This window comes from Pseudophaeobacter sp. 1A09344, from assembly GCF_041008745.1.
GTDB lineage: Bacteria > Pseudomonadota > Alphaproteobacteria > Rhodobacterales > Rhodobacteraceae > Phycobacter > Phycobacter gallaeciensis_A.
The window spans coordinates 1-115,343 of sequence record NZ_JAXGFS010000002.1 but is presented as its reverse complement, the minus strand read 5'-3'; the positions used below and the strand labels follow the sequence as shown (position 1 = coordinate 115,343).

96 protein-coding genes and 1 pseudogene (1 of these 97 running past the window's edge) are annotated in these 115,343 nt (G+C 61.6%); 54 read left to right on the top strand and 43 right to left on the bottom strand.

Going from position 1 to position 115,343, the window contains the following annotated elements; translation table 11 throughout:
• Nucleotides 1–978, top strand: the 3' portion of a protein-coding gene (gene amaB / locus SM765_RS03695) for an L-piperidine-6-carboxylate dehydrogenase (RefSeq protein ID WP_274837444.1). The gene continues 525 nt to the left of window position 1, outside the view; only the last 978 of its 1,503 coding nucleotides appear in the window; the start codon falls outside the window, past its left edge; the stop codon is at nt 976–978.
• A complete protein-coding gene (locus SM765_RS03690) occupies nt 968–2,242 on the top strand; it encodes an NAD(P)/FAD-dependent oxidoreductase (protein ID WP_274837445.1) in 1,275 nt (424 codons plus the stop codon). The genes amaB and SM765_RS03690 overlap by 11 nt, the downstream gene beginning before the upstream one ends.
• A 44-nt stretch (nt 2,243–2,286) precedes the next feature.
• Here SM765_RS03690 and SM765_RS03685 read toward each other — a convergent pair whose 3' ends face one another.
• A complete protein-coding gene (locus SM765_RS03685) occupies nt 2,287–3,333 on the bottom strand; it encodes a zinc ABC transporter substrate-binding protein (protein WP_274837446.1) in 1,047 nt (348 codons plus the stop codon).
• A gap of 135 nt (nt 3,334–3,468) precedes the next feature.
• On the opposite strand from SM765_RS03685, the gene SM765_RS03680 reads away from it, so the two are divergent.
• The 4 genes from SM765_RS03680 (at nt 3,469) to SM765_RS03665 (ending at nt 6,536) form a co-directional block, all read left to right on the top strand.
• Nucleotides 3,469–3,951, top strand: coding sequence for a Fur family transcriptional regulator (locus tag SM765_RS03680; RefSeq protein WP_274834734.1), 483 nt, complete (start codon nt 3,469–3,471; stop codon nt 3,949–3,951).
• Nucleotides 3,948–4,745: an ATP-binding cassette domain-containing protein gene (locus SM765_RS03675; protein WP_274837447.1), complete on the top strand. Its 798-nt coding sequence runs from the start codon at nt 3,948–3,950 to the stop codon at nt 4,743–4,745. Before SM765_RS03680 ends, SM765_RS03675 begins: the two co-directional genes overlap by 4 nt.
• The gene (locus tag SM765_RS03670; protein WP_274837448.1) at nt 4,742–5,554 is read left to right on the top strand and encodes a metal ABC transporter permease; all 813 of its coding nucleotides are present in this window, start codon (nt 4,742–4,744) and stop codon (nt 5,552–5,554) included. The genes SM765_RS03675 and SM765_RS03670 overlap by 4 nt, the downstream gene beginning before the upstream one ends.
• Nucleotides 5,555–5,621: 67 nt before the next feature.
• Complete coding sequence (locus tag SM765_RS03665) at nt 5,622–6,536, top strand: MurR/RpiR family transcriptional regulator (protein ID WP_274837449.1); 915 nt, start codon at nt 5,622–5,624, stop codon at nt 6,534–6,536.
• A 5-nt stretch (nt 6,537–6,541) separates the two neighbouring features.
• Here SM765_RS03665 and SM765_RS03660 read toward each other — a convergent pair whose 3' ends face one another.
• The 4 genes from SM765_RS03660 to SM765_RS03645 are packed head-to-tail and all read right to left on the bottom strand — an operon-like array spanning nt 6,542 to nt 10,769.
• Entirely contained in the window at nt 6,542–7,324 is a 783-nt protein-coding gene (locus SM765_RS03660) for a dimethylarginine dimethylaminohydrolase family protein (RefSeq protein WP_274834730.1), read from the bottom strand.
• A 3-nt stretch (nt 7,325–7,327) separates the two neighbouring features.
• Nucleotides 7,328–8,929 (bottom strand): 5-guanidino-2-oxopentanoate decarboxylase, encoded by a 1,602-nt coding sequence (locus tag SM765_RS03655; protein ID WP_274837450.1) that lies wholly within the window; start codon nt 8,927–8,929, stop codon nt 7,328–7,330.
• Nucleotides 8,926–10,113, bottom strand: a complete 1,188-nt coding sequence (locus tag SM765_RS03650; RefSeq protein WP_274834728.1) for a pyridoxal phosphate-dependent aminotransferase — start codon at nt 10,111–10,113, stop codon at nt 8,926–8,928. The genes SM765_RS03655 and SM765_RS03650 overlap by 4 nt, the downstream gene beginning before the upstream one ends.
• On the bottom strand, nt 10,110–10,769 hold the full coding sequence (locus SM765_RS03645) for a TetR/AcrR family transcriptional regulator (protein ID WP_274830746.1): 660 nt from the start codon (nt 10,767–10,769) through the stop codon (nt 10,110–10,112). Before SM765_RS03645 ends, SM765_RS03650 begins: the two co-directional genes overlap by 4 nt.
• A gap of 91 nt (nt 10,770–10,860) precedes the next feature.
• On the opposite strand from SM765_RS03645, the gene SM765_RS03640 reads away from it, so the two are divergent.
• From SM765_RS03640 to SM765_RS03625, 4 genes are read left to right on the top strand one after another with little or no spacing between them, the layout of a single operon-like run.
• Nucleotides 10,861–11,670: an ABC transporter ATP-binding protein gene (locus SM765_RS03640; RefSeq protein WP_274834727.1), complete on the top strand. Its 810-nt coding sequence runs from the start codon at nt 10,861–10,863 to the stop codon at nt 11,668–11,670.
• A 49-nt stretch (nt 11,671–11,719) separates the two neighbouring features.
• Nucleotides 11,720–12,484, top strand: coding sequence for a transporter substrate-binding domain-containing protein (locus tag SM765_RS03635; protein WP_274830744.1), 765 nt, complete (start codon nt 11,720–11,722; stop codon nt 12,482–12,484).
• Between the two features lie 9 nt (nt 12,485–12,493).
• Nucleotides 12,494–13,246, top strand: coding sequence for an ABC transporter permease (locus SM765_RS03630; protein ID WP_274833979.1), 753 nt, complete (start codon nt 12,494–12,496; stop codon nt 13,244–13,246).
• Nucleotides 13,243–14,025, top strand: coding sequence for an ABC transporter permease (locus SM765_RS03625; RefSeq protein WP_274833981.1), 783 nt, complete (start codon nt 13,243–13,245; stop codon nt 14,023–14,025). The genes SM765_RS03630 and SM765_RS03625 overlap by 4 nt, the downstream gene beginning before the upstream one ends.
• Nucleotides 14,026–14,071: 46 nt before the next feature.
• On the opposite strand, the gene SM765_RS03620 is transcribed toward SM765_RS03625, so the two are convergent.
• Complete coding sequence (locus SM765_RS03620; RefSeq protein WP_274837451.1) at nt 14,072–14,755, bottom strand: hypothetical protein; 684 nt, start codon at nt 14,753–14,755, stop codon at nt 14,072–14,074.
• Between the two features lie 557 nt (nt 14,756–15,312).
• On the opposite strand from SM765_RS03620, the gene SM765_RS03615 reads away from it, so the two are divergent.
• Together SM765_RS03615 and SM765_RS03610 are read left to right on the top strand one after the other, a co-directional pair.
• Nucleotides 15,313–16,617 (top strand): AAA family ATPase, encoded by a 1,305-nt coding sequence (locus tag SM765_RS03615; protein WP_274830740.1) that lies wholly within the window; start codon nt 15,313–15,315, stop codon nt 16,615–16,617.
• Entirely contained in the window at nt 16,614–17,732 is a 1,119-nt protein-coding gene (locus SM765_RS03610) for a ParB/RepB/Spo0J family partition protein (RefSeq protein ID WP_274834725.1), read from the top strand. The genes SM765_RS03615 and SM765_RS03610 overlap by 4 nt, the downstream gene beginning before the upstream one ends.
• An 88-nt stretch (nt 17,733–17,820) precedes the next feature.
• Here SM765_RS03610 and SM765_RS03605 read toward each other — a convergent pair whose 3' ends face one another.
• Nucleotides 17,821–18,861 (bottom strand): OmpA family protein, encoded by a 1,041-nt coding sequence (locus SM765_RS03605; RefSeq protein ID WP_274830738.1) that lies wholly within the window; start codon nt 18,859–18,861, stop codon nt 17,821–17,823.
• A 190-nt stretch (nt 18,862–19,051) separates the two neighbouring features.
• On the opposite strand from SM765_RS03605, the gene SM765_RS03600 reads away from it, so the two are divergent.
• Complete coding sequence (locus tag SM765_RS03600; RefSeq protein WP_274833987.1) at nt 19,052–20,548, top strand: caspase family protein; 1,497 nt, start codon at nt 19,052–19,054, stop codon at nt 20,546–20,548.
• A gap of 61 nt (nt 20,549–20,609) precedes the next feature.
• Here the strand turns inward: SM765_RS03600 and SM765_RS03595 are convergent, their stop codons facing one another.
• The 6 genes from SM765_RS03595 to SM765_RS03570 are packed head-to-tail and all read right to left on the bottom strand — an operon-like array spanning nt 20,610 to nt 24,889.
• The gene (locus SM765_RS03595) at nt 20,610–22,112 is read right to left on the bottom strand and encodes a DUF4384 domain-containing protein (protein ID WP_274837452.1); all 1,503 of its coding nucleotides are present in this window, start codon (nt 22,110–22,112) and stop codon (nt 20,610–20,612) included.
• Nucleotides 22,109–22,516: an ExbD/TolR family protein gene (locus SM765_RS03590; protein WP_274837453.1), complete on the bottom strand. Its 408-nt coding sequence runs from the start codon at nt 22,514–22,516 to the stop codon at nt 22,109–22,111. The genes SM765_RS03595 and SM765_RS03590 overlap by 4 nt, the downstream gene beginning before the upstream one ends.
• Entirely contained in the window at nt 22,513–22,923 is a 411-nt protein-coding gene (locus SM765_RS03585) for an ExbD/TolR family protein (RefSeq protein WP_274837454.1), read from the bottom strand. The genes SM765_RS03590 and SM765_RS03585 overlap by 4 nt, the downstream gene beginning before the upstream one ends.
• A 15-nt stretch (nt 22,924–22,938) precedes the next feature.
• Complete coding sequence (locus tag SM765_RS03580) at nt 22,939–23,556, bottom strand: MotA/TolQ/ExbB proton channel family protein (protein WP_274837455.1); 618 nt, start codon at nt 23,554–23,556, stop codon at nt 22,939–22,941.
• Nucleotide 23,557: 1 nt separating this feature from the next.
• The gene (locus tag SM765_RS03575) at nt 23,558–23,992 is read right to left on the bottom strand and encodes a hypothetical protein (RefSeq protein ID WP_274833996.1); all 435 of its coding nucleotides are present in this window, start codon (nt 23,990–23,992) and stop codon (nt 23,558–23,560) included.
• Between the two features lie 57 nt (nt 23,993–24,049).
• Complete coding sequence (locus SM765_RS03570) at nt 24,050–24,889, bottom strand: hypothetical protein (RefSeq protein ID WP_274833998.1); 840 nt, start codon at nt 24,887–24,889, stop codon at nt 24,050–24,052.
• Between the two features lie 171 nt (nt 24,890–25,060).
• Here SM765_RS03570 and tssA point away from each other — a divergent pair, with 171 nt between their 5' ends.
• From tssA to SM765_RS03460, 22 genes and pseudogenes are all read left to right on the top strand, one after another.
• Nucleotides 25,061–26,116 carry a type VI secretion system protein TssA gene (gene tssA / locus SM765_RS03565; RefSeq protein ID WP_274837456.1) on the top strand — a complete coding sequence of 352 codons (1,056 nt, stop codon included), beginning with the start codon at nt 25,061–25,063 and terminating at the stop codon, nt 26,114–26,116.
• Between the two features lie 82 nt (nt 26,117–26,198).
• Nucleotides 26,199–26,717: a type VI secretion system contractile sheath small subunit gene (gene tssB, locus SM765_RS03560; protein ID WP_274830729.1), complete on the top strand. Its 519-nt coding sequence runs from the start codon at nt 26,199–26,201 to the stop codon at nt 26,715–26,717.
• Between the two features lie 11 nt (nt 26,718–26,728).
• Nucleotides 26,729–28,225, top strand: coding sequence for a type VI secretion system contractile sheath large subunit (gene tssC / locus SM765_RS03555; RefSeq protein WP_274830728.1), 1,497 nt, complete (start codon nt 26,729–26,731; stop codon nt 28,223–28,225).
• Nucleotides 28,226–28,304: 79 nt separating this feature from the next.
• The gene (locus SM765_RS03550) at nt 28,305–28,808 is read left to right on the top strand and encodes an Hcp family type VI secretion system effector (protein WP_274830727.1); all 504 of its coding nucleotides are present in this window, start codon (nt 28,305–28,307) and stop codon (nt 28,806–28,808) included.
• Nucleotides 28,809–28,880: 72 nt separating this feature from the next.
• Nucleotides 28,881–29,708 carry a type VI secretion system accessory protein TagJ gene (locus SM765_RS03545; RefSeq protein WP_274837457.1) on the top strand — a complete coding sequence of 276 codons (828 nt, stop codon included), beginning with the start codon at nt 28,881–28,883 and terminating at the stop codon, nt 29,706–29,708.
• Nucleotides 29,701–30,198, top strand: a complete 498-nt coding sequence (gene tssE / locus SM765_RS03540) for a type VI secretion system baseplate subunit TssE (protein ID WP_274830725.1) — start codon at nt 29,701–29,703, stop codon at nt 30,196–30,198. The genes SM765_RS03545 and tssE overlap by 8 nt, the downstream gene beginning before the upstream one ends.
• A gap of 2 nt (nt 30,199–30,200) precedes the next feature.
• Nucleotides 30,201–32,078, top strand: a complete 1,878-nt coding sequence (gene tssF, locus SM765_RS03535; protein WP_274837458.1) for a type VI secretion system baseplate subunit TssF — start codon at nt 30,201–30,203, stop codon at nt 32,076–32,078.
• Nucleotides 32,042–33,097: a type VI secretion system baseplate subunit TssG gene (gene tssG, locus SM765_RS03530; protein WP_274834009.1), complete on the top strand. Its 1,056-nt coding sequence runs from the start codon at nt 32,042–32,044 to the stop codon at nt 33,095–33,097. The genes tssF and tssG overlap by 37 nt, the downstream gene beginning before the upstream one ends.
• Before the next feature lies 1 nt (nt 33,098).
• Complete coding sequence (tssH, locus tag SM765_RS03525) at nt 33,099–35,807, top strand: type VI secretion system ATPase TssH (RefSeq protein WP_274837459.1); 2,709 nt, start codon at nt 33,099–33,101, stop codon at nt 35,805–35,807.
• A gap of 90 nt (nt 35,808–35,897) precedes the next feature.
• Nucleotides 35,898–37,136, top strand: coding sequence for a hypothetical protein (locus tag SM765_RS03520; RefSeq protein WP_274830721.1), 1,239 nt, complete (start codon nt 35,898–35,900; stop codon nt 37,134–37,136).
• A gap of 31 nt (nt 37,137–37,167) precedes the next feature.
• Nucleotides 37,168–38,025, top strand: coding sequence for an ion transporter (locus SM765_RS03515; RefSeq protein ID WP_274830720.1), 858 nt, complete (start codon nt 37,168–37,170; stop codon nt 38,023–38,025).
• Nucleotides 38,018–38,518 (top strand): annotated as a pseudogene (tssB, locus tag SM765_RS03510) (type VI secretion system contractile sheath small subunit); the annotation flags it as partial. The gene SM765_RS03515 and the pseudogene tssB (SM765_RS03510), both read left to right, overlap by 8 nt.
• A gap of 1,539 nt (nt 38,519–40,057) precedes the next feature.
• Nucleotides 40,058–42,433, top strand: coding sequence for a type VI secretion system contractile sheath domain-containing protein (locus SM765_RS03505; protein WP_274837495.1), 2,376 nt, complete (start codon nt 40,058–40,060; stop codon nt 42,431–42,433).
• A 63-nt stretch (nt 42,434–42,496) separates the two neighbouring features.
• Nucleotides 42,497–44,608, top strand: a complete 2,112-nt coding sequence (locus tag SM765_RS03500; protein WP_274837461.1) for a type VI secretion system Vgr family protein — start codon at nt 42,497–42,499, stop codon at nt 44,606–44,608.
• A 9-nt stretch (nt 44,609–44,617) separates the two neighbouring features.
• Nucleotides 44,618–45,226, top strand: a complete 609-nt coding sequence (locus SM765_RS03495) for a DUF6931 family protein (RefSeq protein ID WP_274830718.1) — start codon at nt 44,618–44,620, stop codon at nt 45,224–45,226.
• Nucleotides 45,227–45,243: 17 nt separating this feature from the next.
• On the top strand, nt 45,244–45,543 hold the full coding sequence (locus tag SM765_RS03490; protein ID WP_274830717.1) for a PAAR domain-containing protein: 300 nt from the start codon (nt 45,244–45,246) through the stop codon (nt 45,541–45,543).
• An 8-nt stretch (nt 45,544–45,551) separates the two neighbouring features.
• Entirely contained in the window at nt 45,552–47,063 is a 1,512-nt protein-coding gene (gene tagH / locus SM765_RS03485) for a type VI secretion system-associated FHA domain protein TagH (RefSeq protein ID WP_274837462.1), read from the top strand.
• A 39-nt stretch (nt 47,064–47,102) separates the two neighbouring features.
• The gene (gene tssK / locus SM765_RS03480; RefSeq protein WP_274834714.1) at nt 47,103–48,443 is read left to right on the top strand and encodes a type VI secretion system baseplate subunit TssK; all 1,341 of its coding nucleotides are present in this window, start codon (nt 47,103–47,105) and stop codon (nt 48,441–48,443) included.
• A 77-nt stretch (nt 48,444–48,520) separates the two neighbouring features.
• Nucleotides 48,521–49,945: a type IVB secretion system protein IcmH/DotU gene (gene icmH, locus SM765_RS03475; protein WP_274834713.1), complete on the top strand. Its 1,425-nt coding sequence runs from the start codon at nt 48,521–48,523 to the stop codon at nt 49,943–49,945.
• Nucleotides 49,942–53,517 (top strand): type VI secretion system membrane subunit TssM, encoded by a 3,576-nt coding sequence (gene tssM / locus SM765_RS03470; RefSeq protein WP_274837463.1) that lies wholly within the window; start codon nt 49,942–49,944, stop codon nt 53,515–53,517. The genes icmH and tssM overlap by 4 nt, the downstream gene beginning before the upstream one ends.
• A complete protein-coding gene (tagF, locus tag SM765_RS03465) occupies nt 53,517–54,200 on the top strand; it encodes a type VI secretion system-associated protein TagF (RefSeq protein WP_274830712.1) in 684 nt (227 codons plus the stop codon). The genes tssM and tagF overlap by 1 nt, the downstream gene beginning before the upstream one ends.
• A complete protein-coding gene (locus tag SM765_RS03460) occupies nt 54,197–54,919 on the top strand; it encodes a PP2C family protein-serine/threonine phosphatase (RefSeq protein ID WP_274837464.1) in 723 nt (240 codons plus the stop codon). Before tagF ends, SM765_RS03460 begins: the two co-directional genes overlap by 4 nt.
• Nucleotides 54,920–54,944: 25 nt before the next feature.
• Here the strand turns inward: SM765_RS03460 and SM765_RS03455 are convergent, their stop codons facing one another.
• Nucleotides 54,945–57,110: a serine/threonine protein kinase gene (locus tag SM765_RS03455; RefSeq protein ID WP_274837465.1), complete on the bottom strand. Its 2,166-nt coding sequence runs from the start codon at nt 57,108–57,110 to the stop codon at nt 54,945–54,947.
• Nucleotides 57,111–57,154: 44 nt separating this feature from the next.
• A complete protein-coding gene (locus SM765_RS03450; protein ID WP_274830709.1) occupies nt 57,155–57,673 on the bottom strand; it encodes an OmpA family protein in 519 nt (172 codons plus the stop codon).
• A gap of 256 nt (nt 57,674–57,929) precedes the next feature.
• Here SM765_RS03450 and SM765_RS03445 point away from each other — a divergent pair, with 256 nt between their 5' ends.
• Nucleotides 57,930–58,769: a M15 family metallopeptidase gene (locus SM765_RS03445; protein WP_274834032.1), complete on the top strand. Its 840-nt coding sequence runs from the start codon at nt 57,930–57,932 to the stop codon at nt 58,767–58,769.
• A gap of 15 nt (nt 58,770–58,784) precedes the next feature.
• Here the strand turns inward: SM765_RS03445 and SM765_RS03440 are convergent, their stop codons facing one another.
• From SM765_RS03440 to SM765_RS03400, 9 genes are all read right to left on the bottom strand, one after another.
• Nucleotides 58,785–59,387: a hypothetical protein gene (locus SM765_RS03440; protein WP_274837466.1), complete on the bottom strand. Its 603-nt coding sequence runs from the start codon at nt 59,385–59,387 to the stop codon at nt 58,785–58,787.
• Nucleotides 59,388–59,409: 22 nt separating this feature from the next.
• Nucleotides 59,410–60,882, bottom strand: coding sequence for a caspase family protein (locus tag SM765_RS03435; RefSeq protein ID WP_368981412.1), 1,473 nt, complete (start codon nt 60,880–60,882; stop codon nt 59,410–59,412).
• A gap of 161 nt (nt 60,883–61,043) precedes the next feature.
• The gene (locus SM765_RS03430) at nt 61,044–61,370 is read right to left on the bottom strand and encodes a DUF8776 family protein (RefSeq protein ID WP_274830705.1); all 327 of its coding nucleotides are present in this window, start codon (nt 61,368–61,370) and stop codon (nt 61,044–61,046) included.
• A gap of 1 nt (nt 61,371) precedes the next feature.
• Nucleotides 61,372–61,758, bottom strand: coding sequence for a response regulator (locus SM765_RS03425; protein ID WP_274830704.1), 387 nt, complete (start codon nt 61,756–61,758; stop codon nt 61,372–61,374).
• A gap of 33 nt (nt 61,759–61,791) precedes the next feature.
• The gene (locus SM765_RS03420; protein WP_274830703.1) at nt 61,792–62,658 is read right to left on the bottom strand and encodes a CheR family methyltransferase; all 867 of its coding nucleotides are present in this window, start codon (nt 62,656–62,658) and stop codon (nt 61,792–61,794) included.
• Entirely contained in the window at nt 62,655–63,143 is a 489-nt protein-coding gene (locus tag SM765_RS03415) for a chemotaxis protein CheW (RefSeq protein WP_274830702.1), read from the bottom strand. The genes SM765_RS03420 and SM765_RS03415 overlap by 4 nt, the downstream gene beginning before the upstream one ends.
• A complete protein-coding gene (locus SM765_RS03410) occupies nt 63,127–65,274 on the bottom strand; it encodes a chemotaxis protein CheA (RefSeq protein WP_274837468.1) in 2,148 nt (715 codons plus the stop codon). Before SM765_RS03410 ends, SM765_RS03415 begins: the two co-directional genes overlap by 17 nt.
• Before the next feature lies 1 nt (nt 65,275).
• On the bottom strand, nt 65,276–65,650 hold the full coding sequence (locus SM765_RS03405; RefSeq protein ID WP_274830700.1) for a response regulator: 375 nt from the start codon (nt 65,648–65,650) through the stop codon (nt 65,276–65,278).
• Entirely contained in the window at nt 65,647–65,934 is a 288-nt protein-coding gene (locus SM765_RS03400) for an STAS domain-containing protein (protein WP_274830699.1), read from the bottom strand. Before SM765_RS03400 ends, SM765_RS03405 begins: the two co-directional genes overlap by 4 nt.
• A gap of 442 nt (nt 65,935–66,376) precedes the next feature.
• Between SM765_RS03400 and SM765_RS03395 the strand changes: the two genes are divergently transcribed.
• Entirely contained in the window at nt 66,377–68,656 is a 2,280-nt protein-coding gene (locus tag SM765_RS03395; RefSeq protein WP_274837469.1) for a methyl-accepting chemotaxis protein, read from the top strand.
• A gap of 177 nt (nt 68,657–68,833) precedes the next feature.
• On the opposite strand, the gene SM765_RS03390 is transcribed toward SM765_RS03395, so the two are convergent.
• Nucleotides 68,834–71,050: an NADP-dependent isocitrate dehydrogenase gene (locus tag SM765_RS03390; protein WP_274836278.1), complete on the bottom strand. Its 2,217-nt coding sequence runs from the start codon at nt 71,048–71,050 to the stop codon at nt 68,834–68,836.
• Between the two features lie 399 nt (nt 71,051–71,449).
• Between SM765_RS03390 and SM765_RS03385 the strand changes: the two genes are divergently transcribed.
• Entirely contained in the window at nt 71,450–72,610 is a 1,161-nt protein-coding gene (locus tag SM765_RS03385) for a metallophosphoesterase family protein (protein ID WP_274837470.1), read from the top strand.
• Complete coding sequence (locus SM765_RS03380) at nt 72,607–75,234, top strand: AAA family ATPase (RefSeq protein WP_274837471.1); 2,628 nt, start codon at nt 72,607–72,609, stop codon at nt 75,232–75,234. The genes SM765_RS03385 and SM765_RS03380 overlap by 4 nt, the downstream gene beginning before the upstream one ends.
• A gap of 30 nt (nt 75,235–75,264) precedes the next feature.
• Here SM765_RS03380 and SM765_RS03375 read toward each other — a convergent pair whose 3' ends face one another.
• Nucleotides 75,265–75,774, bottom strand: a complete 510-nt coding sequence (locus SM765_RS03375) for an SH3 domain-containing protein (protein WP_425537296.1) — start codon at nt 75,772–75,774, stop codon at nt 75,265–75,267.
• A 245-nt stretch (nt 75,775–76,019) separates the two neighbouring features.
• Between SM765_RS03375 and SM765_RS03370 the strand changes: the two genes are divergently transcribed.
• The 7 genes from SM765_RS03370 to SM765_RS03340 all read left to right on the top strand — a co-directional run bounded on the left by SM765_RS03370 (nt 76,020) and on the right by SM765_RS03340 (nt 85,742).
• Complete coding sequence (locus tag SM765_RS03370) at nt 76,020–77,006, top strand: 2-hydroxyacid dehydrogenase (protein ID WP_065273552.1); 987 nt, start codon at nt 76,020–76,022, stop codon at nt 77,004–77,006.
• Nucleotides 77,007–77,122: 116 nt separating this feature from the next.
• A complete protein-coding gene (gene ggt, locus SM765_RS03365; RefSeq protein WP_274837497.1) occupies nt 77,123–78,895 on the top strand; it encodes a gamma-glutamyltransferase in 1,773 nt (590 codons plus the stop codon).
• Between the two features lie 130 nt (nt 78,896–79,025).
• Nucleotides 79,026–80,429 carry an FAD-binding oxidoreductase gene (locus SM765_RS03360; protein ID WP_274837472.1) on the top strand — a complete coding sequence of 468 codons (1,404 nt, stop codon included), beginning with the start codon at nt 79,026–79,028 and terminating at the stop codon, nt 80,427–80,429.
• Nucleotides 80,430–80,657: 228 nt separating this feature from the next.
• Nucleotides 80,658–83,165, top strand: coding sequence for a GcvT family protein (locus tag SM765_RS03355; protein ID WP_274837473.1), 2,508 nt, complete (start codon nt 80,658–80,660; stop codon nt 83,163–83,165).
• Nucleotides 83,166–83,336: 171 nt separating this feature from the next.
• On the top strand, nt 83,337–84,575 hold the full coding sequence (locus SM765_RS03350; RefSeq protein ID WP_274837474.1) for a PQQ-dependent sugar dehydrogenase: 1,239 nt from the start codon (nt 83,337–83,339) through the stop codon (nt 84,573–84,575).
• 95 nt (nt 84,576–84,670) lie between these two features.
• Nucleotides 84,671–85,018 (top strand): CidA/LrgA family protein, encoded by a 348-nt coding sequence (locus SM765_RS03345; protein ID WP_274830849.1) that lies wholly within the window; start codon nt 84,671–84,673, stop codon nt 85,016–85,018.
• Nucleotides 85,011–85,742: an LrgB family protein gene (locus SM765_RS03340; protein ID WP_274832279.1), complete on the top strand. Its 732-nt coding sequence runs from the start codon at nt 85,011–85,013 to the stop codon at nt 85,740–85,742. The genes SM765_RS03345 and SM765_RS03340 overlap by 8 nt, the downstream gene beginning before the upstream one ends.
• Nucleotides 85,743–85,748: 6 nt before the next feature.
• On the opposite strand, the gene SM765_RS03335 is transcribed toward SM765_RS03340, so the two are convergent.
• The 5 genes from SM765_RS03335 to SM765_RS03315 form a co-directional block, all read right to left on the bottom strand.
• Nucleotides 85,749–86,339: an HD domain-containing protein gene (locus tag SM765_RS03335; RefSeq protein ID WP_065271101.1), complete on the bottom strand. Its 591-nt coding sequence runs from the start codon at nt 86,337–86,339 to the stop codon at nt 85,749–85,751.
• A gap of 85 nt (nt 86,340–86,424) precedes the next feature.
• Nucleotides 86,425–86,763: a carboxymuconolactone decarboxylase family protein gene (locus SM765_RS03330; protein WP_065271100.1), complete on the bottom strand. Its 339-nt coding sequence runs from the start codon at nt 86,761–86,763 to the stop codon at nt 86,425–86,427.
• A 70-nt stretch (nt 86,764–86,833) separates the two neighbouring features.
• Nucleotides 86,834–87,490, bottom strand: coding sequence for a DUF938 domain-containing protein (locus SM765_RS03325; protein ID WP_274837475.1), 657 nt, complete (start codon nt 87,488–87,490; stop codon nt 86,834–86,836).
• Nucleotides 87,490–88,566, bottom strand: coding sequence for an NAD(P)/FAD-dependent oxidoreductase (locus SM765_RS03320; RefSeq protein ID WP_274837476.1), 1,077 nt, complete (start codon nt 88,564–88,566; stop codon nt 87,490–87,492). The genes SM765_RS03325 and SM765_RS03320 overlap by 1 nt, the downstream gene beginning before the upstream one ends.
• Nucleotides 88,563–89,519 (bottom strand): aldo/keto reductase, encoded by a 957-nt coding sequence (locus SM765_RS03315; protein ID WP_274837477.1) that lies wholly within the window; start codon nt 89,517–89,519, stop codon nt 88,563–88,565. Before SM765_RS03315 ends, SM765_RS03320 begins: the two co-directional genes overlap by 4 nt.
• 129 nt (nt 89,520–89,648) lie before the next feature.
• On the opposite strand from SM765_RS03315, the gene SM765_RS03310 reads away from it, so the two are divergent.
• Nucleotides 89,649–90,263, top strand: coding sequence for a CDP-alcohol phosphatidyltransferase family protein (locus SM765_RS03310; protein ID WP_274837478.1), 615 nt, complete (start codon nt 89,649–89,651; stop codon nt 90,261–90,263).
• Between the two features lie 45 nt (nt 90,264–90,308).
• On the opposite strand, the gene SM765_RS03305 is transcribed toward SM765_RS03310, so the two are convergent.
• The 8 genes from SM765_RS03305 to xdhA all read right to left on the bottom strand — a co-directional run bounded on the left by SM765_RS03305 (nt 90,309) and on the right by xdhA (nt 100,148).
• Nucleotides 90,309–90,626 carry a hypothetical protein gene (locus SM765_RS03305; protein WP_274837479.1) on the bottom strand — a complete coding sequence of 106 codons (318 nt, stop codon included), beginning with the start codon at nt 90,624–90,626 and terminating at the stop codon, nt 90,309–90,311.
• A gap of 211 nt (nt 90,627–90,837) precedes the next feature.
• On the bottom strand, nt 90,838–91,911 hold the full coding sequence (locus SM765_RS03300) for a BMP family ABC transporter substrate-binding protein (protein ID WP_065271094.1): 1,074 nt from the start codon (nt 91,909–91,911) through the stop codon (nt 90,838–90,840).
• A 71-nt stretch (nt 91,912–91,982) separates the two neighbouring features.
• On the bottom strand, nt 91,983–92,903 hold the full coding sequence (locus SM765_RS03295) for an ABC transporter permease (RefSeq protein ID WP_274832287.1): 921 nt from the start codon (nt 92,901–92,903) through the stop codon (nt 91,983–91,985).
• A gap of 1 nt (nt 92,904) precedes the next feature.
• Nucleotides 92,905–93,987: an ABC transporter permease gene (locus SM765_RS03290; RefSeq protein WP_274837480.1), complete on the bottom strand. Its 1,083-nt coding sequence runs from the start codon at nt 93,985–93,987 to the stop codon at nt 92,905–92,907.
• A 39-nt stretch (nt 93,988–94,026) separates the two neighbouring features.
• The gene (locus tag SM765_RS03285; RefSeq protein ID WP_065271091.1) at nt 94,027–95,544 is read right to left on the bottom strand and encodes an ABC transporter ATP-binding protein; all 1,518 of its coding nucleotides are present in this window, start codon (nt 95,542–95,544) and stop codon (nt 94,027–94,029) included.
• Nucleotides 95,541–96,503: a xanthine dehydrogenase accessory protein XdhC gene (xdhC, locus tag SM765_RS03280; protein ID WP_274837481.1), complete on the bottom strand. Its 963-nt coding sequence runs from the start codon at nt 96,501–96,503 to the stop codon at nt 95,541–95,543. The genes SM765_RS03285 and xdhC overlap by 4 nt, the downstream gene beginning before the upstream one ends.
• Complete coding sequence (xdhB, locus tag SM765_RS03275) at nt 96,493–98,790, bottom strand: xanthine dehydrogenase molybdopterin binding subunit (RefSeq protein WP_274837482.1); 2,298 nt, start codon at nt 98,788–98,790, stop codon at nt 96,493–96,495. Before xdhB ends, xdhC begins: the two co-directional genes overlap by 11 nt.
• Nucleotides 98,787–100,148: a xanthine dehydrogenase small subunit gene (xdhA, locus tag SM765_RS03270; protein WP_274837483.1), complete on the bottom strand. Its 1,362-nt coding sequence runs from the start codon at nt 100,146–100,148 to the stop codon at nt 98,787–98,789. Before xdhA ends, xdhB begins: the two co-directional genes overlap by 4 nt.
• A 393-nt stretch (nt 100,149–100,541) precedes the next feature.
• On the opposite strand from xdhA, the gene dnaE reads away from it, so the two are divergent.
• Both dnaE and SM765_RS03260 read left to right on the top strand, forming a co-directional pair.
• On the top strand, nt 100,542–104,054 hold the full coding sequence (gene dnaE, locus SM765_RS03265; RefSeq protein WP_274832291.1) for a DNA polymerase III subunit alpha: 3,513 nt from the start codon (nt 100,542–100,544) through the stop codon (nt 104,052–104,054).
• 142 nt (nt 104,055–104,196) lie between these two features.
• The gene (locus tag SM765_RS03260; protein WP_274836266.1) at nt 104,197–105,795 is read left to right on the top strand and encodes a putative bifunctional diguanylate cyclase/phosphodiesterase; all 1,599 of its coding nucleotides are present in this window, start codon (nt 104,197–104,199) and stop codon (nt 105,793–105,795) included.
• A gap of 95 nt (nt 105,796–105,890) precedes the next feature.
• On the opposite strand, the gene SM765_RS03255 is transcribed toward SM765_RS03260, so the two are convergent.
• Nucleotides 105,891–106,085 (bottom strand): SlyX family protein, encoded by a 195-nt coding sequence (locus SM765_RS03255; protein WP_065271085.1) that lies wholly within the window; start codon nt 106,083–106,085, stop codon nt 105,891–105,893.
• Between the two features lie 133 nt (nt 106,086–106,218).
• On the opposite strand from SM765_RS03255, the gene SM765_RS03250 reads away from it, so the two are divergent.
• From SM765_RS03250 to hisG, 4 genes are all read left to right on the top strand, one after another.
• The gene (locus tag SM765_RS03250) at nt 106,219–107,022 is read left to right on the top strand and encodes a crotonase/enoyl-CoA hydratase family protein (RefSeq protein WP_274836265.1); all 804 of its coding nucleotides are present in this window, start codon (nt 106,219–106,221) and stop codon (nt 107,020–107,022) included.
• Between the two features lie 140 nt (nt 107,023–107,162).
• Entirely contained in the window at nt 107,163–108,650 is a 1,488-nt protein-coding gene (gene hisS / locus SM765_RS03245) for a histidine--tRNA ligase (protein WP_065271083.1), read from the top strand.
• Nucleotides 108,651–108,654: 4 nt separating this feature from the next.
• On the top strand, nt 108,655–109,743 hold the full coding sequence (locus tag SM765_RS03240; protein ID WP_274837484.1) for an ATP phosphoribosyltransferase regulatory subunit: 1,089 nt from the start codon (nt 108,655–108,657) through the stop codon (nt 109,741–109,743).
• On the top strand, nt 109,740–110,429 hold the full coding sequence (gene hisG / locus SM765_RS03235; RefSeq protein ID WP_274836264.1) for an ATP phosphoribosyltransferase: 690 nt from the start codon (nt 109,740–109,742) through the stop codon (nt 110,427–110,429). The genes SM765_RS03240 and hisG overlap by 4 nt, the downstream gene beginning before the upstream one ends.
• Nucleotides 110,430–110,489: 60 nt before the next feature.
• Here hisG and SM765_RS03230 read toward each other — a convergent pair whose 3' ends face one another.
• Complete coding sequence (locus tag SM765_RS03230) at nt 110,490–110,921, bottom strand: DUF1489 family protein (protein ID WP_274837485.1); 432 nt, start codon at nt 110,919–110,921, stop codon at nt 110,490–110,492.
• Between the two features lie 350 nt (nt 110,922–111,271).
• On the opposite strand from SM765_RS03230, the gene SM765_RS03225 reads away from it, so the two are divergent.
• Nucleotides 111,272–113,566, top strand: coding sequence for an adenosylcobalamin-dependent ribonucleoside-diphosphate reductase (locus tag SM765_RS03225; RefSeq protein ID WP_274837486.1), 2,295 nt, complete (start codon nt 111,272–111,274; stop codon nt 113,564–113,566).
• A 454-nt stretch (nt 113,567–114,020) separates the two neighbouring features.
• Here SM765_RS03225 and SM765_RS03220 read toward each other — a convergent pair whose 3' ends face one another.
• Together SM765_RS03220 and SM765_RS03215 are read right to left on the bottom strand one after the other, a co-directional pair.
• On the bottom strand, nt 114,021–114,425 hold the full coding sequence (locus tag SM765_RS03220) for a hypothetical protein (protein ID WP_274837487.1): 405 nt from the start codon (nt 114,423–114,425) through the stop codon (nt 114,021–114,023).
• Between the two features lie 92 nt (nt 114,426–114,517).
• Nucleotides 114,518–114,841 carry a hypothetical protein gene (locus SM765_RS03215; protein ID WP_274837488.1) on the bottom strand — a complete coding sequence of 108 codons (324 nt, stop codon included), beginning with the start codon at nt 114,839–114,841 and terminating at the stop codon, nt 114,518–114,520.
• Nucleotides 114,842–115,343 lie beyond the last annotated feature (502 nt).

Below are 115,343 nucleotides of genomic sequence, written 5' to 3'. Positions count from 1 at the left end.
TCCGAGAAGACCCCCCTGACGGCGCTGGCGGTTCAGAAGATCTGCGAGCGGGTTATGGAAACTTTCGGCGACGAAGCTCCAAAAGGCCTGATTCAGACTCTGGTCGGCGAACGCGATCTGGGCGAAGCGCTGACTGCCTCCAAGGATGTTGCGATCATCTCGGCCACCGGTTCGGTGCCGATGGGCAAGGCGGTTGCCGCCGATATGTCCAAACGTCTGGGGCGCACGATTCTGGAGCTGGGCGGCAACAACGCGATGATCGTGGCCCCTTCGGCGGATCTGGAAATGGCCCTGCGCGCCATTGTGTTCTCCGCCGTTGGCACCGCTGGGCAGCGCTGCACCACCCTGCGCCGCCTGATCGTGCACAAGGACATCTATGACCAGCTGACCCCGCGCCTGATCAAGGCCTATGAGGGTCTGCCGATTGGCGATCCCCTCGCCGACGGCACCCTGGTCGGCCCGCTGATCGACCGTCCCGCACTGGACGCCATGGACGCTGCGTTGGCCCAGGCCAAGGCCGAAGGTGGAAAGGTGCACGGCGGCGGGCAGGCGCAAAAGGACAGCCATGGCGATGCGGCCTATGCCCATCCGGCCATCGTGGAAATGCCGGAACAATCGGCAATCATGCATACCGAAACCTTCGCGCCGATCCTTTATGTGGTGAAATACGACGATCTGGATGAGGCCATCGCCCTGCAGAACGACGTGCCTCAGGGGCTCAGCTCCTGCATCTTCTCCACCGATGTGCGCGAGACCGAATATTTCCTCTCGGCAGCGGGTTCGGATTGCGGTATCGCCAATGTGAACATCGGACCCTCCGGTGCCGAAATCGGCGGGGCCTTTGGCGGAGAAAAGGAAACCGGCGGCGGCCGCGAAAGCGGATCTGACGCCTGGAAAGGGTATATGCGCAGGCAGACGAATACTGTGAACTATTCACGCGATCTGCCACTTGCACAGGGGATCAAATTTGACATCTGATCTGGCGTCCAGTCTTTGGCATGACACCTGCCGGGAGCAGATCCTGGCGCCGCAGCTGACCGAAGAGGTCACAGCGGATCTGGTGGTGATCGGCGGCGGCTACACAGGGTGTGCCGCCGCGCTGAAGGCTGCGGGACTAGGCGCCGATGTCCGCCTGATCGAGGCGGGCAGTTTCGGCAGCGGTGGGTCGGGGCGCAATGTCGGTCTGGCCAATGCCGGCCTCTGGCTGCCCCCCGAGGATATCAACGCCGAAATCGGCGAGGCAGCTGGGCGCCGCCTGTCCGACCTGCTCGCCGGGGCACCGGATATGGTCTATGACCTGATCGAAACCCATCAAATCGCCTGCGAACCGGTCCGCAAGGGCACGCTGCACTGCGCCCATGCCCCCAGCGGCATGAAAGATCTGCAACGGCGCTTCGACCAGCTGTCGCGGATCGGCGCTCCGGTGAAACTGCTGGACGCAAGCGAAGCGCAGGCAAGGGTCGGGTCCGAACAGGTGTTCGGCGCGCTGTTTGATCCACGCGCTGGCACGATCCAGCCGCTGGCCTATGCCCGCGGTCTGGCCCGGGCCGCTGCGGGTGCAGGTGCAAAGGTCCACGCAGAGACCCCTGCCCTATCGGCCACACGGCAGCAGGATATCTGGGACATCACCACCCCCAATGGCCGCATTCGCGCCAAACATATGATCGTCGCCACCAACGGCTACGCCCTGCCTATCGAAGGGCTGCAAACCCCGGCCATGATCCCGGTGCATTATTTCCAAGCCGCAACCGATCCGCTGCCGGACAGTGTTCGCAAGGCCATCCTGCCCGAGCTGGAAGGGTGCTGGGATTCGGCGCTGGTCATGTCCTCCTGGCGGCTGGATCAGGAAGGTCGCCTGATCATCGGCGGCATGGGGGCGCTGAACCATCCCGGCAGCGGCATTCACCTCGGCTGGCTGCGGCGCAAACTGGCGGATCTATTCCCGGCGCTGGCCGACACGCCCCTGCGACAGACCTGGTTCGGGCGGATCGCAATGACCACGGAACACCTGCCGAAGATCCAGCATCTGGACGGCGGCTATGCCTGTTTCGGCTATTCCGGGCGCGGCATCTGCCCCGGCACACTGTTTGGCACCCGCATGGCGGAGGCACTGCTGACTGGCGAGACATCCTGCCTTCCGGTGGACCCGGTGGCCAGCCACAGCCTGCCCTTTGCCGGGCTCAAACAAGCCTATTACGAGACCGGCGCGACCCTGACGCATCTGGTCAAAAACCGGTTCTGAAAGGGGCAGACCAGGGTCCCCCGCCCTGCCCCTTTCCGGAATACCTAGTGGCAGCTCGCCATGGCGCTGCCCAGTTCGGACAACAGATCCGTGTAGAACTCCGGCCCCGGCGGGATGTGGCTGCCCATGGGGTCGATCACTACCGTTTTTGCCCCGGTCCCATCCAGCACCGTATCGACCAGTCCCGGATTGAACTGCGGCTCGGAAAAGACACAGGCGACGCCATGGGACGCGACCGCATCGCGGATCTCGGCGATGCGCGCGGGGCTCGGGTCCGAAGCATCGCCTAGCGAAATCGCCCCGGATGAGGTCAGCCCAAAACTGTGCTCGAAATACTGGTAAGCGTCGTGGAAAACGATGAAGGAGCTGGCGCGCAGTGGCTCCAGAACCGCATCAAGGCGCCCCACGGTTTCCTTGATTTCCGCCTGACCGGCCTTGGCGTTGGCCATGTAGATCTCTGCGTTTTCGGGGTCCAGCGCGGCCAGCTCTGCGGCAATGACCGATAGCCACAGCTCTGCGTTTTCCGGCGCCAGCCAGGCATGGGGGTCAATGCCTTCATGTGCGTGGCCAGCGTGATCCTCGTGATGCGCGTCGCCGTGTTCATCATGCGCCATGTGATCATGATCGTCACCATGCTCGCCCTCTTCGGCGTGATCCTCATGTCCATCGTGATCTTCGCCAGCGTGACCGTCGTGATCATGCTCGGCTTCATGATCGTGATCATCGTGATCAAAGGTCGTGCCCGACCGGAACTCCAGCTCCAGCGTGCCATCGACATCCAGCAGTTCGGTCACCCGCGCCCGCCCCGCCAGGGTCTCAAGCGGGCCTTCCAGCCAGGGTGTCAGTGCTTCGCCAATCCAGAACACCGCATCAGCGCGGTCCAGCGCCAGCGCTTCGGAGGGGCGCATCGCGTAGCCATGGGGTGACGCACCGGGCGGCACCACCAGATCCGGCTCTCCCACTCCCTGCATCACACGGGCGACCAGCCCATGCACCGGCGCGATATCAACCGCTACCCGCGGCACCTCGGCCAGCGCCATCCCTGCCCAAAAAACAGCAGGCAGCGCCGCTGCGTAAGATAAGCCTTTCATTCCGACAGTCCTCTCGTCCCGAGTCGATGTAATTGTATAACATTACGCGGCTTGATAAACGTCATAACATAACATATCAAGACCCAAATCGGCGCCTGTTACTGCCCCTTCAATTGCCCTGTGCGGAGACCCCTGATGGATTCGATCGGCTTCGAAACCCACGATCACAGCAGCTGTATCCACGACTGCATTGCCGCAGTGGATGCCCGGTGCAAGGCAAAGGGCCTGCAATTCACCCCCGTACGGCGGCGGGTGCTGGAAATTCTGCTGCAAGAGCACCGGGCGCTCGGCGCCTATGACATTCTGGACCGGTTGCGCGAAGAGGGACTCGGATCGCAGCCCCCGGTTGCCTATCGGGCGCTGGATTTCCTGGTTAAGAATGGCTTTGCCCATAAAATCGAGCGGCTGAATTCCTTTGTGGCCTGCACCCATCCGGGCGACAGGCACGCGCCGATCTTCATGATCTGCCGAATCTGCGATGCTGTGGCCGAAGTGCATACCGATCCTACCAAGGGACAGCTCGGCTCTGCAGCAGAGGAAGCCGGGTTCCTGATCGAACGCACCGTCGTCGAAGCCGAAGGGATCTGCCCAAAATGCCAGAAGGCACAGGCTGCATGAGCCTTGTATCCCTGAAAGGCCTGTCCGTTCAGTATGGCGGCAACACGGTGCTGTCCGATGTGAACCTGAATATCGAAGCGGGTGAGATCCTCACCATCGTCGGGCCGAACGGATCGGGAAAATCCACGCTCTTGCGCAGCATCATCGGCGCCCTGAAGCCCAGCCGGGGCAGCATCACCCGCGCGCCCGGCCTGCGCATCGGCTATGTGCCGCAAAAACTGCATATCGATCCCACCCTGCCGTTAACCGTGCGCCGGTTTCTGAGCCTGCCGAGCCGCGTCACTGACGCCCAGGCCGAAGCCGCATTGGCACAGGCCGGCGCCGACCGGCTGGCCACGCGGCAGATGTCGGGCCTGTCGGGCGGGCAGTTCCAGCGCGTCCTTTTGGCCCGGGCGCTGCTGACAAACCCGCAACTTCTGATTCTGGATGAAGCCACCCAAGGCCTTGATCAGCCCGGCTCTGCCGCCTTTTACCAACAGATCGCAACCGTGCGGGCTGAACTCGGCTGCGCGGTGTTGATGGTCAGCCATGAATTGCACGTGGTCATGGCCGCCTCTGACCGGGTGATCTGCCTCAACGGCCATATTTGCTGCGAGGGGGAGCCGGAACACGTGGCCTCTGCGCCAGAATACCGGGCGCTGTTTGGCACCGGAACCCAAGGAGCGCTGGCGCTTTACCGGCACGAACACAACCACTCGCACGACCATTCCCACGATCATGGTCCTGGCTGCGACCACGATCACGGCCCCTCCGACGCAAACACGGACGCTGCTGACATGGATAGGGTATCATGAGCTTTCTCGACAGTTTCCTGATCCGCGCCGCGCTTGCTGGCATCGGCGTTGCGTTGGCGGCGGCGCCGCTGGGCTGTTTCGTGGTCTGGCGCCGGATGGCCTATTTCGGCGATGCCACGGCGCATGCTTCCATCCTGGGCGTAGCTTTGGCGCTGGCTTTTGATACCTCGGTGTTTGCGGGCGTGCTCGTTACCTCGCTAATGATGGCGACAGCGGTTTCGAGCCTCAGCAACCGGGGCTATGCCATGGATACGCTGCTGGGGGTTCTGGCCCATTCCTCGCTAGCCTTTGGCCTTGTCGCGGTCTCCTTTCTGCATGGGGTCCGTATCGATCTGATGGCCTATCTCTTTGGCGACATCCTTGCCGTCAGCCGCGTTGATCTGGCCATTATCTGGGGCGGCGCAGCGCTGGTGTTGCTGCTACTCTGGGCGCGCTGGTCGGCGCTGCTGACGGCGACCCTGAACCCCGATCTGGCCTATGCCGCCGGGATCGACCCGAAGCGAGAGCAGATGGTGCTGACCATTGCCCTCGCGCTTGTCGTGGCGGTGGCGATCAAGGTGGTCGGCGTCTTGCTCATCGCCGCGCTGTTGCTGATCCCGGCCGCTGCCGCACGTCCCTTTGCCTCGACCCCGGAACGAATGGCGCTGATTGCAGCATCCATCGGTGCACTGTCCGCCCTCGGGGGGCTGCAACTGGCTTTTACCTTTGACACGCCGACCGGGCCGACGATCGTCTGCCTTGCCGCCATCCTGTTCGCACTCTCCAGTCTGGGTCATGCCCTGCGCCAGCATATCATCGGTCGCAATTGATCCGTGGGCCTGCGCAGACCGTGTGATTTCCTGTTGCATGGTTCAGCACATATGTTCTGTTTATCCCATGAACCCCCAACTTGATCCGAAACAGACCGCCCGCCTGCTGGCCACGCTGAAAGACGGCATTTCCCACATGCCGCCAAAGCTGGCGGCGGCAGCGAAATACATCATTGATAATCCAGGTGATTTCGCGCTCGACCCGGTGCGCCTTACCGCCACCAAGGCCGGGATCAGCGCCAATACCCTGGTGCGTCTTGCTGAACATCTGGGGTTTGACAGTTTCGAAGCCCTGCGCACCCCCTTCCGCGCCGCTCTTGTCACCGGGCAGGAGGCGGGGCTGGGAGAGGATTGGCTGGCGCAAATGCAGGCGTCGGATGCGCCCTCGGCTGCCCTTCAGGCGCGCGCGGCCCGCAACGAGATCAACATCGTGGCGCGTTCTTTGCGGCTGATGACCCCCGAACGCACCGCTGCCATTGTTGAGACGCTGACCTCGGCACGGCGATGTTACGTCACCGCCACCCGCGCCTCATATGCACTGGCGCATTACTTTCACTACGTGGGGCGGATGGCACTGCCGGATCTGGATCTGGTGCCGCGCCATATGGGCTCGGCGATGGACGATCTGATCGACCTCTCGGCGGAGGACTGCCTGATCGCCATCACCTTTGCCCCCTATTCCTCGGGAACCATTCAGGCCCTGCGCATGGCGGCAAAGAGAGGCGCCAAGGTCGTGCTGATTTCAGACAGCGAGGTGATCGCCCCCGGCATCCATGCCGATCATGTGCTGGCCGTCGCGTCGAATTCGCTGCATGCCTTTGGCGCCTATGGTGGTGCCATGGCGGTGCTGGAATGCCTGCTGACACACCTGATTACGGCAGGCGGAGACACCGCCCGCCGCCGGATCGAGGCCTATGAGGACCTGCGTCAGGACAGCGGCGCCTACTGGAGTGGCACCAAACTGCCCCGCACTGGCCGCTGACGGGATCAGAACCGCAGCGACAGGCAGGACATGCCGCCGTCCAGTTTCGCGCAGTCGCGGTTGTCGATCTCCACGACCTCGAACCCTTCGCGGTCCAGCATTTCGGCAGTGCGCGGGAACCCCGCCGCCATCAGCACCAGATTGTTGAACCGGATCGCGTTGGCCGCTGCCTCTTCGCCATCGGCCACGTGCAGAACCCGGTAGCCTTCGAAACAGCCCGAGGCATCCAGCCGACGGGTGGACAAGATCGTTTCCGCATCCATCAGGGAACAATCGGTCTTGAAGTGCAAAACCCCCTCGGGCGTGAAAACCTCGCGCAGGGAGTGGCCCCATTCCGCCACGATCTCTGCCAGCTCGGCAACGCCCGCCGCATCCGTGCGATCCGAGCGGCCCACCAGGATCTCGCGACCGGTCACCAGAATGTCCCCGCCTTCGATATGGCCGGGTCCCTTGATTTCGCGCAGATCTTCGTAACACCCCCGCAGGGCCGGAGCCATTTCGGCCACCTCCCCCATGCGGGACGGCGCGCCGGGGCGCATCAACACGGCGCCCTGCGGCAGGCACAGCGCGGTGTCCTCGACAAAAACCGCATCGGGATAGGCCTCCAGTGGGTCCAACTCGATCACTTCGGCGCCGGTGCTTTTGAGGGCCGCCACATAAGACGCATGGGCCTTCAGCATGGTCTCCAAATCCGGGGTGCCGATATCCTCGGCGCGCAGCCCGTTGACGATGCTGGCCGCCGGACGGCGGGTGATGGCGCGGGTAAACTCAAACGAAGGGTTCGTCATATTCTAGTCCTGTGTCGGCACAAAAACAGGTGCCGCGATTTCAATCATGGAAGGGCCGGTTTTCGGCGCCGCGCGCAAAGCAGCGGCGACCTCGGCCGGGGTTTGAGCCACCGCCTGATGCGGAATGCCAAAGGATCGGGCGGTTGCGGCAAAATCGGGCGGCGTGGGATCACAACCGACCACTGTCACGCCAACGTCCTGCATCGAGGTCGCGATTTCGCGGTAGCCATGGTTGTTCCAGACCACGAATGTGACCGGCAGACCTTCCTCGACCGCGACCATGACTTCGGGCAGCGAAAACTGCGCGCCGCCATCGCCGACGATACAGATCACCCGCGCGTCAGGCGCAGCTATCGCGGCCCCGATGGCTGCGGGAATGCCATAGCCGAGCGCGCCATATCCCGTTGCCGCATTGAACCAGCCGCCCGGGCGGTCGTGATCGTAGTAAAGGTTCCCTGCATAGATCGGCTGCGTTGAATCCCCGACCATGATCGCCCCCGGCAGCGCATCGCGCATGGTCTCAAGCACGGCAACCTGATCGCGATACTCCGATCCAAGCTCTGCCAGCGCAGCATCGCGGGTGCGGGCCGCCCGCGCGGCGCCGTCATTACCCGCCTGCCCGTCCGGCATCGCTGCCAGAAGCGCAGTCAGAAAGCCCCCTGCCCCGCTTTGAATGCTGAGCTCAGCAGGGTGTCGCTGCAATTGCTGGTCACAAAGATCGACCCGGATCAGCCCAGCCATCGCAGGCATGGTGCCGGTTGCGTACATGTCATAATCCGTCGGCCCCATCTCGGTACCGATGGCCAGAACCACGTCGGCCTCTTCGATCAGTGCCCGTGTTGCCTGCAGGCTGGGGCTCGCCGGAACGCTCAGGGCATGATCGAAAAGCACCCCACGGGCGTTGACCGTCTGTACCACCGGAGCATCCAGCCGTTCAGCCAGGCGCCGCAATTGCGCCGCTTCCGATTTGGCCCCGCCGCCTGCAAGGATCACCGGGCGCCGCGCGGCGTTCAGCCGTCGCGCGGCCTCGGCAATCTGATCGGCATCCGCCTCTGGATAGTTCGCGTTTGACTGGGGAGCCGCCGCGCCTTCGGGTGCAGCAGTGCCGGCGATATCCAGCGGGATCTGCACATGCACAGGACCGGGTCGCGGGCTCTGTACGTGATCGCACACCCGGTTCAGCGCTGGGGTCAGCGCTTCTGGACTGTCGACATGTTCGGACACCAGTGCCACCGTCGCCGCCAGCGCGTGCTGGTCGGGCAATTCGTGCAGATGCCCCATACCCTTCCCCAGCGACGGGGCCGCATTGACCCCAGAGACGACCAGCATCGGCACGGAATCCGCCCGCGCCTGCGCCATGGGCGTCAGCGTATTGGTCAATCCCGGCCCGGTGATAACAAAGGCTACGCCTGGCTGTCCCGACACGCGGGCGTAACCGTCTGCCATGAACCCGGCGCCCTGTTCGTGGCGCGGCGTCACATGACGGAGCCCCGACGCGGCAAGCCCCCGGTAAAGTTCCACCGTGTGCACTCCGGGAATACCGAACACACAGGTCACGCCGCGCGCCTTCAGATCTGCGACAAGCTGTTCTCCGACGCTGGTCATGCGACCTCCTGCGCCTTTTGGGCGGCATGGGCCACGATCCGGTCAAGCGCTTTGTCGAAACCTGCATCTTCGATAGTCAGTGCCACCCGCACCCAGGTCTTCAGGCTTTCCCCGAAAGAAGAACCCGGCATCACGGCAACCCCACCGTTTTCCAGCAGGTCCATCGCATAGGCATCACCATCCATGCCGGTGGCAGAGACATCGATCATCGCGAACATGCCGGCTTCGGGACGGTGCACGGTCAGTCCAGTTTCTGTATGCAGCCGATCCGCCAGACGTTCGGCGCGGGCAGAGAACCGGCTCACCATGCCTGCCGCCACAGAAGATCCCTCGCGCACAGCCTGTTCGGTCATGTCGGCGATGAAAGGCTGGTTGCCGAACAGCATGGTTTCGGAAAACGGCAGCAAGGCATCGCAGAAGTCCTTGGAGGCGACACACCAGCCGCTGCGGAATCCCGGCGCCGCATGGGATTTGGAAACCGAGGATACGGCGATCACCCGGTCCGCGATATCGGCCTGCGCCAGCGGCGATGTAAACTCAGCACCATCGAACACCAGTTCGGCGTAAACCTCATCCGAGATGATCCAGAAATCATGCTCCACGGCAAGTTTGCCGATGGCCGCGATATCCTCTGGCGTCAAAATCGACCCTGTGGGATTGTGCGGTGAGGTCAGCAGCACCGCGCGGGTCCGCGGTGTGATACGGGCGGCGATATCTTCGGCCTGCATGCGAAACCCGTGTTCGGGGCGCAGGGGCACGGGCACCATATTGGCGCCGGTTGCGCGAATGACCCCTTCGTAGGTGGCATACATAGGATCCCCGACCAGCACCTCATCGCCGTGCTGCGCGACACCGGTCATCACTGCGAACAGCGCGGTCTGCGTGCCCGGAAAACAAAGGAAGTTGTCCGGCTCAAACGCCCGGCCGATCTTGCTGCTGTATTGCGCGGCCAGCGCTCGGCGCAGGTTCATTTCGCCGCGCCCATCGGAGTATCCAGTACGGCCAGACTGCATGGCGCGGGCCGCAGTATCCAGCAGCGCCTGAGGCACCGGCACGTCCGGCTCACCGATGGTCATTTCGACCAGATCGGCGCCTGCTTCGGCCATGGCGCGTGCTTTCAGGTGTATTTCCCATTTTGCACCGCCCAGCCCTGCCAAACGCGTGGTCACATCTGTTGTTTTCATGGCCGATCAGCCTTTTCCTGAGGTGTCATTTTCAATTCTAATCCGGTAATGGCGCCGACGGAGCGCACCCCGATTTCGGGCAGCTCTCCCGGCTCAAAAGCATCCGGCAAGGCGCCACCTTCGAGCCAAAGACCGTCGATCACCGCGTTACAGGCAATGGCGAGATGGCGCAGACCAGGCGGCGCGACAGAGCGTCCGGTCTCACGCAGCGCAGCATCAATCAGCGCCTCAAGCCGGTCCCGGAAATCGGCATAGGTCTGCGCGTGAATCTGGCGCATGACCGGATCCTGCTGCACCTTGTTGAGGAAGCTGGCCCAAAGACCAATCGAACGCGGATCGACAACCGGCGGCGTAAGCGAGGCCACAACAAAGGCCGACAACCTGCTCACCGCACAGCCGGTGACCTGCGTCGCCGGGGCCTCGGTCAGATCCGTCATATAGGTCATGTGGTGTTCGTAGGCAGCGCTGATCAGCTCTTCCTTGGAAGAGAAGTAGTGCCGGATCAGACCTTGCGTCACATCGGCACGCTCGGCGATGGCCCGGACCGTCGCCCCGCGCACGCCATTTTCGGCGACCAGCTCAAGCGTAGCCGCGATCAGGGCGGCCTTTCGGGCCTCTGCAGTCTCCCGCTTAAATTTCCGGCGTTCTTCGGTCACGGTCTCTCCGGCCTGACGATTTCAAATTATACACTTGCATAATTACTATTGTTCGTCCTTACTACAAGCCGAAAAGTAAGGACCGCGAAAAATGCCGCAAAGCGCCGCTGCCAGCACAGCTGCTCAGACACCCCCTGCTCCCGACGCCGCCACCGAGGCGATCCGGGTCACGGATCTGCACAAATCATTCGGGCATCTGGAGGTTCTGAAGGGGGTTTCACTGACCGCGCAGAAAGGCGACGTGGTCGCCATCATCGGCGGCTCCGGCTCTGGCAAATCAACTATGCTGCGCTGCATCAATTTTCTGGAACAACCCACGTCCGGCAAGATCATCATCGGCGGCGAAGAGGTCGCCATGCGCAGCGATGGCAGCCCGGCGAATCGCCGTCAGATCGAACGGATCCGCACCCGTCTGGCCATGGTGTTCCAGCAGTTCAACCTCTGGACCCACCGGACCCTCTTGGAAAACGTGATCGAAGTGCCGGTGCACGTTCTGAAACAACCGCGCGCCGAAGCGATCACCAAGGCCCGCCAGTTGCTGGAACGGGTCGGGCTTGCCGACAAGGCAGATACCTTTCCGGCCTTTCTGTCCGGCGGACAGCAGCAGCGGGCGGCGATTGCGCGCGCGCTGGCGGTCGATCCGTCGGTCATGCTGTTCGACGAACCCACATCGGCGCTGGATCCGGAACTGGTGGGCGAAGTGCTGACGGTCATCCGCGACCTTGCCGCCGAAGGGCGCACCATGCTGCTGGTGACCCACGAAATGAAATTCGCCCGCGAGGTCGCGGATCACGTTGTCTACCTCTACCAGGGACGGATCGAGGAACAGGGCCCGCCAGAACAGGTCTTTGGCAACCCGCAATCCCCCCGTCTGCAACAGTTTCTGAAATCCGTCCACTAAGGGCGGCAAGGCCACAAAGGCCAATCATCTCAACTCAGGGAGAATACCTATGACATTCAAATCATTGCTTTCCGCGACGACCGCCGCGTTGGCGCTGGCCGCGACCATGGCCACAGCCGAAGAAGTGAAGATCGGTATCGCGGCCGAACCCTATCCGCCCTTTGCCTCGGCTGACAGCTCCGGCAACTGGGTTGGTTGGGAAATCGACGTCATCAACGCGGTTTGCGCCGCTGCCGAACTGGATTGCGTGATTACTCCGGTTGCATGGGACGGCATTATCCCGTCGCTGACCGGCAAGCAGATCGACGCCATCATGGCCTCCATGTCGATCACCGAAGAGCGCATGAAAACCATCGATTTCTCCGATGCTTACTATAACACCCCCACGGTGATCGTTGCGGACAAGTCCATGGACATTGAGCCGACCCCTGAATCGCTGGCAGGCAAGATCCTGGGCGTGCAGGCCTCGACCATCCACCAGGCCTATGCGCAGGAATACTTCAAGGACGCCGAAATCCGCGTCTATCAGACCCAGGACGAAGCCAACCAGGATCTGTTCGCCGGCCGCATCGACGCGACCCAGGCCGACAGCATCGCCATGGCGGATTTCGTCGGTTCTGACGCAGGCGCCTGCTGCGAGATCAAAGGCCCGGTGAAAGACGACCCTGCCATTCTGGGCAAAGGTGTCGGCGCCGGTGTGCGCAAGGGTGAAGAGGATCTGAAGGCGGCGCTGAACAAAGGGATCGCCAAGATCCTTGCCGACGGCACCCACGCCGAAATCACCTCTAAGTACTTCACGACCAGCATCTACTAAGGCGCTATCGTGACTGACTTCCTGAACGCGCTTGGTCTGGCTGACAGCGCAGCACTGCTATCGCTGTCGGCTCCAGGCTGGGGAAGCAACCTGCTGCGCGGGTTGGCAAATTCTCTGCAAATCGCCTTTGGTGCTTTTGGACTGGGGCTTCTGATCGGGCTGTTCGGGGCCTATGGAAAACTTTACGGCGGGAAGGTCACGCGTGACCTTCTGGCCGTATACACCACCGTGATCCGCGCCGTTCCCGAACTGGTGCTGATCCTGATCCTCTATTACGTGGGCACCGATCTTATCAACAAGGCGTCCGCGCTGCTTGGCGGTGGGCGGGTCGAGATCAACGGGGTCGCCGCCGGCATCTGGGTTCTGGGGATCGTGCAGGGCGCCTATGCGACCGAAGTGCTGCGCGGCGCCATTCAAGCCGTCCCGCCCGGTCAGATCGAAGCGGCCCGCGCCTATGGGATGCCTGCATTGATGACCATGCGCCGGGTCACCATTCCGGCGATGATGGCCTTTGCCACGCCGGGTCTGGCCAATCTGTGGCTGATCGCGACCAAGGACACCGCATTGCTGGCCGTTGTCGGTTTCAACGAGCTGACGCTGGAGACCAAACAGGCCGCCAGCAGCACCCGCGCCTATTTCACCTTCTTCCTTGCTGCCGGGGCGCTCTACCTGCTGGTTACGCTCTGCTCTGGGGTCATCTTTGGCCGGGTTGAGAAATGGGCCCGCCGTGGTCAGCCGTCGCTAAAGGAGGGCCGCCAATGACCAGCCTGCGCGCATTTTTCCAACCTCATCGGATCGTGATGCTGGCGCTTTTTGCGGCCTTTGTTGTCTGGTGCGCCGTCAGCCTGCGCTGGGACTGGCTGCCGAAATACATGCCGCTGGCGATCGAGGGCATGTGGACCACGCTTTGGATCCTCGTGGTGACAACCATCCTCGGCTTTCTTCTGGCGGTGCCGCTGGGGCTCGCCCAGGCGGTGGGGCCTTGGTATCTGTCCGCCCCGGCCCGGATGTTCTGCACGGTGATACGTGGCACCCCGTTGCTGCTACAGATCTGGCTGCTGTATTATGGGCTTGGCTCCTTGTTTCCGCAGTTTCCCTGGATCCGTTCCTCCGAACTCTGGCCGTACCTGCGGCAGGCCTGGCCCTATGCGGTGCTGGCGCTGACGCTGTCATATGCCGGGTACGAGGGCGAGGTGATGCGGGGCGCATTTTCTGGCGTTGCCCGTGGACAGCTGGAGGCGGCCAAATCCTTTGGCATGCCCCGGATGACCATGTTCCGCCGCATCTGGCTGCCTCAGGCCGTGCGCAACGTGCTGCCGACGCTTGGCGGGGAAACCATCCTGCAATTGAAGGCAACGCCGCTGATCGCCACCATCACGGTGATGGACATCTACGCGGTGTCCTCCCGCGTTCGCTCCGACACCTTCATCGTCTATGAGCCGCTCTTGCTGTTGGCGCTGGTCTATATGGTGATTGCAGGGATCATCAGCCTTATGTTCGGCTATTTCGAACGTCAGGTGCCCGGCGGGCATCGCCGATAGTTTCACCTAACGTTCTTGGCGCCCTCCGATGCGGGGGCGCCTTTCTTCACGACACGACGGTAATGTCTGTAATGTCGCTGTCCACATCACGGCAGGCGGTCAGCAATCTGCGCTTCAGGTGCGACATGACATAGGTCGCATGGAACCGACTCGGCGCGCGCAGCACCAGGCGGCCCCCTGCCCTACTCTCCCGTGTCAGAGCCTGTATCCAGGCCGTATAGGTCGCCATGTCCTCTGTATGCAGCAGGCCCTTGGCGAGGCTCCATTCGGTGCCATCAGACAGATCCGGCGCCGGTGCGTTGGCCTCGCTGCGTAAGGGCACCACATTGGTTGGCTGTTCGTCGCTACCGCTCATCCTGCAGTCAAAATCAGGGCCTACGGCGGCCCAGCGGTCCCGGGTGTCATCCAGTATCCGATCCAGCCCCAGACCGTACTGAGAGACCCTGCCCCGCGCGCCCTGCCGTTTGATGACCAGCCATCCCATGGAGCGCAGCTTGGCCATCTCCCGCTTCACGGTGCGCTCATCCACATCCCAGAGCCGGGAAATCTCACGCTGGCCTACAGCAAGTTCATCCCGTTGCCAGTTGTAGCGAGCTGTCAGAAGCGTCAGTAAACGAAGAACAAGCCGTTGGGAGGTCGGTCCCTGTGCCAGCGCATATGCTCCCATGGCAGTGAGAACATCGTACTTGATCGCCGCCGCATGACGACCCGCTGGTCTTTTGGCAAGCATTGCCATCCCCGTTCCCGCCATGGCTGCTATTTGAAACAAATGGCAGCCGGTTGCCTCATGCGCTGTGTTTTCTTGTCTGAGAGAACGCAGCCGTCGTGTTGGTCGGTTTCGATCCGAACTCAACGTTTTTCTGTATCTTGGCCTAATTTGCGTCCGGAGTTCCGATTCTGTCAAGAACCCATCGGATTGGTCGGGCATACCCAAACCTTTTTCTGATAAGAAAATTGGTATCAATGGTATTGGGGGACGCTCTGGATGTCCCCTATTCAATCGAAAATGTCCCCCAATAGGTTGGGGAGGGTTTCTTTATGTCCCCCTATATCTGCGTCATTGTAGGCCAAAAAACGGAGCGTATTGCCATGTGCCTCCGAATCGGCGGAGCAGTGAAACAGGCGTTTGTTTTCAGCCCTCTGAACAAGGTGTCCCCGCAGGGACAGGACGCTAATCAAAACAATAATAGGTTTTGCGTTTTTTGCAAATCCGACGTAAATGGGTTTTGAGGCAGAATTAGCGTCCTGGGTAAACGGGACCTATGCCACTTTGATGTAGGAGCAGTCATGTTTACACACGAAGACCTGGCCCGGTTGCAGGCGCAGTCACTCAAGATGCAAAGCTGGATCCGGCAGCAGACCTTTTCCCCCGAAATGGAAAAGACCCTGCGCAGATTTTCCAGCTGGGAAGTCGCAGAGCTGATTTTCAAGGTCAATCAATCCACCCTGCGCGGGCGGCTGGCGGCCGACCCTTCCCTGCCGCAGGGACAGGTCGAAGAAGACGGCCGCCAGCGCTGGTATTCCCTGGAAGAGATCAACGAGCTGCGGCGCCGGATCAAGATCAACCGCAAGTCCCTGCTGCCGCAGCGCCCGGCGGGCAAGCGCGCTCTGCGGGTGGCGATCTCCAACTTCAAGGGCGGCGCCGGCAAATCCACCGTGGCACTGCATTTCGCCCATGCGGCGGCGCTGGACGGCTACCGGGTGCTCTGCCTCGATTTCGACCCGCAGGCGACTCTGTCCCACTCCATGGGGCTGAGCGACGTCACCGAGGACTATACGGTCTGGGGTATTATGGCGCGGGATCTGGTGCGTGAGACCGAACGCATGAATGCATCAGCCCGGGGCGCCGAAACCGGGGCCGCCCTGCCCGAACGTCGCCTGCCGGGATCCATCACCGGCATGGGTCTGCAGGATCTGCGCATCGGGGATTTCATAAAGCCGACCAGTTGGCCGACGATTGATCTGGTGCCCAGCTGCGCCAATGCGGCCTTTGTCGAATTTGCCAGCGCGCAGTACCGCTACCTCAATCCCGAATGGTCCTTCTTTGCGGCTGTGTCGCGCTACCTCGATCAGCTGCCTGCGGATGAATATGACCTGATCATTTTCGATTGCCCGCCGGCGATTGGCTATCAGTCGATGAATGCGGTCTTTGCGGCCGACATGCTCTACATCCCGTCTGGGCCGGGCTACTGGGAATACGATTCCACCACCTCGTTTATCGGACAGCTGTCCGAAGCGCTTGAGGATCTGTCGGCCTTCAACGGGGTTGTCCCCGCGGGGACGTTCTCTTTGCCGAAGGTGTTTCAGGACGTCCGCTTCCTGTTGACGCGCTATGAATCCGGTAACGATCTGCACCGCGCGATGCGTAGTGCCTTCATGAAGGTTTTCGATGGCAGGATGACTGAGCATCCGATCGAAATGACCCGCGCGGTCGAACAGTCGGGACGGTTCCTGAGCTCGATCTACGAGATCGATTATCGGGACATGACGCGCGAAACCTGGCGGCGTGCGCGGGCGTCATTTGATCAGGCCTATGATGAATTCAAGACAAACGCGGTCGCCGCCTGGGAAAAGCTGGAGGATGAAGCATGAGCAAGCGCAGAGTTTTCGACATCGATTTTCCAGAAGACTCCCCTGCCCCGGCTCCGGCCGAACCGCCTCGGCAGAACACGGCTGAGGGATCAGGTTCCGGCGCAGCGCGGCGGGGGCCGATGGCGACGGCTATCACCGAGAACGCAGATGCCCTGCGCCAGCGCGCCGATGCAGAGAAAACGATCCGAGCGGAAAATGACCGGCTGGCGCATGAGTTCGTGCGACTCAAGAAACTGGGGCTGGTCGTGGACCGGATCCCGCTGGGGAAGATCCGCACTGACAAACTAGTCCGGGACCGCTCTGTCAGCCGGGATCCCGAATTGGATGAGCTGAAGGATTCGATCCGCTCGATCGGGCTGTCGAACCCGATCCGGGTCGAGGAAGACGGGGGTGTCTATCAGCTGGTTCAGGGCTTTCGGCGTCTGTCGGCTTATCGTGCTCTGCTTGAGGAAACGGGCGATGACACCTTCGCAGCCATTCCGGCTGGGCTGGTGGCCAAGGGGGAAACCCTGCAGGGCCTCTATCGCCGGATGGTCGATGAAAACCTGGTGCGCCGGGATATCTCCTTTGCCGAGATGGCGCAGCTGGCCGTGTCCTATGCGCAGGATCCCGAGACGGAGGCGGACAGCATTGATGAGGCCGTACGGCTTCTCTATGCCTCTGCCGGTCGTCAGAAACGCAGCTACATTCGCCATTTTGCCGACTTGCTGCTCATGATCGGGACCGAGCTTACCTTCCCTGAGGCGATCCCCCGCGCGTTGGGGCTCGATCTGAAGAAGCGGCTGGCGGATGATCCAAAGGCGCAAGCGCAGTTGCAGGCGCAGCTGCGGTCTCTGCGGCCTGATACGGCAGAGGCAGAACTGGTGCTGTTGCGGGGTGTCCTGACATCGCCGACATCCGAAGCTTCCAGCAGCCCCGCTGGTGGGACCGCGCCGAAATCGGCCAGTGCAAAGACGACCCTGCGCTGCGCTGTCCCCGCGGGGACGGTGCGATGTCAGGCCCGGGATGGGAAGATCGAGATGGCGATGGAACGGGATTTTTCCGCCATCGACCGGCGGCGGCTGGAAGAGGCAATCTCGGCCTTCTTCACCACGCTGGACCGGGGCGCGGAATAAATCCCAGCCACAGGGCGAAGTGTCTTGGAGAAAATAAAAGGGCTGTCCCCGCGGGGACAGCCCTTTCTTTTTACAGGTTTGCCGTGGGTCAGTTCAGAACCTTGAAATCAATCCGCCGGTTCTTGGCCCGGTTCTGCGCGGTGTCGTTGGACACCAGCGGCGTGGTTTCACCATAGCCGACCGGTTTCAGTCGATCCGCCCCAATGCCTTTGCGGGTCAGATAGCTCACCACCGCATCGGCGCGTTGCTGGCTCAGTCGCATGTTCCAGGCCGCCTGGCCCTGGCTGTCGGTGTGACCGCCAACCTCAAGAATGATCGAGGGGCAGCGGCTGACGATATCGTACAGGCTGTCCAGAAAGATGATCGAGGTTCGGTCCAGCCGTGCGGTGGACGGGGCAAAGTTCACGCTGCGGCTGCGGGACAGAATATCGAACCGGCCAAGGCAGGCCTCGCGGCTGAAATCTCCGGCGGTTTCCAGCGCGGCCGAGGCTCCGGACACAGGCGCGGCGATGGCTGGCGCCGTTCCGGGGGAGGTGCGTTGGAAGGTCAGGTTGAGATTGACGATCCCCAGCGGTGTGATGGTGACATTGGCGGCTTCCTCCAGCTTCTCGCGCCCGGCCATCAGGTTGAAATCCTTCAGCTGCAGGATGACGGGATCGACCGAGGAAATATTGACCCGGTCATTGTCCAGCAGGGTTACCGCAACCCGCGGGGACAGGTCGACATCGGCGCCATGCAGCGACAGGGTGACGGGAACCTGCATCAGCTTGCGGCGCACTGTGGGCAGGTCCGCCAGCTGCGCCGGATCCAGAACCGCGGTGACGGTGGCCTCGGGATGGGCGAAGGTTTCAAAGAACAGGAACCGCATCCGCACATTGCGCAGGTCGATCTTGGTATCGACCGAATCCAACGCGATCTTGATCTGGGCGATGCCTTTTTCGGTGATCTGCCCGCTGAAGGCCGCGAATTCGCTGGTCTCGGCGATGGTGCCTTTCTTGACCGACAGGAACGTGATGGTGGAAATCTCCGGATCCAGTTGCCAGCCGTGTTCGAACGGATCGGCCGCAAAAACCGTGCGGGGCAGGGTGAAAAGGACGAGGAAAATCGGAAGAATGAGCAATCGGAACATGGGACAAGCCACTCCTGGCGGAACTAGGACACTGTTCCCCGCATAGCACGAAATAGTAGGGAACTGCTGCTAGCATAACAGGAAACTTGTGGTGTGGCGCAAGGATGGCGATACTTTCGGCAGGAATTTCCCGGCCTTGCGATCCTTTGTGGATGCTGCGACGGTGTGAAAAGGTGTTGGAGTAAAGTAAATGCGCGCGATGTTTGCGGCGATCCGAATTGGTCTCGCTCTTCTTTTGGTTGTGTTCTGGGGAGCCAGTCATGCGAGGGCGGAAGAACGTCTGGCCCTGGTCATTGGCAACTCTGCCTATGCATCCGTCACCGCGTTGGACAACCCCGACCGGGACGCACAGCTGATCGCGCAGACGTTGGAACAGCTTGGATTTACGGTCACGGTTGAGACGGATCTGACACAGGTCGGGATGAAGCGAGCGATTGCCCATTTCGGGCGCAGCCTGCGGGCGGCGGGGGAAGATGCCACCGGATTGTTCTATTACGCCGGGCACGGGGTGCAAAGCTTTGGCAACAACTACCTGCTGCCGGTCGATGTTGCGCTGGCCGATGCCGCGGATCTGGACCTGATGGCGGTCGAAGCGCAATCAGTGCTGCGGCAGATGGCTTCGGCGCGCAATCGTACGAACCTTGTGATTTTGGACGCCTGCCGCAACAACCCGTTCGAAAATGTGCCGGATCTGGACGAAAGCGGTCTGGCCGAAATGAAGGCTCCGACCGGCACCTTCCTGGCCTATGCGACGTCCCCGGGTGGGGTGGCTCTGGATGGGGACGGGGACAACAGCCCGTTTACCCAGGCATTGGCGACGCAAATTCAGGTGCCGGGTCAGCCGGTCGAGCAGGTGTTCAAGGATGTACGCCGCGCGGTACTGGAGCAGAGCCGGGGACAGCAGACCCCCTGGGATACCTCATCGCTGGTCAGCGACTTCGTCTTTGCCAAGGCTCCTGAGGAACGGGCGCTCACACCGGCAGAGACTGAGGAGCTGCAGTTGTGGCGCTCGGTCGAGGCGACGCGGGATCCGGTGCAGCTGATGCTGTTCCTGCGCGGCTATCCCGATGGGGCCTATACCCAGGAGGCGCGGGACATGCTGAAGGACGTCATGGCAGAGGAACTGGCCGGTGGTGGCACCGCGGCGCCTGCGCCAACGTCACAAGGTCCCGATGAGGCCGAAACAGCCATGTTCAATGCGGCGCAGCAGGATGGCAGCCTCAGCGCTTATGAGGCCTATCTGCAAAATTACCCGGCTGGCACATATGCCGAGATCGCCCGCACCGAAATCGCGGCGCTGACGGCCGGTTCCGGCACGGATCCAGAGGCCGGGGGAGAGCCCGAGGTCGTCGCGGCGCCTGCCGAAGATCCGGGGCCAAGACCCGCGGATTCAGGGCCGGTCACCTATGCCAGCCCTCTGGATGCAGAGGTAGCAGCGCTTGCGGGCAAAAGCCTGGCCGAAGTGGTCGATCTGTCGCCGATGTTCCCCCCAATCGAGGGGCTGCCGGAAAGCTACTGGAAAGAGCAGACCTGCAGCGCCTGCCATCAATGGAACCGGGAGCGTCTATGCGATCAGGGCAATACCTATCTTAGCCTCAACATGCAGCGTTCCCTGTCCAAGCAGCATCCGTTCGGCGGCGCCTTGAAACGCACGCTGAAATCCTGGGCCGCCGGGGGCTGCCAATAGGGGATCATCTATCACGCTGGCAGATTGGGTGCCTGCCTGTTTTGCATGATGCAGGGCGGGATCAGGGTGCGTGCGTGGTGACAAGGAAATAGACCCATTCCCCTTTAAAATCAGTATGTTGCTCTCTCGCTTCTGTCACACGCTCGCGCAGCCAAGCCAGATAGGGTTCGGCGGGTTCGCTGATAGGACGCAGTCCGGAATAAAGCGGATGAGAGCCGGCAAAGGCGACTGCGATTTCCTGCCCGTAGGGCGGGCCAACGGCGATCTGCAGGCCGGGATCTCCGTCTTCCTTGGCACCAACGCGCAGCGGATCTTTGGCAGGGGTCTGCTGCAGCGCGATGGTTTCATTCGGGACCAGATGCAGCACCTGCCCGCCTGCATCGAAATAATCGACATAGACATAGGCGGGGTAATCCGGCGCGGTCAGATCGAAGAACAGCCGGTCGCCGCCTGCATAGGAGAGGACCCGGGCGTGGGCGTCGTCCCCGACCAGCAGGGGATTGGTGATCTGATCCGTGCTTTGCGGCAGGCCGACCTCTCCGATCCCGGCAAGGGCGCCGCATTGCGGGCGCGGTAGCAGGCGCATCTGGTCGGATACGGTGATGTCCTGCCCCATCTGCGCCTGCAACGCGGCAAGAACCGGTGCCCGCATCCCGTCTTCCGGAATATGACCCCGCAGGGAGAGCGTGGCGGTATCCGGGTCAAAGGCAACCTGAAGCCGGGAGCAGGGCACGGCGGCCAGACTGCCCAGCAGCCCATCCCGCAGGCTGTTTCCGTCTGACGCAGCGGCGGTGGGCGCCATGAAGCTTTGGAAGGCCGCCAGTGAGACAGGGTCGATCCCGTCCGGTGCGCCGCCCTGAAAGGCAAGAGCGGCGGTGACCTGATCGCTTTGCGGAACGGCGGTGGGCAAAACCGTAGCTTTGGGCGGGAGCGTTTGCGCCGCATCCACTGATGGTGATGCCTGCGGCACCGGCGCCGTGTCAGGGGCGAACTGAGCAATGGGCTGCGCAGCCGGGGCCGCTGTTTTCACGTCGAGTGAGGGCTCTGCAGCCGGTGCAAGGCGGGCAGGCGGTAGATTGGTTGCGGCAAGCGCCACATCGGCAGACGGTGTGGTCGATATGGATGGTGTGATCTCGGGAGATAGGCTGGCAACCGCAGCCGGTTTGACTTGCGCTGACGCAATGGGCTGCGCCGCAGGTGGGGCTTGCGCGATCGCTGCACTTTGTGCGGGCACGGCTGCCGGAGCCGGGGCAGGGGAGGGGGGCGAGCTCGCAAGGGCCTGTGGTTGCGGCTCGGCCGGGCGCGCCTCTGATTGCGGCAGCGGATTGGCCGCCAGCCCCTCTTGTTGCGGATCAGCCTCTGCGGCGGCCTCGCCTTCGGGCTGCTGCGGGATTGCCTGGCTGCGGTTCAGCCGTTGCGCCGCCATTGTCAGGCTGCTTTGGGGCGTGGGCTGTTTGACCAGATCATCGGGGCGCAGGCTGAACACCAGCGCCCCCGCCATGGCCGCATGGGCCAGGCCAGATGCGACAAGACCCGCACCCCATATGGAGGCCCGCGATGTCATCCGCCGGTCTCGGGGGTGACGACCAGAACCACATCGCGGAAGCCGAGCTGTTGCGCGCGGCTGACCAGAGGCAGGACATTGCGCAGCTCTGCCGCGCGGTGGGCGTTGATCCGTAGGCGCAGATCCGGGTTATCCTGCAAATGCTCGCTCAGCACGTCGGGCAGATCTTGGGGGCGCATGTCATCGCCATCCAGCGCCAGGGCGCCCTTCGCCGATACGGCCAGCGTGATGCCGCCAGCGGGCATATCGCGTCCGGTTTCGGCATGGGGCGGGGTGACTTCAAAGGGGGCGGTGGCGTCCATCCGTCCGATCAGCATGAAGAAAATGAGCAGGAAGAACACCACATCGATCAGGGCAATGATCGTTTCGGATTGGGCTGCGCGGGCAGGGCGGGTCAGCTTCATGGCTGCACCTCCAGCCGCAGGACGCGTAGCTGCTGCACATCGGCTTGTGCGGCCTTGTCCATCACGCTGATCAGGGCCTGCGTTGACGCTGCGCCGGAGGGCAGGATCAGAACCTGTGTCAGGGAATCGGCGGCAATGGTGCTGTGTAGGAGGTTGTCCAGTTCCACGCCGGACAGGGGCTGCCCCCGGATCACCGGAACGCCATCTGCGCCGAGACGAATCATCACCGTATCGGTCCGCGCCGCAGCAAGGCCCGTTGCCCCGTCGGAGGCCCGCAGGGCCGGGATCATATCAAGGTTCAGATAGGTTGAGGTGACCATGAAAAACACGAGCAGGATCAGCATCACGTCGATCATCGGCACCAACGAGATCAGCGCGCGGGGTCTGGAGGCTCGTTTCAGGATCATTGGGCTACCATCCGATCAGCGGCTGGCGTCGGCCAGCATCAGCCTGCCCACGGCGCTTTCGATGGTCTGGGCCGCGCGTTCGATCCGGGATGCGAAAAGCCCTGCCGCGATGGCCGCCGGAATGGCCACCAGCAGCCCTGCCGCGGTGGTCAGCAGAGCCTGCCAGATCCCGCCGGCCAGAACCGAGGCGTTTGCAGCGCCCTGAGCCAGTTCAAGCTCCTGAAAAGACTGGATCATGCCCAGAACGGTGCCCAGAAGCCCCAGCAAGGGCGACACCATGGCGATGAGTTCCAGCAACCGGATCAGACTGTTCATGCCCGCGACCTCTTCGTTGCCGCGCCGCTCAAGTTCGGACATCAGCAGAGGGCCTTTGAGGCCGCTGCCCAGGGCGTCCATCGCATAGGTCATGACACGGTCGGCCGGGGCGCGGCCCGCTGTGATTGCGTCTTTGGCGCTTTTCCGGTCGCCGCCGCTCCAGAGGTCGATCGCTTTTGCCCGCGCCGCCTCTCCGCTGCAGACGGACCAGAGCTGGATCAGCTTCACCGCGATCACGGTGAGGGACAGTAGCGACATCAGCGCCAACAAGGCGATGACTGGCCCGCCAGTGCCCAGCATTTCCCAGGTGGTGGCCATCTTATTTCACCAGCTGCGCAGCTGCGCGCGATTCAAGGTTGAGGATCGGAAAGCAATCCATCTGCTCTTCGTTCTGCGGCTGGCAGGAGGTAATGTCATGCAGCAGGATCTCGGAAATGTTGCTGCAGGCGATGTCGGGAATTTCAAAGAGTTTCAGGGTTGTGCGCTGAACGGGCAGGGGGGCGGCATCCACCGACAGAAGCCGGTCGATAACACCGCCAGCATCAAGGATCGCCAGAGACATTTCAAACCCGGCAAAGCTTTTCCCGGTTTGATTGCGGAACAGGAAGAAGGCGCGGCACCCACCGCCGTCGATCTCTTCGGTTTTGTTCAGCTCCACCAGCAGCGGGCCTGTCTCGGCCATGGCATTGCGGGGCAGGGCAATGAGCGTAACCGCGACCATCACGGCCGCGACGTGCAGGAATTTGAGGGGCATGAAAGTCTCCAGTTCTTCAAAATGTAATTAAAAACTCGACTGCGCCCGGGTGGGGGGTCAGACAAGCGTGGTCAGGGCTTTTTCGATGCGGTCCATGACCGATTGCGCGCCGGTAAGATCGCGTTTCTTCAACAGGCGCGCGGCAACATGTACGGCCCGGTCCAGACGGTCGCGGGCCGGGCCTGGGGCGCGGGCAACATTGGCCCTGAGGGCTTGCGCGCGTTTGACCTGTGCGCCAAGCGAGCGCTGGTCCATTTCCCGCTGGCCGCGGCGCATGCTTTTGTCGGCGCTTTCGCGGTCCTTTCCGATTCGGGCGATGGCCCGTTCGATCACCACGATCAGGGTTTCGGCCTCTTGCAGACGGCCTGCATTGATCAGCTTGACCGATTTGGATAGGGCGCGTTTCAGTTTCAGCTCCAGTGGCCCCGGAGCCAGTGCAATCCTTGGCTGGATGCGCTTCAGGCGCCGTGTCAGAGGTGCCACCGCGCTGGCATCAATGCCGGTGGCCGAGACATCATCGACATCCGCCTGCCCCTTGCTTTCGCCTTCGGGTTTGAGACTGTCCAGAAGGTTGCCGCCGTCATCATAGAACAGCACGTTCACCTTGGGCCGGTTCCTTTGCAGGAACTTTTTCAGCGCCGTGATCATCTTGCCCGGGGCCTGTTCGCAGATCATTTCCATCTCGCCGTCCCGCACAACATAGGTGCCCCAGGCCATGGGGTTTGTTCCTCCGGCCTGCTTTACCGGGTTGCGCAAGGTTTCGGGTTTTTTGCCGGGCTGGATCATCAGCAGAGGATCCTTGGAGCCATCCAGGCAGAAGGCAAAGCTCATCCGCTTCTTGGCGCCTTCCCGCACCATCGTCCTGACATCGTCGCCGTTAACCCGGTCTGCACACATGACCACCACTCGCAAAAGGACGTGAAAACAATTGACTTTAAGAATTCGATAAGGCTCACTTGACGTCAAGTTATTGTTTTAGAGTGGCGCGGTTCACACCGCTGCATGGGTATCGATTGAATACTTGTTGTAGCGGGGCGGACTGCGTTTGACCGGGTTTTGGGAGGTCAGATGGATCCGGCGGTACTGCTGCAGCCAAAGGAAGAGGATGCACCAAGCGGTGCAAATCTCGAGTATGACCCGGCCTTCACGGATATGGAGCTTGCTGCTCAGCCGGGGGAAGAAACCGTTATCGGCGATGAGCGCACCGAGGCGACGGATCCCGATTACCGCGAAGTCGCGGTCAAGGCGACAGAGGTTCTGGAGCGCAGCCACGATCTGCGGGCTGCCGTGTTTTTGGCCGATGCCTTGCTGCAATCCGAAGGTCTGTCCGGTTTTGCGGATGTGACCACATTCATGCGCGGCTGTCTTGAGCAATACTGGGACACCTGCCACCCCGAGCTTGATGAAGATGATGGCGATCCGATCATGCGGATCAACGCGGTTCAGGATCTTTGCGGTCAACCCGGTGGCATGGCAGGGCCTTCACCGGTCTACCGGTCTCTGCGCCGCACGCCTCTGAGCGACAGCCGCGGATTTGGCCGCTTCTCCCTGCGGGAGATGGAAGTGGCCGAAGGGATTGCGACGGCGCCATCGGACATGGAGCGGGTGCCGGATCAGGCGACCATAAGTGCTGCCTTTCAGGACAGCGATCCCGAAGGGATCGCGACCCGGCTGGCGGCGGCTGAAACGGCGGTCGAGAACGTTAAGGCAATCTCTGCGGTGTTTGACGAACAGACACCGGGGCAGGGGCCAGAACTGGATCCGCTGATCAAGCTGCTGCAGCATATTGCCAAACGGTTGCGCGACTATGGCAATGTCGAAGAGGGCGCCGAGGCGCCGGAGGCCGATGCGGCAGAAGAGGCCGAGGCCGGAGCTGCCGTGGCAGCGCCCGCTGCAGCTGCCGGGATTGCGCCGGGGGCGATCAACTCTCCTGCTGATGTGTCCAACATGCTGGACCGCATCATTGGCTATTACGCACGCGAGGAACCATCGAGTCCGGTGCCATTATTGCTGGAGCGGGCAAAGCGTTTGGTGGGGGCCGATTTCCTCACCATCATGAACGACATGGCGCCACGCGGGCTGGAGAATGTGCAGTTGATCGGCGGCATTGAGGACGACGATTGAAACAACAGGGACAGTGGCGTGTGACGACAGGTCGAAAAGATCACCGCATCGTGCCACGGAATTGACGAGTAAGGAGACCTAGATGGCCGGAAGTTCACAAAAGTTCATCGCCCGGAACCGGGCACCCCGGGTTCAAATCGAATATGATGTGGAGCTGTACGGCGCGGAAAAGAAGGTTCAGCTGCCCTTTGTTATGGGTGTGATGGCGGATTTGACCGGGAAATCCGAGGTGGAACAGCCCGCGGTCGCCGATCGCAAGTTTCTGGAAATCGACGTGGACAACTTCGATGACCGGATGAAGTCCATGGCGCCGCGTGCCTCTTTCACCGTGCCCAATACGCTGACCGGCGAGGGGAACCTGGCCGTCGATATCACTTTTGAAAGCATGGATGATTTCAAACCGGCCGCTATCGCTGCCAAGGTCGAGCCGCTGCGCGAGCTGTTGGATGCGCGCACGCAGCTGAGCAACCTGATGACCTACATGGACGGCAAGACCGGCGCCGAGGATCTGATTGCAAAAATCATGCAGGATCCGAGCCTGCTGAAAACCCTGGCGGCCCAACCGAAACCCGGCGGCGATGCCGGGTCTGATGCGGAATAAGGAGGATCACAATGGCTGACGAAGAACTCCAGACCGAAGCCGCAGTTGCCGAAAGCGCCTTTGGCTCCGCCGAATTTGAAAACCTCCTGCAAAAGGAATTCCGCCCCAAGTCCGATCAGGCCAAGACCGCAGTCGAAAGCGCGGTCAAGACGCTGGCCGAACAGGCCCTGGCCAATACCGGGCTGATTTCCGACGATGCCCTGCGCTCGATCGAGAGCATCGTGGCTGAGATCGACAAGAAGCTGACCGAGCAGGTCAACCTGATCCTGCACAATGAAGAGTTCCAGCAATTGGAAAGCGCCTGGCGCGGACTGCATTATCTCGTCAACAATACCGAAACCGACGAGATGCTGAAAATTCGGGTGATGCCGATCAGCAAAAAGGAACTGGGCAAGACCCTGAAGAAATTCAAAGGCACTGCCTGGGACCAGTCTCCGATCTTCAAGAAGCTTTATACCGAAGAATTTAGCCAGCTGGGCGGTGAACCCTATGGCTCGCTGGTGGCGGATTATCACTTCGACCATTCTCCGCCGGATATCGAACTGCTGGGCGAGATGTCCAAGATCGCCGCTGCAACCCATGCGCCGCTGATCACGGGCGCCAAGCCGACCCTGTTCCAGATGGACAGCTGGTCCGAACTGTCCAATCCGCGCGATCTGACCAAGATCTTCCAGACGCCGGAATATGCCGCCTGGCGGTCCCTGCGCGAAAGCGAAGACTCCAAATACGTTGGTCTGGCGATGCCACGCTTCCTTGGCCGTCTGCCTTATGGATCGAAGACCGATCCGGTGGATGAATTCGCATTCGAAGAAGACACCAGCGGTGCGGGCAGCGAGAAATACGGCTGGGTCAACGCCGCCTATGGCATGGCCACCAATATCACCCGCTCGTTCAAGACTTACGGCTGGTGTTCGCGGATCCGGGGCGTCGAAAGCGGCGGTACACTGGAAGAGCTGCCATCGCATACCTTCCCGACCACGGATGGCGGTGTGGATCAGAAATGCCCGACCGAGATTGCCATTGATGACCGGCGCGAGGCGGAACTGGCCAAGAACGGCATGATGCCGCTGATCCACCGCAAGAACACGGATGTGGCGACATTCATGGGCGCGCAATCCCTGCACAAGCCCACCGAATATGACGATCCGGATGCGACAGCGAATGCCAACCTTGGGGCCCGCCTGCCGTATCTTTTCGCCACCTGCCGGTTCGCGCATTACCTCAAATGCATGGTGCGCGACAAAGTCGGGTCGTTCAAAAGCCGCCAGGACATGGAAAGCTGGCTGCAGAACTGGATCAACAATTACGTCGATTTCAACGCCGATATTTCATCGGAAAACGAGAAGGCGCGCAAACCTCTCGCCGCTGCGGAAGTGGTGGTCGAAGAGGTCGAGGGCAACCCGGGCTATTACAGCTCCAAATTTTTCCTGCGCCCGCATTACCAGCTTGAAGGACTTTCCGTCTCGCTCCGGCTGGTGTCGAAACTGCCCTCAGAAAAAGGAGGCTGATTTCCACTCATCAGCCGCACACAACAGGGTCTGACAAAACATTTGGCCTTAACGAGTACTGAATTTGAAAGGATAGAAAATGGCTGCGAATATGTTCGTCGAGATTTCGGACATCGAAGGCGATGCAACCGAAGAGAACCACAAGAACTGGATCGTGATCCAGTCCGCCAGCTGGAACGTGGAACGCGCTGTCGAAATGACCGATCTCGGCTCGACCCAGCGGATGCATGCGAATTCGAACTTTGGTAAGATCGAACTGACCTCCCAGATGGGCAAGGCATCCAACGAGCTTGCCAAATCCGTTGCAAACGGCACGGTGCGTCCGGAAATCATCATGCACTGGTGTCGTTCGGGTGACAGCCAGTCCGAAGGTCTGCTGGCCTATTCCGAATGGAAGCTCAAGGATGTGGTGGTCGACAGTTATTCGATCTCCGCGAGCGAGGATGGCATCCCCGAGGAAACCTGGTCGCTGGCCTATGCCGCGATCGAGCACACCTACAAGTCGACGAACCAGAAGACCGGCAAACTGGAAAAACCGGTTGTCTTCCAGTGGAACGTTCAGTCGGGCAAATTCGAATACTGATATGCCCTCGCCCCGGACGTTTTGGGCGTCCGGGGTATTTGTTTGTGATCAAGTAACTGTCGGAGTTGGCGCATGACCCCCGAGGAATATCTGAAGTCGGGCGATCCTGGTAAGGCGCTGACGGCCCTGCAGGATAAGGTGCGGGCGGACCCGTCGAATGCGAAACTGCGAATTTTCCTGTTTCAACTGCTCTGTATTCTAGGGGACTGGAAACGGGCCATCGCTCAGCTGAAGCTGAGCGCGGAACTGGATCCGGGCGCCACGCTCATGGCGCAGACCTACCGAGAAGCGATCATTTGCGAGGTGTACCGAGAAAAGGTCTTTCAGGGTGAAAAGGCCCCGATGATCTTTGGCGAACCGCAGGACTGGCTGGCGCATCTGATCGAAGCGCAGAAACTTCTGGCGCATGGCAAACACGATGAATCCGCAGCGCTCCGGGCCAAGGCTTTTGATGCGGCTCCGGCGACCCCGGGCGAAGCGGATGGCAAGGTCTTTGACTGGATCGCCGATGCCGATATGCGGCTTGGCCCGGTGCTGGAGGTGATCATCAACGGCCGGTATTTCTGGATGCCCTTTTCCCAGATCCGGTCGCTTGAACTGGATGAACCAGCTGATCTGCGCGATCGAGTCTGGATGGCAGGCACCATCACGCTGGTGAACGGGGGAGAACTGGTTGCGCTGGTGCCGACCCGATATCCCGAGAGCACCGAGGCAGACCCGGAGGCCATGATGGCCCGGGCAACGGATTGGCAGGATATCGGCGCGAATACCTATGTCGGCATCGGTCAGCGGTTGCTCACCATTGGCGATCAGGACATCGCGATTATGGATCTGCGCAGTCTGCGCTTGCATGGCGCCGAGGACACGGATGAGCCGCAGGGCGGCCTGACGGATGGCTGATCAGACTCTTGCCGAACGCCTTCAGCCCTCTTTGCTGGATCGGCTGACGGACAATGATCCCGGCAACCGCAAGGAAAGCCGGGAATCGCGGGTGATCGACCTAAACCGGCTCCGTGACATCATCCAGCGGGATCTGTCCTGGCTGCTGAACACGCTGAACGGAGAAAGCCATATTCCCGTCGACAGATATCCGGCGGTGGCGGCTTCGGTTCTGAACTACGGGCTAGGTGAAGTTTCGGGTGAGTATTCGACCAGCGAGAAAACGGAAATGATCCGGCGCGGGATCGAGCGGGCGGTGTCCCGCTATGAGCCGCGGATCATCGAAGGGTCTGTCGATGTCCGCCTGACCGGCGAAACAGAGGCCGCAGGCATGACGGTGGCTCTGGAGATCCGCGCGGATATGTGGGCGCAACCGATGCCGCTGGAGCTTTACCTGCGCAGCAAGGTTGATCTGACCACCGGTGAAGTAAACGTGGAACGAGGGCTGTAGCAATGGATACACGGCTGCTGGACCACTATGAAAACGAGCTGAATTACCTGCGCGACATGGGCAGCGAATTTGCTGCGGCCTATCCGAAAATTGCGGCGCGGCTTGGTATGGAGGGGGTTGAGGTTCTCGACCCCTATGTGGAACGGCTGCTGGAAGGGGTCGCGTTCCTGTCGGCCCGGGTGCAGCTGGAGCTGGAGCTGCAGTATCCCAATTTCACTTCGAACCTGCTGGAAATCATTTATCCGCATTACCTTGCGCCGACGCCGTCGATGATGATCGCAGCCTTTGAACCGGATACCAGCAACTCTGCCGTCAAAAGCGGCTATGTCATGCCGCGCGGCTCGGTGCTGCGGTCGCGCCTGACCGAAGGGGAGCAGACCCCCTGCGAATTTCGAACCGCGGCGGAAATCACCATGTGGCCGATCGAGATCACTGAGGCCCAGTATATCGACGGTCGCGGGGATCTGGTGGCCGCCGGGGTTGCAACCGGCTTTGATGCCCGCGCCGGCATTCGCCTGCGGCTGAAACGCAACGATGGTGAGGCGCTGCGCGATCTTGGCATGGACCGGTTGCAGATCTACCTGTCCAGCGCAGCGGGCAACAGCTGGCCCTTGCTGGAACTTCTGTGCACCCAGGTGCAGGGGGTCGTCGCGCGGTCAACCAACCGCAGGGCCGATTGGCAGGCGCCTTTGGCTGATGGCGCTGTGGTGCAAAAGGGGTTTTCCCGCGAAGAGGCCTTGCTGCCGGTGCCCCGGCAATCCTACGACGGCTATCGCCTGCTCCAGGAATACTTCGCCATGCCCGAACGGTTCCGCTTTGTGGAACTTCAGGGGCTGGCGCCTGCATTGCAGCGTGCCGAGGGGGATGAGGTCGATATCTACATCCTGCTGCGCGAAGGCATGCGCGGCATCGAGCCCATCGTCGTACCCGAGGTTTTTCAGCTGAATGCGGTTCCGGCGGTGAACTTGTTTGAAAAACGCTGCGACCGGGTCCGTATCACCCCGAACGACACCGAACATCAGGTGATCCCGAACCGGACTGCGGGGCTGGATTTTGAAATCTACGCCTTGCGGAGCGTTACCGGGATCAGCGGCGAAGGCGAAGATGACGTGGTCTTCCGCCCGTTCTATTCGGCCACTGATTTTACCGCTGCGGGCGAAACTCATCCCGCCTATTACACGATCAAACGCCGGATGCGGCAAAGATCCGAAAAGGAGCGCCTGCGCGGGGTGCGCTCGTCCTATCTGGGGTCCGAAGTCTACCTGACGCTGGTGGACCGCACGCAGGCGCCCTTCGGGCCGCATCTGGAACAGCTGGCGGTCAATGCGCTTTGCACCAACCGGGATCTTCCCTTGTTGCTGGCAACCGGGAACGATGACGTGTTTCACCTGCCGGAGGGCGGGCCGGTGCGGAAGATCTCCTTGCCGGTCGCTCCGACGCGGCCGCATCCGACGCTGGCACAGGGGGATACCGCCTGGCGGCTGATCTCCCATCTCAGCCTCAACTACGTGTCGATTGCCGACAGCGGCAAGGGGCAGGCGGCCGAGGCCCTGCGCGAGTTGGTGGGCCTTTATGCCCCATTGGGAAACCGGGTCACCGAAAAGCAATTGGAAGGGATCGTATCGGTGTCGAGCCGCCCCATCGTGCGGCGGATGAGCGACGAGATCCTGTCGACCGCCGTGCGCGGGCTCGAGATCACAATCGGATTTGACGAAAGCTTTTTTGAAGGCAGCAACATCTATGCGCTGGGGGCCGTGCTGGAGCGGTTCTTTCGCGGATATGCCACCATCAATTCGTTCACGGAAACGGTTCTTCGAACCGAGAAACGCGGAGACATTGCCAGATGGCGACCGGAAAAGGGCCTCGGCCGGATGATCTGAGTCTATATGGCCGGCTGGCCGCGTCGCCTGAAGAGCATCACGTTTTTCAGGCCCTGCGGCTGCTGGAGGCGCATTTTGCCGAGGCCCCGCGCCTCGGCGAAAGCCGTCGCCCGCGCGAGGACCGTCTGCGGCTGGGGCAGGAGGCCGAGCTGGCCTTTCCACCCTCCACCATTGCGGGCTTCACCCCGCCAGAGGGCGACCGGCCTGCGCGCCTGACCAACCGGTTCTTTGGTCTGTTCGGCCCGCAGGGTCCGCTGCCGCTGCACCTGACGGAATATGCCCGGGATCGCAAACGGAACCACCGCGACCCGACCATGGTGGCCTTTGCCGATATGCTGACCCACCGGATGCTGAGCCTTCTGTACCGGGCCTGGACACAGGGGCAGCCGGCCGTCAGCTTTGACCGCGCCGATGATCCGATGGCCAAACGCATCGCTGCCTTTACCGGCTACAGCGGCAAGGGCCTGCCGGATCGCGATGCCATGCCGGATCTGGCGAAGTTGCATTTTTCGGGGCACCTCTCGCAAGGCGCAAAGCACCCCGAAGGACTGGTCTCGATTCTGTCCGCCTTCCTGGAGGTGCCTGTCCATCTGGAAGAATATGTCGGTAGCTGGCTGCAGCTGGAACCGGATGACCGCTGGCAACTGGGATCCGGGGCTTTGGGGCGCAGCACCAGCCTGGGTGACAAGGTCTGGAGCAGAACCGCCAAGTTCCGCCTGCGGATCGGCCCGCTCAGCCTTGCGGATTATAATCGGCTGCTGCCGGGGGGGAGGGCCCTTTCGCGTCTGCGGTCCATCGTGCGGTCCTACGTCGGCGATGTGCTGGACTGGGATGTGAATCTTGTGCTGGCCGGAGACGAGGTGCCGCGCGCCAGTCTCGGCGGCAGCACCCGGCTGGGCCATACCAGCTGGATCCGCTCGCGGCCCGATCCGGACAAGGACCAGCCCGATGCGGGTGATCTGTATCTGTATCCCGGTGTCGCCGCCGGGTCCCAAGAACGAGTAGAGGGAGTGATGTGAAATGACCGAGATCAGCCGTGTGGCCTTGTTCGGCAAGCTCAACAAACTGGGATATCAGGCCGTCGAAGGCGCAACCGTATTCTGCAAGATGCGGGGCAATCCCTATGTGGAGCTGGTCCACTGGATGCATCAGCTTCTGGCGCTACAGGACAGCGATCTGCACCGGATCATCCAGCACTATGACCTGGACACCGGCAAGATCGCGACGGAACTGACGCGGGCGCTGGATATGCTGCCGCGCGGGGCCTCGGCGATTTCGGATCTGAGCGATCATTTGATGGGTGCGATGGAACGCGGCTGGGTCTGGGGCTCGCTGCTCTATTCCGACTCCAAGGTGCGCAGCGGTTATCTGCTGCTGGGGATGCTGAAAACACCCGCCTTGCGCAATATCCTGGCGTCGATGTCGCCCGAGCTGGCCAAGATCGGCGCCGATGATCTGGCCGACAATTTTGCCGAAGCCACGGAAGGCTCGCCCGAGGATCGCCTTGGCGCGCAGGATGGCAGCGACGTGGGCGGCGGTGCCGAGCCGGGTGAAGCTTCCAATGCGATGGCCCCCGGCGCCATGGGCAAGGGCGAGGCGCTGGAGCAATTCTGCACCGACCTGACCGAACAGGCCCGCAATGGGGAAATCGATCCGATCGTCGGCCGGGACGAGGAAATCCGCCAGATCGTCGATATCCTGATGCGGCGGCGCCAGAACAACCCGATCCTGACCGGGGAGGCAGGCGTCGGGAAAACCGCGGTGGTCGAAGGTTTCGCGCTGCGCATCGCCCGCGGTGATGTTCCGCCCGCCTTGCAGGATGTGCGACTGCTGGTGCTGGACGTGGGTTTGTTGCAGGCCGGCGCCAGCATGAAGGGCGAATTTGAAAACCGTCTGCGACAGGTGATTGACGAGGTGCAGGCCAGCCCCACGCCAATTGTGATGTTTGTGGATGAAACCCACACGCTGGTCGGGGCAGGGGGCGCAGCGGGCACCGGCGATGCGGCCAACCTGCTGAAACCGGCCCTGGCGCGTGGCACCCTGCGCACCATTGGCGCAACCACATGGGCCGAATACAAGAAATACATCGAAAAGGACCCCGCGCTGACCCGCCGTTTCCAGGTGGTGAAGGTGGATGAGCCGGACATTCCCAAGGCGATCCTGATGATGCGCGGCATCGCTTCGATGCTGGAGAAACACCACCGCGTGCAGGTTCTGGATGAAGGTATCGAAGCGGCGGTCACCCTGTCGGCGCGCTATATCCCGGCGCGGCAATTGCCGGACAAATCCGTCAGCCTGCTGGATACGGCCTGCGCTCGTGTGGCGGTCAGTCAGCACGCAGTCCCGGCCGAGGTGGACGACAGTCAGCGCCGGATCGAGGCGCTGACCACCGAGCTGGAGATCATCGGTCGCGACGAAACCGCCGGCTATGACGTTGCCGCGCGGCGCGAGGCCGTGGCCGCTGCAAAGTCCGCTGAGGAAGAGCGCCTGGCGGAACTCAAAGGCCAGTGGGACCGGGAAAAAGCCGTGGTTGAGGCGATCCTTGAGCTGCGCGCCAAGCTGCGCGAGGGCGCCGCGCCGGTGGATGCGCCTGCCGAAGAAGTTGAAGACGCCGGTGACAGCCCGCTGGATGAGGAAACCCGCGCCACCCTGATGCAGGAATTGAAGGAGAAAAACGCGGAACTGGAAGAGCTGCAGGGCGACCGCCCCCTGATCCTGCCCATCGTCGATCATCAGGCGGTGGCCTCGGTCGTGGGGGACTGGACCGGCATCCCGGTGGGTCGCATGGTCAAGGATGAAATCGCCACCATCCTGTCGCTCGAAGAGCATCTGGCCAAGCGGGTGATCGGACAGGATCACGCGATGCAGATGATTGCCAAGCGCATCCAGACCAGCCGCGCCGGCCTCGACAACCCGAACAAACCCATCGGTGTCTTCCTGCTGGCCGGCACCAGCGGTGTGGGTAAGACGGAAACGGCGCTTGCGCTGGCCGAGGTCCTTTATGGTGGTGAGCAGAATGTCATCACCATCAACATGTCCGAATATCAGGAGGCCCATTCGGTCAGCTCGCTGAAAGGCGCGCCTCCGGGCTATGTTGGCTATGGTGAGGGCGGCGTTCTGACCGAGGCGGTGCGTCGCAAGCCCTATTCGGTGGTGCTGCTGGATGAGGTCGAAAAGGCCCACCCGGACGTGCACGAGATCTTCTTTCAGGTCTTTGACAAGGGCGTGATGGAGGACGGCGAAGGCCGCGTGATCGATTTCAAGAACACGCTGATCCTGCTGACCTCGAACGCGGGCAGCGATCTGATCATGGATATGTGCGCGGACCCGGATCTGATGCCGGAACCCGAAGGCATCGCCAAGGCGCTGCGTGATCCGCTCCTGAAGATCTTTCCGGCGGCGCTTCTGGGGCGTCTGGTGACGATCCCCTATTATCCGCTCAGCCCCGACATGATCGCAGAGATTACCCGGCTGCAGCTGGGTCGGATCAAGAAACGCGTCGAGGAAGCGCATAGCGTGCCGTTCTCTTATTCGGATGCGGTCGTCGACAAGATCGTCGAGCGTTGTCAGGAGCTGGAAAGCGGTGGCCGGATGATCGACGCCATCGTCACCAACAGCATGCTGCCAGACATCTCCAACGAATTCCTGCGCCGCCTGATGGAGGGCCGGGAGGTGAGCAAGGTTGAGATCGACATCGCGGATGACGCCTTCTCATACGCATTCGAATAGGAGCGCAAAGCGCGCCGGGTGAACCGGCACAAGTAGTCAGTAGGAAACAGCGGTCGACGGGGCTGCAATTTTATCAGTGAGGATCTTGAGATGGCAAAGACGACAGTAACAAAGGCAACGCTGCCAATCATCGATATCGTGCGCAGCAAACCAAAGCTGATCTATCTGGAAATCCCCAAATACCGCGCGGACGTGGTGATCGAGGTCACAACCACCGGCAAGCTGTCGAAGCCCAAAGAGGTGCCCAGCACGGCGATGAACCGTCTGAAAGCGGCCGCCGAGGCGGTGATGCTGGATTACGAGAAGATCATCAAGGAAGAGGCGGTCCGGCTCGACAAGAAGATCGGCGAGCTGATGCAGGAGCCGACCAAGAAGAACGTGGCAGCGGCGCAGCAGATGATCGCTGACTCCAACATGAGCATCAAGAACGCCTTGGCCTCGGCCGAACCGGCAGCCCAGAAGGCGGTTGAAAAGACGCTGAAGGCCGAGGCGCAGAAGGATAAGTTGCTGAAAGAGGCGCGGGTCAAGACTACGGTCAAATGCAGCCTTGGTGTGATCAAGATCGGCGCCTCGGTGGCGAAACTGATTGCCACATCGGGGGCCGAGATCACCTCCTACAAAACCATCGTGGTCGAGGTGGCCAAACTGGGTCTTGAGATCAATCAGCAGCTGAAGAACGAAGCCAAGCTGCGCAAGGACCTGCAAAAGGGGCTCGCTGCCTTTCTGAAACTGCGGGAAACCTCGGTGCAGCAGGCAATCGACCGGCAGGGACTTGGCGATATCGCGGGCAATCTCGATTATTCCAAACCGATGGCCGCGATCAAGGGAGCGCTGAAATCTGCGAAAGATGCCGGAGAGGAAGTCACCCAGGGGCGTGATCTGAAATCCATCGCCGCAAAGATCATGGATTTCTCGGTGAAGAAGATCAAAAGCAACCTTGCCGATGTGGAAAAGGCCCGCGTGGCCTACCGTGAACACACCACCAAGACCCGCCACCGCGCTGACAAACTGGGCGCCAGCGCGGACAAACTGATGAAGGCGATGAAGTCCAACAGGACCCTGAAGGAAGGGGTCAAGATCGGCGCGAAATGTATGGATCTGAAACGGGCAGGCTCTGCCATGAACAAGAAGCTGGCTGAGCGCGAAGCGTTTCTCGTTGAAATTCAGGAGGTGATGAAGGGCAACGGTCTGGAGATCGACGACCGTACCACCATTCAGAAGATCAAGGAGCTGGAGAAACTGACCATCCTGGAAGAGGGCAAGGGCGTCCTCGATGCGATCAAGGACATCAAGGGCCTGGTCGACAACGTGGTGGAAGCGGCGGCCTGACGCCTGCCAAAGAGCGAGAGGAGAAGAGACGTTGAGTACCGCAGACCACGAAGAGAGTTTGACGCTGCGCGCCCGCGCCCGCATTTTTGTGGAACGCCCTGCGGTGACCAACGGTATCCTGGGTGTCATCATCTTCAACGCGGTGACGCTGGGACTCAGCACCTCACAATCGGTCGATGCCCAGATTGGCGGTTTGCTGGATGGGATCGACCGGCTTGTGCTGGGGATCTTTGTTGCTGAACTGGCGCTGAAACTCTTCGCCTATGGGTTCCGGTTCTTCGCCTCGGCCTGGAATATCTTTGACCTGCTGGTCGTCAGCGTCGGTCTTTTGCCGGACAAACAAGGGCTGTCGGCCCTGCGCGGGTTGCGGGTGATCCGGGCGCTGCGCCTGCTTTCAGTCATTCCGCAGATGCGGGCTGTGGTGCAGGCGCTTCTGGATGCCTTGCCCGGCATGGGCGCGGTGATCGTCATGATCTCAATCGTCTTCTACGTCTTTGGGGTGATGGCAACGCTGATGTATGGCGCGGCTTTCCCGGAATGGTTCGGCACGCTGGGGCGGTCGCTCTATTCCCTCTTCCAGATCATGACATTGGAAAGCTGGTCGATGGGGATCGTGCGTCCGGTGATGGAGGTTTTCCCCTTTGCCTGGTCGTTCTTCGTGCCCTTTATCGTCATCACCGCCTTTTCGGTGCTGAACCTGTTCATCGGTCTTCTGGTCAATACCATGCAGTCCGCGGTGGAGGCTGAGGCGGAAGCCGAATTCGAACAGCTGCGCGATCTGGTGCGCCGGGAGACTGATGTGATCGACGAACATGTTCTGGAGATGCATCAGGAGATCAAAGTGCTGCGCAATGAACTGGCGGCGCTGAAAGGGGGCGGGGATGGCTGACAGCTCACAAAAGTTCATTGCCCGCAATCGTGCGCCCCGGGTTCAGATTGAATATGATGTGGAGCTTTACGGCGCGGAGAAGAAGGTTCAGCTGCCCTTTGTCATGGGGGTGATGGCGGATCTGACGGGCAAATCGAAGGTGCCGCAGCCGTCGGTGGCGGACCGGACATTTCTGGAGATCGACGTCGACAATTTCGACGCGCGGATGAAGGCGCTGGCGCCCCGCGCCGCCTTTTCGGTGCCCAACACGCTGACCGGCGAGGGCAATCTGTCGGTCGATCTGACTTTCGAAAGCATGAAGGATTTTTCACCCGGCGCGATTGCCGCCAAGGTGGACGCGCTGCGCCCGCTGCTGGAGGCGCGCACCCAGCTGCAAAACCTGATGGCCTATATGGATGGCAAATCCGGGGCGGAGGCGCTGATCGAAAAGATCCTGCATACTCCCAGCTTGCTGGCGGCGGTGTCGGCCTCCGAACCCTCCGCCGACACAGAGACGGCCCTTGAATCCTTGCGTGGCATAGATTTGCCAGAGGAGGCTGCGGATGACAGCAGCGATATTCTGTCGGACTTGGCAGGCCAGGCCCCGGTAGAGGTAAAAACAGAGGACGGGTCCGCGGGTGTTCTGGACAGCCTGCGCGGGCAGGCGCCTGAGGAACAGGATGAGGCGGATGCGACCTCCGGTATCCTTGAGGGTCTTGCGACGGGTGAACCGGCGGCAGAACCGGCAGAGGACGAGACGGCGGATGTCCTGAAGGATCTGGCGGGGTCAGAACCATCTCAGGACACGGGGGCTGACACGGTGACCGATGTCCTGGCCGGGATCGCAAGCACTGCACCTGCCGCTGAGGATGCCGGGCCTGACATCGATGATGTTCTTGGAGGTATTGAGGCGACGGACACGGCAACGCCACCTGAAAAGGACGACGCGGCGCAGGTGTTGCAGGGCCTTTCGCAGTCCCCGGTAGAAGAGGAAGAGACGCAGGACGATCTGTCCGCCGCGCTCGACAGTTTGCCCGAAACCGAAGACAGCGACGCGCCGGATGAGGCTTTGGCCGCGCTGGACAGCCTGTCTGACGTGGAAACGGTGCAGGCTGCTGAAGAGGATGTAAGCGATATTCTTGGCGGCATTGCCACAGCGGAAGAGACGGACCCTGTAGGCGACGAGGATGAAGCGTTGAAAGCCCTCGATACCCTGGCCACCGCCGCGCCACCGCCGGAGCAGGAAGAACCGGAAGATACGCTGGCAGATATCCTCGGGAGCGTACCAGGGGATACCAGCGGCGCGGAAGAGGAGGCGGCGCAGACAGCTGCCCTCAGCAGTCTGGCCTCGGTTGAGGTTTCAGACAGTGGAGCGCCTGAGGACGATGTCGCGGCGCTGCTGGAAGGCTTAGCCGAGCCGGAAACCGACGCGGTAGAGGAAGCCGATACAACGGAAGACGCGCTGCAGTCTCTGGCGGAAGTCGAGACAGGGGATAGCGAGGAAGACGCCCCCGATCTCGATGGCATTCTAGGCGGCATTTCCGAAGAGGAGCCGACCGGCGGCGACGACACGGACGAAGGGGGAGCGGATGATATCCTGTCGGATCTCGGCCTGAGTGATAGCCACGATGACGAAGAGGCAGAAGGCGAAGACACTGCCCAGGTGGCAGCCCTTAGCAGCCTTACGTCGGTTGAAGTTTCAGAAACCGAAGCGCCGGAAGACGATGTCGCGGCGCTGTTGGAAGGGCTAGCCGGGCCGGAAACCGACGCGGCAGAGGCAAGTGATACAGCGGAGGATGCGCTGCAGTCTCTGGTGGAAGTCGAGACAGGGGATAGCGAGCAAGCTGATCCCGACCTTGATGACATTCTGGGTGGTATCTCTGAAGAGGATCGGGTCGGCGGCGACGACGCGGACGAAGGAGACGCGGATGACATCCTGTCCGATCTGGGTCTGAGCGACGAGGCAGAGGAGACAGCGGCCGAGGACAGTGATCTGGACGATCTTCTGGGTGATTTGACTGCAGATGAAGAGCCTGAAGGGCAGGCAGATCAGATGCAGGAGGAGGACGATCTCGCAGCCCTCTTGCAGGATGCGACCGAGGTCCAAGAGCCGGATGACGCTCCGGACGATGACCTTGCCGCTTTGCTGGCGGACGATGATGAGGAGGTGTCCGAGGCAGAGCCGAGTGATGCGGATTTCGATCTGGATGCTCTGCTCGCGGATGAGACTTCGGACGACTCTGATGAAGCCGAAGAGGCGGCAGAGAAAGCGGCGGGCGATGATCTGGATGATTTGTTGTCCGGGTTCGAAGAAGACGCCAGCGACGATGCAGATGAGGATGATCTGGACAACCTGCTCGCAGGCTTGGGTGACGAAGCTTCCGAGGAAAAAGAGCCTGATGAAATCACAGATGAAGCTGAGAAAAGCGATGACCTCGACGCTCTTCTGACGGATCTGGATGATCCGGGTGATGATCTGGATGCCCTGTTGGCGGGTGAGGAAACTGCGGATACGGCCGACGATGATGATCTTGACGATCTGCTGGCCGGGCTTGGCAGCGAGGATGAGGACGCAGGCGGCGACGATCTGGATGATCTTCTGGGGGATCTCACGGCAGATGAGACAGCCAAAGAAGAGGTGGCCCCTCCGGCAGCCGCGGAAGCCGAGGCTGACAAGGACCCGGAATTCGCATTTGGAACCCTCTCCGCAGACCGTCCTGAGCCGCAGAAATTGGTGAGAAAACGCTTCCGCTTGGCGCTGTTTGGGGATTTTTCGGGCCGGGCGGCGCGCGGTATTGTCGAAACCGGCGATGCCCTGGCTGCGCGTAAAGCGGTTCTCTTGGATCCCGATACGGTCGAGGATGTGATCGAAAGCTTTGCCACCGAATTGGTGCTGCCCATCGGCAAGGATGGCGCAGGCATCGCGGTCAAGCTGGGCACGCTGGACGATCTGCACCCGGATGAGCTGTTTGAAAATGTTGCGCTGTTTTCTGAACTCGTGGGGCTGCGCAAACAGTTGCAAAGCGGCGCCACGGCGGATCATGCGGTGACGACGTTGCGCGCCTGGGCGGAGAAACACGGCACCCGCGCCCATGCGCCGAAAACCCGCTCGGCAGGCAGTTCGGTGCCCGCGGACCGGCGGCTCAGCGCCTTCCAGCAGCTGATCGGCGATACCGGCAATGCGCTGCGGCAAGCCTCTCCGGTCGAGGAGATGCTGGCCCGTATCGTTGGCCCGCATATTCGCGCGCTGCCAGATCCGGACGTGGCGGCGATGCAGGTGGCGGTGGACGAAGCGCTGTCTGATGCGATGCGGCTGGTGCTGCATCATCCGGAATTCCAATCAGTTGAAGCGCAGTGGCGCGCGCTGGATCTGATCGCGCGCTCGGTCGAGGTCGACGACAGCCTTGAGGTCATGCTGTATGACGTTTCGGCCGAGGAACTGGCGGCGGATCTGGCCGCCGCCGATGATCTGACCCAAAGCGGTTTTGCCCGCCTGCTGACCGAGGAGCCGCTGGACGAGGAAAACGGGCGTGGCGGCTATTCGGCGCTGATTGGCCTCTATGGTTTCGAGGAAACCCCGCCGCATGCGGAGCTTTTGGGCCGGATCGCGCGGGTCGCTGCGCATGTGGATGCGCCCTTCTTTGCCGCTATGTCGCCCGCCTTCCTGGCGGTCCCGAAAAAGGAACGCCCGAAACTGGTGGCCGAGGCCTGGGACACCCTGCAGGGCATGTCCGAAGCGGGGCATCTGGGATTGGTCAGCCCCCGGTTCCTGCTGCGCCGCCCTTATGGCGCCAAAAGCGATCCGATCTACGAGTTCGATTTTGAGGAGTTTACCGAGGCCGAGGGGCTGCGCGGGATGCTCTGGGCCAATCCAGTTGTTCTGGTGGTCATCCTGCTGGCGCGCTCCTTCAAGGCCAATGGTGCGGCGATGCAGCTGGGCAGCATCATGAGCCTTGGCGGCATGCCCTATCATTATGTGAATGACCGTTTTGGGGATCAGGTGGCGCTGCCCTGTACCGAACGCAACATCGATCTGGACAAGATCGCCATGGCCAATGAGCGTGGCTTCATGGCGATTGCGGCGGTCAAGGGACGGGACGAGTTGCGTCTGACCTCCTTCCAGTCGGTGAAAGGCGGAGAAATCCTGGGCCCCTGGACCGGCCTGCCCGCCCCAGAACCTTCGCCGCCCGATCCGCGCAAGGCTGCATCTGCCGCAGGCGGCGAGGATATCGCTCCCGGTTCAGATGGTGGCGATGATGACGATCTGAACCTTGATGATCTGGGGCTCGAAGACCTTGATCTTGATACGGGTGGCGACGACGGCGGCGATCTCGATGATTTGCTGGCGTCTTTTGAAGATATTGATGAGGACAGCGGCGACGACGATGGCATGGATGCCGATCTTGCCGCGCTATTGGATGATTTATGATGTTTCGGATGGACATAAGGCGGGCTGGGTCCGCTCTGGCCTTCATTCTTGAAAGGAGCCGCCATGGTTGAGAGCAAAGCCCATGAAAGCGATATGGTCTGGATGTCGGGCAGCTACAGCGCCCGGGACCTGCACCTGAAACGGGCCATCGTGCGCGAAGGGTTGAGCAAGCTGACCGAAACCACGGTCGCGTTTCAGTCCAAGAACAAGGCGGTCAAACTGGAAGAGATCGTCGGCCAGACCCTGAATTTGCATGTGACAACGGCAGATGGAAGCGACCAGAAGTTTTCCGGCCTGTGCATCTCGGTTGAAAACATGGGGTTCCGGGATGGCTATGGTCACTATATAGCTGAGGTCCGGCCCTGGTTCTGGTTGTTGACGCGCACCTCTGACAGCCGGGTGTTCCAGAACCTGTCGGCGGTCGACATCATCAAGCAGATCTTTAGCGAATATGGTTTTAGCGATTTTCGCGACCGGCTCAGCGATTCATACGAAAAGCGGGAATACTGCCTGCAATACCGGGAAACGGACTACGCCTTTCTGTGCCGCCTGATGGAAGAGGAAGGCATTTATTTCTACTTTGACAGCAATAAGGACAAGAATTCTGCCGAAAGCCTTGTGTTGTGCGACGGGATCAGCGGGCATTCCCCGATCAACGGCTCATCGACCATCGAATTCCATGCCCGCGATGATCGCGATCGCCGCCGCGAGGATCACATTGCCGAATGGACGCGCGAGGAAACGCTGACCCGAGGCAAGGTGACGCTGAATGATTTCGATTTCACCTCACCCATGGCGGATCTCAAGGTCAATAACTCGATCACCCGCGGCAATCACAGCCACAAGGATTACGAGGTCTACGACTATCAGGGCCATCACCGCAAAGACACCGGCCTAGGCGGAAAACTGGCCCGGGTACGGATGGAAGCCGAAGCGATAGCTCATAAACGCTGGCGCGGTGCCTCCAGCGTGCGCACCCTTGGCACTGGTGGAACCTTTACTCTGAAAAACCACCCGGACAGTGACGCCAATGGCGAATATCTGGTGGTGGATACGATCCACTATCTGCAGGTGGCAGGGGATTACAACGAAAGGGAAGACCGCAAGAGCGACGCTGCCAAAGAGGGCGAGATGCGGCGGGACGTGAAACCCCGCAACATGGATTTCCCCGAAGAGGTCGCAGGCGACGCCTATGCTTCGACCTTTTCCGCGATCGAAAAGCAGGAACAGTTCCGCGCCCCGCTGGTGACGCCCTGGCCCGAGGTGCCGGGCCTTCAGACCGCGACGGTTGTCGGGCAAAGCGGCGAGGAAATCTGGACCGATGAATATGGCCGCATCAAGGTTCAGTTTCACTGGGACAGGGAGGGCAAGAAGAACGAAACCGCCTGTTGTTTCGTGCGCGTCGTCACGCCCTGGTCTGGTAAGAACTGGGGCATGGTGGCAGTGCCGCGTATCGGTCAGGAGGTGGTGATCCAGTTTGAGGACGGCAATCCGGACCGCCCGATCTGCACCGGAATGCTCTATAATTCCGACACAATGCCACCCTACAAATATCCCGACGATCAGACGCAGCTGGGGATCAAGACCAACTCGTCCAAGGGCGGCGGCGGCTATAACGAGCTGATGTTCGAGGACAAGGCCGGCGAGGAGCTGATGCGTGTTCAGGCGCAGAAGGATCACCAGATGCTGGTCAAGGATCGCTCAGCAGTGACGGTGGGGCTGGATGCGCCTGATCCGGATGCGCCGGGCACGGACGAGAAAAGTTTTGCGATGACCATCAAGCAGAACATGACAGAAACCGTGAAATCCGGGGATCGCACGGAACTGGTGGAGATGGGTGACAAGTCTGAAACCATCCAGAAGGGCAACATGACCCTTGATGTGGACACGGGTAACCTGACCGAAACGATTGCCAAGGGCAATCACTCCGAAACGGTCTCGCTTGGCAATCTGACCGTGGATGTGACGGCAGGGAAGATCGAGATGTCGGCGGGACAGGAAATCCTGCTCAAGGTGGGGGGATCCTCGGTCAAGATCGACAATTCGGGTGTCACCATCAAGGGCCCGATGATCAAGATCGAAGGCTCCGGCATGGTCGAGGCGAAGGCGCCGATGACTACGGTCAAAGGCGACGCAATGCTGACCCTCAAGGGCGGCCTGACGCTGATCAACTAGGTGGGAACGATGTCGGAAAACTATGATGATCTGAAAAAGCTTCCCGCCGATCCGGTCGCCAAGCTGCTGTCGCGGGCGAATGTTCTGCTGAAGACCCCGTTACAGTCTCCGCCGACCGCAACGGCCCCGGCGGTGCTGAAAGAACTGGCGGACAAGGGCGCTTTGGTGGACCTGTTGCGTCTTCTTGCCGTGCTTTTGCCGCCACGGGAGCGGGTCTGGTGGGCCTGCCTTGCCGCGCGTGATTATATCGGGCCGCGCTCGCCCAAGGATCCGCCGTCACTGACCACCTCCGAAGCCTGGGTTCTGGACCCGAGCGAGGAAAACCGCGATGCGGCGCGCATCACGCTGGACCATGCCTATGTGGATGATGACACGGTCAATTGTGCTCTGGCGGTGCTTTATGCCGATGGCACCTTGGGGCCGGGCGATCTGCGTCAGTATCCCGCGCCGGCCGGGGCCTCCGAGGCGGCCGCTTTTGCCATGAATATGGTAGCGTTGGGCCAATTGTCTGATAGGTTTGAAGAACATGGCCGTGTGTTGGTCGCCCGAGCGCTGGATATTGCGCGCGGCGGCAATGGTCAGGGGGCTGCCACGTCGGCGGCCTCTGAAGAAGTGTAACGAGGAGGTGGTTTGACATGGGAATGCCCCAGGCCCGCGTGACCGATCTGCATGCTTGCATGCTGCCATCGACGCCGCCGCCACCGGTGCTGCCGGTGCCGACACCGATTCTGCCGCCCTGCGCCGTGACCGTTCTGGTCGGTGGCCTGCCTGCTGCCCGGATGAGCGACATGTGCACGGCCGCCCCACCGCATCCGATCATCAAGGGATCGGCGACGGTACTGATCAACAATCTGCCCGCCGCCCGCATTCTGGATAACGCGGCCTGTGGTGGCATGATCACCATGGGGCAGGTGACAGTGATTGTAGGAGGATAATCGCGACTATGGCGGTGACGCTCAAATTTCAGAGCTCGGGAACGATGCCTGGCGATGCGGCGCCGGTGCCGATGCGGGGGGCCAGCCTGACCGTCGGGCGCGGCGCCAGCAATGATATGGTGCTGCCGGATCCCGATCAGATGCTGTCGCGCCATCACTGCGTGATCGAGGATCACAACGGCTCGGTCGTGATCGTCGATCTCAGCTCGAATGGCACCTTTCTGAACTATTCGAAAATCCCGCTTGGCCGCACACCGACGCCGCTCAACAACGGTGATGTGATCTGTATCGGGAATTACGAGTTGGTCATCGAAATCCGCGATGATCTGGCCGAACCGGATGCGGGCATTGCAGCGCCACTGGAGGCGGCACCGATGTCACCCGGTGTGGCCGAGAACGCGCCGGACCCGCTGGCGCTGCTGGACGATGCCGGCCCGGGGCGTGATTTTCTGGATGATCTTCTGGGCGGGTCGGAGCCGACCGGCCCCTCGCAGCTGAACCCGGTAGATCCCATCGACGAATTGCTGCCGCCGATGGGCGAAGATGAAGATCCCTTTTTCCAGAAGGCCAGCGATGGCCGCGAAGGGGAGGGCGCCAGCCTGCCCAGCCATGCCCCCTCGGCGCAGGACAGTTTTTCATCGCCCAGCACGTCATCTTCGGCGCTCATCCCGGATGATTGGGATGATGATTTCCTTTCGGGGATCGAGGGACCTTCCGAGGCGCCGACCCCGCCCGCGGATCCAGCAGTGGCTGCGCCGCCTTCACCCGCCGAGGATATGCCGCCAGCCGCCCCCCCTGCAGAGGACCATCAGCCAGATCCTGCACCAGCGCCACCGCCGCAACACACCGCGCCGGAACCAATAGCCCCGGCTCCGCAACCGGCTGACGCGCCGCCGACTGATCAGACAGCGGCGGCCGCGACATCGGATGCATCTGGCGATCAGATCACGGCGGCCTTCCTGGAAGGGCTCGGCGCCGAAGAGGCCGCCTTGAAAGGCGAAGATCCGGCGACGGCCATGCGCAGGATGGGCCGGGTCATGCACACCCTCATCGCGGGCCTGCGCGAAATCCTGATGACTCGGACCTCGATCAAATCCGAGTTCCGGATCGAACAGACGATGATTTCCGCAGGCGGCAACAACCCGTTGAAATTCTCGATCACGCCGGAACAGGCGATTGAGACCATGCTCCGCCCCGCGACCAAGGGCTACCTGTCGCCGGAAACCGCTGCCGAAGAAGCCTTGCAGGATATCAAGGCGCATGAGGTCGCCATGGTCACCGGCATGGAGGCCGCGCTCAAAGGGGTGCTGGGCCGTCTGGATCCCAAGGCGCTGGAGGCGCAGATCGAGGACAAGGGCGGCCTGAGCGGGATCTTGCGCGGCAAGAAGGCACGCTACTGGGATGTTTACGAACAACTATACGCCGAGATTTCAGATCAGGCGGAAAACGATTTTCACGACCTGTTCAGCCGCGAATTTGCGCGGGCCTACAAGGCTCAGCTGGACCGGTTGAAAGACTGACCCGCGCCCTGCGCGTGGTCCAATTAAAAGGAGAACCCAGTGTCCTGGGACAGTAAAGTGCTTTGGACCGAGGGGCTGTTTCTGCAGCCTCATCATTTCCAGCAGGCCGACCGCTATACCGAGGCGCTTGTCGGCGGGCTGGCGCGGCGTCTTGGCCCCTATACCTGGGGGGTGAACGGGCTTGAGATCGACCACGAAGCGTTGAAAATCGGCCAGTTTGCACTGAAGTCCTGCGAGGGGCTGACCCATGATGGCACGGTGTTCCGGGTGCCTATGGCCGATCCGCATCCGCCCGCGATGGAGGTGCCGTCGACGGTCAAGGACTGCGTCGTCTACCTGACCGTGCCGCAACGCCGTCAGGGCGCTGCCGAGGTGGATCTGTCCGGCGCCGAACGCTCGGCCAGCCGGTTGCGTCCCGACACGCAGGAGGTGACCGATGTCACCAGCGCCGAGCGCAAACCGGTGCCTTTGGATGTGGGCAAGATGCGGCTGCAATTCGCGCTTGAGGTCGATGATCTGGCTGACCTGCTGGCCATCCCTGTGGCCCGGATCATCGAAGTGCGCCCTGATCAGGAGATCGTGCTGGATCAGGCCTTCATTCCCTCCTGTCTGGATGTGCGTGCGGCTCCGGCGCTTTCGGGGTTTTTGCGGGAACTCGAAGGGCTTCTCGCGCATCGCATGGAGGCCCTGGCCGGACGTCTGGCCGAAGCCGGAGGCGCCCGCGGCGTGGCGGATGTGTCCGACTTTCTGCTGCTGACGGTGGTCAACCGCACGCTGCCGATGGTGCGCCATCTGCGGCAGATCGAAAACCTGCACCCCGAACGGCTGTTCACACTGCTGACCGGGTTGGCCGGAGAGTTGTCGGTTTTCATGTCTACGGAAAAACAGGCGCCCGAATTCCCCGCCTATACCCATGATAATCTGATGGGCTGTTTCGCACCGGTGATCCGCACCCTGCGGCAGTACCTCAGCTCGGTGCTGGAACAGACCGCGATTTCAATCAAGCTGGAGCCGCGCAAATACGGTATTTCCGTCGGGGTTATCGCGGACCGCAAACTGCTGGGCAATGCCGGGTTTGTCCTGGCGGTCAGCGCCGAGATCCCGGCCGAGGATGTGCGTCGCCACTTTGCCGGTCAGGCCAAGATCGGCCCGGTCGAGGAAATCCGTCAGCTGGTGAACTCCGCGTTGCCAGGGATCACGCTGCGCCCCTTGCCGGTGGCGCCGCGGCAGATCCCCTATCATGCGGGTGTGGTATACTTCGAAATGGATGCCGACAGCCCCTATTGGCGCAAGATGACCACATCCGGTGGCATCGCCGTGCATGTGTCGGGGCAGTATCCCGGGCTCAAGATGGAGCTGTGGGCGATCAGAAACGGGTAGGGCGGTCCGGTACCGGATCGTCATGCGGCGCCCTCAGGGGGCTGCAGAATTGTACAAGGGTGACAGGGTAAAAAGATATGGGTGATTATGACGATCCCTTTGCCGAGCCGGGTGATACCGACAAGACGGTGATCAAGCCCAATCCGGGCGGGCGGCGCGCGACCGCGCCCATGCCAAGCCCGGAACCCTCGGTGCCACCGGCCGAGCCGACGGCAGACCCGGATGCCCCGCCAGCACCTGAGTCCTACGGGGTTCCGCAGGCCGCCGCCGCTGCGCCAAAAGCATCCCCCGGTAAAGCCTCGCAACTGGCGTTGACCGGGATGAACCAGTTGACGGCCTGTGCCGCGACCCTGTTTGCCCTGATCAGCCGTATCCGGAACCGCGCGCAGCACATGGACCCGGACGCTTTGCGCAAAAGCGTCGTGGCCGAGGTGCGCGCCTTTGAAAACCGCGCCTTACAGGCGGGTATTCCAGCGCAGACGGTCAAGGTCGCGCGCTATGCTCTTTGCGCGACGCTGGATGATGTGGTGCTGAACACGCCCTGGGGCGGGCAGTCCAGCTGGGGCCTGCAATCCATGGTGGGCACTTTCCACCGCGAAACCGTGGGGGGGGACCGGTTTTACGACCTGCTTGCACGGCTGGAAAAAGAGCCGGGCGCCAATATCGACATGTTGGAGTTCCTCTACATGTGCATGTCGCTGGGATTTGAAGGTCGTCTGCGCGTCGAACAGGGCGGCAGTGAGAAGCTGATGCAGATCCGCGCGGCGCTGGCCCGGATTATCCGCAATCAGCGCGGGCCGCTGGAATGGGATCTGTCGCCACATTGGGAGGGGGTGAAAAAACCCTTCAAGGCGCTGTCGGCCTGGCGTCTGGTCTGGATCGCGCTAGCGGTGACCGGCGCGCTTCTGGTGTTGCAATATGCCGGCCTTAGCTGGGCCCTATCGAACCAGACCGAGAATGTGTCTGGTCGCCTTGCGATCATAGATTCCGGCCCTGCGGCGCAGCTGGAGCGGCGCGCGCCGCCGCCGCCGCCGCCGCCGCCTGCGCCCACGATCGAAGAACAGGTGGCCAAGGTGTCGGGCTTCCTTGATCCCGAGATCAAGGAAGGCATCGTCGAGGTGTTTCAGAAGGGCAACCTGCTGATCATCCGGCTGGCGGGATCCGGCATGTTCGGCTCTGGCTCTGACAAGCTTTCCGATGCTTTCAAGGGGCCGGTCAACCGTCTGGCCGAGTCGCTGAACGATGAAAAGGGCAAGGTCATCGTCGTCGGCCACTCCGATAATATCCCGATCCGCTCCTCCCGGTTCCCGTCAAACATGGCGTTGTCGCTGGCCCGCGCCAAATCGGTGATGGCGGGAATGGCCGAAGTGATGACAGATCCTGACCGCCTATCTGCAGAAGGCCGGGCTGATAAGGAACCTATTGCCGACAATGGCACCCGTGAAGGCCGGGCCAAGAACCGCCGGATTGAAATCCTTCTGGTGCAGGAGATTGACGAATGATCCGCCGCTATATTCTGCCGCTGTTCAGATCCCTCTATTTCGTGCTGATCCTGCTGGCGGCCGGTCTGTCGGCCTGCGTGTGGTATTTCGCGCCTTTCATCGGCTCGGAGGATTGGCGCCCCTTTGACAGCATCCTGTCGCGCGGCATTACCATCGGCGTGATCTGGGTGGTGATCCTGATGATCATCGGTCTGGTTTTCTGGCGCCGTCGCCGCCGGGATCGCCAGATGACCGAAGACATGGCCGAGGCCACGGAGGTGCCGGAAGAGGACGATGTTCTGGCCGAGGAAATCGGTGAATTGCGCGGCAAGTTCAAACAGGCCATGGCCGAATTGCGCAAGTCCAAGAACGGGCGCCGTCACCTCAGGGATCTGCCCTGGTACGTGATGATCGGCCCGCCCGGCGCCGGTAAGACCACTGCGATTGTCAATTCCGGCCTGCAGTTTCCCCTGGCGGACAAGATGGGCAAGGCCGCGATTGGCGGCGTCGGCGGCACCCGCAATTGCGATTGGTGGTTCACCAATGAGGCGGTGCTGATCGATACCGCCGGACGCTATACCACGCAGGAAAGCGATGCGGATGCGGATAATGCCGCCTGGCTGGGCTTTCTTGGCTTGCTGAAAAAGTACCGCAAACGTCAGCCGATCAACGGAGCGATCATCGCGATTTCCCTGTCGGACCTGTCTCTGCAGGATGAGATCACCCAGAAATCCCACGCCCAAGCCGTACGCCGCCGCCTGTCCGAGCTGCGCGAGAAACTCGGCGTGCGGTTTCCCGTCTATGTGTTGTTCACCAAGGCTGATCTCATCGCGGGGTTTCAGGAGTATTTCGATGCCCTGGGCAAGGAAGAGCGCGAACAGGTCTGGGGTTTCACCCTGCCGCTGCCCAAGGGCAAGAAAGAGGCTGCCCCAATTGCAGGCTTTGACGAAGAATTTGCAGCCCTTCTGGGGCAATTGAACGCGCAGCTGTTGGAGAAGATGCAGGGCGAAAGCGATCACCAGCGGCGGGCGCTGGTGGCGGGTTTTCCGGGGCAGGTGGCCTCGATGCGCCGCGTGGCGCGCGATTTCCTGACCGAAGTCTTTCAGGATAACCGCTATGATCAGCGTCAGATGCTGCGCGGGGTCTATTTCACATCGGGCACCCAGGAAGGCACGCCGATCGACCGGCTGATGCTGGGTATGGCGCAGACCTTCGGCATTGGCCGTCAGGCCATCGGAACAGGGCAGGGCAGTGGGCGATCCTACTTTCTGACCCGCCTGTTCGAAGGGGTAATGTTCCCCGAGGCCGGGCTTGTCTCTGCCGATGACAAGGTTGAGCGCCGCTATCGCTGGACCCGCCGCGCCGCCATAGCCGCCACTGTGATCTTTGCCTCGGTGACCGGGGCGCTTTGGGTGAATTCCTATCTGAAGAACGCCGCCTTGATCGAACAGGCCGCCGGGCAGGCCGCAGCCTATCAGGCGGCCGCGGCCGAACTGCCGCCCAGCCCGGTGGGCGATACCGATCTGGTGCCGGTTGCCGCTGCGCTGAACCTGCTGCGTGACATGCCCGGCAACCCGGTTCTGTCGGATCCGGAGCCGGAGCGCGCCATGACCTATGGTCTTTATCAGGGTGAGGTGATCGGAACAGAGGTGGCGCAGACCTATCGCGCCGCGCTGAACCAGCGGCTGCTGCCCCGTCTTCTGGTCCGGCTGGAGGAGCAGATCAGCGCCAATATGAACAACCCGGATGTTCTCTATGAGGCGCTGAAGATCTACCTGATGCTGGGGCTTCAGGGGCCGATGAATCCCGATCTGGTCAAGGAGTGGATGCAGCTTGACTGGGAATCGGTGGCCTACCCCGGAACGGTGCGGGCGCAGCTGCGGGCGGATCTGATGGATCACCTGACGGCGATGCTGTCCCAGCCGATGACAGAAATCGCGCTGAATGGTCCGCTGGTGGAGCAGGCCCAGAATATCCTGTCGGAAATGCCTCTGGCGCAACGGGTCTACAATGGCATCATCAATTCGAACACTGCCACCAGCCTGCCGAAATGGCGGCTGACCGATATCGGCGGGCCTTCGGTGAAACGGGTGTTGGTGCGCAGCTCCGGCAAGCCACTGAACGAGGGTGTCGAGGGCATTTTTACCTATGACGGGTTTCACAACGTCTTCCTGCCCGAAGCGGTGAGCGTGTCCGAACGTGTCCAGCGCGAAGTCTGGGTGCTGGGCGACCGCGGCGGTGAGCAAATCCAGAGCGAAGCCGCGCTTCTTGCGCTCAGCCGGGATGTGCTCGACCTTTATTACAACGACTATATCACCCGGTATGATCAGGTGCTGGGGGATGTGGACATCGTGCCGCTGGAAAGCCTCAGCCATGCGGTCGAGGTGACCAATGTGCTGTCCGGACCGACCTCTCCGATCACCAATATCCTGACGGCGGTCAGCCAGGAGACCAGCCTGGCGGAGGACCGCTCGCAACTGAACACGGAATCCCTGGGCGAAGGCGTGTCGCAGGTGGCGGCCATCGAAACCCGGTCCAGCCTGTCTATCCAAGGACAAATCCTGCTTGAGGCACTTGTCAGCTCGGCATCGACTGCCTCGGGCGAGCCGCCAAAGCCACCGGGTGCCTATGTGCAGGACCGATTCCAGTGGCTGCACGATCTGGTGGACCGCCCCGAAGGGCAGCCCTCGCGGCTGGACGACCTCATGGTCTCTCTGCAACTCGTGTATCAGGAGCTGAACAAGATGTCGTTCAGCGGCGTGACCTCGGGCGAAAGCGGGCAGGCCCTACTGCAGTTCCAGCAAACGGCCTCGCGGATCGACGGGCCGGTGCAACGCTGGGCCATGCAGATCTCGACGGGCTCTTCCGGCATTACCTCGGAAGGAACCCGCGCATCGATCAATGCCCGCTGGCAGGCCTCGGTTCTGCCCTTCTGCGAAAAGGCGCTGGATAACCGCTATCCCTTCAACCGGCGCGCCCGTGCCGATGTGGCGATGGTGGATTTTGCAAAACTGTTTGCGCCGGGCGGGCTGATCGACAGTTTCTTTGACGAGAACCTGCTGAAATATGTCGATACCCGCAGCCGTCCGTGGACCTGGAAACGCGTCAATGATGTCGACCTGGGGATCAGCCAAGCGGTGCTGGAACAGATGCAGTATGCCGCTGAAATCCGCGATGCCTTCTTTGCCGGGGGCGACACGCCGGTGGTCCAGTTCCAGATCACCCCCAAGGCGCTGGATTCAAAGGCCAAGGAGGTGCTGCTTGAGATCGACGGCACGCAGGTGTCCTATAATCACCGGATGGGACAGCCCACGCCGGTTGCAGTGACCTGGCCGGGGACGGTCGGCCTGGCGCGGATCACCCTTTTGCCGGACAAGCGCAATATTGAAAACGTTCTGTCGCGGGATGGGCCCTGGGCCTGGTTCCGGTTGCTGGACGCCGCCGAGGTACGCCGGACCAACGTCACAGACCGGCGGCGGGTGAACTTCCGGGTTGGTGGGCGTCTGGCCCTGTTCGAGCTGCAATCGGGATCGGTCGTCAATCCCTTTGCCCTGCCGGCGATGGCAAAATTCAGCTGCCCGAAGTCGATGTGATGGAGGCAGGATTCGGAGCCTTCGGCAAGATGCCCTCGGTCGGGGATTTTTTCCGGATCAACATGCCGGGCGGTTTTGTCCGCCTGTGGGATGGCTGGCTGCAGCAGGTGCTGCTGGCCGGGCAAAGCGCCTATGGCACCGCCTTTGATCGCAGCTATATGTCGGCGCCGATCTGGCGATTTTCATTACCTGCGGGCCTTGCCGGGCCGGAAAAGCTGACGGGGGTTCTGATGCCCTCGGTTGACCGGGTTGGCCGCCGGTTTCCGCTGACACTGGTGGCGCCTCTGGCCACGCCGGGGCCTGCGGCGCTGGATCATTTCACCGACACAAAGCTGTTTGAGCAGCTTGAGGCGATTGCCCTGGATGCATTGGAGGACAGCATGACACAGGACAAATTATCCGCAGCCCTTGGCGCGGTGCAGCCGCCCGCCATGCGCGCGGTGGCGCCGCTGCGCACATCGGGGAACACGCTGGTACTGACCGGCGCTGGTCAGACGGAGGATCTACCGAACACCGTGGCGGCAGCCCTGCTGGACAGCCGCGCTGCTGATACCAGCATCTGGACAGCGGTTCTGGACAGCGGCCCACGCATGATGATGTGTCCGGGCCTGCCGCAAGGCGGGGCTGCAATGGGTCTATTCGATCTTACAGCCCCCATCTGGCAGGAGGCCCGGCCGCTATGAACCCGATGCATCCCTATCGCTATGCCGTTCAGACCCATGTCGGGCTGCAACGCAAGGTCAACGAAGACGCGGTGCTGGCGCTACCGGACCATGACATCTGGCTGGTTGCAGATGGGATGGGGGGCCATGACGCGGGCGATTATGCCAGCCGCCTGATCGCGGATTCCGCCGCGATGATCCCCGGTGGGCTGGACCCGGCGGCCAAGATGCACGCCCTGCGCGATGCCCTTCAAAGTGCCCACCGCGCCATCCAGGCCGAGGCCACGGCGCGGGGGGGCGGCACCATTGGTGCAACCGTTGCCGCCCTGATCATGGCGCAGGGCCATTTCGCCGGTATCTGGGCCGGCGACAGCCGTATCTACCGGCTCCATGGCGGGCAGATCGACATGCTGACGGCGGATCATTCCGTGGTCGCCGAATATGTCCTCTCCGGCAAGATGAGCTGGGATGAGGCAGACCAGCATCCGCAATCCAATGCCATCACCCGCGCGGTCGGGGTCGGGGAGGATCTGGAACTCGACAAGGTGCGCGGCACCGCTGAAAGCGGCGACAGGTTCCTGATCTGCTCGGATGGGCTGACGAAATATGCCACCTTCTCCATGCTGGAGGATATTCTGTCGAGCACGCCCTTGGAAACCGTCGCCGAGCGGCTGGTGCAGGTCGCACTGACCGGGGGCGGGGCTGACAATATCTCGGTGATCGTCGTCGACGTGCTCTGACGGGCGCCGGTCCGACAGGCCGCAATCAGGGGCGGGCTGTCACCAATATACGGCTGTCCAGCGACAGGATCCGGCTCGCATCCTCTGCCGCGCTTTGCTGCAGCGCTTCGGCAAAACCAACCGCGCTTTCCGATGTGGGACGCATGCCCGCGAACAGCGGTTCCGAGGAATGCAGGACCAGGATACGGCTTTTGCCCAAGGTGCTATCATCCACCTTGAACGCCAGCCCGCCGGTTTCTGCTGCATTCTGCAAATCAAAGGCGACGCGCACGGAAAACGGCCCGATCTCACCATCTCTGAGGTCCGCAATCGCATTCTCGGGACGTCCGATATTGGGCAACAGATGAAAGACGTTGCCAGAGACATCCAGGATTGAAACGGTCAGAAAGCCGTCGGTCATGTCTTCCGGCAGGATCACGTCGATGACCGGATTTTCCCCGACGAAGAACCGCCCCGATGGGTTCGGCGTGCCTTCCCCGCCAAGGGTATAGCTGACCTTTGCCCCGCCCGCAGGCGCCTTGGGCAGGCGTTGCTCTACAACGCAAAGGGCGGGGTTCAGCACTTCGGCGTCCAGACCCACCTTGCGATCACCCGCGATGGCGCGCAACGCATCGAACAGAGCAACCCGGGTTGATGTTTCCGCCAGCCGCCCGGTGATCACGATGGAATCCTCGGGCGCAAAGTCGCCGGTTCCATCTGTGCCGGACAGTTGCAACGGGCCGCAGTCCTGATGATCAGCGATCACCGACAGGACCTCTTCCCGCGCCAGAACAGGCAGTTTGAAAACGATATCGACCGCGCCGTCCAGTGCTCCCGGCAGCCCATCTGCAAACCGTGCGTTCAACGACGCCGCCAGTTCGGCATCCTGCGTCACGCCGCTCAGTCTGCCTTGATTGTTGCTGACGGCAAGGCGCCATTCACCGAGTTGATCCAGCGGCGCAATGGTTGCCAGAACATCGTCGCCCCAGCTGTCGGCGATTGCCCCCGACGCCAGCGAGACATCCGTGGTTTCAACCATGTCCTGCAGCGCAGTGAGGCTCGCCTCAGACGGCATGTTCCCGGTTGCGCGGGCCGGAGCGCCTGCGGATTTTTCAATAATCAGCGTGAAAGGTTCGGCAACCGGCAGGGATGGTCCAGTGAGATTGCCAAACAGCCCGGCGAAATAGCCGCCAACGCCCAGACCCAGCACACCTATAAGGAGGATAACCGCCACGAGGCCACCGCGCCCTTTTGCCGGTTTTTCGTCTACCGGAGGCGTCGAGGGCGCAGGTTTTGCTGTTGGCGCTGCGGTCTTCGGAACAATGATCGTGGCTTCTTCCGCCGGGGGTGGAGTGTCTGCCTTGGGCGGCGTACCAGCAGGGCGGGGGTCCGGGTCATCGATATAGGCCAGAACCTCTGCTGCGTTTTGAAACCGGTCCGCAGGATCCGGCGCGCACATGCGGTCGATCAACCCCTTCAAGGGTTCGGGCACACCCGATGTATCCAGCGGCTTCTGCTTGTTTTCCACCACTTCCATGGGGTTTGCGCCCAGCGACGGCGGCGCACCGCGAAAATTCGCCAGCAGCAAGGCGCCAAGCGAGTAGATATCCGACCGGGCGTCGGTTTGCCCGCTCATCTGCTCGGGCGCGGCATAAGAATATTTGCCGGCGAATTCATTACCGACAATCGTCTGTGCACCTGGGTTGGTATCCTTGGCGATGCCGAAATCGATGATCACGGCCTCGGCCGGATCACCGCCGCGCAGGATGATATTGTCCGGGCTCAGATCCCGATGCACGATCTTGCGCGCATGGGCGGCTTGCAGACCCTGAGCCACGCGTTTGCAGATGATCATCAGATCATCGGCAGACATCGGTCCCTGTTTCAGCTTCCGGTCCAGCCCCGGCCCGTCGACGTAATCCATCAGCAGGTAGATATGCCCATCCGGGGTGCGGTGATTTTCCGAATAACGCACCACCGCGTCATGGCGGATTTCGCGGATGTTTTCCTCGCGGGCCATCAGGACCTGAAAGTCCTCGTTGGCAGAGAGTTCCTGTTTGAGAACCTTGATCGCCACCAGATTGCCGGAGATTTCCGAGCGCGCCTTGTAGACATCCGAAGTGCCACCGCGACCCAGCAGCATCTCGATCCGGTAGGTGTTGTTCAGCAGATCACCGGGTTGAAAAATATCACCGGGGCGGGATTCGATCATCTGTCATGTCCCGCCTTGTACCCGCCCGAAGCGACGTTCATCCCTCAGCCCAGAGCCTGGAACTCGACACGGCGGTTTTCATCGGCCCGCGGATCGTTTTCATCAAAGGGTGCGGTTTCCCCCATGCCGATCGCTTTCAGCATGTCCTCGGGAATGCCGCAGGAGCCGATCAGATGGCGCCGAACTTCCTGCGCCCGCAGCAGAGACAGGCGTTCATTGTATTCGGCCGAGCCCGAACTGTCGGTGTGACCGATGATCTGGAACACGGTGCCCTGCATCAGCTTCATCGACTCGCACATATTGGCCAGCTTCGGCTCCTGATCCGCGCGCAGGGCTGCACTGTCGAAATCAAAGGAAATCTGGACGTTGATCTGCGATTGCCGCTCAACCGGGTTATATTCTTCCGCAGCAGCAGCAACGGTGGCCGTTTCCGCAGTGTCGTCGCTCTGCGCCGCAGAGGACGTCGCCGCGTTCGGCACGATGACCAGACCGCGGGTTTTTTGCTTCTTGAAGGCTTGGGTGATTTCTTCGACCGAGGGGCCGTCATCGGCAGACTGGGCCATAGCGTCAGGCGCCTGCAACACACCCAAACTCAGAATACAGGCAGAAATAATGCGAAACCGGACCATAACCTGTCCCTTACGTTGAAAACATATACTGAATAAAAGCCTATACCACACTTGTTGATCTGCCAATGGGCGGCCGCCAACAGCGCTGCAAAAACCCCTAAACTCTGCCCTATCCGCGACGGATGGAATTGAGGGCTTTACGAAGGCCGGTTCAGGGCATTCAATAGGGGCGTAGTATGTTGAGGGTTCTATGCGCGTCGTTTCGGCAGTTATCATCGCGACAGGCATCGTCCTGGCGCCCGTTGTCTGGTTCGGCCTGAGCTGGCTCATGTCTGATGAAGACTATGCAGGCGGGGCCGTCGATTCCACGGCGCGGATCGAACTGGAAATGCTCCGTCAGCAGATCGAGGATCTGCAACTCCGGATGAGTGACCTTCAGACAGAGATTGCGCGCCTGCCCGCGGGAGGAGCAGGCTCCAACGCCCCTTTTCTCCCGGACGCTGACGGCGAACGTCAGATCTGGGAGCAGACCGAAGGCACAGACCTTGATTATGCGCAGGTGGTGCTGATCGCAGACCGGTTGAATGTAAATCGGGGCCTGAACGTGGCCGGGGGCAGGTATCTGTCCGAAAAACTGGGGCGCCCGCGTGAGGATCTGAGCGACAGCTGCCAGCCCATGACAAACCCGGATTTGAAGGAAAAACTGGTCACCGAGCAGGTTGGTCCAATCCGTGTCAGCATGCTGCAGCCCGCGATCGAGAGCCTGCGGATCGTGTTCGAAAACATCCGCAGCGTCGACCCCGACCTCTATTCCCGGATCAACACCGCCGGCGCCCTTTGCGTGCGGCGGATCCGCGGCACGGTGAATTCCCTGTCGACGCACAGCTACGGGCTGGCGGTGGATCTCAATATCGACGGCAAGTTGGATAATTTCACCGATGGCAAAACGCAGCTGGGGCTGACGATCATGGCCGATTTCTTCTTTGATGAAGGCTGGGTCTGGGGGGCCGGTTTTGGCCGCGAAGACAGCATGCATTTCGAAATCAGCCGCCGCCAGCTGGACACCTGGATCGCGGAGGGGCGACTGTAATCAGCCCCGACGGCATCACAGTGAGCGCAGCAGGACCTTGTTAGAGCCAAGCGCCGCAGCGATTTGCTGGTATTGCACAGCTCGGGCGGTCGATTGGGCGGCGGATCTGAGCAGGATCGTCTCCGCCTCCTCAAGCGCAGAAACGGCTGCGGCAGCCGCCTGCCGCTTGCGGGTGGATGCCACCGCCACCAGCGGGCGGGAGGATTTCGTATTGGCATCCGAGTGTTGCACCACTGCGCGCGGGGCCTGCGGATCGCGGTTATCACGCGCGATCTTGCGCAGATTGGCAGCCGTCTCACCTATGGTTTTGCGCGCGTCCTGATACCCGGACAGACCGGACATGCCCTCAGCCAGCTGTTCCATGCGTTCTGCCATGCAATCGACAAGATAGGCCCCGCTGCTGCTGCAGAACTCGGGAATGGCATTCAGCCGCATAACCACTTGCTGCGGCGTCGCAACACGGTTTGCCACCGACAGGCCCGGACTGGTTGTACCCTCACCACCGTAGCTACCCTCACTGCCACCATAGGTGCCTTCGCCTGTGCCCCCGGTTTCCTGCGCCGCAACCGGGCCGACCAGAACAAGCGTCAGGATAACCAGATATCGCAGTACCCGCATGACGTCCTCCCGCTTCCGTTGATTACCCGTCCAACCCATAGGCCCGCCGGATGCCGCGCTGCGTGCCGGGACCGAAATCCCCATCGATCGAGCCTTGGTAAAAATCATTATCTTTCAGCTTGGCCTGCAAAGCCTTGCGCGTTTGATCGGTGAACATCGTCGGCCGCTCGCTGAGCAGTTTCAGAACATCCGAACTGCCGGACCGCAAAGCCGCGTAAAGATACTGCGCCGCGTCTTCGGGGTCCTTGTTGGGGATCAGACCGTCATCGATCAGGGCTGCAAAATTGAACTGGGCCTGCGGATGACGCAGATCCGCGGCCCGCTCAAAGAAGGTCAGGGCCTTTTGCGGATTGGCCGGCAGACCCAGCCCGCCCTGGTAATGCAGGAACCCAAGATCATTGATCGCATCGGCAAAATTCTGATCCGCCGCCGCCCGGTAAAGCGCCAAAGCCTTGGCCGGATCCGGTTCAACACCCGTGCCCCGCTCGTACAGCTTTGCCAGTTCAAACTGCGCTTCGGGAGATCCCGCATCCGCAGCCCGCTGCAAAAATTCAATCGCGGCGGCCGGATCAAACCGGTCCTGGTTTGGGTTGAGCCGGATATAGGCCAGCCCCAGCATCGACCGGGTGTCTCCAAGCTCGGCAAGGGCGAGAAGCTGTTCCTCCTGATCCGGTTTCAGCGCCGCCCAGGCATCCGTGCTACCCGCGCTCTCATTTCCGCCAGCCAGATAGAAGGGCACCCCGGTAAGTGAACCATAGGTATGTGGTTCCTGCAGGTTTCCGGTTTTCTGAAGCACAAGATCGCGGACCTGCCGAAACATCAGGCTGATCTCCAGACCGGGCTGAACCATCTTTTCCATCAGCGCCAGCGCATAGGGGCTGTTCTCTCCCCGGCCATCCAGCGCGACCTGTCCATCCTTGGCGGCAAAGGCCACCAGCGTTCCGCGATCCGGGTTTGCAGGGGCCAGACCTGCACGTTCGGGTGCCGTCGATGCATTCGTTGTTTCCGAAGTGTCTCCCGCCAATGCATCGCCAAGGGGGTTATCGCGGCAGCTGTCCAGGATCACGATGCGCATCTTTCGCGCTTTCTCAACAGCCGCCAAAAGCTGCTTCAGCGAGGCGGACTGGCGCTCTACATCCCTGTTGCTTTGCACCTGAACATCAACCGGGATTAGGAAATTTTCACCCTGCACCTCGACCCCGTGACCGGCAAAATAGATCAAGGCCAGATCGGCAACTTCGGCGCGGAAAGCAAAGCCTTCGAGCATGCGGGTCATGTCTTCGGCACCGACGTCGATGCCAAGGGTCACGTCAAACCCGATCCCCTCCAGGGTTTCCGCCATCCGCAGGGCATCGTTGCGGGTGTTGTCCAGCTTTGGCAGATACTGGTAATCAGCCATCCCCAAGACCAGCGCCGCACGATCAGTCGCGGCCACGCTCGCCACAGGCAGCATTATGGTGGCCAATGTCAAAAGTATTCGAAACACAAAGCTCATGATCGCACCGGGCAAAACTGATTACACATCTTAAGTGTAGCCGTTGCAGACGGTGAAGCAAACGATCAATCCGGAGCCTGCGCGATCTTCGTCCTGATGGATGATATTATCGCGCGGCTCAAACGGGAAACGCCGCCTGGGGCAGGCGGCGTCTTTGTTGTTCAGGCGTTTTGCAAACCGCCGGGAGAGAGTAGTCTTTCCCGCAGACGTTCCAGGGTGACCCCTTTGGCGGCGGCAGGCAGATCGGCCGGTCCGGATTTTTCCACCTGATCCTGGACGCGCTCATAGAATCCCGACAGCCCGGCGAGTGTCTGGATTACCAGATCGAAATCCTGCAATGCACGCAGTTCCGCACTGGTAGGGCGGGTACCACGTTCCATGACCGTGAGAGCAACATCCTCCAGCTCTTGAATTTTGACTTTCAGCTGGTGCATTTCCCAAGATGAAATGGTGCAGAGATCTTTCAGGGCTTTGTCAGGATGGTCCATATCAGAGCCGCCCAACCACTTGTTCGATCGCCTGCTTCATCGTTGCAACCGTGAAGGGTTTGCGGATGATGTTGTTCAGGCCGAGTTTCTTGCCAACTTCGATGATCTCAGGAGTCGGTTTACCCGTCACCAGGATAAACCCGACACGCTGGGTCACCTGATGGCCACGAACCGCTTGCAGCAGGCCAAGACCATCCATGCCGGGCATGTTGTAGTCGGACAAGACCAGGTGCACCGGAGTCTTCGTGATCTTCTGGAACGCGGATTGTCCGTTGTTTTCCACCATGTAGTTCTTGACGCCAAGCTCATCCAAGCATTGCGTCAGAATCCCGCGGCTCGTTGACATGTCGTCCACGACCATGACGCGAAGAGAGTCTTTCAAGCTCATTTGTTTTCCTCGTGTTTCTTCATACTGCTCAGACTATCGGGCATCCCCACCCGATGGTGTGTGAATGTAGGTGGTTATTCCTGCCGTTTTCATATGTTGGGCAGCCGGTCCGGACATTCGTTCGGAATGTCCGATAAACAGGTAGCCTCCGGGAACTAGTGATCGCTGAAACGCCTGCCAGACCTTTTGCTGCGTTGCTGTATCAAAGTAGATGGCCACATTCCGACAGAAAATCGCATCGAATTTTCCCTTAAACGGAAAGGGTTCAATGAGATTCAGCACACCAAGTGTCACCATCGACCGGATGCTTTCAGGTAGACGGCCATCGGCATCAAGTTTTGGCAGGTATTTGCGGTATTCCGCAGGGATCTGCGCAATCTCGTCCGCCGGATATTTGGCAGCCGTTGCCGTTTGCACGACAACCGGATCGATATCAGTGCCCAGGATCTTGAAATCCAGACGGTTCACTTCCGGACACATGTCCTGGATGATCATCGCCAGCGTGTAGGGCTCCTGTCCGTTGGAACATCCTGCCGACCAGATGCGCACCCGTCCGCCTTCTCGTGCCTTCTTGATGAGGTCCGGAAGAACGTCTTTGCGCATCGTTTCAAAATGATGCGGCTCCCGGAAGAACTGCGTCACATTGGTGGTCAGCAGAGACAGCAGGTTGCTGCGCTCCTTGTCGGAATTCGGCCCATTCAGGCGTGCAAGATAATCCTTGAAGTTCAAGACGTTCTGCTTTCGCAGACGACGAGCCAGGCGGGCCGAAACCAGAGGTTTCTTGCTGCTCGACATCGCCAACCCAAAATGCTTGTAGGCGAACTGGGCGATGGCTTCGAAATCCTGATCTGTCAGGGTGAAACCATCTGCCTTGGACTCTATGGGACTTCTTGCGTTCACATCAGCACCTGTTCCGGAACGGAGATAACCGCATCCAGGTTGATGATCCGGACCATGGTGTCATCATGCGAGATGATGCCTTGGATATATTCCATGGTGAATCGGCTATCGACCGGCGGCGTGTCCTGAATATCATCGGGGTTGATCGAGATGATTTCCGAAACGGATTCCGCCAGCAGGCCAACCGGCTTGCCACCGACCGCCACGACGATCACCACGTTACGCTCACTGGCCTCGGTCTGCTCAAGACCGAACCGCGCCGACAGATCATAGATCGGGATCACCGCACCGCGCAGGTTCATGACACCCAGCACGTCCGACGGCGCGTGCGGCAGGATTGTCACCGGCGACCAACGACGGATCTCACGGATCTGGGTGATTTTGAGACAGAAAGCCTGCCCCGCCACAGTGAAGCTCACGAACTCACTGAACTGGGCGTGCTTTACTTCCTGATCGCCAGGCTTGGCTTCAACTTGCGACTGCATTGTTCATTCTCCGATCTGTGTCAAAGGCGGCTGCTGATGGCGAGGCCGCAATAATGCTTTCCGGATCCAGGATCATGGCAATCTTGCCATCTCCGAGAATGGTGGCAGCAGCCACCCCGGCAATCTCCCCACAGACTCCATCCAGGCTCTTGATGACCACCTGCCGCTGGTCGTGGATATCGTCCACCGCCAGGGCGCTGCGCTGTCCCGTTTCCGTTTCAACCAGGAGATAGACTCCGGGCGGTTGGTCATCCTGCTTGCTCAGCCCAAGGGCGCTAGCAACGTCGCAGATCGGGACGAAGTTTCCACGGATCGAAAGCAATGTGCCATCGGCGCCAAGGTTGTTGATCATCTCGTCGCTGCCGCGCATCGTTTCGACGATTGAGGTGATCGGAACCACCATCGTCTGATCCGCAACCGAGACCACCATGCCGTCCATCACCGCCAAGGTCAGCGGCAGGATGATGGTAAAGGTCGAGCCTTTGCCCGGGGTCGAGGTGATGTTGATCCGGCCACCGAGACCCGTCACTGCGTTCTTGACCACATCCATCCCGACGCCACGACCAGACAGGTTTGAAACCTCTTTGGCAGTTGAGAAACCCGGCAGGAACAGAAGGTTGTCAATCTCGCTATCGGTCAGCTCTGCGTTCTCAGGGATCAGGCCCTTGTCGATCGCGATCTGCTTCACACGGGGGCGGTTGACGCCGGCACCGTCGTCCTTGATTTCGATGCAGACACTGCCAGACCGGTGCGACGCCGACAGACGGATTTCGCCAACCCTGTCCTTGCCATTTTCTGCGCGGTCCTCCGGCTTCTCGATCCCGTGATCCACCGCATTGCGCAGAATATGCGTCAGCGGGTCGGACAGGCGTTCGATAACCGTCTTGTCGACTTCGGTGTTTTCGCCCTCGGTGACAAGTTTGCAGGTTTTGTCAGTGGCGCTGGAAGCCTCCCGCACAATCCGGGCCATACGCTGAAACAGCGGCTTGACCGGCTGTGCACGGATCGACATCACGCCTTCCTGGATGTCCCGTGCCAGGTTCTTGAACCCTTCCAGCTCGGTCTCAACATCCCGTACATCGGCGACATCAAGGTTGGCAATCTGCTGCGCCAACATCGAGTGGTTGATGATCAGCTCTCCGACCGCGTTGATAAGCCGGTCCACCCTCTCAAGTTCCACACGCAGAGTCGGTTTGGGACCCCGCTGCTCCGATTTCGCGGCCTCGGCCTTCGGAGATGGTGCTTTGTCACCCGCAGGCGCAGAGTCTGCCTCCGGTGTCAGAGCGGGGGCCGGCTGTTCAAAAGGGGCAGGCGTCGTCTCCCCGTCCTCAATGGACGGAGCCACACCGAATGCAGCGTCCAGCGCAGCAAGGGCCTGCGCATCCGCTTCGGCGTCACCATCGCCTTCGATCGACAGCTCGCACAGGCCTTCGACGAATTCGAAAACGGCCTCTACCTTGTCGCGCGGCTCCGAGGTAATCAGAACCAGATCCCAGGCGATATAGCTTTCGGCGACGTCAATGGCGTCGAAACCGGGCAATTCGGTGTCATCCAGCTTGACCTCAAGCTCACCCAGTTCCTTGAGTGCCTGGAACAGGAAGATGGGTTCATTGCCGGTGCCGTACATCTCCTTCATGGGATGGAAACGGATCCGGTAGGTTTCTTCCTGAGGCACCACGGGAAGATCGATCGCTGCAGGCGCGAAACCTGCGCCGCCCAGGCCCATCGGCTCGAACGTCAGATCTTCTTCCTCTTCGGGAATATATTCGTCCAGCGCCGCGATCAGCACGTTGTGATGCGCTTCGTCGGTTTCGCCGCCATCCCGCGCCGTCGCCACCAGATCACACAGATGGTCACTGGCACGCAGCAGAAGCTGAACAAGCTTTTCGCCCAGCTCCAGACGATTGGTTCGCACCTCGTCGAAAACGGTTTCGAACCTGTGGGCAAAGGCCACCAGTTCATCCAAGCCGAACGCCCCGGCGCCACCCTTGATCGAGTGAACAGCGCGGAAAACGGCGTTGACCACCTCTGGATCACGATCGCCACCTTCGATGGCGGTCAGACCCTCATCCGTCGCTTCAAGGAGTTCTTCGCACTCCTCAAAGAAGGTATCCTGAATCGACCCTGACATCTTACGCCGCAGCTCCGGTGACGCGCTTGAGCGCAAAAATCAAAGACGTGTCATCGAAGGGCTTGGTAATCCAGCCGGTTGCACCCGCATTGCGCGCACGGGTTTTCATTTCCGCGGCACTCTCGGTGGTCAGAACAAGAATCGGCACCTTCGAATTGATACCGTCGCCCCGGAGCTCTTCGATGACACCGAAGCCGTCCAGATTGGGCATGTTGATATCGGTAATCACCACATCCGGCGCGACGTCGGGATACATATCAACGCCTTCACGGCCATCGACCGCGCAGTGATATTCAAAGCCGGCTTCTTCCAGCGTGGCAGCAAGCAGATTCCGAATCGTGCGGGAATCATCAATTGCAAGGACTTTGGTTTTCATGCTGTTTCCTCGTCTTCAAAGCGGTTGGACTCTAAACCCAAAAGCGACAGAGACTTTCGGCACGATTCACTGATGTTTGTGACCGCAAATCCCAATTCTTCGGAACGCCACTGCTGCTCCGCACTCAGCAGAATCTGAAGGCATCGCGAGGGCATCGCCATAACCTTGGAGCAGTCGATTTCTACCGCAGAGGTGCGCGCTCCGCGCAGGAATGCAATCAGCGGATCAAGGTCCGAAAATGCATTCGGAAGGTCTAATAGGTGTTTTTGCGTTTCCGTGGTCATCTTCCGCGATTCGCACCCCCGTTGTTCGGTCACATGTTAGAGTTCGATAGGGTCATTCTTAGGCTCGGGGGTTTAATAATTGATTGCCGCAAAGGCACCGCAACACCCTTTTGCCAGCCCTCAAGCCCTCCGGGGAACGCCGTTTTGCGGACAATTTTACATGCCCGATTCTTCGTTGCGATGAAGAGAGCCATCGCGGCCACACAGTTAGAATCCCTATACGCGCGACAGCGGCAGCATTTCCCGACGCTGCGACCAGAAGGCTTTTTAAAATTCGAACGAATGCCGGAAATTTAAGCCGCAAATTAACCCCCGCCGGGCATTCATTTCATCGGACAGGGCCGATCCGGGCCTTGGTTTGCAAAGCGTAAGCAAGAAGGCCTTTGGAACAGTGAAAATCGCACACAAGCTCCCGCTATTCGTCGTCGCATTCGGTGCAGTCATGGCTGCGATCGTGGTTTCGATCAGCACGATCACGTCGCAGAACAGCGCAAGGACCCAGGCCCAAGAGCATTTCGAATCTCTGGTCGCCAGCCGCAAGGCAGCGGTCGAATCCCTGATGCGGGGTATTACGGCTGATCTTCTGACACTCGCCGCCGTGCCCTCCACCGGGACCGCGCTGCAACGCTTGTCCGGCGCATGGACCAATCTTGGCGATGAGGCTGCCCAGACCGTGCGTGATGCCTATATCACCAACAACCCCAATCCTCTGGGGGAACGCCATCTGCTAGATCGCGGCAAGCAGACAATTCCGTACAACATTCACCACGCCAAATTTCACCCGGCCTTCCGCACCCTGCTGACCAGTAAAGGGTACTACGACGCCTTTCTTGTGAACCTGTCCGGCAACGTACTTTATTCGGTCTACAAAGAAGACGACTACGCGACCAATCTTTATGATGGTCCGTACAAGGATTCGGGGCTTGCGCAGCTATTCCGCAGAACTGCGGATGCGCAGCCGGGAGAAGTGTTGTTTTCCGATTTCGCGCCTTATGAGCCAAGCCAGGGCAAACCGGCCGCCTTTGTCGCCACACAGATCGTCGCCAATACCGGCCAGACCGTCGGAATCCTGGTTCTGCAGATGCCGGTGAGCATGATCAGCGCCATCATGAACGAGGCCCGGGGCATCGGGGAGACAGCCGATGCCTATCTGGTAGCCGCTGACCTGCTGGCACGTTCGTCGTCACGATTCGAGGGTGGCCATATGCTGCTGGATCCGATTGCAGAGCAGGAACACATTACCTCTGCTCTCAATGGTGAAAGCAAGTTCTATCCCTCGACGACCGGTCTGAACGGACGGGAAGTCAGCGCCTTCTCCGAACCAATTGCTCTGGCAGGCAAGGAGATGGCAATCGTGATCGAACAGGACCGCGCCGAACTCATGGCGCACGTGAACAGTGCACGTAACTTCCTGCTTCTGGTGTCACTGGCCTGTACGGCAGGGATGTCTCTGCTGGGTTGGCTTTACGCCCGGACGATTACACGGCCGCTGGACCGCATCAGCAGCAATATGGAATCGGTGGCTTCCGGCAATCTGGAAACTGAGGTCAGCGAAGCCAAGCGTGTCGATGAAATCGGGCAGATTGGCAAGACGCTGGTCTCCATGCAGGATGACCTGCGGCACGCACGCACCGCGCAGGAAGAGCGCGCCCAGCAGCAGCAGGAACAGCAACGGGTGGTAGAGACCCTAAGCTCCGGTCTGCTACGGCTGGCCCAAGGGGATTTCTCTGAAAAAATCACCGAACCCTTCACCGGCGAGCATGAACAACTGCGGTCCGATTTCAATAAAACCGTCGAAAACCTCAGCGATACGGTGTCGAAAGTGGTGGAATCCGCTTCCAGCATTCGCAACGGCGCGGCTGAGATCAGCCAGTCCTCGGACGATCTATCGCACCGCACCGAAAGCCAGGCTGCAACGCTCGAAGAAACCGCTGCTGCGCTGGATGAGTTGACAGCATCCGTCAAATCCGCTGCCGAAGGCGCACGCAGCGTCGAAAACATCATGGATGAGGCCAAGCAGGAAGCCGAAAACAGCGGCGTCGTGGTGCAAAGCGCGGTCTCGGCGATGACCGAGATCGAGCAATCCTCGACCCATATCGCCCAGATCATCAGTGTCATCGACGACATCGCCTTCCAGACCAACCTGCTCGCGCTGAACGCCGGCGTCGAAGCCGCCCGCGCAGGCGAAGCAGGCCGTGGTTTCGCCGTGGTTGCCTCCGAAGTGCGCGCCCTGGCGCAGCGGTCCTCGGATGCGGCGATGGAGATCAAGACCCTGATCGGCGACAGCTCGAAACAGGTGGAACGTGGCGTGGATCTTGTCGGCAAGGCCGGCGAGGCGCTGCAGAATATTGTGCAACGGGTCAACCACATCTCGAAACTGGTGACCGATATCGCCGAGGGCGCGGCCGAGCAATCGACCGGTCTGGGTGAAATCAACACCGGTGTGGTGCAGCTGGATCAGGTGACCCAGCAGAACGCCGCCATGGTGGAAGAGGCCACTGCTGCGGGCCATATGCTGAACAGCGACGCCACCAAGCTGGCCGAACTGGTCGCACACTTCAAGATCACGGGCGGCAGCAATATCACCGCAATGCCGCAGCCTTCGGCACCCATCGCACCGACGGCTCATGGCGAAGATGATTGGGATCTGGACGAAATCACTCCGACCCCTGTCGCCGCAACTGATGGAAACGCCGCCATCGACAAGTGGCAGGATTTCTAAGGGGTTACGATCCCTATCTCTGAGCGGGAGATCCGCGCCTTAATTAACTGGTTGTCCCGCTCACGTGGCGCGCAAGGCTCAGAACAATGACTAAAGAAAACGCCCGGCAGGATCTGCCGGGCGTTCTTGTATTGCTGTGCCTTTGAGCGGGAACGGACGCCCCCGCTGTTCCGGCCCTTAGCCGATGATCGCGTTCAGCGTTGCGCTGGGGCGCATCACGGCTGCTTTTTTCGCCGCATCGGGGTGGTAGTAGCCGCCGATGTCCGCCGGGTTGCCCTGGGCAGCAGCGAATTCAGCCAGGATCTGCTCTTCCTTGGAGGCCAGAGCTTCGGCGATCGGCTTGAACTCGGCTGCCAGATCCGCATCCTCGGTCTGCGCGGCCAGGGCTTCGGCCCAGTAGCGTGCGAACCAGTAGTGGCTGTCGCGGTTGTCCGGTTCACCCACTTTGCGCGAAGGCGACTTGTTGTTGTCCAGAATGCCCTGGGTCGCCACTTCGGCTGCGCTGCCCAGGACACCGGCTTTGGCGTTGCCTTTGGCATCGGCAAGGAAGTTCAGCGACTCGCCCAATGCGCAGAATTCACCCATCGAATCCCAGCGCAGGTGGCTTTCTTCGACCAGCTGCTGCACGTGTTTCGGAGCCGAACCACCGGCGCCGGTTTCGAACAACCCGCCGCCGTTCATAAGTTTCACGATCGACAGCATCTTGGCCGAGGTGCCCAGTTCCAGGATCGGGAACAGGTCGGTCAGGTAGTCGCGCAGCACGTTGCCGGTGATGGCGATGCTGTCCTTGCCTGCGGTGATGGTGTCCAGCGACTGACGGGTCGCTTCGCGCGGCGCCATGATCATGAACTTGTCGGCCACGCCAGCAGCCTCCAGCGCCGGTTTGACGTATTTGATCAGCTCGGCGTCATGGGCGCGGTTTGCGTCCAGCCAGAAGATCGCTTCCGAGCCGGTCAGGCGCTGACGGTCCATCGCCAGTTGGATCCAGTTCTCGATCGGCGCCTTGTTGACGGTGCATGCGCGCCAGATGTCACCGGCTTCCACATCGTGGCTGTGCAGGGTTTCGCCATTGGCCAGCACGATGCGGATGGTGCCGTCTGCCGGGGCTTCAAAGGTGGTGGGGTGGCTGCCGTATTCTTCGGCTTTTTGCGCCATCAGGCCGACGTTGGCGACCGAACCCGCCTTGGTCACGTCGAGCGCACCGTTTTCTTTGAAGTAGTTGATCGTCTCATCATAGACGGTCGCATAGCAGTTGTCGGGGATCACGCAGTTGGTGTCGCCCTTGTTGCCTGCTTCGTCCCAGCCTTTGCCGCCAGCACGGATGACCGCGGGCATGGAGGCGTCGATGATCACATCCGACGGCACGTGCAGGTTGGTGATGCCCTTGTCGCTGTCGACCATGTACATGGAAGGACGGTCGAGCGCTGCGATCTCGGATTTGATCTCAGCCGCGTTGGGCAGCGTGTCGATGGCGGCCAGAACAGCGCCCAGACCCGAGTTCGGCGAACCACCGGCAGCTGCGATCGCCGCGCCGTGCTTGTCCCAGACCGGACCCAGCCAGGCTTTGACAGCGTGGCCAAAGATGATCGGGTCCGAGACCTTCATCATGGTCGCTTTCATGTGCAGCGAGAACATGGTGCCGTCGGCCTTGGTGTCTTCAATGGCATCGGCCAGGAAAGAGGACAGCGCCTTGGCGGACATGAAGGTTGCGTCGGTCACGGTGCCTTCGCCCAGCGACCAGCCGTCTTTCAGCACGGTGACAGAGCCGTCCTTGGCGACGAATTCGATTTTCGCGTCACCGGCCTGTGCGGCGGTGATGGTTGCGGATTTTTCGTTCGCGTAGAAATCGTTGCCCGGCATCGAGGAGACTTTGGTCTTGCTGTCAGCCGACCATGTACCCATCGAATGCGGGTTGTTCTGGGCGTAGTTCTTCACCGCCTTAGCCGAACGGCGGTCCGAGTTGCCTTCGCGCAGGACCGGGTTCACGGCAGAGCCTTTGAGGGTATCGTAACGCGCGCGGATCGCCTTTTCGGCGTCACTCTGCGGGTCTTCAGGGTAGTTCGGGATGTCATAGCCCTGCGCCTGCAGTTCGGCGATGGCAGCCGTCAGCTGCGGCACCGAAGCAGAGATGTTCGGCAGCTTGATGACATTGGCGTCGGGGGTTTTGACCAGCTCACCGAGGGCCGCCAGATCGTCGCTCTGGCGCTGCTCTTCGCTCAGACCTTCGGGGAAGGTCGCGATGATGCGGCCGGCCAGCGAGATATCCTTGGTTCCGACAGAGACACCAGCAGCCGAGGCGAACTTGCGGATGATCGGCAGGAAGGACGCCGAGGCCAGCTCGGGCGCTTCGTCTACGATGGTATACAAAATGTCGGGGTTTGAATTTTCTGTCATATTCCACAACCTTTCAGCGATATCGGAAGCTTTGTTGACTTTGGGCGGCGGCGCTTCACCTCCCGGGTTTTGGTGATGTCCCGGGCGCGTTGCCGTACATATCGCCCCCCGTGTAAAACACGCGGCGCCGGGGCGCAATTGCCTGCTTGGATTTTCAAGGGCGCAGTTTGACGCGGGGTCGCGAATTCCCGCGGATATTGGGTTGAAACGCCCGAATGCGAGGCATTTTTCCAGTGTTCGGACGCCGGTCTGCACCAATCGTAGTTTGGAGATTGTCGTTGGCCTGCCTTAGAATCGCGGACCTGGCCGTGCAGGCGGCAGGGCTGCAAAGCCGCGTTGACCCTGTCGGTCGGCTCTGCCACCTATGGCAGTGAACACTGCCCCGGTCCGGAGACCTCAATGCTGCCTTTTCGCTTCCTGCACACCTCCGATTTGCACTTGGGCAAACGGTTCGGACGGTTCGCAGAGGAAACGCGGATGGCATTGCTGCAGGCGCGGCAGGAGATCCTGTCCCGGCTGGCAAAGCTGGCGCAGGCACATGACGCCACGCATGTGCTGATTGCCGGAGACATGTTCGACACCGAAACACCATCGGACCGGGTACAGCGGCAGGCCCTTGCGGCCATGGGCGCGGCGCCGGACCTGCAATGGTGGATCATCCCGGGCAACCATGACAGCGGCGCGGCAGAACCGCTATGGGCGTCGCTGCGCAGTCATTTGCCGGAAAATGTACATCTGCTGATGACGGCCGAGCCGGTGCAGATGGCGCCCGGGGTCATGTTGCTGCCCGCACCCTGTAGCCATCGGTTTCCGGGGCAGGATCTGACCGCCTGGATGGACGATTGCGAAACCGGGGAACAGGTGCTGCGGATCGGGCTGGCCCATGGCGGGGTGCTGGAATTTGGCGGCATCGCGGCCGGCGGCGGTGACAGCGCCGAGACGATCTCACCGCAGCGGGCGCAGGCGGCGCGGCTGGATTACCTCGCCCTTGGCGACTGGCATGGCCGGTTCGAGGTCAACCCGCGCACGCAATATAGTGGCAGCCCCGAGCCGGACCGGTTCAAACACGCCGGGCGTGGCCAGTGCCTGCTGGTCGAGCTTGCCGGTTCCGGGCAGGCGCCGCTGGTGCAGCCCATTGAAACCGGCCAGTACCATTGGCAGGAGGTGGCGCTGGAGCTGACGCCTGAAACAGATCCGGAGGCGGTGATCACGGGCCTGCTGCCGCCGGAACGGGCCGACTGGCGGTATCATCTCATGTTGATCCGGGCGTCGGGCTGGGTCACGCCGCCGCAGCGGCTGGCGCTGGAACAGGCGGTGGCGCGCTATGCGCCGGAATTCTGCCATCTGGAGCTGGATCTGTCCGCAGTGGGCACCGAACATCAGGCCGGGGATCTGGATCTTATCGCCCGGGGCGGGGCGCTGCGGGTTGCGGCCCAGGAGCTGATGCAGGCGGCCGAGGATCCGGCCCTTGCCGAACAGGATCGCAAGGTGGCCAGTGCGGCCCTCAACCGCCTTTTTGCCTATACGCAGGATGATGGCGACGGGGGAGAGCGCGCATGAAACTCTGCTCCATCCGGCTTGAGAACCTGCGCCGTTTCACCGATCCGGTGGAAATCACCGCTATCGGGCCAGGGCTGAACGTCCTGGCAGCCCCGAACGAACAAGGCAAATCCACTATCTTTGATGCGCTTCACGCGCTGTTTTTCAAGGACGCTAAGGCTTGGGACAAGGAAATCCGCGGGCTGGTGCCGCATGCGGGCGGCGATCCCCGGGTCGAAGTCGAAGTGGACCATGAAGGCGCTCGCTATCGCATCGCCAAACAGTTCTTCAAGACCTCTGGAAAAGGCGAGGTGCGGATCTGGCGCGAGGGGACGCTGCTGCATCAGGCCGACGCGGCAGAGGCCTGGTTGAAGGCGCTGATCAAACCGCCCAAGGAGGATGGCCCGTCGGGGCTGTTGTGGGTGCGGCAGGGGCTGACCTCGTTCGAGGATGCCAAGGAAACGCTGTCTGCGCGGCGGGACCTTTTGTCTTCGGTCGCGGGTGAGGTCGAGATGGTCACCGGCGGCCAGCGCATGGATGCGATCCGGCGGCAGGTGCGCGAGGCGCTGGATCAACTGGTGACCACGCGCGGGGCCCGCAAAGGCGGTGCGCTGGATCTGGCCGAACGCGCCGTTGCCGATCTGGTGCAGCGCCGGGATCAGCTGAGCGCGCAGGTGCAGGAGCTGCGACAGCTTCTGGATCAGCGGCGGGCTCTTCAGGTCGAGCAGGCGGCGCTGAATGACCCGGAGGAACGCGCCGAACTGCAGGCGCGGCTTGAGGCGGCAGAGGCTGCGATGGAGGCCGCCAACCGGCATCAGGAGCAGCTGGCGCAGGCCTCCCACGCGGTGCAGCTGGCGGAAACCGTGCTGGAAAACCATCAGCGCAAGATCGCGGAGCTGACCGCGCGGCTGGAGGAGGCGAGCGCGGCGAAGGCAGCCGTGGCCGAGACATCAGAGGCCGCAGCGCGGGCGCACGTCACGTTCGATGCGCAAGAAGAGAAAAAGCGGCATCTGACCGAGGCGGCCACACAGGCCCGCGCGGGCGCGAAAAAGGCGCGGGCCGCTCTGGACGCGGTGCAGCTGGCGATTTCAGTGGCGCAGGCAGAGGGGCTGCGCCGCGATCTGAGCGACCGGCTGAAACAGGCGCGGGCGCAGGCAGAACAGATCGACAGTCTGGCCAAGGCTGCCGCATGCGGACCTGATGAAGCGGTGTTGCGCCGGATCGAGGCTGCGCGCGAGGCGTATAATCTGGCCCGGCGGGCGCAGGAGGCAACCGCGACGGCGGTGACTGTGCACTACCAGGCGGGTCAGGAGGGCGGCATCCACTTGGAAGGCGCCGGAGTTCCGGACGGGAAGCGGTTGCCGCTTCCGGGCGGCGGGCGGCTGGTTGTGCCGGGGGTAGCAGAGATTGACATCCATCCGGGTCAGGCTGGTGGCGCTGAGGCGCTGGAGCAGGCACAGGCCGCGCTGACGCAGCTCTTGGAACAGGCCGGTTGCACCAGCGTCGAGCAGGCCCGCACGCAGCACAAGGCACGGCAGGAGGCGCAACAGCAGCGGCAGGAGGCGCAGACCCTGTTGAAGGTACTCGCCCCGGATGGGATCAAGGCGCTGATCAGCCAGTTGGAGGCGCTGCCACAGGCACCGGAGGCAGGCGCGCAGGACGAAAGCGCGACTCCCTTGCCGGACCGGGTAGAGGCCGAAGCTGCCTTCCGCGCCGCCGAGCAGGAGGCCGAGGCGGCGGAAAACGCGCTAGATGCCATTCGCAGCGCGGCAGCAGACTCCCGTCTGGCGATGGAGAGCGCCTCGGCACGCGCAGATGCGGCGGCGCAGCGGCTGGACCGCGCTCTTGCTGTCATCGAGGGGCAGGAGCAGGCGGCAGAGGCGCTGCAGCGCCTGTCGGAAGACCTGCCCGCCCTGCAGCAGAACCTGTCACAGGCCAAGGCCACCGAAACCGCCCTGCGCCAGACCGCACCGGACCCGGCGCAGACCCGTGCCATTCTGCAGCGGGCACAATCGGCGCAGGAGGCCGCACGCCAGCGGGTGCAGGAGGTGGCGCGGGATCTGGCGGTGCTGGAAACCCGGATCGCCACCCATGCCAGCGCCGCAGTCGAAGAGGAGCTTGCCGACACCGAGGGGCAACTGGACCGGGCACAGAAGCGTCTTGCGGCGGTTGAATTCGAAGTTGCGGTGCTGCGCCGTCTTGATGTGGCACTGGAACGTGCAAGATCCGAGGCGCAGGAGCACTATGTCGGGCCGGTGATGGCGGAATTACGCCCCCTGTTGCGGATGCTCTGGCCTGAGGCGGAGCTGTCTGTTGATGCGGGCAAGGTGCTGCCCGAAGAATTGCAGCGCGGCGGTGAGACGGCTGCCTTTGACAGCCTGTCCGGCGGCACGCAGGAGCAGATCGCGCTGCTGGTGCGCCTGGCTTTTGCCCGGTTGCTGGCCCGTTCAGGCCATCCTGCGCCGGTCATTCTGGACGATGCGATCGTCTATACCGATGATGCGCGGATCGAGAAGATCTTTGATGCGCTGACCATGCAGGCGGATGAATTGCAGATCTTGGTGTTTTCCTGCCGCCAGAAAGCCTTTCGCGGGCTCGGGGGAACGCAACTGACGATCCGGCCCGTTGATCCGGGCGGCCAATAGGAACCACGACTGACCCAAGGCCAGCTGGGGTTATTCGCGGATTTCTTCGGGGTAGACGCCCCAGATCGTGGTTTTCGGCGTCCAGCCACTGTAACCACCGGCAGAGATTTCGCACCAGTCGATGGTGCATTCTCCCAGACGCGCAACCACACCCAGTTCAAAGGCGGCGGTCACCGGTGCTGCCTTGTCCGGCCGGGAATGAACCGTCAGCAGATCCTGCTGCACCAGCGCCATGCGCACGCCGGAAATCAGCGTGTAGTGCACCCATCCGCCGGCGTTGTCATGGTCGCGCACGCGGCGCCAGTGTCCGTATTCGGCGGTCACCTCCAGAGGCATGCCGCGCCGTTTGAACACCCAATCGATCCGGTGGGTCAGCGAGGGGCCGCGCCGGATGTTGGCCTCGGAGGCTTTCATCGAAACGAAGCGGGGCAGGGGTAGATTCGTGACCGGGCCACGCGCGTCCTTGGCCATTGCCCCATGCGCAGCTGCCACAGTCGCGCAAATGGCCACCGCAAGAAGGCGCAATTTCAAAGCCGTCATGTTCACCGCCTGCTCGTTCTGTGCCGGTTCCGGCGCCGGTCCGGGGGCTGGCCTGCCGTGTCAGCCCGGTTTCTTGTCCGGTCGCGTCCGCGTGTCCATAGGTCATAGGATCAGATGATCTGGAGGGAAAGACCCGAATGTCGCGTCACTTGGACCGAGGAGGCGGAAGGGTTCTTGTGCCTGCCTGCATCCTGCGCCACGATGCCATGGAGGTGCAGGAACTGAAAAGCCATGGGAGAGCGCAAGTGGTAAGAGAACGTCTGACTGTTGTCGTTACGCGACGGTTGCCGGAACCGGTCGAAACACGGCTAAGCGAGCTGTTCAACGTGCGGCTGCGCAGCGATGACACACCGATGACGCGCAGCGAAATGGCCGAGGCGATGCAAGAGGCCGATGTGCTGGTTCCGACGGTGACCGACACCATCGACGCGGCACTTCTGGCGCAGGCCGGGCCGCGGCTGAAACTGATTGCGAATTACGGCGCCGGTGTCGATCACATTGACGTGGCCACGGCGCGGCAGCGCGGGATTCTAGTCTCCAATACGCCGGGCGTGCTGACCGATGATACGGCGGATATGACCATGGCGCTGATCATGGCGGTGGTACGCCGGATTCCCGAAGGTCTCGCCCTGATGCAAAAGGGCGAATGGGACGGCTGGGCGCCGACCGCGATGCTGGGTGGGCGGCTGGCGGGCCGTCGCCTGGGGATTCTGGGCATGGGCCGGATCGGTCAGGCCGTTGCTCGCCGGGCCAAGGCATTCGGCATGCAGATCCATTATCACAACCGCCGCCGCCTGCGCCCCGAGATCGAGGAAGAGCTGGAAGCCACCTACTGGGAGAGCCTCGATCAGATGGTCGCGCGGATGGATGTGATCTCGGTCAATTGCCCGTCCACGCCCTCGACCTTTCACCTGATGAACGCGCGGCGGCTGAAGCTGATGAAGCCGGATGCGGTGATCGTCAATACATCGCGCGGCGAGGTGATCGACGAACACGCGCTGACCCGGATGCTACGCGCCGGAGAAATCGCCGGGGCGGGGCTGGATGTCTATGAACATGGCACCGACATCAACCCGCGCCTGCGCGAGCTGCCCAATGTAGTGTTGCTGCCGCATATGGGGTCGGCCACCATCGAAGGGCGGATCGAGATGGGCGAGAAGGTGCTCTTGAATATTAAGACATTCGAGGATGGTCACCGCCCGCCGGATCAGGTGGTTCCGGCCATGCTGTAACTCAGGATTGATCTTTGCGACGCGGGCCAGTGGCCCGCGTTTGCGTTTTGGCCCGCGCCGGTATTCTGGGGTGGGGTCATTTCTTGGAGGAGGCGATTGTGAAGAAGATCTTTTTGATGTGCCTGTGCATGTCCGCAGGCACGGTGAGCGCGCAGCAGGCTGCAGATGCGGTGGCGCCGGAACCGACGGCAAAAGGCGGGGCCGAGGCGTTGTCGCCTCAGGTCGCTTCTGCGCTCAAGTTCAAAGACGCCGGTCTGCCGGTCGAGGCGGACAACTGGATGGTGGCTGCAGCCAATCCTCACGCGGTGGAGGCCGGGGCGGCCGTGCTGCGCGCCGGGGGCACTGCGGCGGATGCCATGGTTGCGGTACAGGTGGTTCTGGGACTTGTCGAACCGCAATCCTCAGGGCTGGGCGGTGGTGCATTTCTGGTCTGGTACGATGCGGAAACCGGCGAGATGACGACGCTGGATGGGCGTGAGACCGCGCCGCTGGCGGCCACACCGCGGCTGTTTCAGGATGACAGCGGCGCGCCGCTGAAATTCTTCGACGCTGTTGTCGGGGGGCTCTCTGTGGGCACTCCCGGCACGCCCGCGCTGCTGGAAGCAGCCCATCGCCGCTGGGGCAAGGCCAACTGGCCGTCGCTTTTCGAAGCAGGGATTTCGCTGGCCGAGGATGGGTTCGCGGTGTCGCCGCGTCTGGCCGGGCTGATCGAACGGGACGCCGAGCGCCTGTCGCGGTTTTCCGCAACCGCCGAGTATTTCCTGCCCGGGGGCATGCCGCTGAAGGCGGGAGACAGGCTGGTCAACCCGGCCTATGCCGAGGTGCTGCGGACCCTTGCAACAGAAGGCGCGGATGGGTTCTACACCGGGCCGGTTGCAGCGGATATCGTGCGCACGGTGACCGGTGCTCCGGGCAATCCCGGCGTTCTCTCCGCTGTCGATCTGGCGCTTTATCAGGTCAAGGAACGCCCTGCGGTCTGCGCCGAATACCGCGCATTTGAGGTCTGCGGCATGGGGCCGCCGTCCTCCGGGGCGCTGACCGTGGGGCAGATCCTTGGCATGCTGGGGCAATACGATCTGGCGGCGCTGGGCGCCGAAAGCCCCGAGGCCTGGCGGTTGATCGGCGATGCCTCGCGGCTCGCCTTTGCTGATCGGGGCCGCTACATGGCGGATAGTGATTTCGTGCCGATGCCCACGCGGGGGCTGGTCGATTCCGCCTATCTGGCGGAGCGGGCGAAACTGCTGGCAGGCGACGATGCCTTGCCCGAGGTGGCGCCGGGCGTGCCTGAATTCGACCACGCGGGGCTGACGCCGCAGTGGGCCGATGATGCCTCGATCGAGTTCCCTTCGACCTCGCATATCTCGATCGTGGACCGCTATGGTAACGTGCTGTCGATGACCACCACCATCGAAAACGGCTTTGGCTCGCGGTTGATGACTAACGGCTTCTTGCTCAACAATGAGCTCACCGATTTCTCCTTCCGCACGCACCGGGATGGGGTGCCGATTGCCAACCGGTTGGAGCCGGGCAAACGGCCGCGCTCCTCAATGGCGCCCACCATCGTGACCAAGGACGGCGCGCCGGTGCTGGCCATCGGATCGCCCGGCGGCAGCCGGATCATCGGCTATGTCGCTTCCTCGATCATTGCCTGGGCTGATTGGGGCATGGATGTTCAAAAATCCGTGTCCCTGCCGCATGCCGTGAACCGGTTCGGCACCTATGATCTGGAAGAGGGCTCGGCAGCGGTTGGATTGGAAGCACCGCTCACGGACATGGGGTATAAGGTCAATGTCCGGGGGCTGAATTCAGGTCTGCACGCGATTGAGATCGGTGAACGGTTGAAAGGCGCTGCCGATCCCCGCCGCGAAGGCATTGCCCTGGGGGAGTAAATAATGCGGACCGGGGCGCGAATGGTCCATCACCGCGCCCCTTCAGCCCCACTTGCGTCTGCAGGTGTTGAGACTATATTGCCGCTCGTGTTGACGTGACAACACGAGCCTGGAGGAGAAAGGACGACCCATGGTGCAAGCCACTTCACTGCCGCGGAACGAGCCGGGGATCAAAGCCGCCATAGGCGTTCTGAAACAGACATTCGGTGACCGGCTTCAGACCGGGCAGGCCATCCGTGAACAGCATGGCCACACCACCACCTGGATCGAAACCCAGGCGCCGGATGCGGTTGTCTTTCCGACCTCGACCGAAGAGGTTGCCGCCATAGTAAAGACCTGCGCCGAATATGGCGTGCCGGTCATTCCCTTTGGCACCGGCACCTCGCTGGAGGGCCATGTGAACGCTCCTGCAGGTGGCATTTCCGTGGATATGGCGCGTATGGACAAGATTTTGGCCGTGCATGCCGAGGATCTGGATGTGGTTGTGCAGCCGGGGGTGACGCGCGAGCAGCTCAATACCTTCCTGCGCGATCAGGGTCTGTTCTTTCCCATCGACCCCGGCGCCAATGCTTCGCTTGGCGGGATGGCTGCGACGCGGGCCTCGGGCACCAACGCGGTGCGCTATGGCACGATGAAAGACAACGTGCTCGCGCTTGAGGTCGTCATGGCTGACGGCGAGGTGATCCGTACCGCCCAGCGGGCCAAGAAATCCTCGGCCGGATACGATATGACCCGGCTGATGGTTGGCTCCGAAGGTACCCTTGGCCTGATCACCGAAATCACCCTGCGCCTGCAGGGCATCCCAGAGGCGATCCGCTCTGCCCGCTGCGCCTTCCGCTCGGTGGATGATGCCTGTCGCGCGGTGATGATGACCATCCAATACGGCATTCCCGTCGCCCGGATCGAAATGCTGGACGCGATGAGCGTCAAGGCCGCAAATACCTATTCCAAGCTGGACCTGCCGGAAGTGCCGCTGCTGCTGCTGGAATTCCACGGCTCCGAAGCGGGCGTAGTGGAGCAGGCCGAGATGTTCAGCTCCATCGCCGAAGAGTTCGGCGGTTTCGATTTCGAGGCGACCTCCACCGCGGAAGAGCGCAACAAGCTCTGGCAGGCGCGCCATGATATGTACTGGGCCTGCCTCGGTCTGCGCCCCGGTGCCAAGGGGATTTCGACCGACGTCTGTGTGCCGATCTCGCGGCTGGCCGAATGCGTCTCTACCGCCCGCGAAAAGGCAGAGGAAATGGGGCTGATGGCGCCCATGGTCGGCCACGTGGGGGATGGCAACTTCCACGCGCTGCTGCTGATCAATATGGACAGTGCCGAGGAACGCGCCAAGGCGGATGAATACGTCGGTTGGCTCAACGATCTGGCGATCTCGATGGACGGCACCTGCACCGGCGAACATGGCATCGGGCAGGGTAAACGCCCCTATCTGACCAAGGAACTTGGCGCCGCGACCCGCTATATGGCGGCGGTCAAGGCAGCACTGGATCCGGATAATATCCTGAACCCGGGTAAGATCATTTCCGATTGATCAAAGGGATTAAAATCATGAGCCTTTAAGGGCGGTGCGGGCGTGAACCTGCGCCGCCTTTTTGCGTTAGGCGCGGGGCAGGGATTCTGTCGCGTAGCGAAGATTCCGCACGGCAGGGCGCGAAAGGTCGGTTTTGTCGACTTTTGCGTCGGATGGATTTCGCGGTGATTTCAGGAATTCCGGCATACCATTGCCAAACCCTAGTCATTTCTTCCGGAGAAGCGGGATATGAAAACCCAAGTCAAAGCACTGGTTGTCGGCGGTGGCGCCGTCGGGACCTCGATCGCCTATCATCTGGCCAAGGCGGGCTGGGACGATGTGATGCTGATCGAACGGGACGAGCTGACCTCGGGCTCTACCTGGCACGCGGCCGGACTTTTGCCGCTGTTCAACATGTCCTATGCGACCACCCACATCCACAAGTACTCGGTGGATTTTTACAAGACGCTGGAAGAAGAAACCGGGCTCAACGCCGGGTTTGCCGTGGTGGGGAACCTGCGTATGGCGCAGACGCAAGAGCGTATGGACGAATACATGCTCTATGCCTCGACCGCCGAGACCTGCGACGTCGATTACGAATGGCTGACCCCGGAGCAGATCAAGGAACGCTGGCCGCTGATCGAGACCGGCGACCTGAAGGGCGCGATCTACCACACCGAAGACGGTTACATTAACCCTGCCGATGTGACCCAGGCGATGGCCAAGGGCGCCCGTCAGCGCGGTGTCGAGATCGTGCGCAAACTGCAGGCCGATGCCTTCCACTGGAATGGCACTCACTGGGAAGTCACCTGCACCAAGATGGTCGAAAAGGGCGGCAACCTCGTCGAGAGCGACGAGCAGGTGGTGATCACCGCCGAGCACGTGGTGACCGCCTCCGGCAACCACGCGCAGCGCACCGCCAAGATGCTGGGTATCAAGATGCCTGCGATCCCGGTCGAGCACACTTTCATCGTCATGGACAAGGACCCCGAGCTGGTCAAATGGCGGGAGGCGGGCAACCCGGAGCACCCCGTCGTGCGTGATGCCGACAATGAATCCTACGCGCGTGAAGAGCGCGGCGGCTGGATCCTCGGCATTTACGAGCATGGCGCACCAGCACGGTTCGAACACGGCGTGCCGGACAGCTTCCGCGCTGATCTGTTCCCGTTGGATCTGGACCGGATCGCCGATCAATACATGGCGATGGCAGAGCGCGTGCCCTCCTGTGCCGAAAGCGGCCTCAAGGACGATTTCAACGGCCCGATCTGCTATACGCCCGACGGTAACCCGCTGGTCGGCCCGGCGCCCGGTCTGCGCAACATGTGGCTGGCCGAAGGCTTCTCCTTCGGCATCACCGCTGCGGGTGGCACTGGCTATTACCTGGCGCAGATGATGGTCGATGGCGAGGCCGAGATCGACATGGCGTCGCTCGACCCCAAGCGGTACTCCTCCAACTGGATGACGACCGAGTTCGCCGCGCGCAAGAACGAGGAAGCCTACGAGCACGTCTACATCCTGCACCACCCGGACGAAGAGCGCCCGGCCTGCCGCCCCTTGCGGACCTCGCCGGCCTATGACCGTCAGGCCGCCCGCGGTGCGCAATTCGGCTGGGTCAACGGCTGGGAACGCCCGAACTATTTCGGCCCGCTGGATGCGCCGGAGAACTTCGACCACGATGCGCGTTCGTTCCGCCGTGGTGGCTGGTGGCAATATGCGGTCGAAGAGGCCAAGGCGATCCGCGAAGGCGTCGGCCTGATCGACGCGACCGCCTTTACCAAACACGTGGTCAAGGGCCCCGGTGCCACCCAGTTCCTCGACTGGTTCACCTGCAACAAGCTGCCCAAGGTAGGCCGGATCAATCTGACCTATGCGCTGACCTCGGCCGGGACCACCCGTACCGAATACACCATCGTGCGCAACGGCGAGAACAACTATTACCTCGTCTCTGCTGGCGCCTGGACCGAATATGACGCGGATTACCTGCGCAAGGCGGCCGAGGACAAGATGGAGGAGTTCGGCTATATCGAGATCCAGGACGTGACCACCCAGTGGGGCGTCTTCGCCATCGCCGGGCCGAAGTCCCGTGATGTGCTGAAAGAGGTGATCAAGGACGCTGATCCGGAGACCGCGCTCAGCAACAAACGTTTCCCCTGGCTGTCGGCCAAGCAGATCGAGCTGGGCATGTGCCCGGTGAACGCGATCCGCGTGGCCTATACGGGTGAGCTGGGCTGGGAGCTGCACCACCCGATCGAGATGCAGAACTACCTGTTCGACCTCTTGGAGAAGGCAGGCGAGAAACACGGTATGAAGCTGGTCGGCGCCCGTGCCCAAAACTGGCTGCGTCAGGAGAAGAGTTACCGCGCCTTTGGGCACGAGCTGGGCCGCGACGCGACCCCGCTTGAGGCAGACCTGCCGCGCTTTGTCGATCTGGAGAAGGACTTCTACGGCAAGGATGAAATGGTGGCCAAGGGCATCCGCTCCAAATGCTGCACCATTCTGATCGACGGTCCGACCGACACCGATCCCTGGGGCCGCGAGGCGCTTTATGCCGAGGATGGCACCCGCGTCGGGCGCCTGACCACAGGCGGCTATTCGGTGGCCTTCGAGAAGAGCATCGGCATGGGCTATGTGAAACCGGAATACGCGGTGGAAGGCACCAAGCTGAAGGTCAAGATGCTGGACCAGCTGTGGGATGCGGTTGTGACCTGCGACAGCCCCTATGATCCGAAGAACGAAAAGATCCGTGTGAACGGATAAAACAGCAAAGCCCCGGCCACCGTGCCGGGGCTTTTTTGTTGGAATGACGGACTGGTCGCGCTTTGCTGCCGGTTGTCCTGCTTCTTTTTCCGACTACCCTTTGCGAGGTGCCGTGCATGGCTGTGGCGTCTGCGGGCTGGTGATCGAATTTGCGATTTAAGGGAGAAGAGGATGAAGCAGGTCTTTGGCAGTGCAGCTTTGTGTCTGACGCTTGCAGCGTCTGCATCGGCGCAGTCCGCTCCCGGAGAACCGGGCACGATTAGGATCACCGGATCCGCCGAACACACCTATATCGACCAAGACACGGCATCTGCCGATGCGTTGCGGCGCGTGTTGGAGGGCATCCGTTTGCCGACGGGGTTCAGGATCGAACTCTATGCGATGGTTCCCGGTGCCCGCCACATGGCACTTTCCCCTGGTGGCACAGTTCTGTTTGTCGGCACACGGCGGGACAAGGTCTGGGCAGTTCTGGACCGTGACCGCGACGGCGCTGTTGATGAGGTCAAGGATTTCGCGCCCTCCCTGAGCCTTGATATCTCCAATGGCGTGGAGGTTTCTCCGGATGGCGATCTGTTCATCGCCGAACGTAACCGGGTTTTGCGCATTGCAGGCGCCGAGGCCTTCGATCAGAACGCTGACATGGTCGCGGTGCCAATTGTGCCGCAGGGCAGCCTGATCCGCGAGGCCGAGGAAAGCTCATATCACACGGCGCGGGTCATCAAGCTGGGGCCGGACAACAAGCTGTATATCTCGCTTGGGCAGCCCTTCAACGTGGCGCCACCGGAAAAGCTGGCGCTTTACAATGAAACCGGGATTGGCGGGATCATCCGCATGAACCGTGATGGCAGTGGGCGCGAAGTTTTTACCTATGGCGCGCGCAATTCCGTTGGGCATGACTTTCACCCGGAAACCGGAGAGCTGTGGTGGACCGACAATCAGGTCGACGGCATGGGCGACGACATTCCACCCGGCGAAATCAACCGCCAGACCGAGAAGGGTCAGCATTTCGGCTTTCCCTGGTACGGTGGCGGATCAACCCGGACGCGCGAGTATGCGGGGCAGGAGGTTCCGGTCGAGGTTGTCATGCCTGCGGTCGAAACCATCGCCCATGCGGCTGATCTGGGCATGAGTTTCTACACCGGGGACATGTTCCCCGAAAAATACCGCAACGCGATCTTTTCGGCCCAACATGGGTCCTGGAACCGCTCCGAGCGGGTCGGCGCACGGGTGATGGTGACCTTCATCGACGCGCAGGGGAACGCGGCCATCGAACCCTTTGCCGAAGGCTGGCTGAACCAAGACGGTGAATATGATGGTCGCCCGGTGGATGTTATCCAGCACCCGGATGGCTCCATTCTGGTGTCGGATGATTTTGCCGGTGCCGTCTACCGGATTTCCTATTCCCCGTAGGCCTGCTGCTTTGTCCGACCCGATGAGAGGGCACACCGCTTGTTTGGATGCCAGAGGGATGCCACAGTCACCTCATCAGGTGCAGGAGGGATAAGATGCTGGGTTTCCTTACGCTTATACTGGTGTGTCAGCTGGCTGGGGAGTTCATCACCGGGGCCTTGGCGCTGCCCATACCGGGGCCGGTGCTGGGCATGGTGTTTCTGTTCATCATTCTGATGCTGCTGGGCCGGGTGCCCGCGCAGCTGGATCAGACGGCAAACGGCCTGTTGCGTTCGATGTCGCTGCTGTTCGTGCCGGCCGGGACCGGGGTGATCCTGCATTTCCAGCTGCTGGGACAGGCGCTGTTGCCGCTGGGGCTGGCGCTGGTGGTCTCGACTTTGGCGACCATCGCGGTGACTGGGCTTTTGATGCAGTGGCTGGGGGCGGGGTCCGCCGATGGATAACCTGCAGGACACCTGGGTCTATCTCAGCGCATCGCCGCTGTTTCATCTCACCCTGACGCTGGTTGCCTTTCAGCTGGCCAGTTTCCTGTTTGAGAAAACCGGCAGGAACCCATTGCTGAACCCGGTGCTGGGGGCGGTGCTGATCGTTGTGGCTGTGCTGATGCTGACCGGGACGGATTATGGCAGTTATTTCGAGGGCGCCCAGTTCGTGCACTTCCTGCTGGGGCCTGCCACGGTAGCCCTTGCGGTGCCGCTCTATCGGCAATGGTACCGGGTGCGCCGTTCGGCTCTGGCTATCGTGGTGAGCCTTGTCGCCGGATCGCTGACCGCCATCCTGTCCGCCTTGGCGGTGGCCTGGCTTGCAGGCAGTTCCGAGGCGGTTCTTGCATCGGTGGCGCCGAAATCGGTGACGGCGCCCGTGGCAATGGGCATTGCCGAGAAACTGGGCGGCCTGCCGTCGCTGACCGCGGTTCTGGTGATCGTGACCGGCATCCTTGGCGCCATGCTGGGGCCGAAGGTTCTGGACGTGACCGGCGTGGTCGACTGGCGCGCGCGGGGGCTGGCGATTGGCACCGCCAGCCACGGGATCGGTACCGCTCGGGCGTTGCAGGTGAACGAAACCGCAGGCGCCTTTTCCGGCCTTGCCATGGGGCTCAACGCGCTCGCAACCGCGCTGCTGCTGCCGATCATCTGGAGCGGCATCCTGTGGATCATGGGCGGCTGAGCCGGATCAGCTGTCGCTGGTCTCGTTCAGCTCCATGTGGCCTTCGCCGCGCGCGAGCACCCGGCGCAGGATCGGTTCGAAGAATTCCAGCGGTTTCGTCGGGTAATCCGGGTCAAAGGCGCATTGATCATAGTCGTGACAGAATTTGCGGCAGTCTTCCCAATAGGGGCTGTCGCGGTATTTGTCGCGTGCGTGGCGGTCGCCGCCAAGGTGGTGATTGTAGTAATACCCCTGAAAGACGCAGTGGTGTTTCAGGATCCACCAGGTGCGTTCGCTGACATAGGGTTTCATCATCGCGGCGGCCAGTTCGCCGTGGTTATAGGGCGACAGGATATCGCCCACATCATGCACCAGCGCCGCAACGACGATTTCGTCATCAGCGCCATCGGCATGGGCGCGGGTGGCGGCCTGAAGACAATGCTGGAAGCGGTTCACCGGGTAGGGCGTCCAGTCCTCGTCAAGCGAGCGGATCGCGTCCAGAATACGGTCGGGCAGGGCGGCGTTATAGGCCTCCTCATACTCCATGACCGCATCCCAGTCTGCCTTCCCAGCCTCTTCAAAGCTGGTCCAGGTGGGGGTGTGACGTTGATCTTTCATGGCAGGCTCCCGGTTGATCTTTTCCGGAAGCCTAGCCGCTGTTTTTCGAATGGAACAGGCCATTCTGTGTGTAGTGATCCACGCCTCAGGCGGCGGTTAGCTCGTCAAAGCAGGTCATCGCCTTGGCCGCGTACATCATCGCGGGTCCGCCGCCCATCTGGATCGACATCGCCAGTACGTCGGCCACTTCTTCGCGGGTGGCGCCAGCCTTGATCAGGGTTTCCACGTGCAGCCCGATACAGTCCTCACACCGCAGGGCGACCGCGATGCCAAGCGCCACGAATTCCTTCTGCTTGAACTCCAGCGTGCCACCCTGCTTCACCGCCTTGCCAAGGGCGCCAAAGGCCTGCGCGGTCTCGGGGATCGCCCGGTTCAGATTGCGCAGCCCGTTGCGGGTTCCGTCCAGTTTTTCGTGCCAGCCCATGATCTGTCCTTCATCATATTCATTTTCCTGAAGGAGTAGGGTGGCTGCAGTACTGCGGCTTTGATCTGGGTCAGAAATCCGGTTTTTGCGCCACCAGGGCCAGATTGTTTGCTGGCATTTCGATCACCTCGGCCAGATCAAGGCCCGCCTCCTGCAGCCAGTCGATGGTGTCGAAATCGTCCTTGTAGCCGATGAGCGGATCATGGTCCGTCAGAGAGGCGTGGAACCTCTGATCGCCTTCGCTTGTAAGCTCACCAGCGCGCATGAAGGGGCCATAGATCGCGATCCTTCCGGCCGGGGCCAGCGCGCGTGCGGCTTCGCGGATCAGGGTCTTGGCGTCTTCCTCGGTGATAAGGTGCAGAAGATTCGACAGGATGATGAAATCGACTGGCCCGACCGTTGCGGCCCAGCCCGGCGCCGTCGCATCCAGTTCTGCGGCGGGGCGCAGGTTATCAAGGCCCGCCTCTGCGACATAGGCATCGATGCTGGCGCGCCGGGCTGCGTCCACCTCGGTCGGTTGCCAGATCAACCCTGGCAGGCGCCGGGCATAGGCCACCACATGTTGACCGGTGCCGCTGGCGATCTCCAGCGCGCTGCCGGTTTCAGGGGCGATGTCGGCCAAGAGATCGCACAGGGGATCGATATTGCGCTCAGCGGAAGGGGCGAAGAGCTTGCCATCCTGCGCAGCGGCGACAGAGGCGGTGCCGGGAACAGAGCGAACGGGCATCAGCGCAGCCTTTCCGGTGACAGGGAGGCAACGATATCGCGGTCCAGTTCCGGCGTCTTGCCGCCGATCAGGTCGCGCAGCAGGCGCGAGGCGGCTGGTGCGGTCTGAAAGCCATAGCCGCCCTGCGCCGCGCACCAGATGAAATCGGGGCGGTCAGGGTCTGCGCCCAGCACCAGCGCGCCATCGCTCACGAAACTGCGCAGACCGGCCCAGTTGCTTTCGACCCGTGTGACGGGTTCGGTTACCTTTTCCTCATAACGCGCCAGCCCTTCGGCCAGCACCATATCGTCGGCAAAGGCATCGTGCGGCTCAACCGGGTCGGCATCCGCAGGGGAGACCAGCAGCTTGCCTGCATCGGGTTTGGCGTACCAACACTCCCCGACACCCATCATCATCGGCCACTTTGTGACATCGTGGCCGCCCGGTGCGGGCAGTCGCGCCATGGAGCGGCGCTTGGGAGTGATCCCGATGGGCGCAACACCGGCAAGGGCGGCGACACGGTCCGCCCAGGCCCCTGCGGCATTGACCAGCTGCTTGCCCTCGTAGGTCTGACCGCCTGCCGTCACCTGCCAGCCCGATCCGCTATGCTGGATCGCGGTGACCTCGGCCCGTGTGATCACCTGTCCGCCTGCACCGCGCACCACGCGGGCAAAATCCTGGATCATCCGGTCGGTATCCAGATCCTGCGCGTCCTCGTGTAGGGCGGCCATGGTGACGGAGGCCGGATTCAGGATCGGCACCCGGGCATAGGCATCGTCGATATGGATCTTGTGCAGATCCAGTTCTGCGACATCTGCTGCAAAACCGCCTTCTTCGCCGGGGCCTGCCACCAGCATGAAACCGCGCGGTGTCAGGTAACCGCCATTGGCATTGTAATGGTAGTCGGCGCTGGCCTTGTTGAGCGCGACAACGGCTGGGTTGCCATAGCTTTCCTCGAACATGGCGGCCGAGCGCCCCGAGGCGTGATAGCCAAGCGCCTCTTCCGCCTCCAGTACCGTGACGCTGCCCAGATCCGACAGCCGCGCTGCGGCGCTGATCCCTGCGATGCCGCCGCCAATGACGATAAAATCACTCATGCCGAAATACCTTCGTCCTGTTCTTCCAGCCGGTCTGTCGCCGGCGCCGGGCGCGGGCTGAGCGCTGAAATCCGCGCATAAAGATCGGCACTCATATCGAAATCCAACGCCGCAAGCGACGGCGCAAGCTGTTCTGCGGTGCGTCCCGAGATGATCGGCATCGGGCAGCTGGAATGGGCCGCCACCCAGGCCACGGCAAGGGTCGCCGGATCGGTGCCAAGCTCCTGCGCAAGCGCGGCAAGATCGGCAGCGGCGCGATGCATCCAGTCCTGCCCATAGCGGCTGTTGTAGCGGGGATCTTCCTGCAGGCGCCCTTCGCCACTGCCCGCGGCGTATTTGCCGGTCAGCAGCCCGCCGCCCAGCGGAGAGTAGGGCGCGATGGCGATGTCCTGATCGGCGCACATGGGCAGGATCTCGACCTCGGCCTGGCGTTTCACCAGCGAATACATCGGCTGCAGAATATCAATCGACAGATCGTATTTGGCGCCGATCATCTGCGCCTTGACCACCTGCCAGGCGGCGAAATTCGACAGGCCCACATAGCGGATCAGCCCCTGTTGTTTCAGGGATGCAAAACATTCCAGCGTTTCGTTGAGGTCGGTTTCGGGATCGAACCGGTGCAGGTAAAGGACATCCACCATATCCAGATCCAACCGCGCCCGGCAGGTGTCGAACTGCGCCCGCATGTTGGCTACCCCTGCGCCGCCGGTATAGCCCACCTTGGTGGCGATCAGCAGCTTGTCGCGCTCCCCCTTGATCAGGCGGCCGAGGATCTTCTCGCTTTCGCCCTCGTTATAGACCCAGGCGGTGTCGAAATGGGTGATCCCGGCTGCGCGGCAGGCGTGATACATTTCGGCCGATTGCGTTGCGTCGGCGCGGCCTCCGAACTGCATGGTGCCAAAGGCAAAGCGGCTGACGGGGGCGTGGTCGGGGGTGGTCAGGATGCGTGTCATGGCGGCAACCTGCCACGTCGCGGGAACAGGGAAAAGAGCGAAGATGACGCAACAACAGGCTTCTGCCAAAAACGCCGCCGCGCGCAATTGTGACTGGAGCGCGCAGCGTTTGCAGGGCACAACAGAGCCATGTTTGATGCCCGTATCCGCCCGTTGATCGACCCTGCGTTGAACGCGCAGGGCAGGGTCATTGCGCGCTGGGGGATCAGTGCCAATCAGGTGACGCTATTAGGGCTGGCGCTGGGGCTTCTGTCTGCTGCGCTGATTGCTCTCGGGATGTTTGGCTGGGCGCTGCTGCCGTTGTTGCTGTCACGCCTTGCCGATGGGCTGGATGGGGCGGTGGCGCGGGCCAGCGCGCCGACGGGGTTTGGCGGTTATCTCGATATCACCTGCGATTTCCTGTTCTATGGCGCGGTGCCCTTGGCATTCGTGCTGGCGAACCCTGGGGCCAATGGCGCGGCAGGTGCCTTTCTGCTCATGTCTTTCTACGTGAACGGTGCCAGCTTCCTTGGTTATTCCGTCCTGGCCGAGCGGCACCAGATGTCCAGCACCGCGCGCGGCGTCAAAACGCTCTACTTTACCGGGGGGCTGCTGGAAGGGGCGGAGACAATCGGGTTCTTCGTGGCGCTGTGCCTGTTTCCGGGGGCCTTTGCCCTGATGGCCTGGGTGTTCGGCGCCTTGTGCTTCGTGACGGCTGCGTCGCGCGTGCTGTTGGCCTATCGGGTGTTCTCGCAGAAGCGCTAAGCCCCCCGGTGATTACTGTCGAGGCTGCGCTGTCTATGCGCCAGCTTATCGGCGTCTGATCCGATCCCGTCGTGCGATAATGTGAGTGACCGCACAGACCGGAAGCCAGATCTGAGCAAGCAGACCCGCGCCCAGTACGTTCCAGAACAGCGCCTCGGCGCCGCCCGAAAAACCGAACCTGGTTCCGGAGAGCAGGAACGCCACGCAAAAGGCGATCAGGCAGGACAGGAAAAATGCGCGCCATGGCTGGTTCGGCAGACGCCGGATCGTGAGAATAGACGCTGCGCAAGCGACCACGGTAAGGGCGATGGAGTAGGGGAGCCAGTCGCCCGCCAAGAGATAGCCGTAATCGAAAAACTCCATCCTTTTCTAGGCCTCCCGGTCTAGCGCCCGCCGATGCTGGTGCGATGAGTATATTAGGAGAGTTGGTCGTGGTCTGCAAAAGGTTGCTTTGCTGCAGAAGTTGGGGTCGCCCAAGATTTGCGGAGTGGCTGTGCAGAGGAGAACTGCAGCCACCAAAAGAAAAGGCCCGCCAATCTGGCGGGCCTTTCCGTAACTCGTCTGGGCAAGCCGCTTACTGCGGGATATCGCCTTCGATGCCTTCCACAAAGAAGTTCATGCCGGCCAGGGTGCCGTCATCGGCGGTTTCACCCTCTGCCAGCCATGCCGAACCGTCCTGCTTGTTCAGCGGGCCGGTGAACGGGTGGTAGGAACCGTCCGCGATGGAGGCTTTCAGCGCCAGCGCGGCTTCTTTCACGTCGGCGGGAACCGCGTCGGAGATTTCACCGATGCCGACCATGCCCGGGCCGATGCCGTCCCAGGTGTCAACCGAGGTCCAGGTGCCGTCCATCACGGCCTTGGTACGGGCGATGTAATAGGGCGCCCAGTTGTCGATGATCGAGGAGACGCGCGGTTTCGGCGCATACTCGGCCATGTCGGACGCCTGACCAAAGGTGATCACGTTGCCTGCGGCCTGTGCGGCGGCCTGCGGTGCGGTGGAGTCGGTGTGCTGCAGGATCACGTCGGCGCCCTGTTCGATCAGAACCTTAGCGGCGTCGGCTTCTTTGGCCGGGTCGAACCAGGTGAAGGCCCAGACGATCTTGAAGGTGACGTCGGGGTTCACTTTCTTGGCGTGGATATAGGCAGAGTTGATGCCGCGGATCACTTCGGGGATCGGGTAGGAGCCGATGTAGCCGACGATGTTGCTCTCGGTCATGTTGCCCGCGATGGTGCCCTGAACGGCGCGGCCTTCATAGAAGCGTGCAGAATAGGTCGAGACGTTGTCGGCGCGCTTATAGCCGGTGGCGTGCTCGAACTTCACGTTCGGGAACTTCTTGGCGACGTTGATGGTCGGATCCATGTAGCCAAAGGAGGTGGTGAAGATCAGGTCGGCGCCCTGCAGCGCCATCTGGGTGATCACGCGCTCGGCGTCGGGGCCTTCGGCGACGTTTTCAACGTAGACGGTTTCGACCTTGTCGCCGAATTCTTCTTCCACGGCCAGACGGCCCTGATTGTGCTCATAGGTCCAGCCACCGTCACCGACGGGACCGACATAGACAAAGCCTACCTTGGTCTTGTCTTCGGCCATCGCGCCGGTCGCAAGGCCAAGCGCCATGGCGGCGCTGGTCAGAAGTGTCGTCAGTTTCATCAAAGGGATCCCCCGTGTTGTTTATAATATGCCCGGATGCCCGGGCAGGGTGTTTGGCCTGCCGTCAGATCCTAACGGGAGGCATGGAAATTGCGGCCAAGGGCAGCGGGTGCGCTGCTCTTATCCGCGGATAGAATGACAAGCACCACAATGGTGATCAGATAGGGCGACATTGCCAGATACTCGACCGGGATGGCAACGCCTGCTGCCTGAAGATTAAGCTGCACCACGGTAACACCGCCGAAAAGATAGGCGCCCAGCAGCACCCGCCAGGGTTTCCAGCTGGCAAAGACCACCAGCGCAAGGGCGATCCAGCCGATGCCGGCGGTCATGCCTTCGGTCCACTGGGGGACCCGGATCAGGCTGATATAGGCACCGCCCATGCCTGCGCAGGCGCCGCCGAACAGGATCGCCAGCACCCGGATGCGCAGCACCTTGTAGCCAAGCGCATGGGCCGCATCGTGGTTTTCCCCGACCGCGCGCAGGATCAGACCCACACGGGTGTATTTCAGTACCACCCAGACCACCGCTGTCAGGACAATGCCGAAATAGAGGATGATGTCATGGCCAAACAGGATCGGGCCGACAACGGGAAGATCGCTCAGCACCGGGATGTGGATGTCCTGCATCTGCGGCGGTTTGATGCCGACATAGCTTTGTCCCATCAGCGCCGAGATTCCGAGCCCGAAGAGCGTGAGTGACAGGCCCGATGCGACCTGGTTGGCCTTGGCAAACTGGGTGAGGATGGCGAAGAGGGTGGACAGCGTCGCCCCCGCCACTGCGGCGATGACAAAGCCGAAGAGCGGTGAGCCGCTTTCGACGGCGGTGGCAAAGCCGGCGATGGCGCCGGTGATCATCATGCCTTCGACGCCAAGGTTCAGAACGCCTGCCTTTTCCACCACCAGTTCGCCCACGGCGGCCAGCAGCAGCGGCGTAGCCGCCACCATGAGGGAGGCGATCAGCAGGACCGGGTTGATTGCGGATAGATCCATCTTACGCCACCTCCGGCTTGCCGATTGCGATACGGAAATTGGTGAGCAGGTCAAAGGCCAAGAGGAAGAAGAGTAGCATCCCCTGGAAGACCTGGATCGCTGCCGAGGGCAGGCCCATGTTCGATTGCGCGATATCGCCGCCAATATACGTCAGCGCCATCAGCCCTCCTGCCAGCAGGATCCCGACGGGATGCAGGCGACCAAGAAAGGCCACGATAATTGCGGTGAAGCCATAGCCTACGTTGAAATCGATCGAAACCTGACCCGACGGGCCGGAGACCTCGAACAGGCCCGCAAGGCCGGCCAGCATGCCGGAGGTGCCAAGGCAGAACAGCACCAGCCGCGCCGGGTTCACGCCGGCAAAACGCGCGGCGCGCGGGGCTTCGCCGGTCAGGCGGATCTGATAGCCCAGCATGTGCCGGTTCAGCAGCACATAGGCAAAGATCACCGCGATCAATGCTGCCACAACGCCCCAGTGCATACCGGTTCCGGCGATCAGATCGGCGTTATGGGCGCTTTCGTATTGCTGCAGGTTGCGGCTGCCCGGAAAGCCAAAGCCTTCGGGGTTCTTGAGCAATCCCAGCGACATGGAGGCAAGGAACTGCTCGGCCACATAGACCAGCATCAGGGAGACAAGGATTTCATTGGTGCCGAAGCGAACCTTCAGAAAGGCCGGAATCATCGCCCAGATCCAGCCGCCAAAGGCCCCTGCGAGGACCATAAGCGGGAAGATGTACCAGGCCTCGAGTGGGTAAAAGGCCAGCCCCATCCCGGCGCCGAACAGCGCGCCCATGATGTACTGCCCTTCGGCGCCGATGTTCCAGATCCCGGCGCGAAAGCCCAAGGACAGCCCGATGGCGATCAAGACCAGCGGCGCGCCTTTAATCAGCAACTGCGGGCGGTAGTAGAAGGCAAACTCGCCAAACAGCGGTTCCCAGAAGATGGTGCGGATCGCCTCGACCGGGTCCTTGCCCAGGATTGCGAACAACAGCCCGCCCGCGATCATCGTTGCGAGCACCGCCACCAGCGGCGTGGCCATCGACCAGGCGCGCGACGGCTGTGGCCGTTTCTCAAGCCGGATCATGCGTCGGCTCCTTCATTGATAGTCAAATACTGGCGGAGATCAGACATGCGCCACCTCCATGCCGTGGGCGCCGCCCATCATCAGGCCGATTTCATCCACTGTCAGCCCCGCAGCCGGGCGCGGGGCGCTCAGGCGGCCTTCGTTGAGAGCGGCGAAACTGTCGGAAATCTCCATCAACTCGTCCAGATCCTGACTGATGCAGATGACGGCGGTGCCACCTGCGGCCAGATCCAGCAGCGATTGTCGGATCGCGGCGGCGGCAGAGGCATCGACGCCCCATGTGGGCTGGTTCACCACCAGCACCTCGGGGCGTTGCAGCACCTCGCGGCCGATGACGAATTTCTGCAGGTTGCCCCCGGACAGGGAGCGCGCCGCGTTTTCCGGTCCCGGCGTGCGCACGTCGAATTCGGAAATCACGCGTTTGGCAAACGCCTTGGCGGCGGGCCAATTGAGGAAACCGCGGCTGACCAGGCCTTCGCGCACGGCGGCGGTCAGCATGGCATTTTCCGTGAGGCTCATGTCCGGCGCTGCCGCATGGCCAAGGCGTTCTTCGGGGGCCGACAGTAGCCCAAGGCGGCGCCGCGCAACCGGACCCAGCTTGCCGATGGGCTTCCCGTGAAGTTTCACAGCATCCGGAACCGACAGGGTCTCGCCCGACAGAACTGCAAGGAGTTCATCCTGCCCGTTGCCGGCCACACCGCCGATGCCAAGGATCTCCCCCTTGCGCACGCTCAGGTGGACATTTTTCAGCGCGGTGCCAAAGGCCGAAGGTGCGGGAACCGACAAGCCGCTGATGTCCATCGCCACGTCGCCCAGATCCCGGCCAGCGCGTTCCGGGGTCTTGAGAGCGGTACCCACCATCATCTCGGCCATGTCGCGGGCCGAGGTTTCGGATGGGGTGCATTCGCCGACATTCTTGCCCAGCCGCAGGATGGTGGCGTGATCGCACAGGGTGCGGATCTCTTCCAGCTTGTGACTGATATAAAGGATCGAGGTGCCTTCGCTGCGCAGTTTCTGCAGGGTCTCGAACAGGATCTCGACCTCCTGCGGGGTCAGCACCGAGGTTGGCTCGTCCATAATCAGCAGTTTCGGGTCCTGCAGCAGGCAGCGGATGATCTCGACCCGCTGGCGTTCCCCGGCAGAGAGATCGCCCACGGTGCGGAATGGATCGAGCGGCAGACCATAGGTTTCAGAGACTTCGCGGATGCGGCTGGCCAGATCGCGCAGCGGCGGCGGGTTTTCCATGCCAAGGGCGATGTTTTCCGCCACGTTCAACGCATCGAACAGGGAAAAATGCTGGAATACCATGGCGATGCCATCGGCGCGGGCGGCGCGAGGCTCGGCCGGGGCAAAGGGCGCTCCGCGCAGCAGCATCTGGCCGCTGTCCGGCTTCACCAGCCCGTAGATCATTTTCACAAGGGTGGATTTGCCGGCGCCGTTTTCACCCAGAAGGGCGTGGACCTCGCCTTCGCCGATGTCGAAGGACACCTGATCGTTGGCAACGACGCCCGGGTAGGCCTTGGTCAGGCCCTGGAGGCTCAGAAGGGGTACAGTCACGCGTGCCGGTCCTTTCTTAGTTCCTGTTCTGCGCTGCCTCTTGCATCCAGCGCCAGCAGCTGCGCCGTCACACCGACCGCGATTGCCTGCGGGTGCTTGCCCAGGGCCGGATCCCCAATTGGGCAGGTGATCCGGTCGATCCGCGCGGGGGCGTGGCCTAGGGCAGCAAGCCGGGAACGGAAGCGCGCCCATTTGGTCGCGGAGCCGATCAGCCCGGCAAAGGCAAAGTCATGTTTCAGCAGGGCGTGGCATAGCGCCAGATCCAGCTCATGGGAATAGGTCAGAACCAGATGTCGGGCAGTTGACGGCGCGTGAGCCACCAAAAGCGACGGATTTTCAGCCCATACGGGGGTTATGGTGTCCGAAATATGCTCAGGAAACCGGTTTCGGGCGGTGTCGACCCAGGTGATGTCGTGATCGGGCAGGGGCGCCAGAACATCGACCAGCGCGCGCCCGACATGGCCCGCGCCCCAGATCCACAGCGGGTGCTCTGGCTGGTGCCTGGCTTCGATCATCCAGCCATCGATCAACTGTGGGGCCGGGCGCTGGCCCTGATTGCGCTGCCGGGTCAGCAGACGCCGCACCGTGAGCGGCATCGGGCTGTCCTGTCCCGCAGGACGCGCGATCACCTCGGTGTCGAGGCGTTCTAGGTCATCCGCCTGATAGACTTCGCTCAGCAGCGTTACCGATCCGCCGCAGCACTGGCCCAGATCGGGGCCAAGCGCGTGGGTGCTGAGAACCGATGCCCGGTCCTGCACGACGGCCTTTTGCGCTGCTTCATATTCAAGCGCTCCGCCGCCGATGGTGCCGGACTGGGCAAAACCGTCCTCTGTGCGCCAGACCAGCATGGCGGCGCCCACTTCGCGCGGGGAGGAGCCGCGGATGGCGGCGATCAATACGCGGGTGACACGACCGTGTGCTGTTACTGCGGCCTTGAGCCCGTCCAGATCAACCCCCATCACTGGTCCTCCGCGCCGCGCGCCAGATCTCTTCGGCGGTGGCCGGTGCATCAAGGGCAGGATAGGTCGCGCCAAAGGCGGACACCGCATCCGACAGCGCCAGCCAAGCCGAAATCCCCAGCATGAAGGGCGGCTCGCCCACTGCCTTGGATCGGTAGATGGTCTCTTCGCGGTTCTGCCCGTCATAAAGCGCCACGTTGAAGACATCCGGGCGGTCAGAGCAGGCGGGGATCTTGTAGGTCGAAGGCGCATGGGTGCGCAGAGCGCCCTTGTCGTCCCAGACCAATTCCTCGGTGGTGAGCCATCCGGCGCCCTGCACATAGCCGCCTTCGACCTGGCCGATGTCCAGCGCCGGGTTCAGCGAGGCGCCTGCGTCATGCAGGATATCGGCGCGCAAGATGCGGTTTTCGCCAGTCAGCCGGTCCACCACAACCTCGGTCAGGGCGGCGCCATAGGCAAAGTAGAAGAAGGGGCGTCCCTGTCCCTTGATCCGGTCCCATTCCAGTTTTGGGGTCTTGTAGAAGCCGGTCGACGACAGGCTGATCCGCCCCTCGTAGCATAGTTTCGCCGCCGCATCGAAGCTGAGCTCCAGAGCGTCGCCGATCCGAACCACGCCATCTGCAAAGACCACATCCGCAGGCGCTGCCTGATGCAGGTTGGCCAGATGTTCGGCCATGCGGGCACGGATGGTGTCGCAGGCGGCCTTGACAGCCATCCCGTTGAGGTCAGACCCGGAAGAGGCCGCCGTGGCGGAGGTATTGGGCACCTTGGCGGTGTCGGTGGCGGTGATCTTCACCTTCTCCAGTGGGATGCCAAACCGGCTGGCGGCCACCTGCGCGACCTTCTGGAACAATCCCTGTCCCATCTCGGTGCCGCCGTGGTTCAGGTGGACCGAGCCATCCTGATAGACATGAACCAGTGCCCCGGCCTGATTGAGGTGGGTCAGGGTGAAGGAAATACCGAATTTGACCGGAGAGAAGGCAAGCCCCCGTTTGAGGTGTGTCTGCCTCTGGTTCCAGTCGGCGATTTCTGCCTTGCGGGCGGCATAATCCGCGCTCTCCAGCAATTGCGCGGTCATCTCGTGCAATTCGAAATCGCTGACCTCCATGCCATAGGGGGTCGTGTTGTCGCCCGTGGCGGTGCCGGGAGCGGCGTAGTAGTTGCGTTGCCGCAATTCGACCGGGTCCAGCTTCAGATCATGGGCGATATGATCCATCACCCGTTCGATCCCGACCATGCCCTGAGGGCCGCCAAAGCCGCGATAGGCGGTGGCGCTTTGCCGGTTGGTCTTGAGGCGATGACTTTCGATGCGGATCGCGGGGATCGCATAAGCGTTGTCAGCGTGCAGCATGGCGCGGTCGGCAACCGGCAGCGACAGATCCTGCGCCCAGCCGCAATCCGCCAGATGGTTGAACTCCACCCCCATCAGGCGGCCGTCCGTGTCAAAACCCGCCCGGTAGGAAATGCGGAATGCATGACGTTTGCCGGTGATGACCATGTCGTCATCGCGGTCATAACGCATCTTGCACGGGCGCCCGGTGTGGCGCGCGGCCACGGCGCAGGCGACGGCCAGCGCGTTGCCCTGGCTTTCCTTGCCGCCAAAACCGCCACCCATGCGCCGGGTTTCCACCCGCACCGCATGCATTGGCAGGCCGATGGCCTCGGCCACCTTGTGCTGGATCTCGGTCGGGTGCTGGGTCGATGAATTGACCAGCATGCCGCCATCCTCTTGTGGCTGGGCCAGCGCGGCCTGGCCTTCCAGATAGAAATGTTCCTGCCCGCCAAGGTCAAAGCTGCCTTCGACCATGCGCGGGGCGGCGGCGATGGCTGCGGCGGCATCGCCCTTTTGATAGATGCGCGGGCCTTCCTCGAAACGGCTGTCGGCGGCCAATGCGGCCTCCAGCGTCAGCAGGGGTGTTTCCTCGGCGTAGTCTATCATGGCCTTGCGGGCGGCGATGCGCGCGGCCCGGTGGCTGGTTGCCACCACCAGAAACACCGGCTGTCCGACATAGTTGACCGCGCCGGATGTCAGTAGTGGCTCATCATGGTTCGATGGGGAGACATCATTGTCAAAGGGCAGATCACCGGCGCTCAGCACCGCGACCACGCCGGAGCTTTGGCGGGCGGGCTCCAGGTCCATCTTGGTGATGCGCCCCTTGGCGATGGGCGACAAGCCGAAGGCCAGATGTAGGGTGCCGCGCGGCGTCGGGGTGTCGTCCACATAGCGGGCGGCGCCGGTCACATGCAGGCGGGCGGCGTCGTGGGGCAGGGGTTTTGCAACGCTCATTGGCCCACCTCCAGCACGCTGACGGTTTCGCCCGCTAGATCCGCGAAACAGCGTTGCAGCATGTTGCGGGCGCAGTCGAGGCGGTATTCATCCGAGGCGCGCATGTCCCGCATCGGGGTGAAGTCCTTGTCGAATTCCGCTTGGGCAAGGGCAATGGTTGCCGGTGTCCAGGGTTGCCCGATAAGAGCGGCCTCAACATTGGACGCGCGCTTGGGAATGCCTGCCATGCCGCCAAAGGCGATGCGCGCCGCACGCACGATGCCATCTTCGACCGTGACATTGAAAGCGCCGAGCACGGCCGAGATGTCCTGGTCAAAGCGTTTGGAGAGCTTATAGACGCGCAGGGTATCGGGCCGACGCGGGAAAGAAACCGCCTCGACGAATTCGCCCGGCTGACGGTCCTGTTTGCCGTATTCAAGGAAGAAGTCTTCAAGCGGCAGATCGCGCCGGGTGTCGCCCTTGCGAAGATGCAGCGTGGCGCCAAGCGCGATGAGCGCGGGCGGGTTGTCCCCGATGGGGGAGCCATTGGCGATATTGCCGCCGACCGTGGCAGCCGCGCGCACCTGCTGCGAGGCATAGCGACGGATCATCTCGGCATAGGACGGGTGCAGCGGGGCGATGGCGGCCCGCATCCGGTTCATGTCGACCATGGCGCCGATGCGCACGGTCTCTTCGCTGATCTCGATCTGTTTCAGGTCGGTGCAGCGGTCTAGGAAAATCATGTGCTCCAGATCGCGCAGGCCCTTGGTCACCCAGAGACCGACATCCGTCGCCCCGGCCACCAGCGTTGCCTCGGGGTTAGCGGCGAAGAGCGCGGCGAGATCGTCGGATGAAGTCGGCATGTTATCAAGGGGTGTGGCCGCAGGTGGGGCCTCGGATGCGATCCAGTCGGGCACTGGCTGGTCGGCTGCCGCCTTGGCCGCGCGGATGATGGGCGCATAGCCGGTGCAGCGGCACAGGTTTCCGGCCAATTGGTCGTCGAAATCGTGGGCGCCGTTCTTGTGTGCGGTGACCATCGACATGACGAAGCCGGGGGTGCAGAACCCGCACTGGCTGCCGTGATGTTTGATCATTGCGTCCTGGACCGGGTGCAGGCTGCCGTCCGGCCCGGCAGCGCCTTCGACGGTGCGCACCGATTTGCCGTTCAGCTGTGGCAGGAACAGAATGCAGGCATTCAGCGGCTTTGCGCCCTGTTCATCGGTCACCATCACCGTGCAGGCGCCGCAGTCGCCCTCGTTGCAGCCTTCCTTGGTGCCGGTCAGGCCGCGCTCTTCGCGCAGCCAATCGAGCAGCGTCGCCGACGAATTCGCATCGCTCAGCGTTACCTCCTCACCGTTCAGATGAAAGGTGATTGTCATCTTGTGAAACCCGTCGCCTTACCCTGTTTTCCCGTACTGCCAACCCTTCGATGCGACGTAGAAGAGCCAGCGGGATATATGCATGCTTGTTAAGCATAGCCTAGAAAGCCCAAGCGGATTCTGGCAAGAAAAAGCGACACTACGGGCGGCAAAAGCTTTTGGCCGTGAAATCGTCCGGTCGAATGATTTCCATTTGTTATTAGTGCGGTAGCGGGAATTTGAGAGCGCTGGCTTGCCGCGCCTGTTGAAAACACTTTCAAAAAGAGGCGAAGAATACAGCCCATTATTCAGGCGAAAAGACAGAATCTGCGGTGACAGGCGGCAGCGCGCAAACTGCCGGGCGCGGCACGAATGCGCTTTTCTCCTGCGCGTGGGATCGGATAGCTTGCAGCCATGACCAACGCTCCCCGATTCATTCACCTGCGCACCCACACCGAATACTCTTTGCTGGAGGGGGCGCTGCGGCTGAAGAAGCTGCCGGACCTGTGCAAGGCAAACGATATGCCTGCCATTGCGGTGACGGATACCAACGCGATGTTTTCCGCGCTGGAGTTCTCGGTCACCCTGTCCGGCGCCGGGATCCAGCCCATCATCGGCTGTCAGGTGGATCTGACTTTCGAGAAGACCGAACCGGGAGAGCGCCCCAAGGCGCCGGCCCCCATCGTTTTGCTGGCCCAGAACGAGGAGGGGTACGAGCATCTGATGAAGCTGTCCTCCTGTCTTTACGTGGACAAGGGTGGGCAGCTGCCGCAGGTCACGCTGGAGGATCTGGAGGTCAACTCGGCGGGTCTGATCTGTCTGTCCGGCGGGCCGGACGGGCCGGTGGGACAGCTTTTGCAGCAGGGACAGCGCCCAGCGGCCGAAGCGCTGATGCAGCGGTTGAAGGCGATCTACCCGGATCGGCTGTATGTAGAATTGCAGCGCCATCCGGGCGAGGACGGGCAGCCCGATGCGGAAAAGCTGACCGAACGCGGCCATGTGGAAATGGCCTATGCGATGGAACTGCCGCTGGTCGCCACCAATGACGTCTATTTCCCCAAGACCGAGATGTATGAGGCGCATGATGCCATGATCTGCATCGCGGAAGGCGCCTATGTGGACCAGTCCGAGCCGCGCCGCCGCCTGACCGCACAGCATTATTTCAAAAGCCAGCAGGAGATGGTGACGCTGTTTGCCGATCTGCCGGAGGCGGTCGAGAACACGGTGGAAATCGCCAAACGTTGCGCTTTCATGGCCTATCGGCGCGACCCGATCCTACCGAAATTTGCCGATGACGAGGTGCAGGAGCTCAGGCGACAAGCGAACGAGGGCCTGCAGAACCGGCTTGCGGTGATCCCGCATGCGGTTAGCGTCGAGGAATACCAGAAACGGCTCGATTTCGAGTTGGACATCATCGAGGGTATGGGTTTCCCCGGTTACTTCCTGATCGTTGCGGACTTCATCAAATGGTCCAAGGACAACAATATCCCTGTCGGGCCTGGCCGTGGCTCGGGTGCGGGCTCACTGGTGGCCTATGCGCTGACCATCACCGACCTTGACCCGCTGCGCTATAGCCTGCTGTTCGAACGCTTCCTCAACCCGGAACGGGTGTCGATGCCCGACTTCGACATCGACTTTTGTATGGACCGGCGTGAAGAGACGATCCGCTACGTGCAGCAAAAATATGGCCGCGACAAAGTAGGCCAGATCATCACCTTCGGTGCATTGCTATCCAAGGCGGCGGTGCGCGATATCGGGCGTGTCTTGCAGATGCCCTATGGCCAGGTGGACCGCCTGTCCAAGATGATCCCGGTGGAAGGGGTGAAACCTGTCTCCATCGAAAAGGCCTTGCAGGACGAACCTCGCTTGAAGGAAGAAGCCCGCAATGAGCCTGTGGTGGACCGGCTTCTGACATACGGTCAACAGGTCGAAGGTCTGCTCAGGAATGCCTCGACCCACGCGGCGGGGGTGGTGATTGGCGACCGGCCACTGGATGCGCTGGTGCCGCTTTATCAGGATCCGCGGTCGGACATGCCTGCGACCCAGTTCAACATGAAATGGGTGGAGCAGGCCGGTCTGGTGAAATTCGACTTTCTGGGCCTGAAGACGCTGACCGTCATTCAAAACGCGGTGGACCTGATCAACCAGTCGGGACGCGATCTGCACATCGCTGCCGATGGTACCCAGCTTTATGAGCCGCCCGAAGGCGCGGTGAACGAGATCAACGCCATCCCGCTTGATGACGAGGCCTCTTACAAGCTTTATTCTTCGGCCAAGACGGTTGCCGTGTTCCAGGTGGAATCCACCGGCATGATGGATGCGCTGAAGCGCATGAAGCCGAACTGCATCGAGGATATCGTTGCGCTGGTGGCGCTCTATCGTCCCGGTCCGATGGAGAATATTCCAACCTATTGCGAGGTGAAGAACGGCCAGCGCAAGATCACCTCGGTACATCCGCTGATCGACCATATCCTTGAGGAAACCCAAGGCATCATCGTCTATCAGGAGCAGGTGATGCAGATCGCCCAGGTCATGGCGGGCTATTCGCTTGGCGGCGCGGACCTCTTGCGCCGCGCCATGGGTAAGAAGATCAAGGAGGCGATGGATGCCGAGCGCCCGAAATTCGAGAAGGGCGCGGCGGAGAATGGCGTCGACAAGAAGAAAGCCTCGGAGGTTTTCGACCTTCTGGAAAAATTCGCCAACTACGGTTTCAACAAATCGCACGCGGCTGCCTATGCGGTGGTGTCTTACCAGACCGCCTGGCTGAAGGCGAACCACCCGGTCGAGTTCATGGCCGGTGTCATGAACTGCGATATTCACCTCACGGATAAGCTGGCGATCTATTTCGAAGAGGTTCGAAAGGGGCTGAGCCTGCCCTACGTGCCGCCTTGCGTGAACCGGTCAGAGGCGACGTTCAACGTGGTGAACGGCGAACTGGTCTATGCGCTGGGCGCGCTCAAGAACGTCGGCGTCGATGTCATGCGGCTGGTGACAGCGGCGCGGCGCGAGGATGGCACGGAACGGCCCTTTGTCAGCATTTTCGACTTTGCCCGCCGGGTGAATTTGAAAAAGGTGGGCAAGCGCCCGCTGGAAATGCTGGTGCGGGCCGGAGCCTTTGACCAGCTCGACAGCAACCGCCGACGCCTGTTCGAAAGCCTCGAGGGGCTGGTCAATTATTCTGCCGCGATCCACGAACAGAAGAATTCAAATCAGGTCTCGCTCTTTGGTGAGGCGGGCGACGATCTGCCCGAGCCGCGCCTTGCTGGCACCCCGGACTGGCTGCCTGCCGAACGGCTGGGCGAGGAATTCAAGGCGATCGGTTTCTACCTGTCCGGTCACCCGCTGGACGATTACATGCCCGCCCTGAAACGCAAGGACGTGATGACCCTGGATGAGGTCACCGCCAAGGCCGAGCGCGGTCCCTTCATGGCCAAGATGGCCGGGGTTGTCGCCGGGCGGCAGGAGCGCAAATCGGCGCGCGGCAACCGGTTTGCCTTTGCCCAGCTCAGCGATACCAGCGGCGCCTATGAGGTGACCCTGTTCTCCGAAGTTCTGGAAAAATCGCGCGAGTTCCTTGAGACCGGTGCCAAGGTGGTGATCACCGCCGAGGCGACCATGGAAAGCGACCAGCTGAAACTGTTGGTGCGCTCGGTCGGGCCAGTGGATGCGGCCATTGCCGATGCCGGAAAAAGCTCGCTCAGGGTCTATGTCAGTGATGCCAGCGCCATCGGCACTGTGGCCCGCGTGCTGGAGGATGCAAAATCCGCCGCCCGCAACGCCAGCCGGGGCGAGGTGCTGATGTATCTGCAGGATCCCGGTCTTCCGGGCGATGTGGAAATGGATCTGGGGCAGATCTTTCCGATCAACCCGCAGATCAAGGGCGCGCTGAAGTCGCTGGAAGGTGTTTTGGACGTCGAGGAAATCTAACCCCAGACCCGGCGGGAAACCACCGCGCCGGGATGTGGGGAGGGAACCGTTAAAGCTTTAGATAAACGTCTTCTTCTTGCTGAACGTGTTTTTAGGATAACTGGCATAGTCAAAGGGAAACCTTTTGCACTAGGGCTGCTTCGTGTCATTGTTTTTCGCCAGATTGAAAGACTACTGGGTCTACCTGCTGATCTGTGCAGGGACGATGGTAACCTTTGTGATCAGCGTTGAAATCGATGCATTTGATACCTTCTACGAGTATAGTCGCGCGCATGAGGACTGGGAGCTGGACGAGATCGCCATTCTGGTGCTCAACCTGGCCTTCGGGTCGTTTGTTGCGCTGATCGTAAGGTCCCGCCAGTTGGCCCGCGTTGCAGGGGAACGGGACCGGGCCGAGAAAGAGGCGCAGCAGTTCGCGTGGCATGATCCCCTGACGGGCCTGCCGAACCGGCGTGCGTTCGTCGATCACCTGGCTACGCTCGACAGTGCAGACGGGGCATCGGGCGGGGTTGTGCTGATGCTGGATCTTGATCGGTTCAAGGCGGTCAATGACATCCACGGACATGCCTATGGCGATCTGGTCCTGATGGAGTGTGCAGCGCGGCTGAGGGCAGAACTCACTGCGGATGATCTTGTCGCGCGTCTGGGCGGAGATGAATTTGCAATCGCGCTGGATCCAGAGACCACCGCGACGCGCGCTGAAAGCGTCGCCCGGCGTTTGCTGACTGCGATTTCACAGCCGATTCTTGTGGATGGTATCCGGCTGTCCGTCGGCACCAGTGTCGGACTGGCCTTGCTGACACCCCGGCATAAGGCGTCAGACGCCCTGCAATACGCGGATCAGGCGCTCTATTCGGCCAAGAAAGGCGGCCGTGGGCAATTTGCCTGGTTCGACGCAGAGTTGGAACAGGAGGCGCGGGAGCGGCGCGCATTGGAGCTGGATCTGAAAGAGGCCGTAGCGAATGACGAAATCGCACCCTTCTTTCAGCCCGTCTTTGACATTGCCACCGACAGGCTGCGCGGCTTTGAGGTGCTTGCGCGCTGGACCCACGCCACCCGCGGCGTGGTGCCGCCCGATCTTTTCATTGAAATCGCCGAGGATGTCGGGCTGATTGCCCCGCTGGGCTGGAGCGTCCTGCGCCAGGCCTGCCTTGTGGCGCGCAGCTGGGATCCGCGGGTGCGGCTGGCGGTGAATGTATCGCCGACCCAGTTCCGCGACGGTCATCTGGTCGAGCGGATGAAAGAGGTGTTCGAGGAAACGGGCTTTGATCCCCGTCGGTTGGAAATCGAGCTGACGGAAACCGCAATCATGTCGGATTTTGCCATGGCGCAATCCACTCTAAGACAGCTGCATGCACTGGGCGTCACAGTGGCGCTGGATGATTTCGGGGCGGGGTTCTCGTCGCTGTCAAACCTGCGGCAATTGCCGTTCGACAGTATCAAGATCGATGGCAGCTTCATTTCCGACATCAAGGATCGGCCCGAAAACCAGCGAATCGTGTCGGGGATCCTGGCCCTGGCGCATGGGCTGGATCTGGAAGTGACGGCGGAAGGAGTGGAAACCGATGCGGATTTCGACTTCTTGCAGTCGGTGAAATGCGAAATGGGGCAAGGGTATCATTTCGCCCGCCCCATGTCGGGGGAAGACGTGGCTTGGATGCTGGAAACAAAGTGGTCATCGCTGCGGCGCATGCGCTCCAGTTCTGATCCGGAGCAGGACCGGTTCTCCAAGGCAGGTTAGCGCCGCGTGCCTGAAACGCCGCAGCGGCGGGGCGGAAACGGGTGACCGTGGCCGGGGAAGGGGCTTTCCAGCCTTGCCTGCAATCCTATAGCAGCTCAGTAATGCGGCGGCCGCTCATCTCCGAAAATCACCCCGCCGGTACCTTCCTGTGATCGGGTTGCCTCGCGTTCGAACAGCATCTGAACCCGGTGGGTTAGGCGATCCAGTTCGGTTTGCTGACGGGCGATCACATCGCTCAGCTCGTCAACGGTGCGGGTAAGATGCGCGATCTGTTCTTCCAGGTGCTGCATGATGTGTCTCCTTGGCTGCGCAACGTCATACGCGTGCCGGGCTTGCCGGTCCATGGGGGAAACGCCAACCTGCTACCGCGGTTGGCCGACGGGAGACGGCCGACAGGCACAGGATCGACAGGGGGGATGCGCCATGACAATCAGCAGTGAAACACAGGATGGGGTCACCACTATTTCCATCTGTCGCCCCGAGGTGCGCAATGCGGTGGATCCGGATACGGCCCGCGCGCTGTTCGAGGCGTTTCTGGCGTTTGACGCTGATTCCGATGCACGTGTTGCGGTGCTGACGGGGCAGGGCGGTTATTTCTGCGCCGGGTTTGATCTGAAGTCCGCTGGATCGGGCGCTGCGGATGCCTGGATCGCCGGGCTGGATATTCCTGAAGGGTGGTCTGATCCCATGGCCGATCCGCTGCCCGGACCGATGGGACCCTCGCGGCTGATGCTGCGCAAACCGGTGATCGCCGCCATCGAAGGCCCTGCCGTCGCCGGGGGGCTGGAACTTGCCGCCTGGTGCGATCTGCGCGTGATGGCTGACGACGCGACCGCAGGTGTATTCTGCCGCCGCTGGGGGGTGCCGCTGATCGATGGCGGCACGGTGCGCCTGCCGCGCATTCTGGGGCAGGGACGCGCAAATGATCTGATCCTGACCGGACGCCCGGTGCAGGCATCGGAAGCGCTGTCGATGGGGTTGGCAAGTCGGGTCTGCGCACCGGGGGCCGCCCTGAAGGTGGCGCAGGCGCTGGCCGCCGATCTGGTGCGCTATCCGCAGGCCTGCATGCTGGCCGATCACCTCTCCGCCCGTATGGCACCGGGGGAACTGGCGGCGGCACTGAAACGCGAATGGCAATCGCGCGCCAGTTTCGTGGCCGAAGGGCGCGACGGTGCGGCGCGCTTTGCCGCAGGGAAGGGTCGTGGCGGAGACTTTGCCAGTATCTGACAGGCTGTCGTACTCAATCGCAGCTGAGGCGCAAAGGCCGCGACATTGCCTTCGCGCGTATCGTTACCTTGCCGTTGTTACATGCATCGGCTAGACCCCGCGGCACGTATCAGACCAACGACACCCGTGAGGAGGCCACAATGGCCAAAGTCAAGAAACAACCCCGCCCCAAGGCCATCACGCCCAAGGGTTTCCGCGATTATTTCGGCGCCGAGGTCACCCAGCGCACCGAGATGCTGCATGCGATCGCCGGGGTTTACCATCGATACGGGTTTGATGCGCTGGAATCCTCGGCCGTGGAAACGGTGGAGGCGCTGGGCAAGTTCCTGCCGGATGTGGACCGCCCGAACGAGGGTGTCTTTGCCTGGCAGGAGACAGACGAAAGCGGCCAGGGCGACTGGATGGCGCTGCGCTATGATCTGACGGCGCCGCTGGCGCGGGTCTATGCCCAGCACCGCAACGATCTGCCCACCCCCTATCGCCGCTACGCGATGGGGCCGGTCTGGCGCAACGAAAAGCCGGGACCGGGCCGCTATCGCCAGTTCTACCAATGCGATGCCGATACCGTCGGCACCGCCTCGATGGCGGCGGACGCCGAAATCTGCGCCATGCTGTCTGACACGCTCGAAACCGTCGGCATTCCGCGTGGCGACTATCTGGTGCGAGTCAACAACCGCAAGGTTCTGAACGGTGTGCTTGAGGCCATGGGACTTGAGGAAGGCGCTGCCTCCCGCGATGACGTGCTGCGTACCATCGACAAGTTCGACAAGGTCGGCGAAGAGGGCGTGCGCCAGCTGCTGACCAAGGGACGGCTTGATGCCTCCGGTGCCTATATCGACGGTGTCGGCCTTAGCGAAGAACAGGCCGCGCCGGTTCTTGCCTTCCTGACCTCCAAGGCTGCCGACACCGCTGGAACGCTGGAAAACCTGCGCGCTGCTGTGGGCGACAGCAAGATCGGCGCCGAAGGCATTGCCGAGCTGGAGCAGATTGGCGCGTTGCTGGCGGCGGGTGGCTATGGCCCCGACCGGATCGAGATCGACCCCTCGGTGGTGCGCGGTCTTGGCTATTACACCGGTCCGGTGTTCGAGGCCGAGCTGACCTTTGAAATCCTTGATGAAAAGGGCCGCAAGCGGCAGTTCGGCTCGGTTGCGGGCGGCGGTCGTTATGACGGGCTGGTGAAACGCTTCACCGGGCAGGAAGTGCCGGCCGTTGGGGTCTCCATCGGTGTCGACCGTCTGCTGGCGGCGCTGCGCGAAAAGGGACGTCTTGCCACCCAGCCGACCGGGCCCGTGGTGGTCACCGTGATGGACCGCGACCGCATGGCCGATTATCAGGCGATGGTAACCGAACTGCGCAACGCAGGCATCCGGGCCGAGGTCTATCTGGGCAATCCCAAGAATTTCGGCAACCAGCTGAAATACGCGGACAAACGCCATTCCCCCGTCGCCGTGATCGAAGGTGGCGACGAAAAGGAAAACGGTGTGGTGCAGATCAAGGACCTGATCCTTGGGGCAAAGATTGCCGAAAACGCCACGCTGGAAGAATGGAAAGAACGGCCCAGCCAGTTCGAAGTGCCGCGCACGGATCTTGTCGCGAAGGTGCGCGAGATCCTCGAAAGTCAGGGATAGTCCGATGCCCACACGTTCAGAAATATTGGCCCGCGCCGCACGGTTGCGGATGAATTTCGAGGCGGCCGGTGCCCAGGCAGTCGAGCCGCCGCTGTTGCAGCCTGCTGAAACGCTGCTGGATCTTTACGGCGAGGACATCCGCGCCCGCGCCTATATCACCTCGGATGCGCTGCGCGGCGAACAGATGCTGCGCCCCGATTTCACCGTGCCCGTCGTGCAGATGCATATGCGCCAAGGCGCCGATCCGGCCCGCTATACCTACTCGGGCGAGGTGTTTCGCCGTCAGGAACATGACCCGGACCGCGCCAATGAATATGTGCAGGTCGGCTATGAGGTCTTTGACCGCGCCGATCCCGCCGGGGCGGATGCTGAGGTTTTTGCCCTGATCGCCCTGCAGCTCCGGGGCCTGCCGCTGCGCGCCGCGACTGGCGATATCGGCATCCTGATGGCTGCGGTAGAGGGGCTCAACACCACCGACAAGCGTAAATCCGCGCTGATGCGGCATATCTGGCGGCCGCGCCGGTTCCGCAGTCTGCTGGAACGCTATGCCGGGCGGGGCACCGTGCCGGAAAGCCGTAAGAAGCTCTTGTCCACCGAAGGTTCCTTGAGCGGATCCGCCCCCGCGATTGGCAAACGCCGCGCCGCCGAGGTTGACGCACGGGTTGAGCTGCTGCGCGCCGATGCCGCCATGCCGCCGATTTCCGAGCATGAGCTGTTGGCGTTGGAAGCGCTGATGGCCGTGCGCGAAACTATCCCCTATGCCATCGAGCAGATGCGCGATATCGCGGTGGATCTGCCACAGATCCTGCCCGCGCTGGACCGGCTGGAGGCGCGCAGCGCCGCGATGAAGGCGCGTGGCATCGATGTCGACAGCCTTGATTTCGAAGCCTCCTACGGGCGCACCTCGATGGAATATTACGACGGCTTCGTCTTTGGCTTTTATGCCGAAACCCAGCCCGGACTGCCGCCGGTGGCCAGTGGCGGACGCTACGATGCGCTGACCCGGCAGTTGGGGCAGGGCGATGAAATCCCGGCGGTTGGCGGGGTATTGCGCCCTGATCTGATGCTGATGCTCGAGGAGGCGCAGTCATGAGCCTGAAGCTTGGCGTGCCGTCCAAGGGGCGGCTGATGGAAAAGACCTTTGACTGGTTTGCGAAACGCGGCGTGACCCTGTCGCGCACCGGGTCAGAGCGTGAATATGCCGGGGCAATCGAAGGCGTGCCGGGGATGGAACTGGTGCTGCTGTCCGCCGGAGAGATCCCGCGCGAACTGGCGGCGGGGCGGATTCACCTTGGGGTGACGGGCACCGATCTGGTGCAGGAAAAACTGCCCCGCTGGGAACAGCAGGTCGAAGAGCTGGAGCCATTGGGGTTCGGGTTTGCCGATCTGGTGCTGGCGGTGCCGCAGTTCTGGATCGACGTGGATACGCTTGATGATCTGGACGCGGTTGCGGCGGCGTTTCGCCAGGCCCATGGGCACCGGCTGCGGATTGCCACGAAATACCACCGGCTGGTGCGTGAATTCCTGACCGAGGCCGGTGTAGCCGATTACCAGCTGGTCGACAGCCAAGGTGCCACCGAAGGTACGGTGAAGAACGAGACCGCTGAAATGGTCGCCGATATCACCTCGACCGGAGAAACCCTGAGGGCCAACCACCTGAAGCTGCTGAGCGATGGTTTGGTGCTGAAGTCCCAGGCCACTCTGTGGCGCAGCCGCGAGGCAAAATACAGCGCCGATGAAAAGGCCGCGCTGAATACCCTGTTGGACATGATTGGATAAACTCTCACGTCGGCCTGCGGCTCCCGTATTTGCGGGGGCCGGGTTCCGCGGCAGGGCGCGTTACAGGACGCCGATCTCCGCCAGCGCTTGCGACAATTCGGCGGGCAGGGGCTGTTCCTCTTCGCGCCCGTCGGGCAGGTCTGCGGGGCTGTCCTCGGGCTTCAGATAGCGCCAGCCCTGAAAGGGACGTTTGGGCGCGGTGTTGGTGCGATGCAGGTCGCGGTCCAGCACGATAGCGCAGCGGCGAATTCCGTCCTCGCCGGTGACTTCATCCAGTCGCAGAATGCGCTGGCGGCATTGGATCAGTCCCTTGATCACCCAGAAGATCGAGCCGCCATTCAGCAGCTCGGCCTCGCGTTTCGGCCACATGCGGGTCACGTGGCGGGGCAGGCCTTCGGGCAGCGTCTGGCGGTACTGCTCCTGCCAGGCCTGAAGGGTTTCCACACTTTCGGTTCCGACCGAGAGTTTGACCAGATTGATGTGTTTTTCCAAGGTCGTCCCCCAAGTGCCCAGTCATAGTGTCCGGGTTCGTTATCCTAGGCCTTTTGCCGCGCACGGCAAGCGACTGCAAATCGCTTTTGCGTGGGAGACACCTGCGCTGCTGTCGTGTGCAGGTCCGGGCGAGGCGTTCGAAAATTCTCCCGCAGTTATCCACAGGCTGCCCACAGGTTTCTCCCCGTGGGCAACAGCATCTAGTGTTTCGCTTGGGGATAGGTGTCAATATGTGGTAGGGTCAAGGGTAAAAATCTATGTCGAAATCGTAAATTTGCGTTGAGGCTTCTCTAAACCGTGTAGTATCGAGAGCGCCACGCCGTAACGACCAGCCACGAGGGATTCGCTGTATGAGCCGCTTTGCCGCCCCCATTGCCGAGCAGATCTGGGACATGAAATACCGCTTTAAACAGGCGGATGGGACCCCGATTGACGTCACTGTCGAAGACAGCTGGCGCCGGATTGCGCGCGATCTGGCACGGGCCGAGGACAAGCCCGATGTCTGGGAGGAAAAGTTCTTCGAGGCGCTGGAGGATTTCAAATACCTGCCCGCAGGCCGCATCACCGCAGGGGCGGGGACCGCGCGTCAGGTGACCCTGTTCAACTGTTTTGTGATGGGCACAGTGCCCGACAGCATGGCGGGTATCTTCGACATGCTGAAAGAAGCGGCCCTGACCATGCAGCAGGGCGGCGGCATCGGCTATGACTTCTCGACCATCCGCCCGCGCGGCGCCGACGTAAAAGGGGTGGCAGCAGATGCATCCGGCCCCCTGTCCTTCATGGATGTCTGGGACGCCATGTGCCGCACCATCATGTCCGCAGGCTCGCGCCGCGGCGCCATGATGGCGACCATGCGCTGCGATCACCCGGATATCGAACAGTTCATCACCGCCAAATCCGACCCGGCGCGGCTGCGTATGTTCAACATGTCCGTTCTGGTCACCGATGACTTCATGGATGCGGTCAAGGCAGACGGCTCCTGGGATCTGGTCTTTGGCGACAAGGTCTATCACACGGTCGAGGCACGTGATCTGTGGAACAAGATTATGCAGGCGACCTATGACTATGCCGAACCGGGCGTGATCTTCATCGACCGGATCAACAAGGCCAACAACCTCTCCTATGTCGAGGAAATCTGCGCCACCAACCCCTGCGGCGAGCAGCCCCTGCCACCCTATGGCGCATGCCTTCTGGGCTCGATCAACATGGCGCGGCTGGTGTCGAACCCGTTTGAAACCGATGCCGAGTTGAACCTTGATGCGATGCAGGAACTCGTCGCCACCGCGGTGCGGATGATGGACAACGTCGTTGATGTCTCCAAATTCCCGCTGGAGGCGCAGGCGGCCGAAGCCCAGAACAAGCGCCGGATCGGCCTCGGCGTCACCGGGCTCGCCGATGCACTGCTGATGCTGGGTCTGCGCTATGGCTCGGACGAAGCGGCGCGTCAGACCGACGAATGGCTGCACCAGATCGCCCGCGCCGCCTATCTGGCCTCGGTGGACCTGGCCAAGGAAAAAGGCTCCTTCCCGCTGTTCGATGCGGAGAAATATCTGGCCTCGGGCAATATGATGAATATGGACGAGGACGTGCGCGAGGCGATCCGTGAACATGGCATCCGCAACGCGCTGCTGACCTCGATCGCACCCACCGGCACCATCAGCCTTTATGCGGGCAATGTCTCTTCGGGGATCGAGCCGGTCTTTGCCTATGCCTATACCCGCAAGGTGTTGCAAAAGGACGGCTCGCGCACCGAAGAGGAAGTTGTGGACTATGCCGTCAAGATGTATCGCGACAAGTTCGGCGCCGATGCGGAACTGCCCGACTATTTCGTCAACGCCCAGACCCTGGCGCCTGCGGATCACGTCAAGATGCAGGCAGCGGCGCAGAAGTGGATCGACAGTTCCATTTCCAAGACCATCAACTGCCCGGAAGACATCTCATTCGATGACTTCAAGGATGTCTACATGCAGGCCTGGGACCAGGGCTGCAAGGGCTGCACCACCTACCGCCCCAATGATGTCACCGGATCGGTTCTGTCGGTCAGCGAAAGCGCCGATACTGCGCCGGGTGAAACTGCGGATGCACCGCACGAAAGCGACACGGAGAACGGCGCAGAAGTGGTCTATATGTCCGAGCCGCTGGACCGTCCGCAAAGCCTGGAAGGCCATACCTACAAGCTTAAATGGCCCGACAGCGAGCACGCGATCTACCTGACCATCAACGACATCATCATTGGAGGCCACCGTCGCCCGTTCGAGGTCTTCATCAACTCCAAGAACATGGAGCATTACGCCTGGACGCTGGCGCTGACGCGGATGATCTCGGCCGTGTTCCGCCGTGGTGGCAACGTATCCTTCGTGGTGGAGGAACTGAAAGCCGTCTTTGACCCACGTGGGGGGGCCTGGGTGCAGGGCAAATATATCCCCTCGATCCTGGCGGCCATCGGCGGCGTGATCGAAACCCACATGGTAGCAACCGGGTTCCTCGAAGGGGAGGGGATGGGGCTGAAGTCGGATCCTAAGGCGGAAGTCGTCACTCTGAATACCCCGCGCGGCAAGGCCTGCCCAAGCTGCGGCCAGTTTGAAATGCAGATGGTCGAAGGCTGCATGACCTGCCGCAGCTGTGGCCATTCTAAATGCGGCTGAGCGTGGGGTAACCAAAATGTAGCTGAAAGCTATTCTTGGCCATTTTCCATAGGTTTTTGGCCATTTTGAAAGCAATTGCAGGCCACTTGGAATTCTCTTGGTAGTCTGTTCTTTCTGCGGTGAAGGTGGTTTCGGCAGGCGGATTTTCAAGCGGGGTGTGAAAGAACCGCGCTTCAATACGCGCAGCATTGCAGGGGGACACTCTCGGTACGTGTCAGTGAGGCTCTGGGTGACGTGGAATGGTAGTGTGGACTACGAACCGCGTCGTGGAAGCCTGCAGGGCGCGAGGCGGATAGGCAACGAAAGAGGGCCACGGCATTGCCGCGGCCCTCTATGTGGACTGTTTGAAGTTGCTCGCCCGTGTTTTACGGGGGACACCGTTTGAGCAGAAACTGGTCTGCGCGCAGGGTGTTAGGCACAGGCAAAAAAACGAGGTTCCCCATCGGAAACACCCTCACGGAAGACGTCCGAGGGCAGCTCGAGCCGCAATTTGATCGCTCACTGGCCAGGCGTGGCCCCGCACTGCGTTCAGGCAGTCGATCAAAACTTCGACTGTGCGCCCGATTTCCGTCCCGCCAACGCGGAATGCATCACCTTCTTCAGTATGATGCACCACCGGTGCACCGCCGACATCTCTGAGCAAAACCTCGAGCCGTTGCACCAGATCATCCACGTTATCGAGTTCGTGGGGCATAAACAGTTCATCGACGGACAACTTGCAGATGCCTTCGATTGCAAAACGAAGCGAACGTGGAAGAGCCTCGCGTGCGGGGGGGAGCGCAGTACGCAGCCGTCGCTGGCACGAGATTGCTTTGGCAGCAGACTGTTCGATATCGACATGGTCGGGCTTCAAAAACATTGTGCTTCTCCTCTTTGCGGTGCCAGCTAGATCCGGCACGTCAAGCTGGCGCGCTGCGGCGCCAGGTAATCTTGGGCGTCGTTTGCCGACGCTCAGGACCGCGCTTCACGGAGGCCGTCGAGCAATAGGCATATTTCGTCGACGGCTGGGTCCATGGGATCAATTAAGGCGAAATGTTCCGCTTCGACCCGGTCGGGATCATGAACATGCTCGAGGCTAAGGAGGTCCTCGAGTGCATCCAGTTCGCGGCAAATTCGCGGGGTCGAGGACGACGCAAGGCACAGGTCATCGATGAGGCGCTGAGCGCGCCCTTCGGCGGCGCGCCCACCCAGAAGCGCTGCCGCAGAGCAGATAGCCGAGGCATTGGCAAGGATATAGGGGGTGTGGAACGGTGCGGAAAGGAAGTCACGAGGCAAGAGCCATCTCCTTTTTATGTGCCGACCCAAAGCGGCCAGCGTCAAGATCCCCACGCCGCAGTTGGCGTTTCAACAAAGAGATTGGCTGTTTATGGAGAAGCCGAAGGAGATTTTTTCGGAAATTTACCGTGACGGTTTGATCTAGATCTGACCAGGCAGAAGGATATGCGAATTATTTTTTGTAAGAAGGGCGGAAAACGGAAGTTCGCTGCGAGTGCGAATGCGCCCCCAGACCCACTGTAGAAGCAGACACTCAGCGAGTGCTTTTCCGCTCTGCGTCGGCATGATCGCCTGTCAAGGCGGCAAGCAGCAGTCTGCTGCAAGCCGCGTTGGAACTACAAAGCTCGAAACGGGACGTTGAATGCCGCCGATCGGTAGATCCGAAAGTTGGCGTCGTGAAGGATGGTTGCAGATCACTCTAAAGGCGTGACCTGCTCCCCTTTGAGTCCGCGGTTGTTAGTTCGCTCTGTTCAGTGTTTGGTCCTCTATTGACCGTTGGTGA

What these genes read in the sequence shown, in the direction of transcription:
- SM765_RS03595 (WP_274837452.1), bottom strand. Translation starts at nt 22,112, where the DNA reads ATGACATCGCGGGCCTCCATATGGGGTGCGGGTCTTGTCGCATCTGGC.
- SM765_RS03590 (WP_274837453.1), bottom strand. Translation starts at nt 22,516, where the DNA reads ATGAAGCTGACCCGCCCTGCCCGCGCAGCCCAATCCGAAACGATCATT.
- SM765_RS03650 (WP_274834728.1), bottom strand. Translation starts at nt 10,113, where the DNA reads ATGAAAACAACAGATGTGACCACGCGTTTGGCAGGGCTGGGCGGTGCA.
- dnaE (WP_274832291.1), top strand. Translation starts at nt 100,542, where the DNA reads ATGACCAACGCTCCCCGATTCATTCACCTGCGCACCCACACCGAATAC.
- SM765_RS03350 (WP_274837474.1), top strand. Translation starts at nt 83,337, where the DNA reads ATGAAGCAGGTCTTTGGCAGTGCAGCTTTGTGTCTGACGCTTGCAGCG.
- SM765_RS03450 (WP_274830709.1), bottom strand. Translation starts at nt 57,673, where the DNA reads ATGGCCCAGTCTGCCGATGACGGCCCCTCGGTCGAAGAAATCACCCAA.
- SM765_RS03635 (WP_274830744.1), top strand. Translation starts at nt 11,720, where the DNA reads ATGACATTCAAATCATTGCTTTCCGCGACGACCGCCGCGTTGGCGCTG.
- SM765_RS03675 (WP_274837447.1), top strand. Translation starts at nt 3,948, where the DNA reads ATGAGCCTTGTATCCCTGAAAGGCCTGTCCGTTCAGTATGGCGGCAAC.
- SM765_RS03300 (WP_065271094.1), bottom strand. Translation starts at nt 91,911, where the DNA reads ATGAAACTGACGACACTTCTGACCAGCGCCGCCATGGCGCTTGGCCTT.
- SM765_RS03240 (WP_274837484.1), top strand. Translation starts at nt 108,655, where the DNA reads ATGCCCACACGTTCAGAAATATTGGCCCGCGCCGCACGGTTGCGGATG.
- tagH (WP_274837462.1), top strand. Translation starts at nt 45,552, where the DNA reads ATGGCGGTGACGCTCAAATTTCAGAGCTCGGGAACGATGCCTGGCGAT.
- SM765_RS03490 (WP_274830717.1), top strand. Translation starts at nt 45,244, where the DNA reads ATGGGAATGCCCCAGGCCCGCGTGACCGATCTGCATGCTTGCATGCTG.
- SM765_RS03315 (WP_274837477.1), bottom strand. Translation starts at nt 89,519, where the DNA reads ATGACACGCATCCTGACCACCCCCGACCACGCCCCCGTCAGCCGCTTT.
- SM765_RS03605 (WP_274830738.1), bottom strand. Translation starts at nt 18,861, where the DNA reads ATGTTCCGATTGCTCATTCTTCCGATTTTCCTCGTCCTTTTCACCCTG.
- SM765_RS03220 (WP_274837487.1), bottom strand. Translation starts at nt 114,425, where the DNA reads ATGTTTTTGAAGCCCGACCATGTCGATATCGAACAGTCTGCTGCCAAA.
- SM765_RS03355 (WP_274837473.1), top strand. Translation starts at nt 80,658, where the DNA reads ATGAAAACCCAAGTCAAAGCACTGGTTGTCGGCGGTGGCGCCGTCGGG.
- SM765_RS03415 (WP_274830702.1), bottom strand. Translation starts at nt 63,143, where the DNA reads ATGCAGTCGCAAGTTGAAGCCAAGCCTGGCGATCAGGAAGTAAAGCAC.
- SM765_RS03305 (WP_274837479.1), bottom strand. Translation starts at nt 90,626, where the DNA reads ATGGAGTTTTTCGATTACGGCTATCTCTTGGCGGGCGACTGGCTCCCC.
- SM765_RS03335 (WP_065271101.1), bottom strand. Translation starts at nt 86,339, where the DNA reads ATGAAAGATCAACGTCACACCCCCACCTGGACCAGCTTTGAAGAGGCT.
- tssE (WP_274830725.1), top strand. Translation starts at nt 29,701, where the DNA reads ATGGCTGATCAGACTCTTGCCGAACGCCTTCAGCCCTCTTTGCTGGAT.
- SM765_RS03390 (WP_274836278.1), bottom strand. Translation starts at nt 71,050, where the DNA reads ATGACAGAAAATTCAAACCCCGACATTTTGTATACCATCGTAGACGAA.
- SM765_RS03640 (WP_274834727.1), top strand. Translation starts at nt 10,861, where the DNA reads ATGCCGCAAAGCGCCGCTGCCAGCACAGCTGCTCAGACACCCCCTGCT.
- SM765_RS03550 (WP_274830727.1), top strand. Translation starts at nt 28,305, where the DNA reads ATGGCTGCGAATATGTTCGTCGAGATTTCGGACATCGAAGGCGATGCA.
- SM765_RS03345 (WP_274830849.1), top strand. Translation starts at nt 84,671, where the DNA reads ATGCTGGGTTTCCTTACGCTTATACTGGTGTGTCAGCTGGCTGGGGAG.
- SM765_RS03570 (WP_274833998.1), bottom strand. Translation starts at nt 24,889, where the DNA reads ATGTGTGCAGACCGGGTTAACGGCGACGATGTCAGGACGATGGTGCGG.
- SM765_RS03585 (WP_274837454.1), bottom strand. Translation starts at nt 22,923, where the DNA reads ATGATCCTGAAACGAGCCTCCAGACCCCGCGCGCTGATCTCGTTGGTG.
- SM765_RS03385 (WP_274837470.1), top strand. Translation starts at nt 71,450, where the DNA reads ATGCTGCCTTTTCGCTTCCTGCACACCTCCGATTTGCACTTGGGCAAA.
- SM765_RS03575 (WP_274833996.1), bottom strand. Translation starts at nt 23,992, where the DNA reads ATGCCCCTCAAATTCCTGCACGTCGCGGCCGTGATGGTCGCGGTTACG.
- SM765_RS03600 (WP_274833987.1), top strand. Translation starts at nt 19,052, where the DNA reads ATGCGCGCGATGTTTGCGGCGATCCGAATTGGTCTCGCTCTTCTTTTG.
- SM765_RS03400 (WP_274830699.1), bottom strand. Translation starts at nt 65,934, where the DNA reads ATGACCACGGAAACGCAAAAACACCTATTAGACCTTCCGAATGCATTT.
- SM765_RS03505 (WP_274837495.1), top strand. Translation starts at nt 40,058, where the DNA reads ATGCAGGAGGAGGACGATCTCGCAGCCCTCTTGCAGGATGCGACCGAG.
- tagF (WP_274830712.1), top strand. Translation starts at nt 53,517, where the DNA reads ATGGAGGCAGGATTCGGAGCCTTCGGCAAGATGCCCTCGGTCGGGGAT.
- SM765_RS03410 (WP_274837468.1), bottom strand. Translation starts at nt 65,274, where the DNA reads ATGTCAGGGTCGATTCAGGATACCTTCTTTGAGGAGTGCGAAGAACTC.
- SM765_RS03380 (WP_274837471.1), top strand. Translation starts at nt 72,607, where the DNA reads ATGAAACTCTGCTCCATCCGGCTTGAGAACCTGCGCCGTTTCACCGAT.
- SM765_RS03320 (WP_274837476.1), bottom strand. Translation starts at nt 88,566, where the DNA reads ATGAGTGATTTTATCGTCATTGGCGGCGGCATCGCAGGGATCAGCGCC.
- xdhC (WP_274837481.1), bottom strand. Translation starts at nt 96,503, where the DNA reads ATGGGGGTTGATCTGGACGGGCTCAAGGCCGCAGTAACAGCACACGGT.
- SM765_RS03625 (WP_274833981.1), top strand. Translation starts at nt 13,243, where the DNA reads ATGACCAGCCTGCGCGCATTTTTCCAACCTCATCGGATCGTGATGCTG.
- tssH (WP_274837459.1), top strand. Translation starts at nt 33,099, where the DNA reads ATGACCGAGATCAGCCGTGTGGCCTTGTTCGGCAAGCTCAACAAACTG.
- SM765_RS03360 (WP_274837472.1), top strand. Translation starts at nt 79,026, where the DNA reads ATGGTGCAAGCCACTTCACTGCCGCGGAACGAGCCGGGGATCAAAGCC.
- tssF (WP_274837458.1), top strand. Translation starts at nt 30,201, where the DNA reads ATGGATACACGGCTGCTGGACCACTATGAAAACGAGCTGAATTACCTG.
- SM765_RS03435 (WP_368981412.1), bottom strand. Translation starts at nt 60,882, where the DNA reads ATGAGCTTTGTGTTTCGAATACTTTTGACATTGGCCACCATAATGCTG.
- SM765_RS03545 (WP_274837457.1), top strand. Translation starts at nt 28,881, where the DNA reads ATGACCCCCGAGGAATATCTGAAGTCGGGCGATCCTGGTAAGGCGCTG.
- xdhA (WP_274837483.1), bottom strand. Translation starts at nt 100,148, where the DNA reads ATGACAATCACCTTTCATCTGAACGGTGAGGAGGTAACGCTGAGCGAT.
- SM765_RS03615 (WP_274830740.1), top strand. Translation starts at nt 15,313, where the DNA reads ATGTTTACACACGAAGACCTGGCCCGGTTGCAGGCGCAGTCACTCAAG.
- hisS (WP_065271083.1), top strand. Translation starts at nt 107,163, where the DNA reads ATGGCCAAAGTCAAGAAACAACCCCGCCCCAAGGCCATCACGCCCAAG.
- hisG (WP_274836264.1), top strand. Translation starts at nt 109,740, where the DNA reads ATGAGCCTGAAGCTTGGCGTGCCGTCCAAGGGGCGGCTGATGGAAAAG.
- SM765_RS03405 (WP_274830700.1), bottom strand. Translation starts at nt 65,650, where the DNA reads ATGAAAACCAAAGTCCTTGCAATTGATGATTCCCGCACGATTCGGAAT.
- tssB (WP_274830729.1), top strand. Translation starts at nt 26,199, where the DNA reads ATGGCCGGAAGTTCACAAAAGTTCATCGCCCGGAACCGGGCACCCCGG.
- SM765_RS03255 (WP_065271085.1), bottom strand. Translation starts at nt 106,085, where the DNA reads ATGCAGCACCTGGAAGAACAGATCGCGCATCTTACCCGCACCGTTGAC.
- SM765_RS03685 (WP_274837446.1), bottom strand. Translation starts at nt 3,333, where the DNA reads ATGAAAGGCTTATCTTACGCAGCGGCGCTGCCTGCTGTTTTTTGGGCA.
- SM765_RS03610 (WP_274834725.1), top strand. Translation starts at nt 16,614, where the DNA reads ATGAGCAAGCGCAGAGTTTTCGACATCGATTTTCCAGAAGACTCCCCT.
- SM765_RS03580 (WP_274837455.1), bottom strand. Translation starts at nt 23,556, where the DNA reads ATGGCCACCACCTGGGAAATGCTGGGCACTGGCGGGCCAGTCATCGCC.
- xdhB (WP_274837482.1), bottom strand. Translation starts at nt 98,790, where the DNA reads ATGAGCGTTGCAAAACCCCTGCCCCACGACGCCGCCCGCCTGCATGTG.
- SM765_RS03500 (WP_274837461.1), top strand. Translation starts at nt 42,497, where the DNA reads ATGGTTGAGAGCAAAGCCCATGAAAGCGATATGGTCTGGATGTCGGGC.
- SM765_RS03340 (WP_274832279.1), top strand. Translation starts at nt 85,011, where the DNA reads ATGGATAACCTGCAGGACACCTGGGTCTATCTCAGCGCATCGCCGCTG.
- SM765_RS03425 (WP_274830704.1), bottom strand. Translation starts at nt 61,758, where the DNA reads ATGAGCTTGAAAGACTCTCTTCGCGTCATGGTCGTGGACGACATGTCA.
- SM765_RS03440 (WP_274837466.1), bottom strand. Translation starts at nt 59,387, where the DNA reads ATGCGGGTACTGCGATATCTGGTTATCCTGACGCTTGTTCTGGTCGGC.
- SM765_RS03330 (WP_065271100.1), bottom strand. Translation starts at nt 86,763, where the DNA reads ATGGGCTGGCACGAAAAACTGGACGGAACCCGCAACGGGCTGCGCAAT.
- SM765_RS03225 (WP_274837486.1), top strand. Translation starts at nt 111,272, where the DNA reads ATGAGCCGCTTTGCCGCCCCCATTGCCGAGCAGATCTGGGACATGAAA.
- SM765_RS03655 (WP_274837450.1), bottom strand. Translation starts at nt 8,929, where the DNA reads ATGACCAGCGTCGGAGAACAGCTTGTCGCAGATCTGAAGGCGCGCGGC.
- SM765_RS03250 (WP_274836265.1), top strand. Translation starts at nt 106,219, where the DNA reads ATGACAATCAGCAGTGAAACACAGGATGGGGTCACCACTATTTCCATC.
- SM765_RS03660 (WP_274834730.1), bottom strand. Translation starts at nt 7,324, where the DNA reads ATGACGAACCCTTCGTTTGAGTTTACCCGCGCCATCACCCGCCGTCCG.
- ggt (WP_274837497.1), top strand. Translation starts at nt 77,123, where the DNA reads ATGTGCCTGTGCATGTCCGCAGGCACGGTGAGCGCGCAGCAGGCTGCA.
- SM765_RS03495 (WP_274830718.1), top strand. Translation starts at nt 44,618, where the DNA reads ATGTCGGAAAACTATGATGATCTGAAAAAGCTTCCCGCCGATCCGGTC.
- icmH (WP_274834713.1), top strand. Translation starts at nt 48,521, where the DNA reads ATGGGTGATTATGACGATCCCTTTGCCGAGCCGGGTGATACCGACAAG.
- SM765_RS03520 (WP_274830721.1), top strand. Translation starts at nt 35,898, where the DNA reads ATGGCAAAGACGACAGTAACAAAGGCAACGCTGCCAATCATCGATATC.
- SM765_RS03455 (WP_274837465.1), bottom strand. Translation starts at nt 57,110, where the DNA reads ATGATCGAATCCCGCCCCGGTGATATTTTTCAACCCGGTGATCTGCTG.
- SM765_RS03395 (WP_274837469.1), top strand. Translation starts at nt 66,377, where the DNA reads ATGGCTGCGATCGTGGTTTCGATCAGCACGATCACGTCGCAGAACAGC.
- SM765_RS03620 (WP_274837451.1), bottom strand. Translation starts at nt 14,755, where the DNA reads ATGCTTGCCAAAAGACCAGCGGGTCGTCATGCGGCGGCGATCAAGTAC.
- SM765_RS03325 (WP_274837475.1), bottom strand. Translation starts at nt 87,490, where the DNA reads ATGCCCGTTCGCTCTGTTCCCGGCACCGCCTCTGTCGCCGCTGCGCAG.
- SM765_RS03670 (WP_274837448.1), top strand. Translation starts at nt 4,742, where the DNA reads ATGAGCTTTCTCGACAGTTTCCTGATCCGCGCCGCGCTTGCTGGCATC.
- SM765_RS03460 (WP_274837464.1), top strand. Translation starts at nt 54,197, where the DNA reads ATGAACCCGATGCATCCCTATCGCTATGCCGTTCAGACCCATGTCGGG.
- tssA (WP_274837456.1), top strand. Translation starts at nt 25,061, where the DNA reads ATGGATCCGGCGGTACTGCTGCAGCCAAAGGAAGAGGATGCACCAAGC.
- tssC (WP_274830728.1), top strand. Translation starts at nt 26,729, where the DNA reads ATGGCTGACGAAGAACTCCAGACCGAAGCCGCAGTTGCCGAAAGCGCC.
- tssM (WP_274837463.1), top strand. Translation starts at nt 49,942, where the DNA reads ATGATCCGCCGCTATATTCTGCCGCTGTTCAGATCCCTCTATTTCGTG.
- SM765_RS03445 (WP_274834032.1), top strand. Translation starts at nt 57,930, where the DNA reads ATGCGCGTCGTTTCGGCAGTTATCATCGCGACAGGCATCGTCCTGGCG.
- SM765_RS03430 (WP_274830705.1), bottom strand. Translation starts at nt 61,370, where the DNA reads ATGGACCATCCTGACAAAGCCCTGAAAGATCTCTGCACCATTTCATCT.
- tssG (WP_274834009.1), top strand. Translation starts at nt 32,042, where the DNA reads ATGGCGACCGGAAAAGGGCCTCGGCCGGATGATCTGAGTCTATATGGC.
- SM765_RS03295 (WP_274832287.1), bottom strand. Translation starts at nt 92,903, where the DNA reads ATGGATCTATCCGCAATCAACCCGGTCCTGCTGATCGCCTCCCTCATG.
- SM765_RS03680 (WP_274834734.1), top strand. Translation starts at nt 3,469, where the DNA reads ATGGATTCGATCGGCTTCGAAACCCACGATCACAGCAGCTGTATCCAC.
- SM765_RS03665 (WP_274837449.1), top strand. Translation starts at nt 5,622, where the DNA reads ATGAACCCCCAACTTGATCCGAAACAGACCGCCCGCCTGCTGGCCACG.
- SM765_RS03310 (WP_274837478.1), top strand. Translation starts at nt 89,649, where the DNA reads ATGTTTGATGCCCGTATCCGCCCGTTGATCGACCCTGCGTTGAACGCG.
- SM765_RS03375 (WP_425537296.1), bottom strand. Translation starts at nt 75,774, where the DNA reads ATGACGGCTTTGAAATTGCGCCTTCTTGCGGTGGCCATTTGCGCGACT.
- SM765_RS03290 (WP_274837480.1), bottom strand. Translation starts at nt 93,987, where the DNA reads ATGATCCGGCTTGAGAAACGGCCACAGCCGTCGCGCGCCTGGTCGATG.